108 protein-coding genes, 13 tRNA genes and 2 other annotated features (2 of these 123 cut by a window edge) are annotated in these 115,343 nt (G+C 38.3%); of the genes, 32 read left to right on the top strand and 89 right to left on the bottom strand.

Going from position 1 to position 115,343, the window contains the following annotated elements; all coding sequences use genetic code 11:
• The 4 genes in view from menD to menB are tightly spaced (at most 4 nt apart) and all read right to left on the bottom strand, a layout consistent with a single transcriptional unit that may run on beyond the window.
• Positions 1-1,225, bottom strand: partial view of a 2-succinyl-5-enolpyruvyl-6-hydroxy-3-cyclohexene-1-carboxylic-acid synthase gene (gene menD, locus IGL36_RS01680; protein ID WP_002364944.1) — the 5' portion only. It extends 509 nt beyond the left edge of the window; 1,225 of the gene's 1,734 nt are visible here — the first part of the coding sequence; its start codon is at positions 1,223-1,225; its stop codon lies beyond the left edge, outside the window.
• Positions 1,225-2,592, bottom strand: coding sequence for an isochorismate synthase (locus IGL36_RS01675; protein WP_002397539.1), 1,368 nt, complete (start codon positions 2,590-2,592; stop codon positions 1,225-1,227). Before IGL36_RS01675 ends, menD begins: the two co-directional genes overlap by 1 nt.
• Entirely contained in the window at positions 2,589-4,046 is a 1,458-nt protein-coding gene (locus IGL36_RS01670; protein WP_002397540.1) for an o-succinylbenzoate--CoA ligase, read from the bottom strand. Before IGL36_RS01670 ends, IGL36_RS01675 begins: the two co-directional genes overlap by 4 nt.
• Positions 4,047-4,050: 4 nt before the next feature.
• On the bottom strand, positions 4,051-4,920 hold the full coding sequence (gene menB, locus IGL36_RS01665; RefSeq protein WP_002391106.1) for a 1,4-dihydroxy-2-naphthoyl-CoA synthase: 870 nt from the start codon (positions 4,918-4,920) through the stop codon (positions 4,051-4,053).
• 110 nt (positions 4,921-5,030) lie between these two features.
• On the opposite strand from menB, the gene IGL36_RS01660 reads away from it, so the two are divergent.
• Positions 5,031-5,411 (top strand): PaaI family thioesterase, encoded by a 381-nt coding sequence (locus IGL36_RS01660; protein ID WP_002355318.1) that lies wholly within the window; start codon positions 5,031-5,033, stop codon positions 5,409-5,411.
• A 69-nt stretch (positions 5,412-5,480) separates the two neighbouring features.
• Here the strand turns inward: IGL36_RS01660 and IGL36_RS01655 are convergent, their stop codons facing one another.
• On the bottom strand, positions 5,481-6,080 hold the full coding sequence (locus tag IGL36_RS01655) for a LysM peptidoglycan-binding domain-containing protein (protein WP_002355317.1): 600 nt from the start codon (positions 6,078-6,080) through the stop codon (positions 5,481-5,483).
• An 817-nt stretch (positions 6,081-6,897) separates the two neighbouring features.
• On the opposite strand from IGL36_RS01655, the gene IGL36_RS01650 reads away from it, so the two are divergent.
• Positions 6,898-8,379 carry a peptide MFS transporter gene (locus IGL36_RS01650; RefSeq protein WP_002383692.1) on the top strand — a complete coding sequence of 494 codons (1,482 nt, stop codon included), beginning with the start codon at positions 6,898-6,900 and terminating at the stop codon, positions 8,377-8,379.
• Positions 8,380-8,484: 105 nt separating this feature from the next.
• Positions 8,485-8,685: a hypothetical protein gene (locus IGL36_RS01645; protein ID WP_002355314.1), complete on the top strand. Its 201-nt coding sequence runs from the start codon at positions 8,485-8,487 to the stop codon at positions 8,683-8,685.
• Positions 8,686-8,745: 60 nt separating this feature from the next.
• Here the strand turns inward: IGL36_RS01645 and IGL36_RS01640 are convergent, their stop codons facing one another.
• The 6 genes from IGL36_RS01640 to IGL36_RS01615 all read right to left on the bottom strand — a co-directional run bounded on the left by IGL36_RS01640 (position 8,746) and on the right by IGL36_RS01615 (position 13,578).
• Positions 8,746-9,534 carry a gluconate 5-dehydrogenase gene (locus tag IGL36_RS01640; protein WP_002362994.1) on the bottom strand — a complete coding sequence of 263 codons (789 nt, stop codon included), beginning with the start codon at positions 9,532-9,534 and terminating at the stop codon, positions 8,746-8,748.
• A gap of 21 nt (positions 9,535-9,555) precedes the next feature.
• Positions 9,556-10,395 carry a 5-dehydro-4-deoxy-D-glucuronate isomerase gene (kduI, locus tag IGL36_RS01635; RefSeq protein ID WP_002355301.1) on the bottom strand — a complete coding sequence of 280 codons (840 nt, stop codon included), beginning with the start codon at positions 10,393-10,395 and terminating at the stop codon, positions 9,556-9,558.
• Between the two features lie 12 nt (positions 10,396-10,407).
• A complete protein-coding gene (locus IGL36_RS01630; protein ID WP_002397541.1) occupies positions 10,408-11,415 on the bottom strand; it encodes a sugar kinase in 1,008 nt (335 codons plus the stop codon).
• 4 nt (positions 11,416-11,419) lie between these two features.
• Positions 11,420-12,067, bottom strand: a complete 648-nt coding sequence (locus IGL36_RS01625) for a bifunctional 4-hydroxy-2-oxoglutarate aldolase/2-dehydro-3-deoxy-phosphogluconate aldolase (RefSeq protein WP_002397542.1) — start codon at positions 12,065-12,067, stop codon at positions 11,420-11,422.
• Positions 12,068-12,227: 160 nt separating this feature from the next.
• Positions 12,228-12,980, bottom strand: a complete 753-nt coding sequence (locus tag IGL36_RS01620) for an IclR family transcriptional regulator (protein WP_002397543.1) — start codon at positions 12,978-12,980, stop codon at positions 12,228-12,230.
• A 130-nt stretch (positions 12,981-13,110) separates the two neighbouring features.
• A complete protein-coding gene (locus IGL36_RS01615) occupies positions 13,111-13,578 on the bottom strand; it encodes a MerR family transcriptional regulator (protein ID WP_002395424.1) in 468 nt (155 codons plus the stop codon).
• 100 nt (positions 13,579-13,678) lie between these two features.
• Between IGL36_RS01615 and IGL36_RS01610 the strand changes: the two genes are divergently transcribed.
• Complete coding sequence (locus tag IGL36_RS01610) at positions 13,679-15,196, top strand: MDR family MFS transporter (protein ID WP_002385351.1); 1,518 nt, start codon at positions 13,679-13,681, stop codon at positions 15,194-15,196.
• The gene (locus tag IGL36_RS01605; RefSeq protein WP_002364955.1) at positions 15,196-15,900 is read left to right on the top strand and encodes a DUF4811 domain-containing protein; all 705 of its coding nucleotides are present in this window, start codon (positions 15,196-15,198) and stop codon (positions 15,898-15,900) included. Before IGL36_RS01610 ends, IGL36_RS01605 begins: the two co-directional genes overlap by 1 nt.
• 43 nt (positions 15,901-15,943) lie before the next feature.
• Here IGL36_RS01605 and IGL36_RS01600 read toward each other — a convergent pair whose 3' ends face one another.
• From IGL36_RS01600 to IGL36_RS01580, 5 genes are all read right to left on the bottom strand, one after another.
• Complete coding sequence (locus tag IGL36_RS01600; RefSeq protein ID WP_225583259.1) at positions 15,944-17,035, bottom strand: hypothetical protein; 1,092 nt, start codon at positions 17,033-17,035, stop codon at positions 15,944-15,946.
• Between the two features lie 26 nt (positions 17,036-17,061).
• The gene (locus IGL36_RS01595; RefSeq protein ID WP_010709202.1) at positions 17,062-17,217 is read right to left on the bottom strand and encodes a hypothetical protein; all 156 of its coding nucleotides are present in this window, start codon (positions 17,215-17,217) and stop codon (positions 17,062-17,064) included.
• Positions 17,218-17,350: 133 nt separating this feature from the next.
• Entirely contained in the window at positions 17,351-18,580 is a 1,230-nt protein-coding gene (locus IGL36_RS01590; RefSeq protein ID WP_002389717.1) for an ABC transporter permease, read from the bottom strand.
• The gene (locus IGL36_RS01585; protein ID WP_002383683.1) at positions 18,577-19,287 is read right to left on the bottom strand and encodes an ABC transporter ATP-binding protein; all 711 of its coding nucleotides are present in this window, start codon (positions 19,285-19,287) and stop codon (positions 18,577-18,579) included. The genes IGL36_RS01590 and IGL36_RS01585 overlap by 4 nt, the downstream gene beginning before the upstream one ends.
• 9 nt (positions 19,288-19,296) lie before the next feature.
• On the bottom strand, positions 19,297-20,475 hold the full coding sequence (locus tag IGL36_RS01580; protein ID WP_002355284.1) for an efflux RND transporter periplasmic adaptor subunit: 1,179 nt from the start codon (positions 20,473-20,475) through the stop codon (positions 19,297-19,299).
• A gap of 320 nt (positions 20,476-20,795) precedes the next feature.
• Here IGL36_RS01580 and IGL36_RS01575 point away from each other — a divergent pair, with 320 nt between their 5' ends.
• Positions 20,796-21,434 (top strand): NAD(P)H-binding protein, encoded by a 639-nt coding sequence (locus tag IGL36_RS01575; RefSeq protein ID WP_002397545.1) that lies wholly within the window; start codon positions 20,796-20,798, stop codon positions 21,432-21,434.
• A gap of 78 nt (positions 21,435-21,512) precedes the next feature.
• Positions 21,513-22,634: an NAD(P)/FAD-dependent oxidoreductase gene (locus tag IGL36_RS01570; protein ID WP_047648971.1), complete on the top strand. Its 1,122-nt coding sequence runs from the start codon at positions 21,513-21,515 to the stop codon at positions 22,632-22,634.
• Between the two features lie 61 nt (positions 22,635-22,695).
• Here the strand turns inward: IGL36_RS01570 and IGL36_RS01565 are convergent, their stop codons facing one another.
• The 3 genes from IGL36_RS01565 to IGL36_RS01555 are packed head-to-tail and all read right to left on the bottom strand — an operon-like array spanning position 22,696 to position 26,089.
• Entirely contained in the window at positions 22,696-23,850 is a 1,155-nt protein-coding gene (locus IGL36_RS01565; protein ID WP_129238672.1) for a mannitol-1-phosphate 5-dehydrogenase, read from the bottom strand.
• Between the two features lie 14 nt (positions 23,851-23,864).
• Positions 23,865-24,302, bottom strand: a complete 438-nt coding sequence (locus tag IGL36_RS01560; protein WP_002355279.1) for a PTS sugar transporter subunit IIA — start codon at positions 24,300-24,302, stop codon at positions 23,865-23,867.
• A 14-nt stretch (positions 24,303-24,316) separates the two neighbouring features.
• Positions 24,317-26,089, bottom strand: a complete 1,773-nt coding sequence (locus tag IGL36_RS01555) for a PTS mannitol-specific transporter subunit IIBC (protein ID WP_002405272.1) — start codon at positions 26,087-26,089, stop codon at positions 24,317-24,319.
• A gap of 245 nt (positions 26,090-26,334) precedes the next feature.
• Between IGL36_RS01555 and IGL36_RS01550 the strand changes: the two genes are divergently transcribed.
• Positions 26,335-26,430: a type I toxin-antitoxin system Fst family toxin gene (locus IGL36_RS01550; RefSeq protein WP_015543884.1), complete on the top strand. Its 96-nt coding sequence runs from the start codon at positions 26,335-26,337 to the stop codon at positions 26,428-26,430.
• Positions 26,431-26,686: 256 nt separating this feature from the next.
• Here IGL36_RS01550 and IGL36_RS01545 read toward each other — a convergent pair whose 3' ends face one another.
• Genes IGL36_RS01545 through IGL36_RS01535 form a run of 3 tightly spaced genes read right to left on the bottom strand, consistent with a single transcriptional unit; the run spans position 26,687 to position 30,904 of the window.
• On the bottom strand, positions 26,687-27,121 hold the full coding sequence (locus IGL36_RS01545) for a PTS sugar transporter subunit IIA (RefSeq protein ID WP_002358391.1): 435 nt from the start codon (positions 27,119-27,121) through the stop codon (positions 26,687-26,689).
• Positions 27,122-27,131: 10 nt separating this feature from the next.
• Positions 27,132-29,165 (bottom strand): BglG family transcription antiterminator, encoded by a 2,034-nt coding sequence (locus IGL36_RS01540; RefSeq protein WP_002397548.1) that lies wholly within the window; start codon positions 29,163-29,165, stop codon positions 27,132-27,134.
• Positions 29,156-30,904 carry a PTS transporter subunit EIIC gene (locus tag IGL36_RS01535; protein ID WP_164973229.1) on the bottom strand — a complete coding sequence of 583 codons (1,749 nt, stop codon included), beginning with the start codon at positions 30,902-30,904 and terminating at the stop codon, positions 29,156-29,158. Before IGL36_RS01535 ends, IGL36_RS01540 begins: the two co-directional genes overlap by 10 nt.
• 183 nt (positions 30,905-31,087) lie before the next feature.
• On the opposite strand from IGL36_RS01535, the gene IGL36_RS01530 reads away from it, so the two are divergent.
• Entirely contained in the window at positions 31,088-31,921 is an 834-nt protein-coding gene (locus IGL36_RS01530; RefSeq protein WP_002355273.1) for a Cof-type HAD-IIB family hydrolase, read from the top strand.
• A gap of 42 nt (positions 31,922-31,963) precedes the next feature.
• Here the strand turns inward: IGL36_RS01530 and IGL36_RS01525 are convergent, their stop codons facing one another.
• The 6 genes from IGL36_RS01525 to IGL36_RS01500 all read right to left on the bottom strand — a co-directional run bounded on the left by IGL36_RS01525 (position 31,964) and on the right by IGL36_RS01500 (position 37,632).
• Positions 31,964-32,599 (bottom strand): nitroreductase family protein, encoded by a 636-nt coding sequence (locus IGL36_RS01525; protein ID WP_002358386.1) that lies wholly within the window; start codon positions 32,597-32,599, stop codon positions 31,964-31,966.
• Positions 32,600-32,603: 4 nt separating this feature from the next.
• A complete protein-coding gene (locus tag IGL36_RS01520; protein ID WP_002362972.1) occupies positions 32,604-33,038 on the bottom strand; it encodes a MarR family winged helix-turn-helix transcriptional regulator in 435 nt (144 codons plus the stop codon).
• Between the two features lie 153 nt (positions 33,039-33,191).
• The gene (nhaC, locus tag IGL36_RS01515) at positions 33,192-34,637 is read right to left on the bottom strand and encodes a Na+/H+ antiporter NhaC (RefSeq protein WP_002383673.1); all 1,446 of its coding nucleotides are present in this window, start codon (positions 34,635-34,637) and stop codon (positions 33,192-33,194) included.
• 89 nt (positions 34,638-34,726) lie between these two features.
• Positions 34,727-34,902: a binding site (T-box leader), on the bottom strand.
• A 445-nt stretch (positions 34,903-35,347) separates the two neighbouring features.
• Positions 35,348-35,989, bottom strand: coding sequence for a pyroglutamyl-peptidase I (gene pcp, locus IGL36_RS01510; protein ID WP_002355269.1), 642 nt, complete (start codon positions 35,987-35,989; stop codon positions 35,348-35,350).
• A gap of 15 nt (positions 35,990-36,004) precedes the next feature.
• Positions 36,005-36,949: a DUF979 domain-containing protein gene (locus IGL36_RS01505; RefSeq protein ID WP_002355267.1), complete on the bottom strand. Its 945-nt coding sequence runs from the start codon at positions 36,947-36,949 to the stop codon at positions 36,005-36,007.
• On the bottom strand, positions 36,946-37,632 hold the full coding sequence (locus IGL36_RS01500) for a DUF969 domain-containing protein (RefSeq protein ID WP_002355265.1): 687 nt from the start codon (positions 37,630-37,632) through the stop codon (positions 36,946-36,948). The genes IGL36_RS01505 and IGL36_RS01500 overlap by 4 nt, the downstream gene beginning before the upstream one ends.
• A 192-nt stretch (positions 37,633-37,824) precedes the next feature.
• Between IGL36_RS01500 and IGL36_RS01495 the strand changes: the two genes are divergently transcribed.
• A complete protein-coding gene (locus tag IGL36_RS01495; RefSeq protein WP_002389828.1) occupies positions 37,825-38,340 on the top strand; it encodes an HdeD family acid-resistance protein in 516 nt (171 codons plus the stop codon).
• A 15-nt stretch (positions 38,341-38,355) separates the two neighbouring features.
• Positions 38,356-39,540, top strand: coding sequence for an AI-2E family transporter (locus IGL36_RS01490; protein WP_002367872.1), 1,185 nt, complete (start codon positions 38,356-38,358; stop codon positions 39,538-39,540).
• A 51-nt stretch (positions 39,541-39,591) separates the two neighbouring features.
• Here IGL36_RS01490 and IGL36_RS01485 read toward each other — a convergent pair whose 3' ends face one another.
• Both IGL36_RS01485 and IGL36_RS01480 read right to left on the bottom strand, forming a co-directional pair.
• On the bottom strand, positions 39,592-40,719 hold the full coding sequence (locus IGL36_RS01485; protein ID WP_002386075.1) for a 5-methyltetrahydropteroyltriglutamate--homocysteine S-methyltransferase: 1,128 nt from the start codon (positions 40,717-40,719) through the stop codon (positions 39,592-39,594).
• Positions 40,720-40,779: 60 nt separating this feature from the next.
• Positions 40,780-41,009, bottom strand: a binding site (T-box leader).
• A 117-nt stretch (positions 41,010-41,126) separates the two neighbouring features.
• Positions 41,127-42,485, bottom strand: a complete 1,359-nt coding sequence (locus IGL36_RS01480; protein WP_002397550.1) for a PcsB-like coiled-coil domain-containing protein — start codon at positions 42,483-42,485, stop codon at positions 41,127-41,129.
• A gap of 185 nt (positions 42,486-42,670) precedes the next feature.
• Between IGL36_RS01480 and IGL36_RS01475 the strand changes: the two genes are divergently transcribed.
• Positions 42,671-42,850 (top strand): hypothetical protein, encoded by a 180-nt coding sequence (locus IGL36_RS01475; protein WP_002367870.1) that lies wholly within the window; start codon positions 42,671-42,673, stop codon positions 42,848-42,850.
• A 61-nt stretch (positions 42,851-42,911) separates the two neighbouring features.
• On the opposite strand, the gene IGL36_RS01470 is transcribed toward IGL36_RS01475, so the two are convergent.
• The gene (locus tag IGL36_RS01470) at positions 42,912-45,047 is read right to left on the bottom strand and encodes a vWA domain-containing protein (RefSeq protein WP_002397551.1); all 2,136 of its coding nucleotides are present in this window, start codon (positions 45,045-45,047) and stop codon (positions 42,912-42,914) included.
• A gap of 74 nt (positions 45,048-45,121) precedes the next feature.
• Here IGL36_RS01470 and IGL36_RS01465 point away from each other — a divergent pair, with 74 nt between their 5' ends.
• Positions 45,122-46,633: a helix-turn-helix domain-containing protein gene (locus tag IGL36_RS01465; RefSeq protein WP_002397552.1), complete on the top strand. Its 1,512-nt coding sequence runs from the start codon at positions 45,122-45,124 to the stop codon at positions 46,631-46,633.
• Positions 46,634-46,770: 137 nt separating this feature from the next.
• On the opposite strand, the gene IGL36_RS01460 is transcribed toward IGL36_RS01465, so the two are convergent.
• From IGL36_RS01460 to fdrA, 8 genes are all read right to left on the bottom strand, one after another.
• The gene (locus tag IGL36_RS01460; RefSeq protein ID WP_002389547.1) at positions 46,771-47,994 is read right to left on the bottom strand and encodes an amidohydrolase family protein; all 1,224 of its coding nucleotides are present in this window, start codon (positions 47,992-47,994) and stop codon (positions 46,771-46,773) included.
• Positions 47,995-48,018: 24 nt separating this feature from the next.
• On the bottom strand, positions 48,019-49,440 hold the full coding sequence (locus tag IGL36_RS01455) for a hypothetical protein (protein WP_025189628.1): 1,422 nt from the start codon (positions 49,438-49,440) through the stop codon (positions 48,019-48,021).
• Complete coding sequence (gene allD / locus IGL36_RS01450; RefSeq protein WP_010708246.1) at positions 49,440-50,501, bottom strand: ureidoglycolate dehydrogenase; 1,062 nt, start codon at positions 50,499-50,501, stop codon at positions 49,440-49,442. Before allD ends, IGL36_RS01455 begins: the two co-directional genes overlap by 1 nt.
• Positions 50,502-50,590: 89 nt before the next feature.
• Entirely contained in the window at positions 50,591-51,811 is a 1,221-nt protein-coding gene (locus tag IGL36_RS01445; protein ID WP_002355253.1) for a dicarboxylate/amino acid:cation symporter, read from the bottom strand.
• Between the two features lie 6 nt (positions 51,812-51,817).
• The gene (gene arcC / locus IGL36_RS01440; protein ID WP_002355252.1) at positions 51,818-52,756 is read right to left on the bottom strand and encodes a carbamate kinase; all 939 of its coding nucleotides are present in this window, start codon (positions 52,754-52,756) and stop codon (positions 51,818-51,820) included.
• Positions 52,757-52,890: 134 nt separating this feature from the next.
• Entirely contained in the window at positions 52,891-54,144 is a 1,254-nt protein-coding gene (locus tag IGL36_RS01435) for an MFS transporter (RefSeq protein ID WP_002355251.1), read from the bottom strand.
• A 9-nt stretch (positions 54,145-54,153) separates the two neighbouring features.
• Positions 54,154-54,987: a DUF2877 domain-containing protein gene (locus tag IGL36_RS01430; protein ID WP_002355250.1), complete on the bottom strand. Its 834-nt coding sequence runs from the start codon at positions 54,985-54,987 to the stop codon at positions 54,154-54,156.
• Positions 54,980-57,991 (bottom strand): DUF1116 domain-containing protein, encoded by a 3,012-nt coding sequence (gene fdrA / locus IGL36_RS01425; protein WP_010817861.1) that lies wholly within the window; start codon positions 57,989-57,991, stop codon positions 54,980-54,982. The genes IGL36_RS01430 and fdrA overlap by 8 nt, the downstream gene beginning before the upstream one ends.
• Before the next feature lie 122 nt (positions 57,992-58,113).
• Here fdrA and IGL36_RS01420 point away from each other — a divergent pair, with 122 nt between their 5' ends.
• The 4 genes from IGL36_RS01420 to IGL36_RS01405 all read left to right on the top strand — a co-directional run bounded on the left by IGL36_RS01420 (position 58,114) and on the right by IGL36_RS01405 (position 61,249).
• A complete protein-coding gene (locus IGL36_RS01420) occupies positions 58,114-59,706 on the top strand; it encodes a PucR family transcriptional regulator (protein WP_002355248.1) in 1,593 nt (530 codons plus the stop codon).
• Positions 59,681-60,493: an alpha/beta hydrolase gene (locus IGL36_RS01415; protein WP_002387662.1), complete on the top strand. Its 813-nt coding sequence runs from the start codon at positions 59,681-59,683 to the stop codon at positions 60,491-60,493. The genes IGL36_RS01420 and IGL36_RS01415 overlap by 26 nt, the downstream gene beginning before the upstream one ends.
• A gap of 100 nt (positions 60,494-60,593) precedes the next feature.
• Positions 60,594-60,833 carry an AbrB/MazE/SpoVT family DNA-binding domain-containing protein gene (locus IGL36_RS01410; RefSeq protein WP_002358371.1) on the top strand — a complete coding sequence of 80 codons (240 nt, stop codon included), beginning with the start codon at positions 60,594-60,596 and terminating at the stop codon, positions 60,831-60,833.
• The gene (locus IGL36_RS01405) at positions 60,830-61,249 is read left to right on the top strand and encodes a type II toxin-antitoxin system death-on-curing family toxin (RefSeq protein ID WP_002355245.1); all 420 of its coding nucleotides are present in this window, start codon (positions 60,830-60,832) and stop codon (positions 61,247-61,249) included. Before IGL36_RS01410 ends, IGL36_RS01405 begins: the two co-directional genes overlap by 4 nt.
• Before the next feature lie 109 nt (positions 61,250-61,358).
• Here IGL36_RS01405 and IGL36_RS01400 read toward each other — a convergent pair whose 3' ends face one another.
• The 4 genes from IGL36_RS01400 to IGL36_RS01385 all read right to left on the bottom strand — a co-directional run bounded on the left by IGL36_RS01400 (position 61,359) and on the right by IGL36_RS01385 (position 65,838).
• On the bottom strand, positions 61,359-62,570 hold the full coding sequence (locus IGL36_RS01400) for an amidohydrolase family protein (RefSeq protein ID WP_002405271.1): 1,212 nt from the start codon (positions 62,568-62,570) through the stop codon (positions 61,359-61,361).
• Positions 62,571-62,621: 51 nt separating this feature from the next.
• The gene (locus IGL36_RS01395) at positions 62,622-63,425 is read right to left on the bottom strand and encodes an ankyrin repeat domain-containing protein (protein ID WP_002379049.1); all 804 of its coding nucleotides are present in this window, start codon (positions 63,423-63,425) and stop codon (positions 62,622-62,624) included.
• Positions 63,426-63,598: 173 nt separating this feature from the next.
• Positions 63,599-64,642, bottom strand: coding sequence for a DUF4822 domain-containing protein (locus tag IGL36_RS01390; RefSeq protein WP_002387660.1), 1,044 nt, complete (start codon positions 64,640-64,642; stop codon positions 63,599-63,601).
• A 218-nt stretch (positions 64,643-64,860) separates the two neighbouring features.
• The gene (locus tag IGL36_RS01385; RefSeq protein WP_002397557.1) at positions 64,861-65,838 is read right to left on the bottom strand and encodes a DUF4822 domain-containing protein; all 978 of its coding nucleotides are present in this window, start codon (positions 65,836-65,838) and stop codon (positions 64,861-64,863) included.
• Between the two features lie 324 nt (positions 65,839-66,162).
• On the opposite strand from IGL36_RS01385, the gene IGL36_RS01380 reads away from it, so the two are divergent.
• A complete protein-coding gene (locus tag IGL36_RS01380) occupies positions 66,163-67,506 on the top strand; it encodes a sensor histidine kinase (RefSeq protein WP_002385380.1) in 1,344 nt (447 codons plus the stop codon).
• A complete protein-coding gene (locus tag IGL36_RS01375) occupies positions 67,503-68,195 on the top strand; it encodes a response regulator transcription factor (RefSeq protein WP_159154322.1) in 693 nt (230 codons plus the stop codon). The genes IGL36_RS01380 and IGL36_RS01375 overlap by 4 nt, the downstream gene beginning before the upstream one ends.
• Positions 68,196-68,247: 52 nt before the next feature.
• Here the strand turns inward: IGL36_RS01375 and IGL36_RS01370 are convergent, their stop codons facing one another.
• The 3 genes from IGL36_RS01370 to IGL36_RS01360 form a co-directional block, all read right to left on the bottom strand.
• A complete protein-coding gene (locus IGL36_RS01370; protein WP_002358363.1) occupies positions 68,248-69,393 on the bottom strand; it encodes a cysteine desulfurase family protein in 1,146 nt (381 codons plus the stop codon).
• Positions 69,394-69,519: 126 nt separating this feature from the next.
• Positions 69,520-71,256 (bottom strand): septation ring formation regulator EzrA, encoded by a 1,737-nt coding sequence (ezrA, locus tag IGL36_RS01365; RefSeq protein ID WP_002375789.1) that lies wholly within the window; start codon positions 71,254-71,256, stop codon positions 69,520-69,522.
• A gap of 185 nt (positions 71,257-71,441) precedes the next feature.
• Positions 71,442-72,128: an HAD family hydrolase gene (locus IGL36_RS01360; RefSeq protein WP_002355232.1), complete on the bottom strand. Its 687-nt coding sequence runs from the start codon at positions 72,126-72,128 to the stop codon at positions 71,442-71,444.
• A gap of 186 nt (positions 72,129-72,314) precedes the next feature.
• Between IGL36_RS01360 and IGL36_RS01355 the strand changes: the two genes are divergently transcribed.
• Entirely contained in the window at positions 72,315-73,667 is a 1,353-nt protein-coding gene (locus IGL36_RS01355) for an aspartate kinase (protein ID WP_002391510.1), read from the top strand.
• A gap of 22 nt (positions 73,668-73,689) precedes the next feature.
• On the opposite strand, the gene IGL36_RS01350 is transcribed toward IGL36_RS01355, so the two are convergent.
• From IGL36_RS01350 to IGL36_RS01340, 3 genes are read right to left on the bottom strand one after another with little or no spacing between them, the layout of a single operon-like run.
• The gene (locus IGL36_RS01350) at positions 73,690-74,226 is read right to left on the bottom strand and encodes a haloacid dehalogenase (protein WP_002355230.1); all 537 of its coding nucleotides are present in this window, start codon (positions 74,224-74,226) and stop codon (positions 73,690-73,692) included.
• Between the two features lie 16 nt (positions 74,227-74,242).
• Complete coding sequence (locus IGL36_RS01345; RefSeq protein ID WP_002358361.1) at positions 74,243-75,076, bottom strand: DUF72 domain-containing protein; 834 nt, start codon at positions 75,074-75,076, stop codon at positions 74,243-74,245.
• A gap of 49 nt (positions 75,077-75,125) precedes the next feature.
• Complete coding sequence (locus tag IGL36_RS01340; RefSeq protein ID WP_002355227.1) at positions 75,126-75,860, bottom strand: acyl-ACP thioesterase domain-containing protein; 735 nt, start codon at positions 75,858-75,860, stop codon at positions 75,126-75,128.
• 274 nt (positions 75,861-76,134) lie between these two features.
• On the opposite strand from IGL36_RS01340, the gene IGL36_RS01335 reads away from it, so the two are divergent.
• Positions 76,135-76,719, top strand: coding sequence for a lytic polysaccharide monooxygenase (locus IGL36_RS01335; RefSeq protein ID WP_002355225.1), 585 nt, complete (start codon positions 76,135-76,137; stop codon positions 76,717-76,719).
• 42 nt (positions 76,720-76,761) lie between these two features.
• On the top strand, positions 76,762-77,808 hold the full coding sequence (locus IGL36_RS01330; RefSeq protein ID WP_002355224.1) for a chitinase: 1,047 nt from the start codon (positions 76,762-76,764) through the stop codon (positions 77,806-77,808).
• Positions 77,809-77,903: 95 nt separating this feature from the next.
• Here IGL36_RS01330 and IGL36_RS01325 read toward each other — a convergent pair whose 3' ends face one another.
• Together IGL36_RS01325 and IGL36_RS01320 are read right to left on the bottom strand one after the other, a co-directional pair.
• Positions 77,904-78,215 carry a DMT family transporter gene (locus tag IGL36_RS01325; protein WP_078122391.1) on the bottom strand — a complete coding sequence of 104 codons (312 nt, stop codon included), beginning with the start codon at positions 78,213-78,215 and terminating at the stop codon, positions 77,904-77,906.
• Positions 78,212-78,568, bottom strand: a complete 357-nt coding sequence (locus IGL36_RS01320) for a DMT family transporter (protein ID WP_002397559.1) — start codon at positions 78,566-78,568, stop codon at positions 78,212-78,214. The genes IGL36_RS01325 and IGL36_RS01320 overlap by 4 nt, the downstream gene beginning before the upstream one ends.
• 265 nt (positions 78,569-78,833) lie before the next feature.
• Between IGL36_RS01320 and IGL36_RS01315 the strand changes: the two genes are divergently transcribed.
• The gene (locus IGL36_RS01315; RefSeq protein WP_002355221.1) at positions 78,834-79,808 is read left to right on the top strand and encodes a ring-cleaving dioxygenase; all 975 of its coding nucleotides are present in this window, start codon (positions 78,834-78,836) and stop codon (positions 79,806-79,808) included.
• A 21-nt stretch (positions 79,809-79,829) separates the two neighbouring features.
• A complete protein-coding gene (locus IGL36_RS01310; protein ID WP_002379044.1) occupies positions 79,830-80,450 on the top strand; it encodes a flavin reductase family protein in 621 nt (206 codons plus the stop codon).
• A gap of 44 nt (positions 80,451-80,494) precedes the next feature.
• Here IGL36_RS01310 and IGL36_RS01305 read toward each other — a convergent pair whose 3' ends face one another.
• A complete protein-coding gene (locus IGL36_RS01305; protein WP_002358357.1) occupies positions 80,495-81,823 on the bottom strand; it encodes an aminopeptidase C in 1,329 nt (442 codons plus the stop codon).
• A 149-nt stretch (positions 81,824-81,972) separates the two neighbouring features.
• Here IGL36_RS01305 and IGL36_RS01300 point away from each other — a divergent pair, with 149 nt between their 5' ends.
• Both IGL36_RS01300 and IGL36_RS01295 read left to right on the top strand, forming a co-directional pair.
• On the top strand, positions 81,973-82,362 hold the full coding sequence (locus IGL36_RS01300) for a GntR family transcriptional regulator (RefSeq protein ID WP_002358356.1): 390 nt from the start codon (positions 81,973-81,975) through the stop codon (positions 82,360-82,362).
• Positions 82,362-83,732 (top strand): PH domain-containing protein, encoded by a 1,371-nt coding sequence (locus tag IGL36_RS01295; RefSeq protein ID WP_002379043.1) that lies wholly within the window; start codon positions 82,362-82,364, stop codon positions 83,730-83,732. Before IGL36_RS01300 ends, IGL36_RS01295 begins: the two co-directional genes overlap by 1 nt.
• 43 nt (positions 83,733-83,775) lie before the next feature.
• Here IGL36_RS01295 and IGL36_RS01290 read toward each other — a convergent pair whose 3' ends face one another.
• From IGL36_RS01290 to IGL36_RS01265, 6 genes are all read right to left on the bottom strand, one after another.
• Complete coding sequence (locus IGL36_RS01290; RefSeq protein ID WP_002355215.1) at positions 83,776-83,982, bottom strand: heavy-metal-associated domain-containing protein; 207 nt, start codon at positions 83,980-83,982, stop codon at positions 83,776-83,778.
• A gap of 21 nt (positions 83,983-84,003) precedes the next feature.
• Positions 84,004-86,490, bottom strand: coding sequence for a heavy metal translocating P-type ATPase (locus tag IGL36_RS01285; protein WP_002397561.1), 2,487 nt, complete (start codon positions 86,488-86,490; stop codon positions 84,004-84,006).
• 15 nt (positions 86,491-86,505) lie between these two features.
• A complete protein-coding gene (locus IGL36_RS01280) occupies positions 86,506-86,946 on the bottom strand; it encodes a CopY/TcrY family copper transport repressor (protein ID WP_002379040.1) in 441 nt (146 codons plus the stop codon).
• A gap of 126 nt (positions 86,947-87,072) precedes the next feature.
• Positions 87,073-88,236 (bottom strand): cation:proton antiporter, encoded by a 1,164-nt coding sequence (locus IGL36_RS01275; protein ID WP_002355211.1) that lies wholly within the window; start codon positions 88,234-88,236, stop codon positions 87,073-87,075.
• Positions 88,237-88,256: 20 nt separating this feature from the next.
• The gene (locus IGL36_RS01270; protein WP_002379039.1) at positions 88,257-89,624 is read right to left on the bottom strand and encodes a TrkH family potassium uptake protein; all 1,368 of its coding nucleotides are present in this window, start codon (positions 89,622-89,624) and stop codon (positions 88,257-88,259) included.
• Positions 89,625-89,755: 131 nt separating this feature from the next.
• The gene (locus IGL36_RS01265; RefSeq protein WP_002386047.1) at positions 89,756-90,346 is read right to left on the bottom strand and encodes a dihydrofolate reductase family protein; all 591 of its coding nucleotides are present in this window, start codon (positions 90,344-90,346) and stop codon (positions 89,756-89,758) included.
• A gap of 198 nt (positions 90,347-90,544) precedes the next feature.
• Between IGL36_RS01265 and genR the strand changes: the two genes are divergently transcribed.
• From genR to genA, 3 genes are all read left to right on the top strand, one after another.
• Positions 90,545-91,306, top strand: coding sequence for a transcriptional regulator GenR (gene genR, locus IGL36_RS01260; protein WP_002362941.1), 762 nt, complete (start codon positions 90,545-90,547; stop codon positions 91,304-91,306).
• 173 nt (positions 91,307-91,479) lie between these two features.
• Positions 91,480-92,814 (top strand): PTS sugar transporter subunit IIC, encoded by a 1,335-nt coding sequence (gene genB, locus IGL36_RS01255; RefSeq protein ID WP_002355207.1) that lies wholly within the window; start codon positions 91,480-91,482, stop codon positions 92,812-92,814.
• 26 nt (positions 92,815-92,840) lie between these two features.
• Positions 92,841-94,271 (top strand): 6-phospho-beta-glucosidase GenA, encoded by a 1,431-nt coding sequence (genA, locus tag IGL36_RS01250; protein WP_002355206.1) that lies wholly within the window; start codon positions 92,841-92,843, stop codon positions 94,269-94,271.
• 36 nt (positions 94,272-94,307) lie between these two features.
• On the opposite strand, the gene IGL36_RS01245 is transcribed toward genA, so the two are convergent.
• The 4 genes from IGL36_RS01245 to efp all read right to left on the bottom strand — a co-directional run bounded on the left by IGL36_RS01245 (position 94,308) and on the right by efp (position 97,332).
• Positions 94,308-95,444, bottom strand: coding sequence for a cystathionine gamma-synthase (locus IGL36_RS01245; RefSeq protein ID WP_002358342.1), 1,137 nt, complete (start codon positions 95,442-95,444; stop codon positions 94,308-94,310).
• Positions 95,445-95,457: 13 nt separating this feature from the next.
• Entirely contained in the window at positions 95,458-96,375 is a 918-nt protein-coding gene (locus IGL36_RS01240) for a PLP-dependent cysteine synthase family protein (protein ID WP_002370175.1), read from the bottom strand.
• Positions 96,376-96,464: 89 nt separating this feature from the next.
• A complete protein-coding gene (locus IGL36_RS01235) occupies positions 96,465-96,602 on the bottom strand; it encodes a hypothetical protein (protein ID WP_002355203.1) in 138 nt (45 codons plus the stop codon).
• A 169-nt stretch (positions 96,603-96,771) separates the two neighbouring features.
• Positions 96,772-97,332: an elongation factor P gene (gene efp / locus IGL36_RS01230; protein ID WP_002355202.1), complete on the bottom strand. Its 561-nt coding sequence runs from the start codon at positions 97,330-97,332 to the stop codon at positions 96,772-96,774.
• Positions 97,333-97,686: 354 nt separating this feature from the next.
• On the opposite strand from efp, the gene IGL36_RS01225 reads away from it, so the two are divergent.
• Positions 97,687-98,334, top strand: a complete 648-nt coding sequence (locus IGL36_RS01225) for a FusB/FusC family EF-G-binding protein (protein ID WP_002355200.1) — start codon at positions 97,687-97,689, stop codon at positions 98,332-98,334.
• A gap of 184 nt (positions 98,335-98,518) precedes the next feature.
• Here the strand turns inward: IGL36_RS01225 and IGL36_RS01220 are convergent, their stop codons facing one another.
• From IGL36_RS01220 to fabF, 3 genes are all read right to left on the bottom strand, one after another.
• The gene (locus IGL36_RS01220) at positions 98,519-99,487 is read right to left on the bottom strand and encodes a dihydroorotate oxidase (RefSeq protein WP_002397563.1); all 969 of its coding nucleotides are present in this window, start codon (positions 99,485-99,487) and stop codon (positions 98,519-98,521) included.
• 144 nt (positions 99,488-99,631) lie between these two features.
• Positions 99,632-100,066 (bottom strand): 3-hydroxyacyl-ACP dehydratase FabZ, encoded by a 435-nt coding sequence (fabZ, locus tag IGL36_RS01215; protein ID WP_002355197.1) that lies wholly within the window; start codon positions 100,064-100,066, stop codon positions 99,632-99,634.
• Position 100,067: 1 nt separating this feature from the next.
• On the bottom strand, positions 100,068-101,306 hold the full coding sequence (gene fabF, locus IGL36_RS01210; protein ID WP_002358339.1) for a beta-ketoacyl-ACP synthase II: 1,239 nt from the start codon (positions 101,304-101,306) through the stop codon (positions 100,068-100,070).
• 297 nt (positions 101,307-101,603) lie between these two features.
• On the opposite strand from fabF, the gene fabI reads away from it, so the two are divergent.
• Positions 101,604-102,356 carry an enoyl-ACP reductase FabI gene (gene fabI, locus IGL36_RS01205; RefSeq protein WP_002358338.1) on the top strand — a complete coding sequence of 251 codons (753 nt, stop codon included), beginning with the start codon at positions 101,604-101,606 and terminating at the stop codon, positions 102,354-102,356.
• A gap of 97 nt (positions 102,357-102,453) precedes the next feature.
• Here fabI and IGL36_RS01200 read toward each other — a convergent pair whose 3' ends face one another.
• From IGL36_RS01200 to IGL36_RS01180, 5 genes are all read right to left on the bottom strand, one after another.
• Positions 102,454-102,867: a DUF4809 family protein gene (locus IGL36_RS01200; RefSeq protein ID WP_002364994.1), complete on the bottom strand. Its 414-nt coding sequence runs from the start codon at positions 102,865-102,867 to the stop codon at positions 102,454-102,456.
• A gap of 29 nt (positions 102,868-102,896) precedes the next feature.
• Complete coding sequence (locus IGL36_RS01195; RefSeq protein WP_002355191.1) at positions 102,897-103,832, bottom strand: cation diffusion facilitator family transporter; 936 nt, start codon at positions 103,830-103,832, stop codon at positions 102,897-102,899.
• Positions 103,833-103,974: 142 nt separating this feature from the next.
• Complete coding sequence (locus IGL36_RS01190) at positions 103,975-104,649, bottom strand: HD domain-containing protein (protein ID WP_002364995.1); 675 nt, start codon at positions 104,647-104,649, stop codon at positions 103,975-103,977.
• Positions 104,650-104,661: 12 nt separating this feature from the next.
• Entirely contained in the window at positions 104,662-105,174 is a 513-nt protein-coding gene (locus IGL36_RS01185; RefSeq protein ID WP_002355189.1) for a DNA-3-methyladenine glycosylase I, read from the bottom strand.
• Between the two features lie 12 nt (positions 105,175-105,186).
• Entirely contained in the window at positions 105,187-105,678 is a 492-nt protein-coding gene (locus tag IGL36_RS01180) for a methylated-DNA--[protein]-cysteine S-methyltransferase (protein ID WP_002355188.1), read from the bottom strand.
• Between the two features lie 111 nt (positions 105,679-105,789).
• On the opposite strand from IGL36_RS01180, the gene IGL36_RS01175 reads away from it, so the two are divergent.
• Positions 105,790-106,383 carry a bifunctional transcriptional activator/DNA repair enzyme AdaA gene (locus tag IGL36_RS01175; RefSeq protein WP_002358333.1) on the top strand — a complete coding sequence of 198 codons (594 nt, stop codon included), beginning with the start codon at positions 105,790-105,792 and terminating at the stop codon, positions 106,381-106,383.
• Positions 106,384-106,400: 17 nt separating this feature from the next.
• On the opposite strand, the gene IGL36_RS01170 is transcribed toward IGL36_RS01175, so the two are convergent.
• The 19 genes from IGL36_RS01170 to IGL36_RS01080 all read right to left on the bottom strand — a co-directional run.
• Positions 106,401-107,144, bottom strand: coding sequence for an alpha/beta hydrolase (locus IGL36_RS01170; RefSeq protein ID WP_002397567.1), 744 nt, complete (start codon positions 107,142-107,144; stop codon positions 106,401-106,403).
• A 137-nt stretch (positions 107,145-107,281) separates the two neighbouring features.
• Positions 107,282-108,100 (bottom strand): histidine phosphatase family protein, encoded by an 819-nt coding sequence (locus tag IGL36_RS01165; protein ID WP_002364999.1) that lies wholly within the window; start codon positions 108,098-108,100, stop codon positions 107,282-107,284.
• A 20-nt stretch (positions 108,101-108,120) separates the two neighbouring features.
• Positions 108,121-109,587, bottom strand: coding sequence for a glycoside hydrolase family 1 protein (locus IGL36_RS01160; RefSeq protein ID WP_002365000.1), 1,467 nt, complete (start codon positions 109,585-109,587; stop codon positions 108,121-108,123).
• A gap of 122 nt (positions 109,588-109,709) precedes the next feature.
• Positions 109,710-111,140: a 6-phospho-beta-glucosidase gene (locus IGL36_RS01155; protein ID WP_002355183.1), complete on the bottom strand. Its 1,431-nt coding sequence runs from the start codon at positions 111,138-111,140 to the stop codon at positions 109,710-109,712.
• 23 nt (positions 111,141-111,163) lie between these two features.
• Entirely contained in the window at positions 111,164-113,059 is a 1,896-nt protein-coding gene (locus IGL36_RS01150) for a beta-glucoside-specific PTS transporter subunit IIABC (RefSeq protein ID WP_010716746.1), read from the bottom strand.
• Between the two features lie 73 nt (positions 113,060-113,132).
• Positions 113,133-113,975: a BglG family transcription antiterminator LicT gene (gene licT / locus IGL36_RS01145; RefSeq protein WP_002355181.1), complete on the bottom strand. Its 843-nt coding sequence runs from the start codon at positions 113,973-113,975 to the stop codon at positions 113,133-113,135.
• Between the two features lie 242 nt (positions 113,976-114,217).
• Positions 114,218-114,289: transfer RNA gene (locus IGL36_RS01140), tRNA-Glu, on the bottom strand.
• Positions 114,290-114,304: 15 nt separating this feature from the next.
• A tRNA-Ser gene (locus IGL36_RS01135) sits at positions 114,305-114,392 on the bottom strand.
• Positions 114,393-114,402: 10 nt separating this feature from the next.
• Positions 114,403-114,476, bottom strand: a tRNA-Ile gene (locus tag IGL36_RS01130).
• 13 nt (positions 114,477-114,489) lie between these two features.
• A tRNA-Gly gene (locus IGL36_RS01125) sits at positions 114,490-114,560 on the bottom strand.
• A 14-nt stretch (positions 114,561-114,574) separates the two neighbouring features.
• Positions 114,575-114,647 (bottom strand) — tRNA-Phe (locus tag IGL36_RS01120).
• A 5-nt stretch (positions 114,648-114,652) separates the two neighbouring features.
• Positions 114,653-114,726, bottom strand: a tRNA-Asp gene (locus IGL36_RS01115).
• 48 nt (positions 114,727-114,774) lie between these two features.
• Positions 114,775-114,848, bottom strand: a tRNA-Met gene (locus IGL36_RS01110).
• A gap of 33 nt (positions 114,849-114,881) precedes the next feature.
• Positions 114,882-114,971, bottom strand: a tRNA-Ser gene (locus IGL36_RS01105).
• A gap of 12 nt (positions 114,972-114,983) precedes the next feature.
• Positions 114,984-115,055, bottom strand: a tRNA-Glu gene (locus IGL36_RS01100).
• 14 nt (positions 115,056-115,069) lie between these two features.
• Positions 115,070-115,143: transfer RNA gene (locus tag IGL36_RS01095), tRNA-Ile, on the bottom strand.
• 9 nt (positions 115,144-115,152) lie between these two features.
• Positions 115,153-115,223 (bottom strand) — tRNA-Gly (locus tag IGL36_RS01090).
• A gap of 1 nt (position 115,224) precedes the next feature.
• Positions 115,225-115,301, bottom strand: a tRNA-Asp gene (locus IGL36_RS01085).
• A gap of 38 nt (positions 115,302-115,339) precedes the next feature.
• Positions 115,340-115,343 (bottom strand) — tRNA-Met (locus tag IGL36_RS01080) (it continues 70 nt past the right edge of the window).

Raw genomic sequence — 115,343 nt, 5'->3', positions numbered from 1 at the left:
TAAATCGATCTAAGTAGCGGATAGCCATACTATTAGATACAAATAACTGACCGTTCTCTTTCATCGTTTGGTGAACAGCTAAGCTGGCTGTTGTTTCATTTAATTCTGTCGCGTTCAGCGTTTCTAGAAGAACTTCAGAGACCGTTTTTTCCAGCAGGAGCCATTGTGCTAACCAAGTCGCTTCTGTTGATTTGACAACCGTTAGTAGTTGTTCTACAAACGTGGTTTCCTTTGCCTGAATAACGGTTTGTGATTTTTTCAATTGCTCTTGCCATTGCCCATTTTCGTCCACAAAATAAAAAGCAGTCTCTGTCGTTGCTAAGCGTTTCAACCATAACATGATATTTTTAGAAATTGGCAGCGAACCAAAACGCACTACCACTTCTGGTTCTTGTGGCAAGGTTGCCACATTTAGAAACAGATCACTATGTGCAATAACAACTTCACTATTTTGCCCATGTGTCACAATGTTTGCTAAAGGATCCGCTAGTAACGGCCATTGCAAAGCTTCGGCTAATTGAATAAATAACGCCGCTTCTTCCTCTGTATGACTGCCACCGACAACCAAAACGCCGTTTTTCTGGTACCATTGATCCGCTAACTGTTGCACTTGTTCTGTAGAAAGGATTGATTGACCAGCGAATAAAGCCGTTTGTTGAGAACTCTTTGTTTTTCTCTCCAAGTCAGGTAATAATGGTTCCCGCAAAGGAAAATTCAAATGAACAGGTGCTGCAGGCGTTTGTTGCGCGAATGCTGCTCCTTTAGCGCCTTGCCAATAGGCGTAATTCAACATCTCTTCTGTTGCTTCTGGCAAAGCCATTTCAACAAATAATTTCACGTGATTTTGATACATTTGTAATTGCTCCATGGCTTGAGGAGCGCCAACTTGACGTAACTCATGCGGCCGATCTGTTGTTAAAACGACTAAAGGCACATGGCTAATATTGGCTTCACAAATTGCTGGATAATAGTTTGCAGCTGCTGTTCCAGAGGTACAAAGTAAGACCACTGGTTTTTGACTCGCTTTACTTAATCCTAAAGCAAAAAAAGCAGCGGAACGTTCATCGACATCGACAAAAGTTTGGATTGCGGTTTCCCGATGAAGTAATAAAGCCAGTGGTGTGGAACGGGACCCTGGACTAATGACTGCTTGTTCAACCCCACTATTTTTTAAGCCTTCAATAAAGGCCATTAAATAATCGGTCATTGTTTCTTGATGATTCATTAAACCTGCCCTCCAATTCCTCGTAACATCGGTTGAAATTTTATTTTCGTTTCTTCTCTTTCTAGCTCTGCTTGGGAATCCGCAACAATACCACAACCTGCATAAAGAACGCCTTGCTGACCAGCAAAGACACCTGAACGCAAGGCCACAGCAAACTCGCCACTATCATCATTCCCTGAAATCCAACCGATTGGCGCACCATATAACCCACGACTCCCTGGCTCATATTGTCGAATCCATTCGACTGCCAACTCTTTGGGCTCACCGCCTAAAGCTGGCGTTGGGTGTAACTGCATCACACTTTCCAAGAACGAAATTCCCGGCTTACGTTGACCCGAGATTGGCACATAAAGATGTTGTACATCTCGATTTTCCAAAATAATGGGTGCTTGAATACTGTTTTCAGAAGTCGTCATCTTTGCCAACTCTTTCGCTAAACGTTCCACCACAATTTGGTGTTCTCCGGTATTTTTGCGGTCTTGTAAAAGTTGTGCTCCTAAAGCTTTCGTTTCTTCTGATGTTTGACCCGTTTTAATGGTTCCTGCAATACAAGCGGTCGCAAACGTTTCTCTAGTACCCAACAGAAGTCGTTCTGGTGTTGCACCAATGAAACTTGTGTCATTGGCTTCCAAAGCAAACAAATACGTATTTTGTTGTTGTGCCATTAAATTAACGAGCACTTGGTTACTTCGAATTTTTTCAGGACTGCTCACAGCAAGTTGTCGAGCCAAAACCACTTTTTTTAAAGGGCCATCTTCTCTTAAGACTGCTACTGTTTCGTTGACAGCTTGTAGCCATTCAGTCACGGCAACTTCTTCCTTGTCAATCTTTGTTTCCGCTACAGCTGGCAACTCCTCACAGGTAGCTAACAAGCGATCAAACTGAGCCACCAAAGTCGACCAACGTTCCTCGACTTCTTGTTCACTAGAACCTGAAAAGTTCAGCGTTCCATAAATACGTGAACCTGAAAAAGTAAATAGAATACTTGGTAGATAAAACCAACCTTCCCCTAACTCTCCCCAGGCCTCAGTAGGCGTTTGTTCTGTATCAAAAGGCAAACCGCCAAACAGAAGAGCCCCCGTACCAGAAATAGACATATTTTGAAAACGAGTTGCCGCCTCTTTTTTTAAAAAGTTGTTCAATTGCTGCGTTTCTGTTTCTGCGCCTTTTAAGATAGTTTCATATCCGAAGCCAACCAAAGCAAAATCTTTTTTCGGCGTTTGCCAAAAAAAACGTTCTCCTCGGTATGCCTTTTCACCAGCGGCAAAAATTGCCAAGGCTGTTTGTTCTGTTTCTAATGGAAAAACCCAACTGAACTGACGGGCATTCTTCTGATAGGCTTGTCGTAATTCATCAGGCAATTTCATCTGATTAAAAACGCCTCTCTTTCTTCTGTCATGAAACGATGTTTGGCAATCTTTCCACTCGCTGTTTGCGGGAAAGAATGACAAAAATAAATGCGTTTCGGTCGTTTATATTTTGCCAGTTTTCGTGAACACTGGTCTTGAATTTGCGCTAAGGTGAGTTCTTGGTCACTAATCACATAAGCAACTGGAACGGCTCCCCATTGCGCATCTGGTTCTCCTACCACTGCCGCTGCTTTAATTCCTGTTATCGCCTGTAACACCTGTTCAACCTCAGTGGGGTAAATATTTTCACCACCAGAGATAATGAGTTCACTTAAACGGCTAACCAAATACAGGTAACCTTGTGCATCTAAATAGCCCATGTCGCCTGTTTTAAACCAACCATCTGCTGTCCATTTTTCAGGTTGACGATGGTTAAGGTAACCTGAAACAACGTTTGGTCCCTTAAGTAAAATTTCCCCGACTTGCTTTTCTGGCTGTTCTTGTCCTAGTTCATCAACAATTTTGATCTGCATATCTTTTAACGGTTGCCCAGCAGAGCCGATTTTCAGCGCCGCATCTTCAAATTTCAAGGCAACAACTTGCGAACACGTTTCCGTCATCCCGTAAGATTGAATGACTGGAATCCCTTTTTCCTCACACTGCGCTAATTTATCCGGAGCAATCGGTCCGCCGCCTAATAGCATTCCTTTAAAGCTGGCGCTGTAGCCAGCTCCAGGATAGACAGACAATAATTGTTGTAACATTGTCGCAACCACTGAAATGACGGTTCCACGGCCTTCTTGTAAATCTTGTGTCACTTGCTGTTCATCAAATTTATCGTAAAGGCGAATACTACAACCTAAGACGAGTTGTCGAACAACAATCGACAATCCGCTAATGTGAAATAATGGGACTGCACACAACCAACAATCTTCAGCAGTAATCCCCATATTTTCTTGAGTGCCTCTAGCACTGGCCAAATGATTTTTAAACCGTTGCAAGACCCCTTTAGGCTGTCCTGTAGTTCCAGATGTATACATAATAGAAGCCACCGACTCTAAGTCACTTGGCTGTTGAAACTCCTGATGTGAAAGACTATGCTGTTTTTTAACCATTGGCTGAACGTCGACAAAAGAAATCTCCTCTAACAAAGCCTGCGTTTCAGGCGCACCAATAATCGTTTTAACTTGCGCATCTTTTAACTGAAAAGTCAGTTCAGCAAGTGTCAAATGCGTATTTAAAAATAATAACTCTTTCCCCAATTCCCATAAGGCTAGAATTGAAAAATACAACTCTTTGCTGTTCTTACTGAATAAAGCCACACGTTTTTCTTCTGGTGCAAGCACCTGTTGATATGTGGTTACCCAATGGCTGACTTCTTGTTGCACTTCTAAAAACGTCCAAGATTCATCCTGAAAATAAAAAGCAGGATGATCGGGACGTTTTTGTACTTGTTTATTTAACCAAGTCATTGGTTTATGGGAATTTAGGGAATTGATCGAAATCTGGTGTCCGTTTTTCTTTAAATGCATCTCGGCCTTCTTGTGCTTCAGCCATTGTATAGTAAAGAAGTGTCGCATCACCAGCTAATTGTTGCACACCAGCCAAGCCATCTGTATCGGCATTTAAAGAGGCTTTAATCATCCGTAAAGCAATCGGGCTTTTGGTTAACATTTCTTCTGCCCACTCCATTGTCACATCTTCTACTTGATCCAATGGAACAACGGTATTAATCCAGCCCATATCTAAAGCTTCTTGAGCAGAATACTGTTTACACATAAACCAAACTTCTTTTGCTTTTTTATGGCCGATAACACGCGCTAAGTAACCTGAGCCGTATCCACCATCAAAGCTACCGACATTTGGTCCTGTTTGCCCAAACTTAGCATTTTCCGCCGCAATTGTTAAATCACAAACTAATTGTAAAACATTGCCGCCACCAATGGACCAGCCTTTCACCATTGCGATGACTGGTTTGGGAATGACACGGATTAACCGTTGTAAATCTAACACATTTAAACGTGGAATGTTGTCTTCGCCAACGTAACCACCATTACCTCGAACTTTTTGATCGCCACCAGAACAGAATGCTTGGTCACCTGCGCCTGTTAAAATAATAACCCCGACATCTTCTTTATCACGACTAATGTTGAATGCATCAATCATTTCCATGACTGTTTTTGGTGTGAATGCGTTGTGAACATGCGGGCGGTTGATAGTAATTTTTGCTACTTTGCCTGCTTGCTCAAATAAAATTTCATCATATTCTTTAATTGTTGTCCAGTTTCTCATTAGGAAACCTCCTTCATTAATCTCATCTTTTCTATTATACACAAGAATCGGCACTTTAGAGAAAAAGTCGCTTGAATTTTAAGAAAAAACATGGCTATTTCAAATTTTCTTCATTCCTGTATAATAAATAAAAAACCTTTTATTCTCTCTTTTATTAGAAAGGACTGATTACTATTCATCTTTTAGAGTATTTAGGCATCACGATTCAACAGGTTTCTGCTGAGAAATGTCAGCTTACTTTAACGGTAAAAGACGTGCATAAACAACCCTATGGCCTTGTCCACGGGGGCTTAAACGGCGTCTTAATTGAAACTGCCTGTAGTTTAGGTGCGAACGAAAACGTTCCTGAAAACACTTTTGCTGTCGGCATAGACTTACAAGTAAATCATCTTCGTAGTGTCCATGATGGTAGCCTTACCGTGATTGCGACGCCCGATCACTCGGGAAAGACCCTTCAAGTTTGGGAAGCAAAAATTTATAACGCAGACCACCAATTGACGAGCGTTGGGCGTTGTACCTTAACAAATCGACAAAAAAAACAGTAATCTTTACAGGTTACTGTTTTTTTGTTTATGGTTTTTAATAAGTAATTAGATTACTTCGTTTATTTAATTTTAGTACCAACCATTTGCTAACCAGAATGATTTAGCTGCATCCCATGAACCATAGCGACCTGCTACGTACTGATCTGCCACGCGTTCTTGGTTGGCAGGTGAATAGTCACCATTTAAATAAGAGGCAGATAATTGGTAACGACCGATATACTGACCGTTTGTTGCATCGTAAGAACCACTAGATTCACGTTGTGCGATCCACTCTTTTGCATCACTGCTTGCGGCAGGTGCTGCTGGTTGCGCTACTTCTTGAGCAACAGGTTGTTGTACTTCTTGTTGTACTGGTTGTGCAACAGGTTGTTCAACTACTTGTTGAACTGGTGCAACTTCTACAGCTGGTGCTGGAGTATTAGCAACTTCTTTTTCTGAACGAATAACTAATTGTTCTCCTTCAAAAATTAAATCAAGGTTTGGCAATTTGTTATCAGAAGCAATTTTTTGAATTAAGCTATTGTCTCCTGCAAATTGATGAGAAATTGTTGATAAAGTATCTCCTGCTTTAACTGTATATAAGCTTTCTGCGTTTGCGTCTGTTCCTAAGAATAATCCTAAACCTGCGGCCAAAGTTGTTCCAAGTAAAATCGTTTTGATTGATTTCATGTATGTTTCTCCTTTGTAATTAAAAATATTTGATTGTTGCTCTTAGCACTCGGCAACAACCACGTCTGCTTCGCTTTATCGAAACGACTTCACATACTTTATCATCGAATGGCCGGCCGTAGGTGAATATCTCGTGACAATTTATTACTAGAATGTCGGTTTTGTTACATTTTGTAATAAAAAGCTGCTGGAAGCTTGATATTATCCTGTTTATATTTTGCGAAAAAAAGTTAAAAAAACAGGATTTTATTTTCGAGAAACCGTTTTCTAACCCTTGATTAGCCCTTAAATGTCGGTTTTTTTACATTCGTTTCAGTCAAAAAGTAACAAAATGTTAAATATACTAGACATGAGAATGTTTTTTTCAAAAACTCACGCCTAAAAAGAACAGGTGTTTTCTTTGAATTTTTTTATCATTCACTATTTTTATTTTTCCTTCTATTATATAGATAATTTTTTTGTCGTATTCATTTTTCAATTCTGAAAAAACACTAAGCACTTCCTATTGAAACAAAAAGAGTTAAACAAAAAAATCTTATATTTTGCTTGTTATTTATTCATTTTAATCTTATTCAAAAAAGGAACAGCTAAAGCAACTATGAAAACAAAGTATTGAAAATAAAGCAGAATAAATATTCATTTTTATCATAATTCACGAATAAAAAACAAACAATCGCTCGAACGCTTGTTATTTAAAAACATAATCAGTTTTTTCTCTTTCTATTTTCCAATCTATGAGTAATAAAATATATGAATCTACATTTAAGTCATTTTATTATCAAATATTCTGAATATTATAAGAATTGGAGTTTTATCTATGAGTGACAAAGAACAACTTGAGAAATTAGACAAATCCTTTCTGGGACAACCGAAAGGACTAGCAACACTGTTCTTCACAGAAATGTGGGAACGTTTCAGTTACTACGGCATGCGTGCTATTCTAATGTATTACATTTACGATACCGTAGCCAATGGCGGTTTAGGTCTCCCCAAAGCAACTGCCTTAGCCATCATGTCCATTTATGGATCAATGGTTTTCATGTCCAGTATCATTGGCGGTTGGGTCTCTGACCGTGTCTTAGGTTCAAGGAAAACTGTTTTTATTGGTGGTTTGTTAATCATTGCTGGACATATTGTTCTAGCTACCCCATTTGGTGTCCCCGCCTTATTCGTTTCTATTATGTTAATTGTATTTGGGACTGGGATGTTAAAACCAAACGTTTCAGGGATGGTTGGCCATCTTTATTCAAAAACTGACTTACGTAGAGATGCAGGCTTCTCCATTTTTTACATGGGGATTAATATCGGAGCCTTAATCGCTCCCCTTGTTGTCGGAACTTTAGGACAAGAATATAATTATCATTTAGGCTTTTCCGTTGCCGCAGTAGGGATGTTCTTCGGGCTACTACAATATTATTTCCAAGGACGTAAATCTCTGGCTGGGATTGGTCAGGCCCCAACTAATCCAATGTCTAAAGAAGAGCAAAAGAAATTTGCTAAAGCATTTATGTTGGCAATTGTCGTTGCTTTACTTATTTTTGGTGGCGCCTATGTCACAGGACATTTAACAATTGATTTCTTTATTAATACCATCAGCGTGTTAGGAATCCTGTTACCTGTTTATTATTTCAGCAAAATGTTAACGTCTAAAGATGTCACTGCTGAAGAAAAACCAAAAGTTCTGGCTTATTTGCCATTATTCTTAGCAGCAATTGTTTTCTGGTCATTGGAAGAACAAGGTTCGTCTATTCTTGCTCTATTTGCAAATGAACGGACGCAAACGAGTTTGTTTGGCTTCCCGATTGCCGCTAGCTGGTTCCAATCATTAAATCCTGTATTCGTAGTTATTTTGACCCCTATTTTTGTTACATTATGGACAAAACTAGGCAAACGTCAACCATCAACAGTTGTGAAGTTTTCACTAGGGCTAGTCTTTGCTGGTCTTTCCTTCGTCTTATTAATGTTGCCAGGTATACTTTATGGTACCGAAGGACGGGTGAGTCCACTTTGGTTATTCTTTAGTTTCTTCATTATGATTGTCGGAGAAATGTGTTTATCTCCCGTTGGCTTATCGATTACTACAAAATTAGCACCGAAAGCTTTCGAAGCTCAAACCGTTGCTATTTGGTTATTAGCAGATGCCGCTTCACAAGCCATTAACGCTCAAATTGCTCGTTTCTATACACCTGGAACAGAGTCAGCATATTTTGGAATTGTCGGACTTGTAGCTGTCGTTGCTGGGATTCTCTTATTCATTGTGAAAAAACCAATCCAAAACTTAATGGGTGACGTCCGTTAAACCGTCAAAAAGTTGCCTTTCTCTTTTTTGAAAGGCAACTTTTTTATACAGCGTTTTGATAACGCTTTCATCAAGTGGTATACTAAATAGAAGGAGGACGAGGACATGCGTTACTTAATTGGCGGTATTTTTTTATTGATTAGTATCTGGCAATTCATTGTTACTGGACGGACATTTTCCTACTTAAAGAAAGAGGGCGGCAAAAGAACCTCACCATTTATTCTGTTAGGACTATGGAGTAGTTTAGTGTTTGCTATTATTTCATTTGCTGTGGCGATTGCTTCTTTCTTTTATGTGAGTTTTTAGTAGAAGGCTAGCCATAAGTAAAAGGAGCGAGATTGCTAGTCTCGCTCCTTTACTTATTTATTATGGTTGTTTTCCAATATAAGCTAAAATTCCACCATCGACATATAAGATATGTCCGTTAACAAAGTCAGAAGCGTTAGATGCTAAGAAAACTGCTGGGCCAGCTAAGTCTGCTGGTGTGCCCCAACGATTAGCAGGTGTTCGTCCCAAGATGAATTCGTTAAATGGATGCCCTGGTTCTCTTAATGGTGCCGTCTGCGGCGTTTCAATGTAGCCAGGTCCAATCCCATTACATTGAATATTATATTGTCCATATTCAGAAGCAATATTTTTTGTTAACATTTTTAGTCCGCCTTTTGCTGCTGCGTACGCACTAACTGTTTCACGACCTAGTTCACTCATCATTGAACAGATATTGATAATTTTGCCATGGCCCTTTTCAATCATATCTGGAATAACCGCTTTTGCCATAATAAATGGCGCATTCAAGTCAACATCAATCACTTGACGGAACTCTTCTGCTGACATATCCACCATTGGAATTCGTTTAATAATTCCCGCATTATTGACTAAAATATCAATAGAGCCGACTTCTTCTTTAATCTGAGCAACCATCGCTTGAACTTGCTCTTCATCAGTGACATCACACACATAACCACGTGCTTCAATCCCTGCAGCCCGATAATTTTCCAAACCTTGTTCAACTGATTCAGGAGATAAGTTATTAAAAACAATTGTTGCTCCTGCTTCAGCTAGGGATTTCGCAATCTCAAAGCCAATCCCATAAACAGCACCTGTAATTAACGCTACTTTTCCATCTAATTGAAAATCATTCATTTTAAATTCCATGTTTTCTCCTCTTTCTTTGGTTTATTTTAATTGATCCATTGCAACCATATCCATGTCTGTGTACGTAATATTTTCTCCGCACATGGCCCAAATAAAGGAATAATTACTTGTACCAACCCCAGAATGAATTGACCAGCTTGGTGAAATGGCTGCTTGTTCATTACTCATTACTAAATGTTTCGTTTCGTCTGGTTTACCCATCATGTGGAAAATCCGCGTATCTTCTTCCATATCAAAATAAACATACGCTTCCATACGACGTTCATGTGTATGACAAGGCATTGTATTCCAAGCGCTACCTGGTTCTAAAATGGTGTAACCCATTTGTAACTGGCAACTTTCACAAACGTTCGGATGAATGTATTGGTAAATTTTACGTTGGTTCAATGTTAATGGATCACCCGTTTCCATTGGGGTAATTTCATCAATACTAATTTTTACGTTGGGATATTTATGATGTGCTGGCACACAACTAATGTAAAATTTCGCTGGATTATCAGGGTTTTCTGAAGAAAAACGAACATGTTTTGTTTCTTTCCCAATATAATAGCCATCTTGTTTTTTCATTGTTTCTTTGGCGCCATCAATTTCAATAAAGCCTGGTCCCCCAATATTAATAACCCCTAGTTCACGGCGTTCTAAGAAATAATCAACTCCTAATTCCTTGTCCAAAATAATTTCTAATTCTTCTGTGGTCGGTGTCACACCACCAAAAATCATCCGATCATTATGTGTGTAGGTTAAGCTGATTGCACCTGGAATAAAAACTTTCTCTACTAAAAATTCATCTCTCAATTGTTCTGTTGAATAGTGACGGATATCCGCCGGACTATGTGTATAACGTGTTTCCATATTTTGCATAACTAAAATCTCCTATCTATTTATTTTTCCTGAGCCCGTTGCCAAAAAAGCAAGGACTTCTTTTTGACTAAATTGATTACAATCACCATGGACAGTATGTTTTAACGCACTAGCCGCTGTCGCAAAATCAATACAGGTTTGTGGATCATAGGCATCTAATAAACCATGTAAAACCCCACCAGCAAACGCATCACCGGCACCGACACGGTCAACAATCGGTTGTAATCGATGACATTTGGACGTATAATACGCACCTTTGTACCATAGCGTTCCGATTAATTCATTATCTGTCGCTGAGTGAACTTGACGTTTGGTTGAATAAAATACTTGAATGTTGGGATAACGTTCTTGCATTTTTCGGTAGTACCACGTTAATGCGTCTTCAAGTTCTTCCTCTGGTTCTGGAATCTCCAGTAAATAACGAGCATCTAATACCCCAGCTGAACAAATATCAACAAATGGAAGAATGGCCTTCAATGCCACGCTCGCTTCTTTCTGGGACCAAAGTTTCCCTCGATAATTAATGTCAAAACTTACTTGGCACCCTGCTTGCTTCGCTGCTTTAACTAGCGCAACCGTCATACTTTGCCACGTTTTTGATAACGCCGCTGTAATCCCTGAAATATGAAAGATCTCTACTCCTGAAAACAGCTCATGTAAGTCCCATTCCATTTCTTCGATTTGAGCAAAGCTTGAATAGGCGCGATCATAGACAACACTGGCTGCTCGTTCTCCTGTACCAGTTTCCAAGTAATACGTTCCTAGACGTGTTCCGCCAGTTCGTACAAATTCCGTTGAAACCCCATAACGACTTAAATGCTTTTTGGCGGCTTCTCCTAATGAATTATCGGGCACTTTACTAGCAAAAGTCACTTGGTGGCCATAGTTCGCTAACGAAATCGCTACATTCGCTTCACCACCGCCGTAATGTACAGCGAAATTTTCTGTTTGTGCTACGCGTATTCCGACAGGCGTGGACAAACGCAACATGATTTCTCCCAATGTTACGACTTTCCCCATGTGCCTACACCCCTTTGATTGCTTGGAATTTTTCCATATAGGCTTGGGCAACCTCACGAACTTTTTCAAAATCCCCAGTTGCTGCTGGCGCTAACAGATTACCGCCAACACCGACGGCCGTCACACCTGCAGCGAACCACTCGGCCATATTTTCCAAACTGACACCACCCGTTGGCATAATATTTAACTGAGGCAATGGCGCTTTAAATGCTGAAATAACACTCGGTCCATAAACACTTCCCGGAAATAGTTTAATAATATCTGCTCCGCTTTTCAGTGCTTCTTTCATTTCTGTGATGGTCATACAGCCTGGCAAGTAAGGAACTTGATATAAATTGCAAATTTTAGCGGTTTCTTCATCGAAGCTTGGACTCACAATATATTCAGCCCCTGCTACAATAGCTAAACGAGCAGTCGTAGCATCCAAAACTGTCCCCGCACCAATGACTACGTCAGGATTCTCTTTGTATAACGCAACTAATTCCTGAATCACTTCTGTTGCTTGAGGAACAGTAAAGGTTAACTCAATCCCCCGCATACCGCCTGCTACAATGGCTTGACTAGCTTTTAGCGCTTCCTCTTTTGTCTTTCCGCGAACCACAGCAATCACGCCAGCATTTTCTAATTTTTGTAAAATTGATACTCGCTTCAACAGACTCCCTCATTTCTTATTTAGAAATATATATTTATTATAAAGAAATCCACAACTTCATTATACAGATAAAAAAAGAAAATGCAAACGTTTTTACAAAAATAAAAAAAGAAAGACAAACAAAAATCCCAATCGACTTTTGTTTGTCTTTCTTTTTCTACTATAATTTCGCTTCAATCGCTGCTTTTGTCGCTAAAAGGGCTTGATTAATCGTCGTTTTATTTTCCTCTGTCAAACGATATTTCGGCATGCTTACACTAAAAGCACCCGCAATTTCGCCATCTTTCATTAAAGATACTCCGCTACAGAAAATATCTTGTTCAATTTCTTCATCATCGTAAGCAACCCCCGTTTGTTGCACTTGTTTTAATTCTTTTTTCAAACGCAAGGGATTGGTAATCGTATTTTCGGTATAGGGAATTAATGTCTGCGTGTCTAAATATTGTTGCACTTGTTCTTCCGTAAATTCTGCTAAAACGGCTTTACCCATGGCCGAATTATACAAAGGTCGAGTAATTCCCACTTTCGAGGACATGCGAATGGTTTGATTTTTCGGTTCTAATTTATTGATATACAGAATTTCATTATTATTTAAAATCCCTAAATGAATGGTTTCATCGACCGTATTTTGAAGGTTTTCTAAATAAGGTACCGCAATTTCAGCTAAATCGATTTGCTCCACACTTTGATTCGCATAGCGAATCAATTTTGTTCCTAAGCGGTACGTTTTGTTCGTGTCTTTTTGAACATAGCCAATTAATGTTAAGGTTTCTAAAATTTTGATTGCCGTTGATGCCGTCATTTCGGTATTCTTTGCAATTTCCTGTAAGGTTTGATCGGGTTGTAAACTTAGACAGTCCATGATTTTAGCCGCTTTTAACAAGACTGTTCCGTAAGGTTTTGTTTCTTTCATCGAAACCCTCCTTTTCCATATAAGAAATTATATAGAAAAATAAAGAAATTGCAAGAAAAAAAGAACTCGAAGATTCATTCAGTAACGTTTTACTTTCACTTCAGGTCTTTCTCCCAGTCCTATTTCATTCTTATTTTCTTTTCTTTAACTCATCAGAAACATCTGCATCCTTAGGGATTAAAAGATACTCACTGACTTCTGTGGTTTCATTAAATACGACATATAATTTTTGTTCTTCATCGAAATCGCCCAAATCAATCGCTACGTAATTGGGACAAACTTCTGAGATACCATGAAACATTTGACTAAAGATTTTTTTCGTCATCCCCACATTACGATGCTGCTCTTCTGCTTTTTCCACCGCACTTTGTAACGTATATCCTTCATCTAAAAAACGCTTGATCCAATGCACTTTGACGACTGTATGTAACCGATATTTCCGTGGACCGTTTGCGTCTTTCACAATGGAAGAAATATACCCTTTTTCTTCCCAATAACGAAGTTGACGTGGCGAAACTTCAGCAATTTCACTTAGTTCACTAATTCCTATCAACAAATTTTCTTCATTTAACAAACGCTGAATCATTTTTGACCACATTAGTTTAACTTCCTTTCCCTTATCCTTTCCTTAATTGTAGTTTTTTTTACACCTTTGTCAAGTAAGTTGACAAAGATTCTAATTAGTTGTAAAGTAGTTAATGCAATTTAATTTGAAACTTACAGAAAAAGGAGCGATATATGTGACTTCACAACAACCTGTGGATATTCACGGAAAACCTTATAACCGGTCGTTACTAGTCGGCGTTTTACTAATCGGAACATTTTGTACGATTTTAAACCAAACACTTTTAACGACGGCCTTACCTACATTAATGAAAGAATTTGATATCTCAGCTTCAAGTGTACAGTGGCTAACCACTGGATTCCTACTTGTGAACGGCATTATGATTCCCATCAGTGCTTGGTTGATTAACAAATTTAGTTCAAAAAAATTATACATAACAGCGATGTCAACGTTCTTAATCGGAACCATCATCTGTTTTGTAGCGCAAGACTTCGGCATGTTATTGACTGGACGTCTTGTTCAAGCCGCAGGGGTCGGCGTATCTATGCCTCTTTTACAAACAATTATGCTTTCAATTTTCCCGCCTGAAAAACGTGGCGCTGCCATGGGCACAACGGGAATTGTTATCGGATTAGCACCCGCTTTAGGTCCAACATTATCTGGGTGGATTATTGATTCTTATACATGGCGTGACCTTTTTGGGATGGTCATTCCAATTGTCGTTTTAGTCCTAATTTTAGCTTCATTTTTAATGAAAAATGTCATCCAATTATCTAATCCAAGTATCGATGTCTTATCGGTCATTCTTTCTACTCTCGGCTTTGGTAGCTTACTTTACGGTTTCTCAAGCGTTGGTGATAAAGGTTGGGGTAGCCCGCAAGTCTATGGATTCTTAATTGTTGGTGCGATTGTTTTATGTCTTTTTACATATCGACAATTGCATTTAGAACAACCTTTCTTAGAACTACGCGTTTTTAAATCAAAAGTCTTTACTGTTGCAGCCATTTTATCTGGCGTAACCAACATGGCAATGATTGGTGCCGAAATGGTTTTACCTTTGTATATCCAAAATATTCGTGGCGAATCTGCCTTCCATTCAGGGTTAATGCTTTTACCAGGAGCGTTAGTCATGGGACTTATGATGCCAGTAACTGGTCGCATTTTTGATAAAATTGGTGCCCGTCGTCTTGCGATTACTGGGATGTTTATTTTAACAGCTGCAACGTTACCGTTTGCTTTCTTAACAAAAGCAACACCTATTATTTATATCATTGTCCTATATGCGATTCGGATGTTTGGTATTTCGATGGTCATGATGCCTGTGACAACTTCTGGCATGAATGCTTTACCAATGAATTTATTAAGTCACGGAACTGCTGTAAACAACACCTTCCGACAAGTAGCCAGCTCAATTGGAACAGCTGTTTTGATTAGTGTTTTAACAAATGTTACCAAAGACGGCTTACCTGCATCGGACTTATTAAAAACAGCCCCACTCACTTATCGCGACCAAGCAACAAACGCAACACTAAACGGTTATCACGCAGCCTTCTTCGTGGCAACAATCTTTGGCGTTCTCGGCTTGGCGATTACTTTCTTCTTAAATAAAAAAGAAGCGATGCCTGTTAAGGAAGTAGGTGCAATGAAATAATGATTATTTTCCTTTTAATCCTTTGCGTGTTAGGCTTTGCCTACACAAATGTATTTGGCCGAAAAGTTTGGCATAAATGCTGTATGGTTATTTTTGGTTTAGGGTTCTTAGCTTCGTTAAGTCTTATCGTTTTAAACGATAAAGATCATTTTGGTATGACCGAAGTTACTCAGGACAAAACGTTTGAACTAAAAAGCAGTAGTTCAAGCAAAGATGGCCCCAACATGTTATTGTACCAGCCGTTGGGCGATGGTTCCGAAAAAGTTTATTTATATAACACACCAGATAAAAAGAAACTACAAAAAACAGGAACGGAAAACGTCACAAACACGGTTCAAAAAGATGCTCAAAAAGCCACATTAGTCCAAAAAACGACGAAATGGTCCTATCAAGAGTCTTGGGCCAAAACACTATTTGGCCTTGCTGACAACGATAACCAATTTGCAAAACAAGAAAACACCTTCAACGTTGCTAGTGACTGGCTAGTTTTAAGTGCTGATCAAGCCAAAAAATTAGGCGAATATATGGAACAACATGCCGCTGATATCAAAAAAGAAGGGACTGAAACAGTTGGCAAAAAAATGATGGCCGCTATGATGGCGAATCCATCAATGTCCCAAGAAGAACAAGCAAAACTCACCGAACAATATACCAAAGAGTTTCAACAAGAATTGATTCAGAAAATTCTTAGTGATATGAAATAAAAAGAAGGACTGCCTGAGAAACTTATCAGGCGGTCCTTCTTTTTTAATGATTAACCCAAATATAAATACCTTGTTCTTCTTTTTCAAGAACTTTTGTTTCCGAAAGCAAATTTCCTGTCACTAAATCATATCTGAGAAGCGTCTGACCAGCTAAAACCAACAACTGATTATCTTTCGTTGTATTTACACTATAGATCATAGCTTCTTCTAATTCTTCCGTCTTTAACTGTCCATTAATATTTAAAAAATAACTTTCTTCCGTAGCAAGATTAACAATTGACAGCCCCACTTTCCCTAATGCATTTGGCTCGTGATCAATAATCAAATATTCGGACGTTCTACTTTTGTAAATTAGGTTAGGAAAATTCTCTGTCAATTGAATAAAACGTTGATTTTTAGCATCTAAACCCATTTGCATAATTCGATTATCTGGCACATTTTCATAACTTACTCGGTTTCTATGAGCCGTTATCGGCAAGTAAATTTGATTATTTACAATCACAGAAGAAGTAAAACCATAAACATACTCTGGGTTTGTATCTAAAAATATTTCGTCTGTTAATGTCAAATTTTCCCCTTCTTTAAAAATGAACAACGTATTCTCATAAAGTTGTTTTTCTTTGGCTTCCTGACTAGCGACGACATATAGCTTATTTTGTGTTCCTGAAAATTGCGTAACTGGTGTTGTAGATTCATTAAACATGTATGAACTAACTGGATTCCCTTCAGTATCGAAAGAATATAAACGCTCTGCTTGAACAGTATAAAAATAGTTGGAGCTATAACCAGTACCAGTATAAGGATATTTTTCTGTCTTTCTTTTCAAAAGTTCTCCTTTTAAAAAATCAACACTCACTATAAATTCATCCTTAGTGCTGCTCAAAAGATCACCTGTTGAAAATAGTAAATAATGGGATTGTAATCTTCCTTTTGAAAACCCTGTTGGGACAATCTCTGGTAGATCCACACGACTTCGCTTATGTTTTTTGATGTCATTTTCAGAAAACATGAATGAATAAATCGCTTGGGTTGATAATACATAAAAATCTGTTTCTTCTTGCACAACAAAAGATTGCTTTTTTTCTTCTATCAATTTGTCTTTTACAACAAATAACATTATTCCAATACTAATCAAACTAAGAAATCCTACTACTATTTTTTTCATATTTTCGTTGTATTTCTATATGTAATTGGCGCCTGAACTTTTTTAAACAATTGTCTTATACTCACTATATTATTCCCTAGACAGCTTTGATACCTTTCTTCTACAGTCCATTCTACATAACCAACCAACAACAGTCTAACCGTTTTTTTCATTTTCTCTCCTCCTATTAAAACAATATGCTTCCATTGTGACCATGCACAACAAAAGCATATCATTCAATCTTTTAACAAACAATCTAATTTCAGATTATTTGAACTGTTTAGAAAAAACCAAAAATATATCTTTTTAATTATAAATCGCTTTAATCGGATCCATCCTCGAGGCACCAATTGCTGGAATAATCCCGAAAAAGATACCTGTGAAGACCGAAACTAATGTTGAAATAGCAAAGATGGACGGCGTAATAATTGGCGTAATCGAAATATACCCACCGACCACAGTTGCCAATAAATAGCCGCAGCCGACACCAATCAAACCACCAATCAATGTGATAAACGCTGCTTCCATTAAAAATTGGAATAAAATGACTCGTGGTTTAGCACCAATGGCCCGACGAATCCCGATTTCTCGTTTCCGTTCCGTGACAGACACATACATGATGTTCATGACGCCAATTCCCCCGACTAATAGGGAGATTGCAGTAATTGCCATCAGAAACATTGTCATACCCGTGACCATTTCTTCCATTTGTTGTTGGAGTTGTTGGTCTTGGTCATTTTCTTTAAACGTTCCTTTCACTTCAGGATGATTTTCACTTAAAATAGTGATTGCCTGTCCTAAAATTGCTTCACGGTCCGCTCCCTCACGAACCTTAATATTGATGCCACTAATTGCTTTTGTTTTCGCTAATTTATTGTATGATTCTCGAGAAACAAAACTACTCATAGCAGTTGCCCAATCATCGTTCATACCCAAACTATCTAAATCTTTTGGTGCTAAAATACCAATCACCTTGTACATATAACCACCAATTGAAACAGCTTTTCCAATGAGTTGGCTAGGATCATCAAGCCGAATTTGCGTTTCAAAGATATCATGATTTAAGACAATCGCATCTGTATTTGCATCGCTCGGTTGAAAATCACGACCATATAAAATATCATTCTGCCCTTTAGTCGACGTAATGGATAAATTCGCTTGCGCCCCAAAATAATCCATTGGTACAAACAAATTGTCTCCGCCCCCCATCATTGATTCACCATATTGAGGATAAATACTTTCAATTCCTTGAATGTCTTGTAATTTTTTCAAGTCCACTCGGCTAAACGTATAATCTGGCTCTTCATAGGACATAAAATTGTCACTGCTACCATCCGACATTGTATAATGAATCTTCAAAACATCCGCGTTCACTGCACTGGATGCCTTCACAACTTGACGCTTCATCCCTTCACCTAGCGCAGAAATCGTTACGACTGATGTAATCCCAATAATAATCCCGACCATCGTTAAAAATACCCGCAACTTATGCGCCTTTAAGCTTAAAAAAGTACTAACAAATAAATTAGCAATCATCTAATCACCTCTTCTTCCAAAAAGCGACCATCTTTCATATGAATCACTCGTGAGGCATATTTTTTCATATCTTCATCATGTGTCACCATGACAATTGTTTTGCCCTGTTCATTCAATTCTTTCAATAATTCCATGATTTCTGTACCCGTTTCACTATCCAATGCCCCAGTCGGTTCATCAGCCATAATCAATAATGGATCATTCACCAAGGAACGAGCAATGGCTACTCTTTGTTGCTGTCCTCCAGAAAGTTCAGTAACTTTTGATTTGGCTTTTGTTTCCAAACCGACAATTTTTAGGTATTTTTCAGCAATCGCTTTTTTCTCAGCACGGCTTTTTTTCCCTTCATAAACACAGGGCAATTGAACATTTTGACTAACATTTAAGGAATTAATCAAGAAAAATTGTTGAAAAATAAACCCTAGATATTCATTGCGAAAGGCTGATTTTTTATTTTCAGACAATTTTGAAACATCTGTTCCTGAGAAATGATAGCTTCCGTCTGTTAAGCGATCCAAGAAACCAATAATGTTCATCAGCGTTGTCTTACCGCTGCCGGACTTCCCCATGATTAAAATGAACTCTCCTTGATGGATGGTCAAGTTCAATTCTTTTAAAACATGTAGTTTTTCCTTACCTACCGGATAGAACTTGTTAATGTCCCGCAATTCAATGAGGGGTTGATTTGTATTGTTTGCTTCCACCATCAAGCCCTCCTATTTCGACGCATCTGTCATTGATTCGTTGGTTGCTGATTCATCAGAAGCAATCGCTGCATCTGATTCCACAATATCACCGACTTTTACTGGTTTTTTTGAAGAAATAACCACTCGGTCGGCTGATTCTAAGCCAGATTCAATCGCCATTTTGTCGCCATTTTCTTGCCCGACTTGGACATCACGACGAATGATGGTTCCAAAATCATTCACTAAAACGTAGGCCTGTTCACCCTCTTTTTGAATTGCTTTTTTCGGTAACTCAATCGCCCCTAAATCGCCTAAATCAATGGTTGCTTGCATATGATAGCCATTTTTGACTTTGTCTAAATTGGCCAACGCAATTTTGACGCTATAACTAGACATCGTCGTGCCGCCCTCTGGATTGCCACTCGCGGCATCGCTGTTGCCTTCAGGAGGATTATCATCGATGTAAGAAATTGAGCCATCCACAACCACATTGTTGGAAACAGAAGTTAGTTTAGCTTTTTGCCCAACACTAATTTTAGTCAAGTCCTTTTCATTCACTTTTCCAGCTAAATAAAGATCTTCTGAAGTTAACCGTAAAATCGGTGAATTGGCATCTTTTACTTCTGGAATTGATACGCGACCTTTGAAATTAGCCTTTGTGGAAATATATTGCTTCGCTCCTAAATCCGCTAAGGTTTCATTGGTAAAGGTAATCTCTTCATCTACCGCATCGACTTCTGTTTGATATTGTTCATTTAAATCATCACCAGACATCGTGCGGTCTTCTTCTTTAGTTTTATTAAATTTATCAATGGCCCGATTCCACTTATTATAGATATTCGCCCGCTTCGTTTCTAATTTGGCTAAGCTATTTTGTTGTGCCTCAATTTCTTTTGTTACCGCCTCATCTTCATAAGTAAATAATTCTGTGCCTGCATCTACGACATCGCCGTTTTTCACCTTAATCTCTGGATCCTTTGTTATTTTTTGATCACGCGCAAAGGCTTCCATTTGTTCCGGTTGGATGACACCGTTAATATAAATTTGTTGCAAGTCGGGAACGTCAAAATAGTCAATTCCCCAGTCATCTTTAGGCGCTTGCTTGACAGCTACTTGTTGTGCATTTTTATTTAACGCATTCACAGTTACGATGCCCCCAACCGCAATTACCGCAACTGCCCCCAATATAATTATCGTTTTCTTCTTCATTTTCTTCGTTTCATCTCCTCATTCTGTCTATTTTCCCCAACAAACTAAATTGCTCGGTCGTTCACTTATAACTATTTAACCATGCTTGAATTCAAGAAACAAGGGCATTTCTCTAGGCCTTTAGTCTGATTTATTTCATTTTTGTTCATTTTTTTATTTATTTCACGACAATAAATAACCATTGTTGGGTCTTTGTGTTTCAACAATCTAAAAAGGTTATTTTTATGTTATTTATAACTAAACTATGCGCAATCGAGATTTTTTGCTTCTTTTTTTATTTAAGGTACACTAGAAGAAACAATTGAAAGTGAGGGCTTGCCATGAAAGTCATTATTTTTGGCGGTAGCGGTTTTTTAGGTCAACAAATCGCGAAAATTTTAGTCCAACGCCAACATCAAGTCATCAGTGTTTCACGTCATGGAAAGCCTACCACGCTCTCCGCATCTTGGAGCCACCAAGTGCAGTGGGTATGCTCCGATGTTACTCGTGACACGAATTGGCAAGAACAAGTCCAGCGTGCTGACTGGGTCATTGATACAGTAGGTATTTTATTTGAAAATCCACGAAAAAAGAAAACCTATCAACGGCTAATTCTGACGCCCGTGAAAAAAATCAGCTCTTTTTTAGCACAACAAAAAAAGCCAGCTAAGTTTTTATTTATTTCAGCCAATACTGTTCCTTTCCCTTTGAGAAAATATATGGAGGCCAAATTGGCAGCGGAGGAACTAATCCACCAAGAAGTCGCCGAAGCAGTGATTTTTTATCCTAGTTTACTCGTAGGTCAAGAACGTACCGGCACCATACTTTTTAGTAAATGTATTTATTTTTTTAAGAAAATCCCCTTTTTAAAGAACTTATTTATTGGCTATGATCCCGTGCCTGTGGCAGAAATGGCACAAGAAATTGTTCACGTTTTAGAAGGCGGCAATTCTATTTACACACATAGAAGGACCCGTTAACAAGTTATCTCCCAATCGTCTCTGTCTAGAGGCGGTTTTTTTGTGTTACAATACAACTGTTCGAAGGAGAGAAGAAGCATGAAAAAAATTGCCATTATTGGCGGCGGCATTATCGGAATGACGTTAGCTAATTATTTAGATCCACAAAAATTTGACATTACCGTTTATGATGAAGGGATCGGCCAAGCGACTAAAGCGAGCGCTGGGATTATTTCCCCTTGGCTATCCAAACGTCGGAATAAGAAATGGTACCAATTAGCGCGAGAGGGCGCTGCCCTATTTCCAAAGCTAGTCAAAGATTTTCAGCTGACGGAGGATATTTATCGTCAATCAGGGACAGTCATTTTGCGTCCGGCAGCTGCTTTGGCAGACTTAGCCCATTTGGCAGAAGAGCGTAAGCAAACTGCACCCGAAATTGGAGAAATCACGATGTTGTCAGCGGTTCAAACAGCGAAGTTCTTACCGCTACTTAAGGAAACTCCCTCACTTTTTATTTCTGGCGGCGGTCGCCTAGATGGACCAGCTTATCTAAACCATCTTCAGAAACGCGCCGAAGCTAAAGGGGTCACTTTTTGCTCACAACGGGCGCACTTTCGACAACTGAATCAAGGGTGGGAAATTGTCACAAATTCAGAAAAAAAGAGCGTTGATTTTCTCGCTTTAACACCTGGTCCTCATTTAAAGGAATTACTCGCTACTTTAAATTTATCTGTGGACATTCGTCCCCAAAAAGGACAATTATTAGTTTTCGAGACCCCTTTTACAAACAGTCAGCAATGGCCTGTTGCTATGTTAGATGGCGAAGCCGATTTAATTCCTTTTAATCAAGGAAAAATTTTATTAGGTGCCACCCACGAAAATGAACAAGCCTGGGATTTAGAAGAGACTGTTAGCGCTTTTCAACAACTAACTTCTGGGACTGCGCCATTTCTAAAAGAAGCAGAGCAGCTTTTTAAGCAACCCATGCATTACCGCGTCGGTACACGTGCTTATACATCTGATTTCGCTCCGTTTTTTGGTCCTTTGCCAGAAATGCCCCACCTTGTGGTTGCTAGCGGACTTGGTTCATCAGGACTCACTACTGGCCCATTCATTGGTTACCAATTAGCTGAATACTTCAATACAGGTGCCTTCAAAGGAGAGCTTTATCAAAAACCACTTAGTCAATATGTAAAAAAAAACCCTCACTTTAATCAGTGAGCGGTTGTTTTTTTCCCTTTAATTAAGAAATGTGAAGTATCTTGGTAGAAGGATTTTGTTATTATGCTACTTGTGGTCGCGCATAGCGTTCTACGTTTTGTTTAATATTTTTAACCGTTTCTGGATCTTCAATGCCTGTTACTTCAGCGATCACTGTATCAACACTTTCTTGGTCAAGCATTTCCTGTAATTGACGGCTTTGTTCATCTTCTGGATCATGATAATTAAAGACAATACCAATCATTGCTAATAAATGCGGCGACACTAGATTGCGTTCCTGTAATTCACGGATTGGTCGAATAAACCGTTCTTGCGCACCTAATTTTCTGATTGGTGTCCGTGCTACACGTGTAATAGCATCTGAAATATATTTATTTTGGAAACGTTGAATAATTTTTTCAATATAGGCTGCATGTTCTTGTTCATCAAAATTCCATTTAGCCACTAAAAGTTTACCAGTTTCCTGCAAAACTGATTTGAGTTGTGCTACCACTAAGGCGTCCTGCATCGCTTCGTCAATGGTTTGATAGCCTAACAACGCCCCTGTATAGGCAACTGTAGCATGGCCAGTGTTTACACTAAATAATTTTCGTTCAATATACGGCTCTAAATTAGCAACGTAATGAACCCCTTCTAACTGAATCTCTTTGGCTTTTCGGTTGGTATCATCAATGACCCATTCACAAAAAGGCTCAACTTGAACAAAAAGTGGATCTTCATGTTTTTGTAATGGAACAATCCGATCAACCGCCGCATCAGGAAAACCAATCCATTGTTCAGCATAAGCTGGGTTTTTCAAATATTTGGCCACTTCTTCTGCTAAAAAGGTTGAACCACCAATCATATTTTCACAAGCGATAATATCCAGCGGCTTTTGACAATTTGCTTCGGCACGTGCATCAATTCCTTGGGCAATTAATTCAGCAATTCTTGGTAAAATATTGGGACCAATCGCCGTCGTGACTAAATCGGCTTCCGCAATTGCTTCTACTACTTTTTCTGGTTCTGCCATGTTATTTAATCCGGTCACATTTTCAACGTTAATTTGTTGATGTGAGGCATCGGCCAATTCAATTGTATAACTTTTACGTTCTTTTAACGCTTGAATGATGGTTTCATTAACATCCACAAACGTAATATGAAACCCGTTTTTAGCTAAAATTTCGCCGATAAAGCCGCGTCCAATATTTCCTGCTCCAAAATGTACTGCGTTCATTCTTATTCTCTCCTTTAAGCAATGGCTAAATTTTCTGTTATTTCTTCTTTACTTAATGCATCGGCAAGTTGCACTACGTTATCCATATCACTACAATAAAGTGCAATTTGTTGGACTAATTGCAAATGTTCTTCACCGACTCCGGCAATCCCAAATAATACGGTAGCAATTTTTTCATCTTCTTCGGTGCCAAAATTAACGCCCTCTGGGACTTGCACTACACAGATTCCTGATTTTTTCACTAATTTTTTGGCTTCTTCTGTTCCATGAGGAATGGCAATAAAATTCCCCATATAAACAGATAGCAATTGGTCTCTTTCAATCATTGCTTCGATATAAGCGGGCTCAACACAGCCTGCCTCGACTAGTTTTTCGCCGCAAAAGCGAATAGCTTCTTCTTTTGTATTAAACTGTTGATTTAATTCAATTGAAATATTCGTAAGATTTTCCATTGTTTTCTTCCTCTCTAGGCACTTTCTTTTAAGAGCGAAACCACTGTTTCATATTTTTGGGGATTAACCATACTTTTTACTGATAAGTGTGTCGCTTTCGGTGCTTTTTTACGGGCTTGTTCCGTTAGTTCAGCTTTTGTGACAATTAAAGCCTGTGTTTGTTGAGTTAATTCATTAATATTAATTTTTCGAATCGGCATTGAAATTTTCTCTTTATCTAAAATTTCTTCTAAGACTTTCATTCCCATCGTTGCTGACCCGACACGGTCATCGTGAACCAAAAGAATTTCATTGACATTTGCTAAATCTCCCTCAATTTCAGAAGCAGGTGTTGCTTTGGAGGCTGTTGGTTGTGCGTCGTTTTTTTCTTTGGTACCTGATAGTTCAGCCACAATTTCATCATAACGTGGTGAGTTCAAGAAATTTTCAACTGCTACAAAGGTTGCATTAGGTGCTTTCTGTTTGGCCCGTTCTTGCAATTCCGCTTGTGTGACAATCAATGTATTTCCCTCATCGGTCAAATTATTAATAGCCCGATTCGTCACAGTTTGTACTAAACCAGCCTCTTGGACCTTTTTCCGTAAGATAGACGCACCCATTGCACTAGAGCCCATCCCAGCATCACAAGCAAAAATAATTTGTTGAATTCCTGACAATGAAGCACTACCATTTGTGACAGTTAATCCTTTTGATGCTGCTTTAGCAGCTTGGGTTTCTTTCACTTTTTGGGCAAATTCATCACTTTCTTCTTTCGCATCTGCTTTTAAAATGACTGCGGATACTGCAAAGGAAACAGCAGTTGCTGCCAAAACACCTAAAATAACTGGTAAGTAAGAACCCATTGGTGTCATTGCTAAAATAGCTATAATGGAGCCTGGGGAAGCGGGCGCACGTAAACCAGCATCTAACGTTTGGAAAACCAAACTACCTGTCGCGCCACCTGCAATAACCGATAAGAATAATAACGGTTTCATCATTACATATGGGAAGTAAATTTCGTGGATACCACCAAGGAAATGAATAATTATTGCTCCCGGCGCAGAAGATTTTGCCGCACCTTTTCCAAAAAACATAAATGCTAATAAGACACCTAACCCAGGACCAGGGTTTGCTTCTAATAGGAAAAGAATTGATTTGCCAGCCGATAAGACTTGTTCTGTCCCTAAGGGTGTTAAAATGCCATGATTAATCGCATTGTTTAAAAAGAGCACTTTTGCCGGTTCAATAAAAATACTCGTTAATGGAATCAAATGAGCATTTAAAATGATTTCCACACCACGTGCCATTGCAGCAGTCAGCGCATCGACAATTGGGCCAATCGCTGAAAAACCAAGTAAAGCTAACGCAAAACCAATTAATCCAGCTGAAAAATTGTTTACTAACATTTCAAAACCAGCTTTAATCCGATGTTGGAAATACTGATCAAATTTCTTAATTGTAAAGCCACCAAGTGGACCCATAATCATGGCACCTAGCATCATCGGAATATCGGTTCCCACAATCACGCCCATTGTCGCAATTGCGCCAACTACGGCACCGCGATCACCTGCAATTACTTTCCCACCAGTGTAGCCAATTAATAATGGAATTAAATAGGTCAACATTGGGCCAACCATCGTGGCAAAGGCTTTATTTGGCAGATATCCATCTGGGATAAATAGCGCTGTCAAAACGCCCCACGCAATCAACGCCCCGATATTGGGCATCACCATGCTAGATAAGGTACTGCCAAGTCTTTGGACTTTTGCTTTAATTGATACTTTATTTTTTTCTGGTACTTGTTCCATGTTTATTCCCCTTCTCTCAAGTAACTTTTCTTGTTGACTAAATTGTATCCGCTTTCCGAATCTGGAAAAAGTCGTACTTTGGCACAAACCATTGTGCCAAAAGTTGAAAGAAAAAAGCACGTGTTCTCTAGTTACGAAAACCAGAAAACACGTGCTTATTCCATTTCTAATAATTTCAATAATAAATGAACAACTTTTTATGCTATACTCAAATTGGCGACTTGCCTCGAAAGGAGGTGCATCACATGTACGAGATTGTCACAAAAATTCTTGTGCCTATTTTTGTCGGGATTGTCCTGAAACTTGTAACCATTTGGTTGGAAAAACAGAACGAGGAATAAACAAGTTGCTTTCAACCGCTGCTGTCTAAACAGCAAAAAAAGACACCCTACTACTGATAGGGTGTCTTTTTAGTGCATCCATGCACGACTTTGTCACAAGTTACCTTAAATTTATCATAGGGCCTATTTTTTGTCAAGGAATCTTCTTATCTTTTTTGTTTAATCTCTTAAATAAAAATATTTTAATTTTTATTATAAAATTATTTCAATAATTATTGAACATTTCAGAATGAATTGATTTTTTTCAGACGTAGCTTTAGGCTTGAGCCAGAATTTTTTGTGCTTCATCTATTGTTCGACAATCACTGAGCCGCTGAATGTTTTCGAGATCTGAACAGAAAAAAGCTAATTCTTGAAGCATGCTTAGTTGCCGTTGACTTTTTAGAGCAACGACAAATAACAAAGTAGCTATTTTTCGATCTGCTTCCGTACCAAAGTTGACCCCATCAGGCACTTGAATAAAGCAAATCCCTTCTTTTAAAACTTGTTCATCTTGTCCTTCCGCATGAGGCAATGCCACAAAGTTACCGATATACACACTGACTTTTTGTTGACGTTGATACATTGCTTTGACATAGTCAGGCGTGACCAACTGATTTTTTAGCAGTAATTCACCAGAAGCTGCAAGTGCTTCCTCCCAACTAGCATACGATTGATTCAACATTATTTGCTCCGCTGTAATTTCAAACATCTCTCAACACCTAGCCTTTCATTTCTTCAATTAATAATGACGAAAGCAACTGATAAACAATGGCTTCATTTCCTGAATGAAAAATTTCTGTATTTAAATCATTCATAATAATCGCACCACTGATTTTCCCTAAAATTTTCCCGATTGTTTCATCAATCGGCATCGGCGCTAGCATGAGTAACATACGTTGTAACTGCATCGGCTTTTTATCCATACCTTCAATCATAAGTGGCTGGGCCAGATTAAAAATACAAAAAACAGGCTGTGTCACTGCTGTACTTGAGGTATGGAATAAGGCCATTTCCGTCTGAGGAATCCCAATAGGCGCTTGCTCGTAACGTTTCATCAATTGCTGACAGACGATTGCACTATCGGTGATTAAATCTGCGGAAAGTTGCGCAAGAGCTTGTTGAACGGTTTCTGCTAAATCCGCTTGATTATTTAAATCTGCTATGAAAAATGTTTCTAATAGTTTACTAATTTCTTCCATGAAAGCGACCACCGTTTCGTAGCTTTCTTCGCCACCTATTTTTTTCACAGGCGCTTTCCTAAGCGAGCGTTTTTCGTGACTGATCCGCTTAAACTCTTCTTTCAATTGGCGGATTTCATCGTCTAAAAGTAACGGTGAGATCAATTTATATTTACCATTGTATCCTGGTAATAACGAAGTGGAAATCACTAAGTCATAGTTTTCCTCAACATCCACCTTACCTAAATCCGCAATCCGAAAAAAATGAATCTGGTTGATAAAAGGAAAGTAGCGCCGTAATCGCATTTCCAGCATACTTGTCGAAGCCAAACCGCTAGGAGAAAAACCAGCAATATCAACTTCCATAATTTTGGGACTCCGCTCTAAAGAATTGGCAAAATGAAGTACCATGTAGGCAATTTCCTCTTCCGATAAATTCTTTTGCGGAAAAATTTGCGGCAACGCTTGGCGTAAAGCCGCAGCTATTTCTTGATATTGATTCATAATCCGTTCTAAAATGGGATTCGTTAAATCTTCTTCTTGTAAAACCGCCCGAGAAAAAACACCTGATAAATGCGTCAACAACATTTTATACAAATTGGTATCTTCGAAAAAATTAACTTCCGTTTCTTGACTTACTGCTTCAATCAGTTGTTTCACTGCATAAGCCAGCTGAGTGTCAAAATGTTCATCAAAAAAATCTTCATCAAAAGAATTAGAAAAATCACTTAATAAGCTAGCAAAAAAAACAATCTCACTGACAGCGTATAGTTGTTTTGTTTCAGCAGCGACTTTTGAAAAAAGTCGTTTAGAACAATTTAGAAAGGCCTTATTCATCTGCCCAGTATAGGTCTCATCAGCTAAATAAAAACCTGCAGTGACCCGATCCATCGCAATTGTTAACATTAAAATCAAATGTTGTAATTTGCGATCACTTAATGCTGGAAATAAAGTTTCTACTTCTGGCTGAACAATTTTTTGTGCAAATGCTAAATGTTCTGCATGAATAAACTGAAAGAAAAAATGGTCGTTTGTTGTTAATTCGGTAAAATGAAAAAATTGGTACTCATTAATTTCCATACTTAGAATATTCGCCATTAGAAGACGGCGATATTTTTCAGAACCAGTCACTTCATAGCCTTGATTCCGAGAAATCGTCAACGGAATCCGAGCAATCCGTGTTTCTAATTGTTTAATATCGGCATAAAAAGTCGTATTACTAATACAATACGTTTCCAGAAAATAATGCATAGAGACTGGCTCTTTTGTTTGAAGTAATGTCAATAAAATCGCATGTTGCCGCGCCAAAGTAGAAAGTTCCTGTGTCTCTTCTCCTAAAATAGCAGCCTGAATTTCCGTCATCGCTGCTTCATCTGCTTGAATCGAAAAGCGCCCACGAGCTACTTTTTCCAACGTCGCGCCCATCGATGCTAGCGAGGTTTCTAAATTTTCTAATTCACGATATACCGTCCGGCGGCTAACCTTTAACAAATTCATCATGCGGTTTACTGAAACGGGGGTAGGACTATTCACTAATTCCGTTAATAGTACAGTTTCTCTTGTCGTTAAAAACATCTATCAGCTCCTCCTTCCAGCCATTCTTGATACTCTTTCTTATTCAAAAAACTAGTAACTACGTATAAATTTTGTTGCGTTAGATCTAAATGATAGGCTTGCGCCAGTTCACGAGTCACTACGTAGGTTGTCTCCTTGGTAAAAAAGACTGTTTCCAGTGGCTCTTTAGATACTTCAATCGCGACTCCTTGTTTCGCTGCTTGTTGCCGCAATAATTCCATTCCCATTGTTTGCGATCCTCGAACATTCTCGGCATATAAAAAAACAAGCTTCTGTATTTGTTTTGTCGAGTTCGTTTCAGTAGACTCTGAACCAAGTGAAGATTGCTCTTGAGAAGAAGCAGTCAGTTTGGCTAAAACTTGCGGGTAATAGGATTTAATTTCTAAAAAATTTTGAACACTCACCATATCCTTTTCTGGGACGTACTTTTGTGCTAACTGTTTCAATTCTGCTTGAATGACCACTAATGTCTTAGGCTGCCACTTCATCTGATGAACGGACTGGTAAGTCACAGGTATCTCCAAGTCCACAGCTTTTAATTGTCGGCTTAGCAAACTAGCCCCCATGGCACTTGAGCCCATTCCTGCATCACAAACAAATAAAATTTGCTGATAGTTAGGTGTGACTGTTTCCACTTGGTCTTCCTCCTTCTCCTTCATCTTTATCATTGAAACTGGTTCAATTCCTCGTTGACGTTTTAATAACAAGCTTGCTATTGCAAAAGAGCACAGAAAGCTAACAAAAATTCCGCTAAAAACCGCCAGCCTCGCATCAGTCGGGGCATTGGCTAAAATCGCAACCAATGAACCTGGCGAAGCTGGAGCATTTAGCCCCACATTAAATATTTGAAAAACAAGCGTACCACTTATTCCTCCAGCAATTACTGCTAAAAATAAGCGCGGATCCATTAAAACAAACGGAAAATAAATTTCATGAATGCCCCCAATCAGTTGAATCATGGTGGCACCTCCTGCTGTTTTTCGTTGTCCTACAGGCCCAAACAGCAGAAAAGCAACCAAAACGCCAACGCCTGGTCCAGGATTTGTTTCCAATAGAAATAAAATGGACTGACCTGTTTGACTAGCGCCTTCTAAACCTAGAGGCGTTAATAAACCATGGTTAATCGCATTATTAAAAAATAACACTTTTAAGGGCTCTAAGAAAACGTGAACCAATGGTAAAAGATTGGCTTCAATTAACCAAGAAGAAAATTGATACAGCCAAAAACTAGCACTTTCAACAGCAGGAGCTACAACCAGAATACCAAAACAGCAAAGCAGTCCTCCCACAATTCCTGCTAAAAAGTTTTTAGTCAGCATCTCATAGCCTTCTTTAACTTTCGGTAAGAGAATTTGTTCAATTTTGGCGAAAGTATATCCTGCTAAAGGGCCAATAAACATAGCACCAAACAACTGTGGAACATCTGTGGAAACAATCACGCCCACTGTCGCAATAGCAGCAACAACGCCGCCACGTTGTTCCTCGAACATTTTTCCGCCTGTAAAACCAATTAAAATCGGTAAAACAACTCGAATCATTATCGTTTCGACTTCAGAAAGAGCTAGCCGTAGATTCCCGGTCGTATAGCCAGCCACCAAAGACAATAAGCTCCACGCAATAAAAATACTCAAATTTGGCATAATCATCCCACTCAAACGATGACCAAAACGACGTAAATAGGGAGTTACTTTCACAAACTTATGTTTAAAAAAGAGCGAATGCATTTCTTTTTCCTTCATATTCCTTGTCCCTCGCTCTCTATGTAGATAATTAGAATACTTCTATTATATGAAATTTCACAAAAAAATAGTATAGATTTTTGTAAAATAATTCTTTTATACACCTCACAAGAGAATCCGTTTACATTAATAGAAAAAACTTTTATACTAAAAGAAAGAAACTCTTCGGATTGGAGGCCAATTATGGCAATCAAAGCAATTGTAATGGATATTGATGGTACCTTGTTAACTTCAGAAAAAAAGATTTCACCAAAAACGCGACAAGCATTAGTAGCTGCACAAAAACAAGGCCTCTCACTGATTTTGGCTTCTGGCCGCCCGACTAACGGTATGCGGCCCTTAGCAGATGAATTGGAGATGGCTCATTATAATGGACACTTACTTTCCTATAACGGCGCTTGTGTCACCCATCACGGCAGTCAGCAACAACTATTTAATCAGACAATTTCAAAGTCATTGAGTCAACAAATTTTAGAGCATTTGAAACAATTTGACGTAATTCCAATGATTAATGATGAAACATTTATGTATGTCAATGATGTTTTTCATAACACCTTACATTTAGAGACTGGTGATTTTAATATTATTGAATATGAATCACGGGGCGGCAACTTTCAATTATGTGAGTGGCATGATTTAGCCGCCAGACTAAACTTTCCCTTGAACAAAATTTTAATTGCTGGTGAACCCGCCTATTTACAAAAATATCATGAGGCCATCTACGCGCCTTTCAAAGAAACCGTCACCGCTGCTTTTTCCGCTCCTTTCTATTTTGAATTTACCGCTAAAAATATTGATAAAGCGCGTTCTTTAGAAAAACTAACCCTACAGTTAGGCATAACTGCTGAAGAAGTAATTGCTTTTGGTGATGGTCACAACGACTATACTATGTTGGAATGGGCCGGCACGGGAATTGCTATGGAAAACGCCGTTGACGAGCTTAAAAGCATCGCAACGGAAGTCACTTTATCCAACGACAATGACGGCATCGCTGTTGCATTAGCCAACTTTCTTTAAGAATGTTGATTGATGTAAGCGTACGCCGTCATTTTTTATTGCCTATTCAAATGTCGTGATTTTTTCTGGTGCTAAACGAACAGATTCATAACCAGTTTCCATGCCCTTACCCACAGATAAAATCATTACTGGGACATAGCGCTCTTGATCTAAACCAAATGTTTCGGCTAATTTTTCCGCTTCAAAACCACCGATTGGATTTGTTTCATATCCGTGAGCTCGGGCCACTAACATAAATTGCATAGCTGCTAAACTCGCATCAATTTTTACGATGTCATTCATTTGTTCTCTGCTTAAACTTTCATAATGGGGAATAATGGCTGCTAATTGTTGGTCCCGCACTTCCTTAGGCATTTTACCACTAGCATAAGCTTGATTGTAAATTTCCTCTCCTCGTTCATGGCAGTTTAGATCACCAAAAATTAAGAGCATTGCAGAAGATGTTTCATTTTGACGCGTATTAAAGCGAATTAAGGGTTTTAATTTTTCTTTGCCTGCTTCACTTTCCACTACGACAAAACGCCATGGCTGCATGTTAACAGAAGAAGGGGCAGTGGTCGCTTCTTGAATCATTGTTAACATTTCTTCATGAGAAATTTTATGGGTTTCATCGTACACCCGAACCGATTTGCGGCCAAAAACAATCTCTGAAAAATCATTCGTTGTATATGTTGTCATTCTATCATACCTCTTTCGTTGTAATGCTTTGATCTAGTTTTGTCAAAAGTTCTTTTAACTGGCGACAGTCGTCCTTTGTAAATGTACTGGGAATAATTTCTGTTACCGTTTGTTGCTTGGCTGTACATTGCTGTAGTTCTTGTTGTGCTTTTTCTGTTAAATGCACTAGCACTTCCCGATTATTTTCTGGATTTCGCTGTCGTGTCACATACTGTTTCTCTTCTAAAATTTTCAAATGGCGAGTGACCGCACCACTATCGATTTTTAAGTGTTCTTGAATCTCCGTTTGAAGACACGGCTGACGTTCTTTTAAAATCATCAGCAACTCATAACGAGTCAAACTCAAGCCAACTTGCTCTTCAAAAACTTTGGTAATTTTTTGATCTAATACCTTTAACTGACATAATAATTGGCTGACTTCCCGTAATGATAACGACATAGTTTCCTCCTTAAAAAGATGACTCGTCAACAATTGACTAGTCAACTATAACTGTTTCTTTCTAAAAATGCAACCTTTTTTTTACAAGAAAAATAGAACAATTGACAGAGAGAAACTACAGTATTCCCCATCAACTGTTCTATTTTAATCAATCTATTTTTCGGTAACAGGTTCTGCTGATAACCGCTTAATCCCTAAACCAGTAAACGCACTGACCATTGAGAAGACAGGCGATAATAAGCTAAAGAAAACAAATGGTAAGTAAGTCAACGTTGGTACGCCAAAGGTCCCCGCTACGAAGCTACCTGCAATCCCCCAAGGAATGAGGTAGTTAATGACCGTCCCACCATCCTCCAAGGTTCTGCCTAAAACAGTCGGATCCAAACCTTCTTTTTTGTAAACTTCTTTAAAGGCATTCCCTGGTAAAATAACCGATAGGAATTGTTCACCAATAAAAATATTTACGCCAATTCCTGTTAATAACGTTGATAAAATCAATTTCGGTGTACTGCTCATTTTCTGCGAAACAACTTCCATGACCGCAGAAATCAATCCTAATTCCATTAATAAGCCACCTAGAGACAACGTTAGAATAATAAGTGCCACAGTCGGCATCATGCTCATAATTCCGCCACGACTTAATAATTGATCAATTTGTGCGTTCCCCGTTTGAGAAACAAACCCATTTTCCAACGTGTTTCCTAATGCCTGCAACGATACTTTCGGATTTTGAATAATAATCATAATTACTGCCACAATAATGTTTAACAAAATCGTGATAATCGCTGGAATTTTGCGCCAGGCACAGATTAACATTAAGGCTAATGGTAACAATGACCAAATGGAAATGGTAAAGTGGTCTTCCAATACTTGAATAACTTGAACTACTTCTGTCAGACTTGTATTCGCGTACGTTTGCCCTAAAATCATAAACAAGATTAAAGAGACGATAAATGCTGGTACAGTCGACCACATCAAGTTTTTTATATGTTTAAACAAATCCGCTTCAACAATCGCTGCGGCTAAATTTGTTGATTCTGATAAAGGTGACATTTTATCACCAAAAACTGAACCAGAAACAATCGCACCCACAACTAAAGCAGGATTTAACCCTAAGGTACTGCCAATACCGAAAAAGGCAATTCCAATTGTTGACATCACTGTAAAAGCACTACCTACTGCACTGCCGACAATCGCACAGACAATAAAAACTGACGGCACAAACCATTTAACACTAATCATTTTAAAACCAAAAACCATAATCGTTGGAATAATTCCTGCTTGAATCCAAACGGCAATCAATGCACCCACTAAAATGAAAATAAAAATTGGAATAATCCCTGGCTTCAAGCCATCAACAATCCCTTTATGCATTTGATCAAATGGTACTTTACGAAACATTGCGTAGCCTAAAATCAATGCAATCACAAACAAAATAGTAATATTTGGCGATATCTTTAAGCCAATTACTCCTGTTGCAATAGCTGCCACAATAATTAATAATACGATACTTGCTTCTCGAACACTCACGGTCTTCTTTTTCTGTTTTTCTTTCATTTCGTTACTCTCCTCTAATCTTTTTTCTGAATACTCTGACATTAAAGGATCTTATGATAACGAATAACCCCTCCACAACTCATTGAAAACGCCTCCTAAAGCTACATAAAAAGAGAGATTCATCCTTAAAGAATAAGGACGAATCTCTCCGCGGTACCACCTTAATTAGAAGCTTACTTGCTTCTCGCTTATGTATTATGTAATTGTTACTACTTATTAGTGTAATTCACAAATAGACTTGATCGATTCGCAGCAACCATCGACTTTCTGAACAAAACATCTATTTCCTACTGGGCTAATAATTTATGAATCTCAATATACCAAGAAGAAACCGACTTGTCAACGAAAATAGCATAAAAAATTTTTTCACACGCCAACAAAAATTACTTTTTCTTTTTGTAAAAATAGAAAGAGGTCGGGACAGCAGCGTTTAACTCCGAGAACCAAGTAGGTACTGTTCAACATCTATTTGCTTTGCAAATAGTGTTTCTCAGCAATAAGAAGGAATTTCCGAAAATTGTTCTTTAATTTTTGGAGACCAAGTAGGTATTGTTCATCATCGAATCACTACGTTCTTCGGGATTCTCAACAATTTCGGCTTATTTCCGAAGGACCTTCAACTCTTAGAGCTTTAGCTCTTAGAAGTTGTTGAGATCGGAGCAACGCGTAGTGTTGCTTCTGTTCCCGCCGTTTATCAGTTTTTGAGCGTGGAACAAAAATCCAAAGTGATTTTTGTTCCACGCTCCTGTTAATTAGTGGGTTGTGCCACCTTGTAGTTGAATATCTTCTTGCGTTTTTACCGCTGCTTCAATCATATAGAACAAAGAATCTGTGATTGCTTCTAATGACATAGAAGCAAACGTTGGTTTATCAATTGTTTGTTCTGGTAGGAACGGAACATGAATAAATCCGCCACGAATAGTTGGATATTTAGTGTTAATTAAGTGTAGTAAGTGATACATAATATCATTACATACAAAAGTTCCTGCTGTATAAGAAATCGCTGCAGGTAATTGATGGTCATGACAATTTTTTACCATCGCTTTAATCGGTAAATTTGTAAAATAGGCTGTTGCTCCATCTTCAACCAACGGCACATCGCTTGGTTGTTGTCCTGCATTATCCGGGATACGCGCTTCCGCTAAATTAATCGCCACTTTTTCAACAGTGACTGTTTGGCGGCCGCCTGCTTGTCCAACACAAATCACCATATCTGGTTGATGGGTTTCAATTGCTTCAGCCACTTTTTCACCACTAGTGCCAAAAACAGTTGGCACCTCCACTTTAATAATTTCAGCTCCTGCAATTTCAGCAGGTAATTTTTTGACTGCTTCAAAGGCAGGATTGATTGCTTCTCCTCCAAATGGATCAAAGCCAGTAACGACAACTTTCATTTCGATCATCCTTTCTTATTTGAATAGAATCATATAAACAATTTGGAAAATTAACATGAAAAGTGCAATCGGCAATTGATTTTTAATGACGCCGTACTTATCTTTCATTTCCAACATGGCTACAGGTACGATATTAAAGTTCGCAGCCATCGGTGTTAACAGTGTACCACAAAAACCACATGTTAAGGCAACCATCCCAACTAATGCGGGATCTGCACCTAAAGAAAAGACAAACGGCACACCAATTCCGACTGTCATCACGGTTATTGCTGCAAAGGCATTGCCCATGATAGCCGTAAAAATAACCATTCCCACAGCATAAATAATAATCCCTACATTGACATTTCCTGCTGGTACTACGGCACTAACCCCTTTTGAAATAATCTCACCAACACCAGCGCTAGTAAAAACAGCACCTAAACAAGCTAATAGCATTGGCAACGTACTAAGAGGACCGACTGTTTCTAACATTTCCGCCGCATCATCAAAAAATACTTTCGGCGTATTATTTTTAGAAAAGAACATCATGATGAAAATCGCTACAAAGACACCAACACCGACACCGACTAAAGCTCCTAAAGTAGTCAATGTGGCAAAAAGAATTGCAAAAACCCCGATACTTAGTGCGGGAATAAAAATCTTCATTCCTAATTTTTGAGACATTTTTTCCATGTATTCTTTCGAAGGTAAGCGACTTTCTCCTTTTGTCACTTTTTGAAGAATTGCCGGAATTGTCATCACAAAAATAAGTACGCCACAGGCAACTGGTGGGATAAACCGACCAAAACCGATTAAGATCCCTAAGATTCCCCAGAATAAACTAGTCCCATACGCATGTTGATTGGTTTTATCACGAAAACTACGAAAACTTGTATATAACAAGATAATCCCCATAAAAATATAAAGGACTTCCAATAACTTTGCACTCAAATCAATACTTGGATCTGTGAAAAAACTCATTTCAGTCCCTCCTGTCCATAATATTTTTTACGTAATCTTTTTTCTTTTAAAGTAAAGTAAATACTTGCCGAAATTAAGGCAACTAAGGCGACTGGTACTTCCACTAAAGCCAGTTTACCTAATGTCACTTCATAGCCTAAATCTTTCAATGTTGATTGAACAAGCAATGCCCCAGCCCCACCAACAAACAGAACTTGACCAAAGAACCAACAGATATTTTCCATGGCTGAAGCCATCCCTTTTAGTTCTTCTTCATACTCTGGCACCATTGGTAAATTTTTTGATTCAATTGTTCCTAACGCCATTGGCAAAATAATCGGACGCACAAAACCTGCTACCCCACCGAAACTTACGTTAAAAGCGGCGAAGATAATCCGAAAGACACCATAAATGTCAATAATCACACCAGCAGATACCTTTTTGAATCGTTTAATCAACGTAGCTGCTGACTCTTTCAAGCCATTTCTTTCTAAAGTTCCTGTTGCTAACATAATAATAATAAAGATAGCCATGCCTCGATTATTCACAAAGGTTGTTCCTAGTGTTTCTAGCATTGATGTCAAACCAAGCCCGCCAGTAAAAGCCGTCACTATTAAAGCAACCATCACAATCAAGATAGCATCAAATTTCAATGCGAAGCCGACAATGACGATCAATACGCCTAATAAAGGTAATAAATCCATCAAATCTCTCCTTCTTAAAATAAAATTTCACTTTCCATTATATGCCAATTTTCGCTCATTTGTAAGACTTTTTTAATTTTTAATGTTATTTTTTCTAAAGACACAGTTTCCAACACTTTTTAGAGCTACCACTCGCACTTTTTTCTTTTTTCCGCTAGAATAAAAGAAACAATAACATTGAGGAGGATTTTTATGTTCCAAACTTTTAGAGAAAATTTTCGGCGCCATACCCTATTGCGCGACGCCGTCTTTATCGTTATCGGAAGTGCCATTGTCTTTAATCCCGGTGCTTTCTTCCAGTTCGTCGGTTATTTAATTGCTGGTTATTTGATGCTTTTAGGGTTAATCAATATTTATGATGACTACAAAATAAAAAAACAAACGGGTAGCTGGGGGCTTGGTTTCGTAACAGGTTTAATCTTTGTCGTCTTAGCAGTAGCCTTTTTATTTTTTGCACCGGTGATTGTTTCGATTCTGCCATTTTTATTAGGGATTAGCATTGTTATAAACGGCCTCGTTCAATTGACTTTTGCTTTAAATATTCGTCAAACAGGCGCGCTTATCTACAGTATTCTGGTTTTAATCGCTGGAGCTGTTTTAGTTTTCAACCCCTTCAAAAGTCTCTTAGTTTTGATGCAAGTCTTTGGATTTATCCTGATTTTCATGGGTGTCATTGAAATTATTGGTCATTTTAGAAATAAAGCTTAACGAAAGGAGCAACTTATGGATAAAGAAAGTACCAAGTGGATCCGCTTTTTAGGTGGGAAAAATTTACTTTACACATTAACTATCCTTTGTCTAATTGCTGTAACTATCTTTTTATTCAACACTGTTTCATTTATCTTTAAACCAATTTTTGTTATTTTTAGTGCCGTCTTAGGCCCGGTAATTTTTGGTATTATTCTATTTTATTTGCTTAATCCAATGGTGAAACGCCTTGAGAAAAAAATTCCCCGTGTTTGGGCGATTGCGATTCTCTATGTCTTAATTATTGCATTACTAGTGTTAGTTGGACTGCAACTTTTCCCAATTATCCAAGACCAAACGGAAGAATTAATCAAACAATTCCCAAGTTTTTGGAAAAGCACGCTCCAAACAGTACAAGAATTTATGGCTAAAACACCTTTTGCAAAAGATTTAGAATCTGCTAATGAGTCGATTAATCAGCTCTGGGGCAAACTTGCAAACTCCTTTAAAGACTTTGCAGGGGATTACCTACAAACAGGCGCACAAGGTCTGGGAAGCGTCTTTTCTGCAGTCTCTTCTACTTTCCTAACCTTGTTTACAGGACCTATCATCGCCTTTTTCCTTTTAAAAGACAAAGAAAAGTTTTATCGCTTTGTAAAAGGCATCATTCCCCCAGCTTTTCGTCCTGATTTTGATGAATATAGCCAAATTGCCAACATTCAAATTGGCGATTATCTAAAAGGTCAAGTCATTGCTTCGTTGGTTTTAGGGATTATGTATTGGCCAGCTTTTCTATTAATTGGTTTACAATTTGGTAGCATTTTAGCTTTAGCTGCTGGTATTTTATGTATTATTCCTTATATCGGGCCATTTATTGCCTTTATTCCTGGATTGATTATTGCCTTTCAGGATTCCACATTTATGGTAGTAAAATTCGTTATCGTCTGGTTTGCCATCCAATTGATTCATGGTGATTTTGTTATTCCTCGTGTGATGGGCGATAAATTAAAAGTCCATCCGATTACTATTTTACTTGTCTTGTTAGTTATGGGTGAACTGTTTGGTTTAATGGGCGTTATTTTTGGGATTCCAATGTATTGCCTAGTTAAAGTGACAGTCATTTATTTATTCCGCAAATTCAAACAACGCTATAACCGCTTTTATGGTGACAACGGCGAGTATGAACACACGAATTTTACTAAAGATCAATATTTAAAATAATACAATGAAAAAACTGGGACATAAGCCGTTTAGACTTATGTCCCAGTTTTTTTACCATACTTCTCTAGCAATTTCTTGAAGTAATTGAACTTTGCGCCATTGTTCTTTCTCCGTCAAACGATTTCCTTCTTCCGTTGAAGCAAAACCGCATTGCGGACTAATACTTAAGTTTTCTAAAGGAACAAACTGTTGGGCTTCTTCAATTCGTGCTTTCACTTGTTCAGTCTCTTCTAATTCAGGAAACTTAGAAGTAACTAAACCTAAAACGACTTTGCTGCCATTATTTTGCCAATGTCTTAATGGTGAAAAGTCCCCTGCACGATCTGAGTCATATTCCAAGAAGAAACCATCATAATTCGTAGCAAATAATTCTTTTGCTATCGGTTCATAACCACCTGAAAATAACCAAGACGAAGCATGGTTCCCACGGCAAATGTGTGTGGTTACAGTTAAATCTTCTGGCTTACCATCCAAGGCTTCATTAATAATCGTGGTACACACTTGTGCAATTTCTTCTGGCTGTATTCCTTTTGCTCGTAATTCTTCTTGTTTTGTCTGATCCGCTAGAAACGCCCAATTTGTATCATCAAATTGCAAATAACGGCAACCTCTCTCGTAAAAGGCCGCAATTGCGTCTTTATATGTCTGTGCTAAATCCTTATAAAAAGCACCAATCTCTGGATAAATTGTTTGAATGCGCGAGGTGCCATCGTTAGATAAAATTTCTTGACGTAAAATCATGGTCGGACTAGGGATCGTTGCTTTGGCTACCGTGCCATCACCAACTTCCACCACCTCTTTTAAAAATGAAAAGTCCTCTAAAAATGGATGTTGCGCAGGAAAAGATATTTTATCCACTACGCGGATATTATAGGCCGGAGCTGCTTTTCCATGAAAGGTTTGGTTATACCCCGTTTCTGGGATATAGCCTGTCACACCATTTAATCCTTCTAAGAAATCAATATGCCAAAAACCGCGACGAAATTCACCATCTGTGATTCCCCGTAAGCCGCCAGCTTTTTGTTTTGCTACTAATGCTTTGATTTCTTCATCTTCAATAAGACGTAGCTCTGCTTGAGATAAAGCACCTGCTTGGACCTTTTTCCGTGCTTTCTTAATTGTTTCTGGACGTAAAAAACTTCCCACATGATCAACTGTAAAAGGAATCTGACTACTCATTTGCCTCACTCTTTCCTATTTTTATTTATAAAAAAACGCCCTTTTACTAGCCGTAACTAGTAAAAGGGCGATTATTATCGCGGTACCACCTTTTTTCGGAAAGATGACTCTTTCCCTTCAACTGACAATCATAATCAGCGGTCTTGTTAACGAAAGACATCACGTTTTTGCCTACGTTTCGACAAAAATTCCTCCTAGGCCATTTTTCGATACAGACATCTAACTTTTTTCACCAACCAAAGTCTCTCTACCAGCTGTCTTGTACTTACTTTCCTATTCAACGGAAATTATTAGATTATAATTAGAATACCACGTTTAGCAAATTTGTCAACGGAAGCGGATGAAATAGTAACGAAAAAAGCAGCTTCTTTTCAGAAGCTGCTTACGTCTATTTTTATCATTGCTGATTAGGCAGAGTGTCCTACGATTGTGCTACCTGAGTAACCAAAACCGACACGTGTAATACCTGGGTTAATTTCCCAATCACGGTGACCGCTACCTGAAGCTGTTACCATACCTGTTTCATTGTACCATGCCATGATTACTGAGTTACCTGGCGCCCACATAATTGCGATAACTTCATCTCCACGAGACCAGTGATCATTTGGAATGCCACCTGCTTCAACTTGTGCTGCACGAGCAGTTGCAGAAGCTGCTAAGCCTGCATCCCATACTACTGGACGTAAACCTAATGATTGACGTAGAACGTTCAATGCATCAAGCGTCACATCACCTGTAGCTGGTGGTGGTGTTGGAATTGGATCTTTTTTATCTGGTTCTGGTGTTGGTGGTGTAACTGTTCCCTCACCATTACTTTCGCTACCACTTGGTGTTGTTGATTGTTCTGAAGAAGAGCCAGTATTTTCTGTTGCACTATTATCTGTACTTGGTGTAGTTGTTTCAGTTGTTTGTTGCGTGCTTGATTCAGTTGCTGAGCTTGAGCTTGCTGGCGCTTGCGCTTCTGTTGTTGAAGAAGAGGCAACTGGTGCTTCTGCTTTTACTTCTGCTTTAGCTTGAACTGGTTTTGCAGCAGCTTGTTTAGCTTTTTCAGCTGCAGCTTTTTGTTCAGCAGCTAAGCGTGCTTGCTCTGCTTCAGCAGCTGCTTTTTGTTTTTCTAAGCCAGCTTTAGAACTTTCAGCTGATGATTGTTCTAATGCTAATGAAGCTTTCATTACGTTTAATTCAGATTGTTTAGAAAGTAAATCTTGACGTTTTGTTTCTAATTCAGCTTCTGTTGCTTCAAGTTGTTTCATTTTTTTCTCGTTTTCAGCTTTTTTATCAACAACGGCTTGTTTATCTTCTTTTTGTTGTTGCATTAAGTCGTTGTTGGCACTTACGATTGTTGAAACAGCTTGAACACGGCTGATTGCATCTGCAACTGAGTCCGCATCTAAAACTGCATCTAGCATTGTTGTGCTTTGTCCATTAACTTGAACATCACGTGCTTGATTTTTGATTGCTTCGTTACGTTTTTCAATACGTTGATTCAAGTTTGTAATTTCTTGTTGTAATTGTTCTGATTTTGCTTTTAGTGTTTGCTTTTGTTCACGTAAAGCCATGCTTTCATCAAATACTGAAGATACTTCTGCTTCTAAAGAAGATACTTGTGAAGCTAAATCCCCTTGTTTTGCTTTTAATGATGAAATTTCTTGATTTTTTTCTTCAATTTTTTTATCAACATTGTCCGCCAAAGCGATGCTTGGGGTAGCAATTGCTGATAGCGTTAATGAACATAGTAATACTGATGCAAATAGACGTTTCTTCACTTGTCATTCCTCCGAATTAATTTCTAAAGTTTATTTAAAATATCTTAATCTTTTCTTACGACAAAAACATTCTACCACACCCATATTTCAATTAAGCAATAGAAATGTTACAAAAACATTTCAGATCACTCCTTCTTTCTCCATAATAGGTAAACTTACCTTTTGTAAGGCTTTTACACCTTGCCATGACTGGTTTTCACGTGTTTTCAATTGTTAAACAATTCTTCGATTTTTTTTCATATTTTTTCTTTTTTTATTCAAATTTTGCTTCTTTTTTGTCGATATATGCTTTTTTTCGTAAAATTAATCATTTTTCCTTCTTTTTAGCAAACGTTTTTGTTACAAAATTCGTTATATTTTGGTAATGAATCAAGAAAAAGGCCGCTTCGTTGAGCCGCCTTTTATTGCTTTATTTAAAGAATTATTTTAGTTTCTCTGCTTAAGTAAATAGAATCCAGATAAACCTACCAACAAACCACCTAATAGTAAGAATACTCTTTGAAATTTCTGGGTTTCGTTTGTTTTTGGCAAATGTCTGTCATTGGGTGTAGCCTTCGTTATTTTTTTTGCTGTTGTGTTCGTCTCTGCTGAGAAATTATTATCCTTGAGTTCTGAGGTTGTTGTGGTAGTTTCTACAACAATTGGTTTTTCAGCACTCGAATTTGTCGTAGCAGTCTCAGAACTTAAAGACTCATTCGTACTTGTATCTGTTGTGCTGGAAACAACTTCTTTACGACGATTTGTAAGGATAAATTCATCCTTTGTCTTTGTCATTATACTGTCAAATTCAGCTGGCACGTTCACTTCTTCTATCTGATATACAAAGTCTTCACCCCTGTTATTAAACTTTGGTAATGCTACTTCTGCGCCATTAACCGTTACTTGATTAATCAGCTTTTGATAGCCTTCTTTTTGGGTTAATTGCATGACTTCTGAAGTGGACCAAGCAGTTTCATCTGTTGTCGTTTTTCGAGTTACTTGATATTGAATTGCTTCTGGAATTTCTTTTTCTGTAATATTTTCCCAGTTCTTAATCAATTTTAATTGTACAGTAGGTGCTTTAATTGCTGGAATCGGAAAATCAACTGTTTCTTCTTCTGGAGTTGGTTGTAACGTAGTACGATCATTACATAAAAACCATGTATCTCCTTTAAAATCATTTGTTTCTGTGTTCAATCTAATCTGATAAGTTAATGTTAAACGTTCGTTCTTTCCTAATGAAATAGTAGAAATATGGAGCACTTGATTTTCTTCTGTAACTACGACATCAGTCAATAAGTCACTAGCCTCTAACCATTCACCCGTTGGCATTTTTCGCCAACCTTTTAGTTGGTAGTTATCTTCTGTGAAATTCCCAGCACCTTGTAAAAGAATATTTTCTCCCATTGGATCGATAATGAGCCCCTCATGGATAGTATTATTGATACTCCCAGCTAATTCTTTCAGTGCAGTGCCCAAACCAGATAAATTTTCATCAATAATCAAATAATTTTTAGGATCAGAAGCTATATTCCTACTAATATACTCTCCTCTTAACGAAGGATTAGCTGCAATTGAATAATAAGTATCTCCTGATTTTTTTAGAGAAACAATGGTTCCTAACGTATTATCTGTCACTGTTGTACTGTTTGTTTGGATAGCGTTAGCATCAGTAGAAGCACTGTTACTTGTATAGTACTGATTGGATTCTGTTTGAAACTCTTCCATGTAGGACGATGTATGGTAACCGTTGTAATCGATAATTTCCCCATTATTGGGATAGATTTGAGCATTTTCTCTAGGTAAAAAACTAGCATTTGCACTACCATCACCAATATGAACCAACATCTTTTTTGCATTTGGACGACTTTTTTCAGCCAATAAACGTTGCCCTTCTAGCAAGCCTTTTTGCATAAACGTACCTGAATGTGGTTCGGCTGTATTTCTTAAAAAGTCTTCTAAGTCATTCATGTCTGTAGAAAAATCCGCGGTGGAGTAAGTTAGTCGATTATAGGCAACGATACCAATTCGAACATGACCATCTGTTAATGAATCTGAAAGTTCTTCGCCGAATTGTTGCAAACCTTTCAAAGCGTTGTTTAATTTTTCACCTTTCATTGACGAAGAATAGTCAATCACTAGCACTAGATCAATAGGGCTTTCTGTCTGATTTCCTTTTACATCTAAAGTCACATTAAAAAGCCCTTGCTGGCCTGTCACAGCCGCCACACTTTTCTTCAAATAAGCTTCATCTCCATAATTCACATATTTTTCTTCGTCAAATGTCGCTTCAGGGGCATGACCATAATCATAATTGTTTGTGTCTCCCTCACTAATTCCGTTCGTTAAATAATGACCTTGTTCGTCATTTTTATAGTTAAAATTGTATGTTTCTGCGGAAACGTCTATACTAAAAATAGTCATTAGGAAAAAGAACATAAATAAAAATAAGGTTGTTTTTTTCAATTTTTTTAACTCCTTTGTGGTAAGTAATTTCTCATTCAAATGAAATTTGAGCGATATATGTAACTTACTACAGAAATAACTTTTAAGGAGACAAAAAAATGTACTTGCTAAGTACATTTTTTTAAACAATCGAATAAAAAACAAGTTATACTTATTTTAACAAAAAGAATCGAACCAATTGGAGAAGAATAATGGAAATATTAGACACTTTTTTCGGCTCAGAAGTTAAAAAGGAATTGGATTTACTGCGTTTGTTGTACCATAAAAAAAACTTTATTCGTATTGAAACGCTTAGTCAATTGTTACAAATGGATCGACGTTCAATCAATAAATACTACGAATCCTTAATTAGTAAACCTTATGTATTGGCTAATAATTGTTCACATATTTTCTCTGCCGAGCGAGGTAAAGGCTATTGTTTCATGGGATCAAAAAAAGAATATAAAATTTTGACGAAGCAAATTTTGCAAAGTAGTCCGTATTTTACATTGCTCGAAAAACTATTCTTTGAAAGCAATGTTCATTTAACAAAATTTAGTATGGACCAATTCTTATCCGAATCAACTGTTCGGCATAAGGTTGCTGAGTTAGATACCATTTTAAAAACCTTTGATTTTTCGATCCAGAGAACCAAAGGCGAGATTCGTTTAGTTGGTGCTGAACCACGCATTCGTTTTTTCATGATTGCTTTCTATTGGCGCGTTTTTTCTGGTCTCGATTGGCCATTTGCTGACGTTTCGCAAACAAAATGTGAAACCCTTGCGAAAGAACTGATTGCTTTAGGCTATTTTCCAGCTAATCAATTGAATATGAAACTTATTTGTTATATTTTAGCGGTAAATATTATTCGTTATCGAAAGGGATTCCAGACAAATTTCCTGCTTTCTGAATCTATTTCTTCTTTATCTGATGAAGATCAAGAAGTACTGCTTCAATTTGTTGATACTCATCATCTACTAAAAGAACATTTAGAAAATCAATTAACGAACGCCTTTCTGTTACCCAAGAGTGAAAGTCATCTGATTTTTTTATTTCTATTAACAAATACAACAGTACAACTCTCGAACAAACACTTTACAGATTTAATCGAACCTAACCGACCTTTTTCAGAGACGAATTCTTTTATTAAAAAGATTCTTCACTCCCTTGAAACAGAAAACCCTCATGCCTTTGAAACGACAAAAAACAGGGTCTTATTCACAAAACAATTAGTGGCTGGCCTTCTTTTCGTAGAGTTATTTGAACAAATGGATTTTACACTTACTGGCTACAATATTAAGAAGTATTTATTACAAAATTTTGCTCATTTATTTGAGCATGCACAAAAGATAGTCACCGAGCAAGACATCTATGTTTCGAACCCAGCTAAACAAACTGGCTTAGGCCTTCAATTATCGATGGCCTACACGTTAATTACTGCTCCAACAGCTTTCAATCAAACAATTCACATAAAAATAGAAACAGACTTACCTACACCGATTGAAGCGATTATCATTCAACGAATTCGTGAAACGTTTGCAAGTTTCTATCACCTTGCAATTAATCAATTGTCTGAAGAAGATAGGTACGACCTTTATTTAAGCACTACGCCTTTGCTGCAAGTAAAACAAGCTGCACCATTTTTATTAATTAATGCGCAAGTTTCTTTAACTGACTTACTAGCGATTCAAGAACAATTAGTTCGGTTGGTAGCAAAGAAATGATTTAATTCTGTTAATAAATAGAACTCGTGGAACAAAAAAATAACTAAAACAGGATCAATCAAACACATCTTCACCTTTATCAAAAAAGCTCAAAATGTTAGTTTTGACAACTAACATTTTGAGCTTTTTGTTTTTTCTTAACGAATGATTTCGACTTTTTTGTCTGTCTTGACTGTAACACGGCCGTTTTTAATAACATATAACCGTTCTGGAATATCAATAATCGCATGTTCAACCACTTTTGTGTCTAATAAGACTAAATCTGCTTTATTCCCAACTGCGACACCGTATCCTTCTAGTCCCATCGCACGAGCAGGACTTGTTGTTACCATTGGTAGCACTGTTTTTAAGTCATCCGCTCCACCTAGGTGCCCAACAGGAATGGCTAACATCGCTGTTTGAACAATATCCCCTGTGCCATATGGTGTAAAAGCATTGCGAATATTATTTGTAGCAATACAGACATTCACGCCACCATCGCGTAATTTACGGATTGGCGTAACCGCACGTCGAACATTGTACTGATCACCGCGAGCCCCTAAATGTAAATCCGTTGCTGGTAAAGCCATCACGCTAATATTTGCTTCCGCCATTTTTGCAATAATAGGCGCCAATTCTGCTTCAGGTAAGGCATGCAATGCCGTTAAGTGGCCCACTGAAACACGGCCTTGGTAGCCTTCAGCGATGGTTTTTTCACATAAATATTCAATACTCATATCATCAGCTTCATCGGCAAAATCTTGGTGTAAATCTACATCTTTATCATATTTTTTAGCAATTTCAAACACTAAATCAATATGTTCTTTCGCTGGTGCATCATTATAAGGAATACCGCCGACAACGTCTGCGCCCATATCCATTGCTTCATACATCATTTGTTCTGTTCCAGGGGCTTTAAAAATTCCTTCTTGCGGAAACGCAACTACTTGCATGTCAATTAACTCTTTGTATTCTTCTTTCAAACGCATAATTGTTTTGAAGCCAGTAAAACCTTGCGCTGGGTCAAATTCTGCATGCGTTCTTAACGCCGTGGTTCCATGAACGATTAACATTTCTAAAGCACGTTTGGCACGGTCGTAAATGTCTTCTTCGGTAAATGTTGGTTTTAATTCTGCGGTTACTTCAATTGCTTCTTTCAACGTACCTGATTTATTTGGTTTACGATCAGCGATTAATGCCTTGTCCAAATGTAAATGGCTTTCTACAAAACCTGGGATTAAAACACGACCATCTGCTTCGATGACTTCTTTGGCATCGCCAGTAATAACTGGGGCGATTTCAATGATTTTTCCTTCTTTAATAGCTACATCTTGTAATGCTTCACCGTCTTGAAGACGAACTTGTTTAATTAATAAATCCATGTTTTCCACTCCCTAAATTGTTTTTTATCCAAAGATTAAACCGATAACTAATAATAGTACAGAGGCAATACTTAACCATTTCACGTTTCCTTTAACTACATCCAAAATTGGAATTTGGAAGCCTGAAGATAAAGCTTGCATAGTAATATTAACGAAACTCATTTGACTACCTAAACCAACACCCATTGCTACAAAACCTAATGCTAACGGCGGGAAGTTCAACGATACAGCAACTGGTAGCACTAAAGTTAAAACAGAACCTACGTAGGCCCCAGCTGGAATCCCAATTAAAATCCCTGTTAAAATGGCAACTGGCACGACAATAAAGGCTGGTGCATTTTCAGCAACACCTGCGATGACAGCAAACGTTCCTGTTTGTGCAATAACATTAATAAAGGCTAAGAAAATCCCTACTTGGAATAAACGAGTCAAAATATATGTAGACCCATCTACCATCGCTTCGACAGATTTGTTCATTGAGAAATCTGTACATAAGAAAATTAAAACTAATGTTAAAATCATGTATACAAGTGGCGTAAAGAAGGCAAAACCAATTAAATCATTCACAATTGGTCCAAAAATTACAGCAAACAATAAGAAAATGGCTGGCAAGGTAATTTTAAATAATTCACCATTGCTCTTTTTATCAAATTCATCATCTGCCGACTCTTTAAAGCCAACATTTCTATGTTTCGTTCCCCAAAAGGCTAAAACAATCGCTAATGCTACGAAGAATAACCAGTAAGGTCGTATGGTTGAAACATATGAACCGACACTGATATCGCCTAATTTTGAAACAATACTTGATTCTAATGAAGCGGGTGATGTTGTAAATGATACCGCAGCAGCTAAAGACATTGCTGCAATTAATTCAGGAACAACGCCAACTGCGGCAAAGGCCAATGGCGCAATAACCATCGCACTTCCGCCACCAATTCCTGACATATATGTGGCTGCGGCTAATAAGATAACAATAAAAGCTGAAACATACTCGACTTTTCCTTTTGTGCCTCGTTTGGCTAAAGTTAATGCAGCTGAATAACTACCTGCTTTAAAGACCGCCATCGCAACAGCTGAATTAATGATGGGAACGGTAATTCCTAACATCATCGGGATAGCTTCCAACATCTGTTTATTCGCTTCTTCTAGTCCAATGCCACCAATCAGCATCGCTAAGACGCCACCAATTAAACCAGCGATAATCATATCGACTTTCATAAACAATAGAACCAAAACAACAATCAATGGAATAATCACAACTAATGCCATGATTCCTGTCGGGGCAACTACATCCCCAATCTCATCAGCAAAGGCCGCAACTGGCACAAAAATACTAACTAAGAATGCAAAAATAAGTGCTACTTTTGACGATTTTTTCATTTTACTTTCCTCCAATAGAAAGAAGGCGAGAGCAACGCAGCAGCGAATACTCTCTGCGCTCCTCATTATTTGGCAAAGGCACCTTGCCCGCCATATTTATCGTAATGTACAATCTCACTAACTAAATAATCATAAATACTTTGTGGAATTTCAATGCCTTCTGACATGGCTTTTTGATAGTTTAGCTGACCAATTTCTCCTGGATAATAAACTTGTTGAAACCCTTCTGCTGTAGGCACACTATGAAGTTCTTCCACCATTTGATTAATATTTTCTTTAAATCGTTCAGAATCTGTAAAGCGGCTTGGATCAATGATTAAAAACATCTGTCCCAGATTCCGTTTCTCCGTTAAATCCGCATACATGGAGCTGACATGTTTGCCAAAAGGTAAGCCTAACAACGAACCAGCTAAGACATCGACCATCATCATTAGTCCATATCCTTTTGGTCCTGAAATCGGCAATAAACCTCGTACTTCATAAGGATCAGTCGTTGGCTGGCCTTTTTCGTCTACTGCCCACGTGTCGGGAATTTCAACATCTCTTGAACGTGCATCTAAAATTTTCCCCCAAGCCTGTACTGTCGTAGCCATATCAAACACGACTGGTTCGTGACCTGCTCTAGGTGCTGCAAAAGCGATTGGATTTGTCCCAAAATAATTGCTTGTACCACCAAACGGTACCACCATTGGATCAGATTGACACATCGAAAGAGCAACCATGCCTTGTTCCGCTGCTTTTTTAACATAATACGATAACGTCCCGCTATGACTCGTTTGAGAAACGCCAACATACGCTAACCCTGATTCTTTGGCTAGGTCAACTGCAGCAGCTAATGCTTCGTTACAAACAAATTGACCCACGCCATTATCGCCATGAAAAATGGCAGTGGACGGTCCAGTTTTTTCAAATGATAATTCGGGGTCAATCGTGATCCCGCCTTTTGCAATCCGTTCCGCATAATAATCCATACGAACCGCCCCGTGTGAATGAATACCGCTAGCATCTGCAAAAGTTAAATGTCGAGCAACTTCTTCGGCATGTTCAGAATGTAAACCAGCAGCTTCTAATTTTTGTTTCATCAGCTTTTCTAATTTCTCCGGTGTAACGACAACCATTTCTTCCATTGCGCTTGCTCCTTTATCATTAATCTTAAAAAAGGGAAAGAAAACAAGTGATTTTCTTCTTCGTCCTTGCATTTCCTCCCCTTTTTTCACTACTTATTGCTACTGTTAAAGACAGTATAGTCAATTTCATCCACTGATTTTGCAACTAGAATAGCAGAGTAAACATCTGAATTGACATTTAAAATTGTTCGTAACATGCCAACAAACCATTCGACGCCTGCAAAAATTGCAATACTCTCAATGGGTAAACCCATTTGCGGAACAATCACTGCCAGTGAGACTAAGCCCGCACCGGGAACAACTGCGTTTGCTAGTGAGACAAACGTTGCTGTAATTGCTAAGTAAATCATTTTCGTAATATCAAAATCTAGCTGATACATCTGCGCGATAGTCATTACAGTAAAAGCCATATGCATCGCTGAACCGTTACTGTTTAACGACATGCCTAACGGCAACACTAAGTTAGTAATTCGCTTACTTAAACCTAATTTTGTTTCTGTTTCTTCCAAAGCTACTGGTAAAGTAATTGCTGAAGAAGTTGTCGCCAAGGCCATCACAGACATATTTTTCATGTTTGTAATTAAACGTAGTGGACTTACTTTACAGTACAATGTGATAACCAAAATCCAGATGCCCAAAAATAAAATAGTTCCTAATCCATAGACCAATAGATACTTCACTAACGGTAAAATAATTTGAAGGCCTAAGTGACTAATTGTTGAAGCAATTAAAGCAAAAATCCCCAGAGGTGCTAGATACATGACGTATCGAATGACTGTAATGATAACTTCATTAAAGTCCACAATTATTTGGAAGAGTTGTGTCTCTGGATGGCTTTGTAAGTATTTATTCAGTGCTAAACCAAAAAATAATGCAAAGACAATAATTTGAATAATCGATCCTTGAGTCAGTGAATCAAAAATATTTTTCGGAACGAAATTTAAAATCGTATCAGTGATTGAGATTTCTTGCGCTTTAATAGAAGCATCTTGGAAGCCAGTCATTTTAACACCGTATCCTGGATTAAAAATGACTGCCATTAGTACGCCCCATAAAGCGGCAGCTAAGGAGGAAATCCCGAAAACAGCGATTGTTCTACCCCCAAGGCTCGTTAATTCTTTTGGATTAATACTGCCAACTGCTTGGACAATTTGCCCTAAGATCAAGATAGGAATAGCCATTTGCATCAGTCGCAAAAAGACATCTCCAACTATTTTCAAGTAATTGCCGCTAGCAGGAATCAAGAGTCCTACGAGGATTCCTACGACAACAGCAATTGCAATTTGGGTGATCATGGACGGTTTTTTCATGGTAAACTACCCCTTTTGACTGATCACAGTTCCTGCTTCTTTATCGATGTTTTCTAAGTTTTCGATAGAAGTAATGATTGCTTTCCGTTTGTCATCACCTTTTACGAAGTCTAAGGCAGCTTCGATTTTTGGTAGCATACTACCAGCAGCAAAGTGACCTTCTTTAATGTATTCTTCTGCTTCGGCTACACTGATTTGTTCTAATGCTTTTTGATCTGGTTGATTGTAATTAATGTAGATGTTATCAACGCCTGTCAAAATAATCAAACGGTCTGCATCAACGTTTTCAGCTAAAACACGTGCAGAGAAATCTTTGTCGTTAACCGCTTCCACGCCTACGTATTGTCCGTCTTCTGCTACGACCGGAATGCCCCCGCCACCAGAACAGATAGTTAAAACGTCCGCCTCTACTAAAGCACGAACCGCCTCTTTTTCAACAATTTCTTTAGGCATTGGTGATGGAACAACTTTTCGGTAGCCACGACCAGCATCTTCCACATACGTAGAGCCATCTTTAGCTGCTTCCGCGTCAGCTTCTTCTTTTGTATAGAATGGACCAATTGGTTTGGATGGTTTTTTAAACGAAGGATCTTCTTTGTCCACACGCACTTGCGTAACTACAGAGATAACTGGTTTAGCAATGTTACGTTTTTCAAACTCATTAGTTAAAGCATTTTGTAACCAGTAACCGATGCTTCCTTGTGTCATCGCAACACAAGTATCCAATTTCAACGCTGGATTTTTTTCACTTTCGCCTGCTTTTTGTTGTAAAAGCAAATTCCCTACTTGTGGTCCGTTTCCGTGACAGACAATGACTTGTTCCCCTTTGGCAACAAATTCTGCAATATATTTGGCCGCGTGATTAACGACGGCTTTTTGGCCTTCATCTGTTGGATCCGTATCTAAAATAGCATTCCCACCTAGGGCAATTACGTTTAAACTCATTGATTGATTCGCTCCTTTTTAGTAAAGCAAAGACAAAATCTTTTCAGTATCGACGGATAAGAAATAATTTGTTTACGAAATGAAAGATTTTGTCTTGCTCATTTTGATTGTTTCAGTCATTATCGAAGGGATAATTAACCTAATTTCGGTTTACTCTCATCTTTAGCTAAGAAAGCAAAAGCTAGTAAACCAATAACTAATAGTACACAAGAAAGATAGAAGCCAACTTGCATTGAGCCTGCTGTATCTGCTAAATATCCTGTGACATACGGTGCTAAGATTGACCCTGACATCCCGATAAAATTATAGGCACTTAACGTTGTTCCTAAGGCCGCTTTTGGTGCATGTTTGGTAACAAAAGTCACCATAATTGGATCTAACGCTAATTTCCCTGTTAACCCATAAAGAATTAAAACAGAAATTAACAATGTCCGATTTGTTACAAAAGCAATCGCAAAGACAGATAGGATTGCTAAAGGTACTAATGTAAAGACTAATTTTTTCGTCGCACCTGTTTTATCATTCAAACGAGCGAAGATTAAGGCGCCTGGAATAGAGGCCCATGGTACAAGTGATGAAATGAAACCAACGCTCGCTCCTGTAAAGCCACGTTCAGCAATTAAAAATTGTGGCAACCAAGTAATAATGACAAAGTTTGCATAAATACTTGTGAAACATAAAATAAATGCGGCTAATAAATTACGATTTGAGAAAATTTCTTTTAATGAGATCTTTTCTTGTGGTCCTTCTTCAGCAGCTGCTCGTGCAGCTTCTTCACCAGGACGAATCACTTTTTCTTTCAAAATTGTATAGAAAAGAATTCCTACGATAAACGTTGGAATCGCCATGATAAAGAATGGTTTGCTCCAATGTTCACCATTTTCTAAAACCAACTTACTTGAAAGTAGGTACCCACCTGATGTACCGAAGGCCATCCCACTATTGATGATGGCATTACCGATGGTCCGTTTACTAGCTGGAATCGCTTCTGTCGATAGCGCATATTGTGGGCCATAGTAAGCTCCTTGACCAATACCAGCAATTGCACGAATGACTAAAAACATAACAAAGGTTGTCGCTAATCCACTAAAATAAGTAGAAATAGCAAGAACGATAAACCCAACAGCAATGACTAATTTCCGCCCAATTTTATCGCCAATCATCCCAAAAGGAATCTGTGCAACAGCATAGGTTAGAAAGAAGATACTATTGGCTAAACCAAGTTGTGTGTTACTTAGACCAAATTGTTCTCCAATGACCCCCATCACTGGATTAAAAATAGTTCGTGTTGCGTACATTAAAATCCAGCCTACGAAGAAAATGGCTACGACTTTAATCCAGTAACTATTGCTCACTTGCACTGCTTGATTTTTTTTACTATTCTCCATGTCTTCTCCTCACTTCTCATCTAACTCTACAGATTGTAAAGCTAGTAACATTCCAAATGACATATCTTTACCAGAGGAATGTCCGATTTGTATAATTCTGTCAATATTTTCGTCAACTCTATTATCCCGATGGTTCTCCAAATCCAAGAGTAACTGATACAACAATGAATTTACATATCCTTTAGCCGAGCTTGCAATATAGCCTTTACTAACATCTGTTGTGGATAAATTTGCTGCCGAAAGAGTAGCGGCTAACGCCGCAGCTCTTTCATCAGCAAGTATGAACAAAATTGTTTGATACGCCACTAAAATGTCATCACCACTCGGGGTTAACCCTTTGCCCCGACCAATCAGATAATTCGTTACTTCTTGCCATTCCGATAGTGTCCAAACTTTTTGTTTTTGACTCATTTTTTTGAAAATATGCTTTGCTCGTTCGTCTAAAGGCAGGCCAATTCTACGTTCTAAGTTTCTCGCTAATAAGCGGTCTCGCAACAAGCGTAATTGGTCTTTTTCTAACTTGAAATGAGTAATGTTTAAAGAAACGACCTCGGCAGGTGTGAGTTGGATCGTTTTCACGCCGACTGTACTGTAAAAGGTCAACTGATTTTCTGTGATTTTGACTTTATTACCTTGTTGTACATACGGAAAGATTTCTTGAAACAATTGATCTGGCAAAAACATACCAAAGCTTGATAAATAATTATGGAAGTTTGCAACATTGATTAATTGATCCTGGACTTTCAGATTAAATGAACGTTCAAAAACACTGTGAATGGTTCCCATCTTGCCATATTGGTGGATAGGAAAAATGTAGTCACTAATAACTAGTTGGTTATTCAACCGTAATGCCTAGTTTCTCAGCATACGCTTCTAGGGCTTTTTCAAAACAGCCTAGAGGTGCTCTAACTGTCCCTGCACCAATTTGACCAACACCGGCATTTTTATGTGCAATCCCTGTATTGATGATTGGTGTGATTCCTAATTCCACCACTTTACGGATATCAATTCCTAAACAAGTTCCTTGGAAATCCCAAGTTGGAATTGAGAATGTTGGGTTGTGTCCTTCACAGATTTTTGCCATTTCATTTGAGGTTGCTAACGCATCTTCAAAGCCACCTGCACCAACAAACCGTGTTACGCCAGGTGCAGCTACCATAGCCATTGCTCCAACGCCTACTGTTTCAGTAATTGCACTATCCCCGACATCAGGATTTCCGTCTTCTTCGCTGAAACCAGTGAAGTAAAGACCTTTTGGTGTATTTACTGGTGCGGTATGCCATTGATCGCCTGTTTCTGCAATCCGAACCCCAAAGTTCACGCCGTTACGAGTCATCGTTGTGACAATTGTTCCGTTGGTATCTTTACGGGCACCATCAACAATTGCTTTTCCAGTTGCCATCATGACATTTAAGAAGAATTGATCTGTGTCAGCTAAGAATTTGATTACTTCGTATTTTTGATCTTCTGGAATATCTGTTTTGATAATTAATGGAGACAATTCTTTTAAGAAGTTCAAAGATGCGGCAATATTTCTTTGGTGGAACTCGTCACCCATTGTAATAGAGCGCGCAATCAATACGTTTAAGTTCAAGCCTTCTTCAGAAAGTTTCAAGGCTTTCGCAATCGTTGGTCCTAAAACATCTTTAATCCAATCTAAACGATCAACCACTTCTTGTGAATAAGCACCAAAACGCAATACTTTACCGATACCTTCATTCAAGATACAGTATGCTTCGTTACCTTCTAAGCGATTTTCTACAACAAAGACTGGCATATTACCAGAAGTAATACCGCCCATTGGTCCTACTGCTTTTACATGGTGACAAGGAATGAAACGTACTTCGCCAGCTTCAAAAATCTTCAAAGCATCTTCTTCATTGTCTGCCCAACGTTCGAATAATGCAGCTCCGATACAAGCACCTTTCATTGGTCCAGTCATTTCAGACCATTGGATTGGTGGTCCAGCATGAAGTAATGTTTTTTGTGCATCATCATTTAATTCTGGAATCACTGATTTCGCAGGTACCACATCTACTAAGAATGGTTGTGCATTTTTAATTTTGTCTGTTACTTTGTGATTTTCAGCTTCGATTTGTTCACTGTAATCTTCCAAAGCATCCAAAATTTTAATCATTTTTTTATTGCCGTTGGCACGCGGACGCCAGTTGAATTGAACAGTTTCACCACCGTAATCAACGATTGATTCTGTAAAGCTTTGCAACCCAACGTTAATAATTCTTGGTTTGGTTGTTAATAGTTCCATTACTTTTTCGCCTGGTTTTGGTACATCGACAGTTGGTCCGTTGTAAGCAACCACTTCTTTATCGTCTTCTGAAATTTCGATTCCTTTTAGCAATAGAGCTAATTGAACAGCTTTAGCATTGCTTTCTGCAACTAAAACGCCGCCTTCTTTCAAGCGATCAACCGACGATTGGTAATTTTGCGGATCTTTCGTCGTCCCACAAACAGTTGCAACAAAGTAAAGATCACGTCCGGCTTCTTTGGCTGTGGCACGCGCTTCTTCAATTGCTGGTAACAATGCACCAACCATGTCTTCATGAGCACCGTAGCCTAACACCACATCGAATAAGATAATCCCCGTTTTTTCATCTTGTGCGTATTCACGAATTTTTTCGATACGAACATCTGGGTCAATCATTGGGTGCGGACGACCTTGTGTATACATATCATCGCCTAAGTCAATGACTTCATAACCGTGAGATTTCAAGACATAACCTTCTGCTTTCACTAAACTGCCAAGGTCTAAAGCTTCAGAAATTAACATACCTGCTTCAGAAGCTAATGTACCACCTGAATATAAGCCTTTTACAACTTTATCTTCTGGTAATGTTGGTACAGCTGGTTTTGCTAATGCTTCAAAGTAATTTTTCTTCACGGCCACATCATTTGCTAAATCAACAGCAATTTTAGCTGTTTCTTCTAATGTATGAGCTAGATAAACTTTGCCTTCGTGACTTGTTGGTTTTTCTCCTAAGAAAATCGCAACGACTGGTTTTGAAATGCTTTGTAATAATTCAACCACTTCATCACGAACTTCTTTTGCAGGTGGTTTAGAAATAACTGTAATCACATCGGTTGGTTCGTGATTTTCTAAAGCCACAATAGCATCTTTCACTGTGATAGCGCCTACTTTGTCGCTTAAGTCACGACCACCAGTTCCAATGGCGTGAACAACTCCGCCACCTAAGCGGTCAATAATCGTTGTAACTTCTTGAATCCCTGTTCCTGAAGCACCAACAACGCCAATGTTTCCTGGAGAAACAACATTTGTAAAGGCGATTGGAATACTTGAGATAATACCAGTTCCACAGTCAGGCCCCATCATTAGTAAGCCTTTTTCATGCGCTAATTTTTTCAAACGTACTTCATCTTCAATTGACACATTATCCGTGAAAGAGAACACGTGTAAATCATTTTTTAAGGCACGTTCCATTTCTGGCGCACCATATTCACCAGGAATACTGAATAGCGCTACATTCGCCTCTGGTAAAAGGTCAAACGCTTCTGCCCAAGAAGTTGCTGCTTGTGCTTCTTCACTAGTTCCCTTTGCTGATAAATCATCTAAGAATTCATCAATCGCTGGCATAACTTCTTCCATGATGTTTTCTTTTTCACTGTCAACCACAATCATCATGTCATTTGCAGATGCACTATTGGCCTCATCCGTTAACAAGTTCGTGTTGTTAAGGATGTCTTTGTTGGCATCTGTTCCCATCATGATTTGACTCATGGTTACACCATCTAATGCATTGATTTTATTGGTCAATAACATTAAGTTGATGGAGTCTTGGTAATTGTTTTTCAAAATTACTGTGTGTAACATTGTTCATCCTCCTATCTATTCCTTACAATGCTATTGTATCGAAACGAGAAAGTGTTTTCATCGGACATAATTCTAAAAAAATGGTATAATTTTTATCCATAAGAGGAAAAAAGGAGAAAACGATGAAATTAAGAGAGTTATTATCGATAGGTGACTTAAAAAAAGGTAAAATTTTGACGAAAGAGATTGGTTTAGACAATGAAGTTGACTCGGCAATGGTCTTAGAAGCGATTGACATTGAGAACTGGAGTAGAAAGAATCAGTTAATTTTGACTTCTTTCTACGCATTGCATGATTTACCAGAAAAAGAGTTGGAAAATTTTTTCGTAAAGATGCGCCGAATTGGCATCAGCGGCTTAATTTTGAAAACAGATCGATTCATTAAAATGATTCCAGAGTGGTTTATCGAATTATGTTTCAATTATGAAATTCCTTTAATTAAAATCACACAAGACATTAGCTATGAAAAAATTCTATTTACGATTTACGAGCCTTTGTTGAATTATCAGTCGCATGTCTTACGTACGTATTACGATGTGCGCCAACGTTTCACCAAATTAGAGCGCCACTACCCAACGGTTGAGACGATTATGCAAGAATTTTATGACATCATTAAATTACCCTTCGCTTTAAAAATGTTGGATAAACATCTGGAAATTAGCGATGGCGACTTGCCCCATGATGCGATTGTGCTCTCAAGAGAAAAACTAAAAAACAGTGAGTTCACTAAAAATGATTATTCTCTTTTAACACTTTATTCTCATGCCAACCCCAAAAAACAGTTGGCACTAGAAGTTTCTATTTTCAATAGTTATTCCACTAATTGTTTACTTCTGGTTTATTTACAAGATGAAAAGGTTAAAGAAACGGATTTAGTGATTATCGAAAATGCGATTGATGTCTTACAAGAAAAATTCAATACCGAAAATTTGTTAAAAAAAGAACGGTATACTCGTTTGAACAACTTAGCGGATGCTATTTTACAAAATACACCGCAAAATCCTGACGAGCTAAACAGTTTGCTTCGTGAAGTGCAAATGCAAGAGCTAGATTCTTACCAAGCGATTGCTTTTTCTACCAAAGACACCAATACACAACTCATGAAAGAACGAATTATTGCCTTACTTCGTACCCTGCGTGTGAAATCCATCTTCTTCGATCAGCTAAATTATTCGGCGGTCCTTTTTAACTTCAATGAAAGTGATGGAAAAATTACAAAGCTGCAATTAAGTCGTTTATTAGCTGAACTTTTAGAAGAAAACGACACGCTTACCGTTGCCGTCAGCAGTTTAAAATCACGAGAAGGGATTAAAGAGCTACTGATTGAATGCCTGGACATTCTGCGCTTTAATGAAACTTTTTATAACGGACCAATTGTCACCTTAGCCGATATTGGGGTATTTAAAAATTTTATCCGCGAAGACCAATTGGAAAATTTAGACGAATTAATTCCTCGCGCACTTTATCAATTAGCCGAAAACAACTACGATTTATTTGAAACTTTGTACAGTTTTTTCCAAAATAACCGCAACTATAAACAGACCTCTGAAGCGATGTTCCTCCATTCAAAAACGATTCGTTATCGTTTAAACAAAGTGGAACAACTTCTTGATATTGACTTAGCCAATCCCTTGCAATTGTTAAATTATGAAATTGCCACATACATTATAAAGATGAGGAGACGTGCACTTGAAAAACAATCAAACACTCGCTAATGGCGCAACAGTTACTATCTACCCCACTACGACTGAACCAACGAACTATGTCGTCTATTTACACGGTGGCGGGATGATTTATGGAACCAAAAGTGATTTACCAGAAGAACTGAAGGAGCTGTTTACAAGCAATGGCTATACCGTTTTAGCACTGGACTATTTGTTGGCTCCAAATACAAAAATCGATCACATCTTAAGGACGCTAACGGAAACCTTCCAATTGTTAAACGAAGAGATTATTCAAAACCAGTCCTTTGGTTTGTGCGGGCGTTCCGCTGGCGGTTATTTAATGTTACAGTTAACCAAACAATTACAAACACTAAATTTGACGCCACAATTTTTAGTCAATTTTTACGGCTATACAGATTTAGAATTTATTAAAGAGCCACGGAAATTATTAAAGCAAGCCATTTCCGCTAAAGAAATAGCTGCTATCGACCAAACGAAGCCTGTTTGGGATGATCCTTTTCTTTCTCGCTATCTGCTGTATCATTACAGTATTCAGCAAGCGCTATTGCCGCACTTTTACGGATTACCAGAAAACGGGGACTGGTCTGCTTACGCACTGTCAGACGAAACATTAAAAACTTTTCCACCTTGTTTCAGTACAGCTAGCAGCTCAGACGAAGAAGTGCCGTTCCGCTATAGCAAAAAAATCGGACGGACCATTCCTGAGAGTACCTTTAAAGCGGTTTACTATTTAGAACATGATTTTTTAAAACAAACCAAAGATCCTTCGGTCATCACTTTATTTGAGCAATTGGATAGCTGGTTGAAGGAACGATAAGCAATCAAGAAATTTTATTAAAGTATTAGACTTGTGATAGAAACTTTTTTATGATCCATGATATACTGTATATACAATATATACGAAAGGTGGGTTACTAGTGGAAATCAAAGAAAGAAAACTTAGAAAAGTTGGGAATTCTGTTGTTATGACATTGTCAAAAGAGTTTCTAGAAAGCATTGGTGCGACTGCGACAGACACCGTTTATGTAGACGAAGAAAAATTAAAAGATATTATTGTTAAAAAAAATATGTCAGAACATCAAAAAAAATTACAACAAATGATGGAGAACTCAAAACAAAAACATAATGAGCTGTACAAAGAATTGGTTACTAAATGAAAAGTATTTATTATTTATCAGCGGATGATCTATTTCAAATGAATACTTTCTTGATCCAAACGTATTCTCCCGCAGAACAAATTGGCATCAAAGATCGTAATGCATTAGAAATGGCTAGCAACCAACCAGCACAATTCGTCTTTGACGTTGACCTGTACCCAACAATTGAAGAAAAAGCAGCTATTTTAATGATTAACATTGCAACAAAGCATTGTTTTTACAATGCAAATAAACGGACAGCTGTAATGGCAACCGACTTATTTTTACAATTAAACGGTTATGATTTCCAATTAGATACGCAAGAAGGCGTTGATTTATTGGTTTTTATTGCTACTTATAGATCAGATTTTGATCAGTTGAAAAACGATGTATCAAAAGTAATCAGAGCTAAATTAAATCATACTTCTTCTCACTAATTTCATCAATGAAATATAAGATGGATGTCGTTTTCAATTGTAAAATTAAGCGTCTAATCCAAATAAATTTAATAACAAAAAAAGAAGCGAGAAATCTCGCTTCTTTTTGTTATTTTTGATAAAGTGTGGTTCCTTTTACCACACTGATTTCCACCGGTGTCTGACGAGCGACAAAAGCCGCCGCACATTCTGCTTCAGTGAGTAAGTAAGTTGCTTCAGCACCAACTTGCGGCCAATTTACTTGCCCTTGTTCGTCTAAAGTTGTGACACCATCTGTCACTAAGCCTAATAATTGGGTTAAAGCATCTTGATCTTTCACGTTAAAAAGTTCACCTAAACGAGCCAATTTTTCTTGTAATGAACCATCACCATAGGGAGACCAGCAATCGTAGATATTGTCACAACCAAGATGGACATTGACTCCATGACGTAACAATTCCATAATTGGCGGAATCGTATTAGGTGTGATTGGCACGCTGGAATTAATATGAATTTTTTCTGCTGCTAAAGCATCATAAACTTCGGCACGTTCTTCACCAATGAAATCATTTAACCCGAAGGCATGGCTGATAAATACTTTGTCTTGTAGGCCATATTCTTTCGTTAAACGGATAATTTCTTTAATCGTTGTTGTCCCAGCTTCGTGACGGTCATGTAAATGAATATCCACACCGACACCATGTTTATCTGCTAAGCGGAATGTTTCAGCCAATGATTTTTTGTAATCACCATCTAGTGAATAAGGATCCACGCCACCAATAAAATCGGCGCCTTTTGCCAATGCTTGATCAACTAATTCAACGGAATCTGAACGCAGTAAGCCGTGCTGTGGAAAGACGACAATTTCTACCGCAAATGGTTTCGTTTGGGCCAACGCTTGGACTTCATCAAAATAACGTAAGTCTGTCATCGGTTCCACGTCGACATGTGTTCTGAAGGCTGTCGCGCCATGTGGTAATTCTAAGTCAATTAAATGGTTGGCGCGTTCTGTTAAAGAAAGTTCTAAACTATCTAAATAAGGGATTTCTGCTTCGACACGTTCCACAATTGACTTCGCTGGCGTCACCGGATACCACGGAACACCTAGTTTACTTTTATCAAAGTGACAATGTTTTTCAATCAAACCTGGTAAAATCAATTGATGGTGACCATCAATAATTGTCAACCCAGGTTCTTCTACCAATTCTTCATTGGGGATGATTTTCGTAAATACTCCATCTGTTATTTCAATTGCCACTTCTTTGGTTACTGTCCCAGATAACCAGTCACCTTCTTTTTGATACCCTGTTTCAATTCGAACATTTTTTAACCAATAATTCATGCTTTCCTTCACTCCTACCTGTATTTATTCCTTCCCGAAAGGACACAATACTTAGTTGTACTGTGCTAAAATTTTACTAATTTCCGTATAACCTTTTTGATTGGCATAGTCCATTGCTGTTCGACCAGAATTGTCTTTAATGGATTGATCCGCACCATTTTCCATTAACAATTTTACAATATCTTGGTAAAGTTGGTTCCCTTCACGTAACCCCACTGCCTCAATCAATGCTGTATAGCCAAAGTCATTTTGGAAATCTATGTCTTCTCGTCCATCTTCTAACAAGAGCTTCACATTGTCAATATGTCCTTTTTCAGCTGCCGGAATTAACGCATTGCCACCGTAACGGTTATGCTTATTTAAATCTGGGGTCGCATGTTTTAACATATACGCTAAAATCTCCGTACGTCCTTGCGCTCCCGCATAAAGATAGGGACTATCACTAATGCTGTTTTGCAGATTAATATCGGCACCCCGATCAATCAACGCTTTTGCAATCTCAATGTCATTATTGTGAACAGCGATATTGAGCGGTGTGTTGCCTTCTGTGTCGACTTCATCCACTTGATAAGTAGTATCTTGTAAAATTTCCTTGACCTTCTTCGTATCTCGTTGATTGGCTGCTTCTAAAAGCGCACCCACTTCATAGGTCTTCATCGGTTCTTTCACTTCCTCTTTTGATGTTGTTTGAGCTACCGAACGGGTTGTACTGGTGCTTTCAGTTTTTGCACTACTTTGAGTAGTCACCGTTTGACTATTTTTTGACGCTGCGGAAGGTGTTTCTCCTCCTTGACACGCAGCAAGTAATGGAATGGTCACGACACTTAATAGCCCCATTAAAATTTTTTTGTTCATTGTGCTCAACTTCCTTTCCTCGAGAGAAATATGAGATTTTTCTCCAGTGGTTCTAATCTAACGAATCTTTTTTTATTTGTCGATTAAAACGCTTTCTCTGTTTTTCTATTTTAAAAAGAGAGAAACCAAAAGAAGTCGAAACTTTTTTTGGTTTCCATTCGTATGTTTTGTTCTTAAAAGGTAAATTCAGGATTAAAAGTTCCTTGGTATGGTTCATGTTCCACATAGACTTGGATATCGTTTCCTTCGTTATCTTTACCCATTCGTGTGTACGTAAAACGATTATCATTCAATTCTGTTAACTCTAAGACAGCGCCATAGCGATTGGTTCCAATGGAAACATGGGCACGGAATTTATTTTGATTTCCTACTTTAAAGTAGCCATAGTCGCCACGAGTTTCACCAGTTTGTAAATTGAAAAATTCATATTTGCTGCTATCTTGGTCAAATTTCGCTAAGCTGATAAAGTTTTGGTTGGCCGAAGTTACGTCATTGCCATCTTTATCCACTACTTTTGTGCCATTCCAAAGAAGTTGCGGTGTCCCATCAAAGGAAGTTTTACCAATAATTTCATCCCCTTGTCGATTTACATCAATCTGGCCTGTTTGTTCTGTCATGGCACGGCGTCCATTCGTGAATTCTAGTGTTCTGGGACGATTATTGGGGTATGGCTGCGGACGACCATAAACTGGTCCTGAGGTTGCTTTGTTTTCTACGAAAACTTCAATATCATTTCCGTTTTTATCTTTCCCCATCTGTCTATACGTAAAAGTATCTTGGTATAAAGTTCTAAGTGGGTATACACCTTGATAATTTTTGGTTTCAGAAATAATTACAAGACGGGAAACATCTGTAATACCAGCGGTCATAAAGAAGGTTCCTTCATCTCCTGTTGATTCTCCAGTCTCTTTATCAAAAAATTCATAGAAACTAGTGGTTGCATCAAATTTGATTGCATGTAATAGGTTTTGATTTTCATCTGTTAAGTCATTCCCATTTCGATCATAAACGCGTGTTCCAGCCCAATCTTTTTCTGATAATCCTTCATCTTGTCTAATACCAACTGAACGTAAATACTCAGGTAAATCCCCTAAATTATTGGGATTGTCTACGCTTTGAGGAACGTATGCTTCTGCCGTCAAAGCCCCTCCTGCTCCACCAACTAATAACGCACTTAAAGCCAACAACGTAATTGTACCAACGATTTTTTTCTTCATAAACGACTACTCCCTTTCCTTTTGATAATTTAAGGATAGCAAGTAGTTATTAACTCCACCTGTCCATAATATGAACAAATTATTAAATAATAATCATTATAATTATCTTAATAATAATATTTAATTATAACTAATAACAATTTATTTATAGAGGAAGAGAAAACAAAAGAACGTTGGGGGACGTTCTTTTGTTAAATAAGAGAGAAGACAAGAGACTTTTAGAAAGTAAAGGCTGGATGATATGTGCCTTGGTAAGGTTCATGTTCCACGAACACTTGAATATCATTACCAGCATTATCTTTACCCATTCGAGTATACGTAAATCGATCATTGTTTAGTTCCGTTAATTCTAGCGCCGCGCCGTAACGATTCGTACCAATAGATACATGGGCCCGAATCTTGTTATTGTCCACCACTTGGAAGTACCCAAAGTCGCCGCGGGTTTCACCTGTTTGTAAATTGAAAAATTCATATTTACTTGTGTTTGGATCAAATTTCGCTAAACTAATGAAATTTTGATTGGCCGCTGTCACATCATTACCGTTTTTATCTACGACTTTTGTGCCATTCCACAAGGTTGTTCCTAAAATTTTATCCCCTGATTTATTTGTCACAATTTTGCCAGTTTGATTGGTTAATGCTTCACGTCCATTTGTAAAAGCTAATTTTTTCCCATGATAAGGGATGTGTTCCACGTAAACTTCAACATCATTCCCCAGTTTATCTTTCCCTAAACGCTTGTAAGTAAATTTGTCTTTACTCACTTCGGTTAAATCCACTACGGCTTGATAATTTTGTGTCCGCGAAATTAAAATTCGTTTTGTGCCATCACCTGTCACAAAAAATGTTCCTTCGTCACCACGGGTTTCCCCAGTATTTTTGTCGAAAAACTCGTAAAAACCGGTTTCACCATCATATTTTGCTAAACCAATAAAATTAGCATTTTCTGCTGTTAAATTATTATTATTTTTGTCGTAAACTTTTGTGCCTTGCCAATCAGTACTGGATAAAATTTCTGTTAATTCTTGTCCTTTTGATTGCTCTTTAGCTGCTTCTGCTGAACTAGAGACTGCAGTGCTTGAGCTAGCTGCACTTGATTTATCTGTTGCAGAGTTGGCTCCGCCAGCACAGCCTGCAATCAACAACGTACTAAAGGTTAATAAGGTAAGCGCACTAAAAACTTTTTTCTTTTTCATGGTTGGTAATCCCCTTTTTTCTTTTTGATATATTTAGAATAGCAAAGCCTTATAAACTCCTACTTGCCGAAAAATGAACAAATTATAAACAAATGAAAAAAAGTTAATAACAATGCTAGCTTTTTTTTGTTCACTTGTAATACACTATAAGTAAGAAATAGATTAAAACCACTAGGAGGGACGCTTTTGACCATTAAACGCCGCTTTTTTATTTCTTATATTAGTGCCATCATTATTACTTTAGCCTCTGTTTTAGCTGTTTTATCCTTAGCTTCTTACATCACATTAGGAACTGTCCCCAGTTTGCCCCAAGCTTACCGAATGATGAATAAGCAACGACCATTGACCGCTAACGAAGAAGAAAGTTATTTGGCCTTAGATCAACTGCTAAAAAAATCACCGAAATTACTAGATACACCTTTGAGTAAAGAATTAAAGGAAACGATTCAAACAATTGAAGCAAAAGGATTAAGTGTGATTATTCGAAAGAATGCACGGTTTCCTTATTATTCGGATAATTTAGTAGAAAAATCTTTGTCTGTACATATTCCAAACTACGAAATGAATAATATTATGCCAACTGGCACACTGGATAATGCAGGGCGTCTATATCATTATGTCAAATCCGATTTTCATTATTTAGATGGTTCTAACGGGAGCTTTATTGTCTTGAAACGCGAAAGCAGCCTTTTTGAATTCTTCACACGCTGGATTATCTGGATGATTTTGTTAATTATCCTTGTAGCAATTGCGGCAGCTTGGCTCATTAATAAGCGCTTAACCAAAACCACTATCGAGCCATTAGAAGCATTAGAAAAAGCGACTAAAACATTGGGTAAGGATGCCCAAAAAGAAAATCCATTTACGCCAACTAGCCACCAAACCGTCTCAACAGAAGTCAAACAGCTCCAACTTAGTTTTGAACAAATGTGGCAAGATTTAGAAGAAGCCAATGCGGAACGCGAAAAATATGAAGCTAATCGGAAAGAATTAATTGCAAATATTTCTCATGACTTAAAAACACCAATTACTTCTATTATTGGTTACGTTGAAGGTTTGATGGATGGCGTTGCCAATACTGAAGAAAAAAAACAGCGCTATTTAACGGTCATTCATGAAAAAAGTTTAGGCCTCAATGATTTAATTGAAGAATTATTTTTGTATTCTAAATTAGACCTAGACCGTGCTGTCTTTACAATGGAAAAGACCAATTTCACTCGTTTTATTGCACATATTCTTGAAGAATACCGTTTGGAACAAGAACTCGTAATCACTTCTGTACTTCCCACCGAAGCTTTATACGTTCAAATGGATCCCACGCAGATGAATCGCGTGATTACCAATCTAATTCAAAATAGCATTAAATTTGCGGATCCCACTAAAGAACAACTAGCCTTTACGATTTCTTTAACGCATAATCAAACAGACTTAGTTTTAACCATTACAGATAACGGCATTGGTATCGATAAAAAAGAATTACCTTATTTATTCGAACGCTTCTATCGTGTAGACAAATCTCGAACCCCAACAGTTAAAGGAAGCGGCTTGGGATTAAGTATTGTCAAACAAATTATTGACTATCATCAGGGAACAATCACTGTCACAAGTAAAAAAGGAGACGGCACCAACGTGATAATTACGCTGCCGTTGTTGGAGGATGAAAAATGAAACCACATGTATTAATTATTGAAGATGATCCAAGCATTGCTGATTTGCAAAAAGATTATTTAGAAATTAACGATATGACTGTCACAATTGAACATGATGGAAAAAAAGGATTGGAAGCAGCTTTAAATGAGCCCTTTGATTTAATTATTTTAGATGTGATGCTGCCAACTATGGATGGTTTTGAAATCTGTCGTGCAATTCGAAAAAAAAAGCAAACGCCGATCATGATTGTTTCGGCTAAAAAAGAAGATATTGATAAAATTCGTGGGCTTGGCTTAGGTGCGGATGATTATATAATCAAGCCGTTTAGTCCCAATGAATTAGTCGCTCGAGCAAAAGCCCATATGAACCGTTATCAATTGTTAAGCAAAGCAGAACAACCACCACAATTACTAAAAATCAATGAAATCGCTGTCGACACTGCCGCCCACAAAGTGTTTGTTTTAGAAAATGAAGTTATTTTTACAAGCAAAGAATACAAATTGCTGGTTTTCTTGATGGAACATCCTAACCGTGTGTGGAATAAAGAAGAACTTTTTGAAAGTGTCTGGGGGTTTGATGCCTTAGATACTGAGGTTTCGACTGTCGTTGTTCACATTAAACGGATTCGGGAAAAATTAAAAAAAGCCAATCTTTCTAACTCTCCAATTGAAACACTCTGGGGAAGTGGCTACCGCTTCAATCGATAAAGAGAGCAAAAATAAGTCGGAGCCTATTTCTAGGCTCCGACTTATTTTTTTATTAATTTACACGAGAAAATTTTTGATAAAGTTGGTTGAAAACAATCATAAACTGTTCAATTTCTGCCATTGTATTGCTTTCATCTAAACTAATGCGCACAGCGGAAGTCGCTAATTCCCCTGGCACATGCATGGCATACAAGGTGCTGCTAGCCATTTTTTTTCGGCTAGAACAAGCACTCGTGGTCGAAATATAAATCTGTTTTTCTTCCAATGCATGGACCAGCACTTCGCCACGAATCCCTTTCAAAGCAAAACATAAAATGTGTGGCGCAAAATGTTCATTATCTTGTGAAAAAACAGTCACATTTTGAAATTCTTCTAGCGCCTTTAATAAATAACTCCGTAATGTCGCCACATGTTGCGGCCGTTGTTGTTCGTTCTCTAAATGCAAACGCAACGCTTTGGCCATTGCCACAATTGCTGGTACGTTTTCTGTCCCACTGCGTTGGTTGTTTTCTTGCCCGCCTCCTGTTAAAAGCGGCGCTAAACGTTTTCCTTGTTTCCAATACATAAAACCAATGCCTCGTGGTCCATGAAATTTATGTGCAGAAAACGTTGCAAAATCCACCCGATCCGTTAACCACTCTGAGTAATTAACTTTCCCAATTGCTTGAACCGCGTCTACATGAAAATGAATTTTAGGAAACTCTGCTAAAACCTCGCTGATTTCTTTAATTGGTTGAATCGTTCCCACTTCATTGTTCACTGCCATAACAGAAACCAAAATCGTTTCTTTTCTAATTAATTTCTGTAGTTCCTCGACTTTCACACGACCTTCTTTATCCACTGGCGCATAAGAAAGTTCAAAACCTAGTTCGACTAATTGTTCCGCTGTTTCTGTAACTGCTGGATGTTCCACTGCAGAAATAATAATATGATTACCAAATTCTCGTTTTTCGATTGCCGTTCCTTTTAAAACCCAATTATCTCCTTCAGTTCCGCCACTTGTAAAATAGATTTCATTTGCTGAAACATTGATTAGCTCTGCAATCTGCTTCCGTGCTTGTTGTAAGAGCCGATTTGCTTGGCTGCCTAAGTCATGTAGGCTAGACGGATTGCCAATAATCCGCTGACTGGTTTTTACATATGTATCTAAAGCCTGGGGGTAAATCGGTGTAGTTGCACTATTATCAAAATAAATCATTTGTCACCCTTCTTTTTTAAAATTCTTTCCCATTATATACTTTCTAAAGTATCACTTCAAGTCACCCCCACGCCATAAAAAACAGAGGCTTGTCTGTCGACAAACCTCTGTTTAGTGATTGTTTAATTAAATTGCTGTTAAATTAGGGTTATTGATATTTTTAAAATAAAAATCTTCGATTCGTTTGAACGCCCCTGGCTCAACAGCTTCCAATGCCGTTCCAATTTCATCTAATGCATCTTGATAACGGAATTCTGTCGAGAATAAATACATGCTTTTATCTAAAGCCGTTCGGATGTTCTCGTGAGTATGACGATAACGGTTTGCATATTGCATCATTTGTTCTGTCAGAGCTGCTGCATTGACTAAATCTTTTGTTTTCTTATCTAATAACTCTAAATCATCTTCGCATAAGTCACACAAACGATTGATTTCATCCATGTTAATGCGCATTTTATTTAAGGCTCGGCTTAAATCTTCAATTCGATCCGTTGCCACATAGAAAAATTCTAAGTAATCAGCAGACAAACCTGGTAATCGTTGCTTTTCAACATACCGTTTGATACTCCGTAAACGGAATTCGTATTCGTCGACTTTTTCTTGGGCGACTTTTTCGCCTTTTCTTAGTTCTTTCAATGAAGCATCGATTTCTAATTGTTGATTTTCAATATCATCTAAAATCTTATAGCATTCTTTATAGAACGCTTGAATTTCAGAATAAGGAACGGTATGTTCTTTCATTCGAGGTTCCAAGTCTTTTTGACGGCGAATAATTTCTTCAATTTCCGTTTGGAAGCCACGACTACGTCCTAGCTCGTTGTTGTTTAAGGTATAGCTTTGTGATACATGGTCCAATTCAATCATTAATTGACGGTTATTTTTTAAGGAATGAGAAATATAATCATCAATAATTTTTTGATTGGTCACGACATATTTCTTCGCTTCAATTTCACGTTCCATCACTTCATATAATGCATCAATCGCCGTTGCTGTGTCGCGGTTCGCAACCTCTACTGCGGCAATCTCTGTTTTTTCTAAATCAGCCATTGAATTCTCGACACGTTTTTTCGCATGTTGAATTTCTTCAGCAAAGTTTTGTTCAGGGAACACATAATCGTCAGCTAATAATTGGTTGTAGCCTTCTTCGATTTCTTTTAATTGATCTGGGAAAGTTTCATTTAATTCTTCATACATTGGTGGAATCCGTTTCATTAAGTCTTCCAATTCATACGTATGACGTTCCGCATCTTCTAGGACTTCTCGAGCCTCGATTGGGTCCCCCGATGTATTTAGTGTGACAAATTGTGTGAATTCAATTTCGACGTTTCTTAATTGTTTTTGGATTTCGGAGTAAGCTGGACCAAAGCTAGCTTTATCATCTTTTAGTGATTTACTTAATTCTTCATAGACATCCAAAGCTTTTTGAACTTCTAATGAATTTCGCTCTTCACTTTCACGTAATTCTTTCAAGCCATTACGAATGACTTCCACTTCGGCTTCCATTTCGGTCATCGTTTCATTCGCTTCCACGACTGCTTTCTTCGCTTTCATGAAACGGAAAATTTCATTTTGATTTTCGACTTCATAAATTTGACTCTCTAGTTCGGCGAAAGAACGCGTCGATAGTTCTACCCAACGTTGATTCCATTCACGGAAACTATTTTGACTCTGTCCAACTAGATGCATTTTTTTAATGTCATCGATTTCTTCAAAGACTGGCAAGTCAAACAGGGCTTCTTTACGAACTTCTAATTCATCTAATTGTTCTTGATTTTTTTTGCGCATAAAATAACCAATTAAGTATAGCACCGCAGCAATAATAACGATTACTAGTACTAAAATGATAATCCAATTATTCTTCATTTTGGCTCCTCCGATAATTTTTCTATAATAAAAGAAAGGTTGTTTGTTCTCTTCACACGGTTATCTATTGTTCCTGACCCTTGAAAAAGGGCATTCTTGCAGAAATACCTATAGAAAATTATAGCACAAACTGTATATTCATTCACTAGTTATAACAAACTTTTTTAAGAAAACCCGCGATCTTCTTACGAAGGGGTTGATTCACTGCTTTCATCGATCCGATTTTCACTAATTTTTTTACAAATATCACTTAGTTGTGTTAAGAAGGCATCCGCTTGACTTTGATCCATCCCAAAGTGTTCATCGCGCATAGCCCAAACTTCTAGCCCAGCTTCTTTGGCAGAGGCAATGCCTTTTTCTGAATCTTCAATGGCTATACATTCCTGTGGCGCAACAGCTAATTCTTGTAACGTGTGCAGATAAATATCCGGCGCCGGTTTACTTTCTTCGAAATCTTCCCCACTCACGACCGCATCAAAATAACTACTTAATTGCCCCACTGTCAAAACCTCTTCAATTGCGTCTTTTGTGGAAGAAGAAGCTAATCCGATTTTATAGCCTTGTCTTTTTAAAAATTGTAAAACACGTTTCGCATTTTCATCAAGCACAGCTAAATAATCTATCGGATGCGCTTTTTTATAGGCTATGTATTGTTCATTTAAAAAAGCAATATCTAGCTCTTTTTTGTTGACTTGTTCAATCTTTTGCCATAATGAACGCATATCCGCACCGACTAATTCTGGCAAGGTTAGGCCCTCAATGGTCAAATCAAATTCCGCTAAAAATGCTTTACGTCGCTCATAATAATAAGCTTCGCTATCTACTAGGACACCGTCCATATCAAAAATAATGGCAGTTTTGGATTCTGTCATACTATTTAACTCCTTCGTTACGACTCATATCTTTACAGTTTAACAAAATTTTAAGGAAAAATGAAGAACAAATATTTTCATGATTTCCTAACTTTCTGAAAATAAGTGGTTGCTTTTCTAAATGTTTTTCGGTATCCTTTTACTAATCTACAAATGAGAAAATAATTAAAAACAGGAGTGATAAACGTGAACGTAGTTAAATTCGGCGGTAGCTCGCTAGCATCAGCACCACAGTTACAGAAAGTCTTACAAATCGTCAAGGAAGAGCCGCGCCGAACGTTTGTCGTTGTATCCGCTCCTGGAAAGCGAACCCCGCAAGATATTAAAGTGACTGATTTATTGATTCAATACTATCAGCGCTACTTAAATAATGAGGAAATTGAATCGACAATCTCTGCCATCATTCGTCGTTATGAAGATCTTTTTGATGAATTACACTTGGATAAAGCAGTTTTAGCTGATATTGCTATTTCGATTCGCCAATTAGCCACTTTACCAAAAGAAAACAATGCTTTTTTATTTGACTATTTTTTAGCTAGCGGCGAGGACAATAATGCCAAAGTTGTTGCCAGTTTTTTCAAGCAAAATGGCTTAGATGCTCGCTACATTAGTCCAAAAGAATTAGGTCTCCTAGTGACACCTGAGCCAGGCAATGCCCGCATTTTACCAAAAGCTTTAGAGAAAATTAGTGTCTATCGTGAGACTCAACAAATCTTGGTTATTCCAGGTTTCTTTGGTTATACAGAAGCCGGCGAAATTTGTACTTTTTCTCGTGGCGGTTCCGATATCACAGGGTCCATTGTTGCCGCAGGTGTTCAAGCAGATTTGTATGAAAACTTTACCGATGTGGACGGAATTTATGTCGCCCATCCTGGAATTATTGAACAGCCTCAAACGATTCAAGAATTGACCTACAGAGAAATGCGGGAGTTAGCTTATGCAGGCTTTGCCGTCCTCCACGACGAAGCCTTAATGCCTGCCTATCGCGCAAATATTCCAGTCGTTATCAAAAATACCAACAACCCACATCATCCTGGCACCCTAATTACCACCTCTCGCAAAGTGAAGCATGCTCCTGTTGTAGGAATTGCTAGTGATCAAGGGTTCGCAAGTATTTACATTAGTAAGTATTTAATGAATAGAGAATTAGGTTTTGGGCGACGGCTCTTAGAAGTACTAGAAAAATTAGCCTTGAGCTATGAGCATATGCCCTCAGGAATTGATGACATCACGATTGTTTTAAGAGAAGACCAGTTAACAACTGAAATTGAAAATCGACTGATGGCTCAACTCCAAGAAGTTTTAGCGCCTGATGAGTTACGCATCACGCATCATCTTTCTATGATTATGATTGTCGGGGAAGGCATGCGCCAACGAATTGGGGTTACTGCTGAAAGTACAATGGCGTTAGCCAAAGAAAAAATCAACTTAGAAATGATTAACCAAGGATCTTCGGAAGTAAGTATTATGTTTGGTATCAAAAAAGAACAAGAGGAAAAAGCCATCAAAGCCTTATATCGGACGTTCTTCCATGATTAATGAAAAAGACGAATGAGTTTTCTCATTCGTCTTTTTCATTGGTTTCAGTAATTTTCAATTGGCGTTGAATTTCCGCTTTAATTTTAGCTTCTGGCGCAAAATCTTGTTCCCAATTTTCAGGTTTCAATACTTTATTTGTTTCTGGATCATAATGTGGCTGCCCATCTGGAAATAATTTCCCCATATTGGCTTGATGAACGATTTCAATAATTTTTGTTGGATTGACGCCCATTAAGCAAAACGAACCATAAGTAAAATACAATAAATCAACTAGTGCATCCACTTCCTCCACTAAAGGATCAGATACTGGTTTGCCTTTCGCCAAGACTTTCTGCTCTGCTTTATCGACAGATTTTTTTAATCCGTTGACCAATTGTTGAAAAAGCACTTGGTCATTATCAGCAGCACTATATAAAAATTCTACAAGTTCTTCGACTTTAAACTCTGCTCGTCGACTGGCTAGCTCTGGCGAAAAAGCAGTTGGTTGCTCTGGTTGTTGTGGATTAAAAACCTCGTGGAATGCACAAGCCATTTCATAAGGGGATTGCTTTTCAGACATTCAGCTACCTTCTTTCTCAAAATAAATCTAATTGTTTTGGATTCAAATCATCGTAACTCAAATTCAAGACTTTTTGCATCTGTAGAGCGTTTTCTGCGGCATCGCCGCCAGAATTATTATTAAAAATTACGCCCACTTCTTTAGCTTCTTGCGACATTTTTAAAACAGCTTCGCTTAAATCAGCGATTTCCTGCGTATTATAATGATAAAGGGTTCTTTTTTTTCGCCACTCTGCATCATTGGCTAACCAGCCAGCCGCATTACGTCCGTGAAACCGGAAGAGCACGAGATTAGGATTCGTTACATAAGGATAAAAGGGCACTGGATTCGTAGGAATCTGCGGTTCATCTACAATCACAAGTGAAAATTGATTTTCTTTCATAAATTGCAACATTTGTTTTACAAAGTTTGGTTGATACCATGAATTATTTCGTAATTCAATGGCGATGGGTAGGTCTTTAAACCAGTGACGAATTTTTTGCAAGTAAGCGACATTTTCTTTCGTACAACCAAATGTTCCTGAAAATTGTACCAGAAAGGCAAATAATTTTTTACTTTCAATTAATGGGGCCATACTTTCTAAAAAGGCGGTAATCATTTCTTCTTCACTTGCATAATAGGTCTGCCACTCACCTTGACAACTGATTCCACTATAAACTTTCATGACAAAGCGAAAGTTTTCGGGAACTGCTTTGACCCATTCAGCTACCCGTTCTTTGGGAGGAATCCCGTAATACGCCGTGTCCATTTCAACTAGCGGTAAATGACTGGCATATTCATAAAGCGTGGCCCGTTTTTTTCCAGTTAAATAGTCGTGTTCACTAAAAGATGTTAATCCTAAGCGAATCATGTCCTTCCTCCTCTGCGTAACTTTTTATTTTCTAAACCGTCATCTTAACTTAATTGGTCCAATCGATATTCGCTTCACAATAGGTTTGACCATCAATCCGAATCTCATGGCGCGTTTTCAACTGATTTTCTTGTTCGACAATTTCGTAATGACTTTCGACTTCTTGGCCATATTCTACTTCTTTGTCAAATTTCACAAGAATTTTTTTCGGTTGATGCGTTGTTAAAAAGTCATAACCTAACACATCCAATAACCAATTAAAGTAAATCGCATTATTAACATGTTGATTGCCATCAATATCAAAAAAACGCACACGATAAGGTAAAAAGTTCCCCTCTGTGACCTTTTCAATTTTTTCATGGCGATAAATTTTAGTGATTTTTTCAGAATCAAAAGGTGCAATAATTTCTGGTAACACACTACTGATTTTCCGATTTTTTTGATCCATTAAGACAAAGGTTGATTTCACAAAGACACATTCATTGCCTTCTTCATCATGAACCCAAAAGTTACGATAACAAAAATATTTGTTATAACTCATAGCTTGCGTTGTAATTGCTACTTTTTCACCAACTTTTGGTAAGCGGTGAATCTCTATTTCATAATTGGTGATGACCCAGCCTAGACCAAATTGAGCGACATAAGCCGCATCTCTTCCTAGTAATTCTGTTTGTTCTTCTGATACTTTAATGACAACCGCTAACAAAGCCGGTATCTTCATTGCACCAGTAAAATCGCCGTCATAGTAGGCAACTTCATAAGAGGATGTATGTTTTTTTCCCACGAAATAATCTCCTTTTTCCAATGGCTACTTTCGTGTCATTGTTTCTTCTTAAAAGTATACCACGTGATTTCTTCAATTGCGATTCCGAATGAAAAATTAACAAAACTTTGAAAAACACTATTATTTATATTATTTAAAAACATTCTTAATATTACTTAAAAAATATTGTTTTATTTTTAAAAATAACATTTCTTATTATTTGTATCCGAAAGATTATTATGTTATATTCCTATCTGTAAACGTATACAAAATAATTTTTTAGGAGGTTTTTTTCGTGAAAAAGAGTTTATTAACAATCGTCCTGGCTTTTAGTTTTGTTTTAGGTGGCGCTGCATTGGCCCCTACTGTTTCGGAGGCTCATGGTTACGTAGCAAGTCCTGGAAGTCGTGCTTTCTTTGGTAGTTCTGCTGGTGGTAACTTAAATACAAATGTTGGTCGTGCACAATGGGAACCTCAAAGTATCGAAGCGCCCAAAAATACGTTTATTACTGGTAAATTAGCCAGTGCAGGTGTCTCAGGTTTTGAACCTTTGGATGAACAAACAGCTACTCGTTGGCACAAAACAAACATTACAACAGGTCCCCTTGACATCACTTGGAACTTAACTGCCCAACATAGAACTGCTTCTTGGGATTACTATATTACTAAAAATGGCTGGAATCCCAATCAACCATTAGACATTAAAAACTTCGACAAAATTGCTTCAATCGACGGCAAACAAGAAGTTCCTAATAAAGTTGTTAAACAAACAATTAATATTCCGACAGACCGCAAAGGTTATCATGTCATTTACGCTGTCTGGGGCATTGGTGATACGGTGAACGCCTTTTACCAAGCGATTGATGTGAACATTCAGTAAAAATACTCACATCTTAAACTAAATTAAAGGAGTTCTCAAAAAATGAAGCTAAAAAAAATAATTCCTGCTTTTCTCCTTCTTTCAACCGTTGCAGTTGGCTTGTGGTTAACGCCTACTCAAGCTTCTGCAGATGCTGCGGATACGATGGTAGATATCTCTGGCAAAAAAGTGTTGGTTGGATATTGGCATAACTGGGCCTCAAAAGGACGCGATGGTTACAAACAAGGAACATCAGCATCACTAAACCTTTCAGAAGTAAATCAAGCCTACAATGTCGTACCGGTTTCCTTCATGAAAAGCGATGGCACGACACGGATTCCTACGTTCAAGCCTTATAACCAAACGGACACTGCCTTCCGACAAGAAGTCGCACAATTAAATAGTCAAGGTCGCGCAGTTTTATTGGCACTTGGTGGAGCAGATGCACATATTCAATTAGTCAAAGGCGATGAACAAGCCTTTGCGAATGAAATCATTCGTCAAGTGGAAACATACGGCTTTGATGGTTTAGACATCGACTTAGAGCAATTGGCGATTACTGCTGGCGACAACCAAACCGTCATCCCTGCTACGTTGAAAATAGTCAAAGACCATTATCGAGCACAAGGAAAAAATTTCATCATTACGATGGCACCAGAATTCCCTTATTTAAAACCTGGTGCCGCTTATGAAACATACATTACTTCCCTAAATGGTTATTATGATTACATTGCCCCACAATTATATAACCAAGGCGGCGACGGTGTCTGGGTTGATGAAATTATGACTTGGGTTGCTCAAAGCAACGATGCTCTAAAATACGAGTTCCTCTATTATATGTCTGATTCATTAATCCATGGCACGCGCGGCTATCTACAGATACCAAACGATAAATTAGTCCTTGGTTTACCAGCAAATCGGGATGCTGCTGGTAGCGGCTATGTCGTTGAGGCTACCCCTGTAGCCAAAACTTTTGATCAGTTAGCAAAAGACGGTAATCCTATCCGTGGCTTAATGACTTGGTCTGCAAATTGGGACGTTGGTCAAGATGTCAACGGCAAGTCCTACAACAATGAATTTGCGACACGTTATAGTAACCTTGTAAAATAAAAGCTATTTTGAGACAGAACACCGCACTTGGTTCTGTCTCTTTTTAAATTTTACTCACCTGTCTTTCAATAATCCAAACAATGTTCTCTCGCCTTCTAATCAATTAATTTTAAACCAATCACAGAAACAATGATTAAAAAAATAAAAAATATCCGTCGTAGGTCTTTTGATTCACCTAAGAGCATTCCTAAAATAGCGCCTCCTGCTGTACCAATTCCTGTCCAAACCGCATAAGAAACGCCCATCGGTAATTGTCTCATCCCTAAATATAAGAATAAGAAACTACCACTAAACGCTAGAATTAAAATTAACAATGAACGTAAGTCTTTTTTTGTTGTAAATAGTTTAATTGAACCTACGCCAAAAATTTCAAAACAGCCTGCAATAACTAAGTATAACCAACTCATCTTGTTTCCTCCTCTTTATTTCCAGTTACCATTTTTAAGCCAATTACACCTATTAATAACAGCAACAGAAAAAGAACTTTTCCTATGCCCAATGGTGTGTGGAATAAAAAATGATCTGTCACAATAGTTCCAGCACTACCTAAGCCAACAAATACAGCATAGGCTGTACCGACTGGCAATTCTTCTCCTGCTTTAATCAGCGCATAGAAACTGATAAAGATTGCGATTACTGTCCCTAAAATCTCCCACCATGTTGTGCTATGCTTCATGCCAATGACCCAAATCACTTCACAAAAAGCGCCAAAAATAACTTTTAACCAAGCTTTACTCATCTTGTTTCCCTTCCCTTCCAAACAAAAAAAGTGCCAACAAACAGTTCAGCTATGGCCTAAGAACTGTTCATTAACACTTTAGTCGCAAGCATCCGGCGATGTTTACGAAAGTTTATGTATTAAAATATCTCAGGCTATTATATTCTTATTTTTTTAAAAAATCAACTAAAAAATAATAGTTCGAATTCGAGACATTTCTTTTGCATTTTTAGGACTAATCATTTAAACTTACTTTTAGTAAGTTAATTAATCAAAAAATTATTTTTCTTTTAGGAGGATTTTTATTATGAATACACAAATTTTAGGTTTACACCACGTCACTGCCATGACTTCAAGTGCCGAAAAAATTTATCACTTTTTCACCGATATTTTAGGTCTACGTTTAATTAAGAAGACTGTCAACCAAGACGATATTGAAACATATCATTTATTTTTTGCTGATGATGCCGGCTCTCCCGGAACAGATATGACTTTCTTTGACTTCCCAGGCTTACCTAAAGGAACCAAAGGAACCAATACAATTTCTCGTACTTCCTTCCGTGTAAAAGATGATGCTGCTTTGGATTACTGGGTATCACGCTTTAATGAATATGCAATTGATCATGGAGAAATTCAAGAACGTTTTGGTAAAAAGTATTTAGAATTTGAAGACTTTGACAATCAACGTTACCAACTTATTTCTGATGAAAAGAACCAAGGTGTTGCAGCCGGCACGCCTTGGAAAAAATCTAACGTCCCTAGTGAACATGCTTTAATCGGCTTAGGACCAGCCTTTGTAACTGTCGAAAATTACGAACATCTGCAACTAGTTTTAACTGAAGTTTTAGGGTTCAAATTGATTGATGCTGAAGGTAGTTTTCATTTATTTGAAGTTGGCGAAGGTGGGAATGGTGCCAGCATCATCGTAGAGCATCGGGAAGATTTGCCAGCGGCTCAAGAAGGCTACGGCAATGTCCATCACTTAGCCTTGCGCGTTGCCGATGAGGAAGCACTACGTTTCTGGATTGAAAAAATTAATCGTTTGGAATTTCCTAATTCTGGCTTTGTGGAACGTTTTTACTTTAAATCTGAATATTTCTTGGCAGCAACACATGTTTTATTTGAACTGGCAACCGATGGTCCTGGATTTTTAGAGGATGAAACCTATGAACACGCTGGCGAAAAATTATCATTACCGCCATTTTTAGAACCAAAACGGGCAGGGATTGAAGAATTTGTGCGTCCTTTCGATACTTCAGATGCGAATGTTCAAAGAAATTAGTATTTTTTCTAGGAGGCTCCTATGATTCATTACAATAGTAACGAGTTATCTGCAAAAACAGCGTATAAATTTTTATCAGGAAGTATTATTCCTCGGCCAATCGCTTGGGTTACAACACAAGATACAGCTACAGGTGTCGTCAACGCTGCTCCCTTTAGTTTCTTTAATGCGGCGGCAGCTGAAATTCCTTTAGCAACGTTGTCCATTTTACGACCAGACGAAGAGCCTAAAGATACGGCACGAAACATCTTGGCTACTAAAGAACTTGTCATCCATTTCGTTAACGAAGACGTTCTTACTCAAATGAATCAGACTTCGGCGTCTTTAGCAGCAGAGATCAGTGAAATTGACACATTTGGTATTGAAACCATTGCCAGCCAGACTGTTGCTGTTCCAGCAATCAAAGCCGCGCCGATTCGGATGGAAGCTCGCTTACATCAATATGTACCTATTGCTAACCATGAAGGTCAAATTATTACGGATTTATTCATTGTAGAAATTACCGATTTCTATTTTGATTCAGCCGTTTTCGATGAAGAACATCAGTACATTTTACCTGAAAAACTCCAACCGATTGCTCGTTTAGCAGGCAATGATTATACAACATTGGGCGAAATCCGTGAAGTTCGCCGCCCAACGTAAAAAGAAGGCCCCCGCCCTGACGGCGGGGGCCTTCTTTTTCTGTTTTATGCTAATGCGCCCATTGGATCCCAAGGTGCCAAAACAGTTGGCGCTTGTTCCCAAGCTTTTTTCTGTTCATCAGTTAATAAATCTTTGTGCACAACGATTTGATAAGTGTATTCGTCCATCCACGCATCGCTCATAACGAAGAAGCCATTTTCACCGACTTTTTCGCCCCAGCTATTTTCCACTTTCCATTTTGTTGTTTGACCATCAACGATATCAACACCTGTTAAAACCATGGCGTGTGTCATTAAGCTTTCACCAAAGTCTAAACGTTCTGCTTTAGTCATCGTAAAATCAATATCAAAAAGATCGTTCATATCGTAAACGTCTAATGCCATAATTCCTGTGTCACGTGTTGAAGATTGTCCGACATCACAACCAAACCAAACAGATTCGCCTTGTTCCAATTGTGCAGCAGCTAATTTTTTGAAAGCAGCCATTTCTACATTTAAATATTTAACTTCTTTGCCGCCGACAACATTCCCTAACATTTCAACAGTGTATGTTTTGTTGAATGGTTTATCTTCTGTAGGAGCATTAATAATACTTACATAATCATGTAAATTAACGCCAACGTATTTTTCAAAGAATGTTTGCGGTGTTAGATTTTGATCCAAATGATAATTTTTTTCTTCGTCACGGTATTCAAAATCAAAGGTTTCTGGCGGTGTTCCTAAAGAGATTGCTAAGAAATTATAAATTTCTTGTAACATTGCTTCTTTGTTTTTTTGGACTTCTTCAGCAGAAGCGCCTTTTTCAATTAAACTACGTAAAATTGTTGCATCTTTGCGTAATTTTTTATTTAAATAGTTGTTTAAATCACGTGAATTGGAACTGTTGCTGCTTTCAGGCATTGCCGTTTTAGGCACTACGCCATATTTATCAAAAATTGAAACGATCATATCCCATTGCCCACCATCTTGTTGTGGTGTCGCTAATAAAAAGGCCACTTTACGACTAGTCAACGGTTGATCGGCTGTTGCAATAATATTTTCATAGAAATAGTTTGATTTTTCATATTTATCCCAGAAAAATGTATAGTTTTGTGATAATTCAAAATCTTTTAATTGAAACGCATTTAACATTCTATGTCTAAATGTATTTAATGCCGCAAACATCCAGCAGCGACCGCTTTGTTTTTGATTGGCCACTTTTCCAGTAGCTAAGTCGACTGAAAAGACGGGTACGTTATTCACGGCTCCTTGTACAGATTCACCTGAAGCGCTGATACCATTTTTTACTACACTACGTTGTAAGGCATTTTGTTTATTATTGTTCAAGAAATCTTGATGGAATTTCTCTGTTAATTTTGGTTCAATTGCTGTCATATTTTCATCGTCCTTTCATTTTACGTTCTTCTTCATTATATGCTTCTCTTTAAACAGAAACAACCATTTACTCTAAATTCCTTGCTTTCCAACTCTTTTTGTATTAGGATATATAATACAGATAACACAAATAAGACAGGAGTGATTCGATGCTTTTAGAAATAGATGAACAAAGCGAACAGCCCATCTATCAGCAACTCATTGATCAAATCATTGTAGGCATTGCCAAAGGTGAACTGGTTCCCAATGAAAGTTTGCCTTCTATCCGACAATTGGCGGACGAAATCGGGGTCAATATGATGACTGTTTCAAAAGCTTATAATAAGTTAAAGCAATCAGGTTATATTGTGACTGACCGTCGTAACGGCACCAAAATTGCCGCAAAGTTACCTGCTACCGCTGTTTGGCAACAGCAATTGCATGAGCGTTTAGAACTTCTGTTGGCTGAAAGTTTTTTACATCAGCAATCCGAAGCAGAAATCCAAGCACTTATTCAGAAAATTTATCAAAATTTTGATTCGAAAGGGCGTGCATTATAATGGCGGTATTCTTTTATTTCATCCTAGTTTCTGTCGCTTTTTTTATGGCATTTACTATGGGGATTTATGCAAATCCTCACAAAAATATTATTTTGGAAAACACTTTACCAGAAGATAAACTACAAGATCCCAGCGTTCAAGCAATCCGAAAACGTTATAAAAAACGCTTGGTTCAACTAGCAGCCGTTTTTAGTGTTCTTAGTTTACCTTTGTTATTTATTCCTTATGATTCGATTTTGTTGTTTCTTTTTCTGTTACTTTTATTTAGTTTTATTGGCAGTGGCTACTATCTGCAAATCGTTTATATTCGCAAAATGGCCGCTTTAAAAATGCAAAACGGCTGGTTGCTACCTAAGCGTCCTCTCTTAATCGATACGCAATTAGTTTTAAATAAAAACCAGAAACTTATTTCATTTTGGTGGTTTTTACCTGCGATTATTCTTACTTTTGCTGGGGGCTTTTATTCCTTGCAAACGGCGATTGGTTCCTGGATTCTTTTCTTAATTACTGTTTTGATGTTAAGTTTGTTCATTGGCGGCTATTATTTTATCGCGCGCTTACCTGTCAAACCGCTAACTAGTGACTCAAAAATTAATCAGCAAATTAATGATTTATTTCGGCATCATTGGTCTGTTTTAATGGTTTTATCCGCCTTAGTTTTTGCACCGCTAACCATTTTACCAACTTTCACAATTGTAATTGATTATACGGTTGCGATGGCCCTTACTTTTTGTTATTTTATTCTTTTGTTTGTTTATGTAGGCTTTCTCTTCTACTACCTATTTTCAATGCGCAAAAAACAAGATCAATTCGTTTTACAGGCTGGCGATTATCGCTATGGGGATGATGATCAATATTGGCGGTATGGGATTTATATCAATCCAAAGGACCCCAAAATCATGGTTCCTGATCGCATTGGTATGAATTTATCTATTAACCTAGGACGGCCTGCTGGGAAAATTATTCTAGCCGCTACTGGTATTTTAACGATTGCGGTGCTGTTCTTTGCCACAGTGCCGATGTTTATAAATGATTTTTCTAGTCATGCCTTTCAAGCAACTATTGAAAATAAACAAATTGAGTTATCTGCCCCATTAGCAAAAACAAGGTCAATTCCTTTTAACCAAATCACTGCTGTTTCTTTGATTGATGACTTACCTCAAGAACGCATCCGCACAATGGGTGCTGCGACAGATAGTTACTTAACAGGAGAATTTAAAGTCGCTGGAAAACCTGCTTATTTACTAATTTATACAAAAAGTCATCCGATTCTGAAAATAGAAACGCGGAAGAAAGTTTATTATTATACTGCGCGTGATGGTCAAGAAACGACTAAGATTTATCAGGAAATCAAAGCCAAACTTCCATAACAAAAAAACAGGGCCTACTCATGATGGTAGGCCCTGTTTTTTGTTATTCGCTGACAACCTTGAATTTTGTATCTGCCAACGTGGTATTCAGTTCATCTTGGCTTACTTCACGATCTGCTGTCACAACGGCTGTTTGATCTGCCAAGTGAACCGCAACATTCGTTACGCCGTCAATTCCACTAAATTTTTCAGTGACCGCTTGAACACAGCCATCACATTTCATCCCATCAATTTTTACTGTTTTTTCCATTTCACTTCATCCTTTTCAATTTTATTTTTGACTTCCACTAGTTCTTTTCACCGTCGAAGGTTTAAATCCTTTCAATCGTAAGGCGTTTAGTAAGACAGAGACTGAACTAAAACTCATAGCTGCTGCTGCAATCATCGGACTTAACAAAGGTCCACCAAATAAGTGTAACACACCCATAGCCACTGGAATACCTAATGTATTATAGGCAAATGCCCAGAAAAGATTTTCTTTGATGTTTTTGATGGTCGCTTTACTTAATTCAACTGCTGTAGGCACATCCATTAAATCACTACGCATTAGCACAATGTCGGCCGATTCCATTGCAACATCTGTGCCTGAACCAATAGCAATCCCCACATCTGCTTGGGCAAGTGCTGGTGCATCATTAATCCCGTCACCCACCATCGCAACTTTTTTGCCTTCTGCTTGTAGTTTTTTCACTTCTAACGCTTTATCTTCTGGTAAAACTTCACTTAAGACACGATCGATACCTACTTGTTTCGCAATCGCCTCTGCAGTACGCTTGTTGTCTCCCGTAATCATTACGGCTTCGATCCCCATTTTATGCAAACGTGCAATGGCTGTTTGACTGCTATCCTTCACAGTATCTGCTACCGCAATGATACCCGCAAACGAACCATCTTTTGCCACAAACATTGGGGTTTTCCCTTCTTCTGCCAAACGATCCGCTTGTTGAACAAACGTTGATAGCTCGATTGCTTCTTCTTTCATTAATTTTATATTGCCCAAAAGTAGGACTCGTTCGTTGACTGTCACACGGATGCCGTGACCTGGAATCGCTGAAAAATCGCTTCCTTCTGCTAATGGCAATTGACGTTCTTTAGCCGCTTCCACAATTGCTTCACCTAGAGGATGTTCTGATCCTTGTTCTGCAGAAGCTGCTAATGTTAGTAACTCAGCTTCTGAAAGTGCTGAATCAGCAACTAAAATATCTGTAACCACCGGTTTGCCTTCTGTAATAGTCCCTGTTTTATCAAACACGATTGTTTGAATTTTGTGAGTGGTTTCTAAAGCATCCCCACTTTTAATTAAAACGCCATTTTCAGCGCCCTTACCTGTCCCCACCATAATCGCAGTCGGCGTTGCCAAGCCGAGCGCACAAGGACAAGCAATCACTAACACAGAAATAGTAATTGTCAAAGCGAAAATCCATGACTCTTGTCCTAAAAAGAACCAAGCCAAGCCAGAAAGAACAGCCAAACCAATGACGATTGGGACAAAAACACCCGAAATTTTATCAGCTAATTGTGCAATCGGCGCTTTTGAGCCTTGCGCATCTTCCACTAATTGAATGATTTGGGCAAGGGCCGTCTCTTTTCCCACTTTTGTCGCCTTGAATTGAAAGCTGCCATTTTTATTGATGCTAGCACCAATTACTGCATCACCGACTTTCTTTTCAACAGGCAAACTTTCGCCCGTTAACATGGCTTCATCCACAGAACTACTGCCTGAAACAATCACTCCATCAACAGGGATTTTATCTCCTGGGCGAACAATCACAATGTCATCCAACTGAACAGCATCAACTGGCACTTCAATTTCTGCGCCATCACGTAAAATATGAGCAGTTTTCGGCGCTAAACCCATTAATTTTTTTATCGCATCTGAGGTTTTCCCTTTTGAAACAGCTTCGAAATATTTTCCTAATGTAATTAAGGTTAAAATAACACCCGCTGATTCATAATAAAGAGCCATTGTAAAACTTGTGTCTCCTAAAAATATCATGACTGTGCCATATAAACTATACACAAAAGCAGCGCTGGTTCCTAAAGCCACCAAAGAAAACATATTCGGATGCCCTTTAAACAATGCTTTAAAACCAACTGTGAAAAATTCTCTGCCGACATATAGAACGGGTAAAGTCAAAATCAATTGAACCATTGCAAAGGTCATCGCATGTGTCATTGGATTCAAAAAATCCGGCAATGGTAAGCCTACCATATGTCCCATCGCAATATAAAGAAGGGGCACTGTAAACACCGCTGAGATCCAAAAACGTTGCCACATCTCAGCAATATGTTTTTGTTTCTTTTCACGATCTTGGTCCGCTGTTGCACCTGCAGCGACTTCTTCTGTCGCTTGATAACCTGCATCCGTAACTGCTTTGATAATTTCAGCACTCGTTACTTGATGGTCGTCATAACTAACCACCAGTTTTTCCGTGGCTAAATTAACAATCGCTTGTTGAACACCAGATAATTGGTTCACAGCTTTTTCAATCGTTTGGGCACAGGAAGCACAACTCATTCCTTCAATCGCAAACGTTCGTTGCTGGGCTGGGCTAATCGCCTTGTAGCCAGCATCTGACACAGCTTCCTTAATTTCTTCTTCTGTGACTTCCGTCTGATCATACGTGACACTTAATTTTTCCGTAGCTAAATTGACACTTGCCTTTGCCATCCCAGGTAACTTCGCCGTAGCCTTTTCAATCGTTTGGGCACAGGAAGCACAGCTCATCCCTTCAATATCAAACGTTTTACTTTCCATTTTTTTCACTCCTTTTTAAATTAAATGACATTGGCATTGACCAGGAATACAGTTGCAAGGGACGGATTCAACCGCCGTCTTGCGCTTCTCTTTTAATAGTTCCTCTAATCGATCCAAATCGTCATAACTCAACTGACTCTCTGTTAAAATTGTTTCCACCACGGAACCAACTTTACGGCTGCACACTTTGGCTAAAAGTTCATCTGCCACCGTTTCAACGCTCTGACGTTCTTCTACTAGCGGATAATAAATATATTTATTGCCTGCCTTCTCCGTTCCAACTAACCCTTTATCTGTTAAACGACTTAGTAACGTCTTGACGGTCGTTGATTTCCATTCTTTCTTCTCATTTAAAAGTGTATGCACTTCACGACTCGTGGTCTTGCCTTGGGTCCAAATAACCCGCATGACTTCCCACTCTGCATCTGTAATTGTCGCTAATTTATCTTTTGCCATACTCGTTAAATTCCTCCTTCATCAATAAAAAAGAGTTCAAGGTTATCGACTACAAATGTAGTCGTTTATCTTGAACTCATCATATAGCTATTTTATTTTTTTGTCAACAACTTCTGCTCATCTTTTTTATTGCAACGCAGATTCTTGTTTTTTAACAAAGTATTTCAATAAGAACGGTGCAACTAAGGTCGTTAAGATAATTACCACAATCATGCTCGTATAATACGCTTCTGAAAGTAATTTAGATTGGTAGCCAATTTGCGCAATGATTAATGCCATTTCCCCACGCGAAACCATCCCAGCACCGACCATTAAAGAACTTGTATTGGAGAAACCAACCATTTTCGCTCCCCAGGCGCCGCCCAGTAATTTCGTTAAAATCGCCATAATCGTCATTACCAAAATAAAAGGTAAATCCTTTCCTAACGTGTTAAATGTCACTGATAAGCCAATGCTGGCAAAGAAGACGGGAATAAACACGGCATAGCCAATAGCTTCAATATTGAAATCAATTTCTGTTTTTGCATCCGTTTGTCCCACAGCAATCCCTGCAAAAAAAGCACCTACGACAGAACTTAAACCAACTAAATCAGCCAAATAAGCCATGCCCAAACAGATAATCAATGACATGATAATAACAGACGACCCAATGTTCATTTTTTGACTTAAACGTAGTAAATAGGGAGCAATAAAGCGGACCAAAAAGAAAATCCCAATAAAGAATAAGCCTTGTTCAATTAACTTAACAATAAAGCTGACTTCTGTATTGCCGCCTGTACTTGCACCAATCATGCCGACAGCGACACTTAAAATAATCACGACCACGATATCGTCAACGACGGAAGCCCCAAGAATCGTTGCACCTTCTTTACTACTTAAAACATTCAACTCTCTTAATACTTCTACTGAAATGCTGACCGACGTTGCTGCTAAAACTAACCCAAGGAAAAAAGCTTCTTTCCAAGAAAAAGCAAACAGCTGACCAATCAACATAGTAAAACCAACCGGTAAAACGATGCCCAAAATAGCGACCATGACACTAGGTTTCGCATATTTTTTCAATAATTCCAATTCACATTCCATTCCAGCAATAAACATCAGCATAATGACACCAATTTCTGAAAAGTCATGCACAAACACATCTTGATGCACAATATTTAACATCGCTGGACCTAACACAATCCCTACTAGCAATTGCCCAATTACCGCAGGAATTCCTACTCTTTTACAAGCAACACCTGCTAAAGTCGTTGTAATTAAAATCAAACATAAAATACCTAAAAATTCCATACTATTTCCCTCTTTCTCTATTAACCAATCATCACTGATTCTTTTGGATATTGAACTTTCGACTGACTTTCCAAGCCTTTCTTAATTAATGACAATAACACCGTGTACACACCCACACGACCGACGAACATTAGAAAAATAATCACCAGTTTACCAAAAACAGTTAAATCTGGTGTTAACCCCATTGTTAAACCGACCGTTCCAAATGCAGAAATCACTTCAAAAACAATATACTCAATCCCGTTTTTTAAAGGTAATGTTTCTGTAAACGAGAGAATAACCGAAGCAGTTACACATAAAAAAGTTGCCAAGAAGAACAAAGTAAATGCTTGGAGCACTACTCGCTCAGGAATTGTGCGTTCATGGAATTCCACTCGCTGTTTCCCTTTAAAAATTGCACGAAATTGTAAAAATAACACACCAAACGTAGTGGTTTTCAAGCCGCCAGCGGTTGATCCTGAAGTGCCACCAATAAACATCCACAAAATCGTGACAATCAGGCCTGGATTACTCATTTTCAAATAATCAACCGAATAAAAGCCAGCCGTTCTTGGTGTAACCGACAAGAACCAACTGTTGACAAGACGCTGCCAAAAAGACATGTCAGCTGGAAAATGGCGATATTCTGAAATGTAAAAAATAACGGTCCCTAAGACTAAAAAGGTGGCGGTCACCGTTAAAGCAAGGCGTGTATGAATACTAACACGGTGCTTAATTTTATTTTTATAGCCTTTAATCATTGCAAAAATATCGCGCCACACAATAAATCCTAAACCACCAGCTATAATTAAAAAGCTAATGACTAGTAAAAGATAAGGCGAATTTTGATAAGGAACCATACTATCCCCTAGCAAATCAAAGCCAGCATTACAAAATGCCGAAACGGCATGGAAGAGACTAAAAAACAACCCTTTTTTCCACCCAAATGTTGGCACAAATTGAAAGGACAACAAGAAGGCTCCAAGTAATTGAATAATGGCCGCAAACTTCATAATATATTTCATTAAACGAAAAACTCCGGAAACTTCACTAACATTTAAAGCTTCTTGATACAACATCCGTACACTTAATGACGCTTTTTTCCGCAGCAAACTAAAGAAAATCGTGGCAACGGTTAAAAAGCCTAAGCCGCCTAATTCAATCAAAATCATAATAATAACTTGCCCGATAGGACTCCAATGTTCCGCCGTATTCAAAGGCGAAAGCCCTGTAACACAGACGGCGGAAGTTGCCACGAAAAAAGCATCAATCCATTGCGTTTTTTGTCCAGCTTGTGCAGAAAAAGGCATCATTAATAAGATCGTGCCTACAACAATTAATAGAAAAAAGCCTAAGACAATTGTTTGAACAGGTGAAATATACAACCTTCTTTTGATCTGATGTTTCATTTTTTTCTCCTCTACCATTTCTTTGTCAATCAAAAACAACACAAACGGCTAGACAACTGTTGCTTTGTTCCTCTCGCCCTATGAGAAACTCAAAACCTTGAAAGCAACTTGCCCAACCGAATAATTATTTTTTAATTTTTGTTTTCACGTTGATAAATCGAATAAACCAACTCATTTTTTTGATAAACCTGTTTTAAACGAACTGGGATTGATTGAGCCATTGTCTCGTATAGAGCAATGCCCTCACCCAGAAACAGTGGTATTGTCGTCAAAATGAAGGTATCAATTAAATCAGCTGCCAAAAGCGGTTGAACCACTTTCGGGCCTCCAACAATCCAAATTCCCGCGCCGTCTTCTTCTTTGAGACGACGAATTAATGTGACGGGATCTTCCTTGGTAAAAGTTCTTGAAGCAGTTGATGGTTCTGGATGAGAGGTAATGATATAAGAATGCTTGTCTTCATAAAAATACACATCTGGGGACAATTCTTGTGTCACTTGATCATAAGTAGTCCGCCCCATTACCACAGTGTCTATTTTTTCATACATTTCATCGTAACTACGATCTTCTTCATCGCCACGAATATTCTCTTCTAACCAAGCAACACCGCCCGCTTTGTCCGCAATGAAACCATCAATACTCGCTGCAATAAATAAAATTACTTCCCGTGCCACATCAACGCCTCCTTTTCTCTTCTTATCTATTTTAGCTTGTTTTCTCAAAAAACTCTAGGGGTGCGCATTGTTATTTTTAAAAGAAAAAAGAGAAAAACTAGGATAATTGGGCTACTTTTTGTAAAATAGGAAATAAGAAACTTTTTATTGAGTTATTTTACATTTTTTTCAAGAAAAATAAGAATTGGTTTATTTGATTTACACAAAAAAATAACATATTCAGTTTTTATATAAAGGAGGATTACTTTGTTTGATTTAGAGAAGGTTCAGACCTTGAATGAATTAGAAATGCTCGTTTACCATTATGTATTGGAACACCTGCACCAAATCCCTCAACAGACCATTCGCCAACTGGCTACTTCCTGTCATGTCTCCACCTCAACGATTCTACGATTTTGTAACAAAATGGGCTATGCTGGTTTTTCCGAATTAAAATATGCAGTGAAAGAAGAAGCCAAACAAACACAAACGTTTGAAAATTTTTATGATGCCACGGTTCACGTCGATGCTTTTTTAAAAAAATTAAACCAAGAAACCTATTACGAAATGCTTCGTCCAGCAATCCAAATGATTGTTCAAGCACGTCACGTTGCCTTTACTGGCATTGGTACTAGCGGAATTTTAGGTAGTTATGGCAGTCGTTATTTTGCCAACTTAAATATCAATTCTTACAGTATTGCTGATCCCTTTACGCCTATCCCCAAGCGCGGATTTGAAAATACATTAGCCTTGATTCTGTCTGTATCTGGGGAAACCAATGAAATGATTAAACAAATGACCGATTTTAAAACAGCTGGCGCCAAAGTGCTAAGCATTACCAACAATCAACATTCAACTATTGCCCGCTTGGCTGACTACAACATCTCCTATTATATGCCCGACGAACGTTCTCCATTTGCAGATAAGTCAGTCAATACAACCACTCAAATCCCTGTCATTGCTTTAATTGAACTCCTAGCTCATCAAGCAAGTCAACTTTTAAAGGAACTAGATGAAACACCTTCCTAGTTGTTTTTCACAAAAGCTCATGCTGTCTAAAACAGCATGAGCTTTTTTGTTTTTTTTCTTGGTACATGTTTCTCATTCAAGCAAAAGTCTATTTTTTCTTCAAATAAGCTTATATAGTAAATATGTAAACGGATACATTTGCATTTATATTATTCTTCAAAGGAGAGATTTTTATGAACGAATGGATTAACGAGAAATTATTACCTCCAGTACTAAAATTCGTCAATACCAAAGCAATTACTGCCTTACGGAACGGGATGCTTTACACGATGCCTTTTACCATTGTTGGTTCCGTGTTTCTTCTATTAGCGAATTTCCCAGTTACAGCTATTTCTGAATGGGTTAACGCAAGCGGTCTGGCTGTTTATTTCAATCAAGCATATGGTGCATCTTTTGCGATTATGTCGTTATTTGCGGTCATCGGTATTGCCTACTCATATGTAAAAAGCGAGGGATTTGAAGGCCTCCCAGCGGGCATGATTGCCATGGTGGTTTTCATTTTGTTTATGTCATCTGAAGTCAAAGATGCGGTTTCTGGCGCAGTAGTTGGCAATGTCATCAACAAAGATTGGACAGCTGGCAAAGGGATGATTACAGCTATTATTGTTGGTTTGTTAGTCGGCGTTGTATATAGTTGGTTTTTACGTCATGATATTCGTATCAAATTACCAGAAGCTGTACCAGAAAATGTGGCCAATTCCTTTACTGCGTTAATTCCTGCCAGCGTCATTGTAACTGGTGCAATGCTAATTTTCATTCTTCTAGATAAAGTCTTCAATACGACATTCTTTGACTTTATTTACGAAGTGCTACAATCACCACTTCAAGGAGTCACAGATTCACTAGGTGGCGCATTACTATTAGGTTTTGTCATTCCCCTCTTTTGGTTTTTCGGTGTTCACGGGTCAACAATCGTTGGCGGTATCATGGGCCCTATTTTACAAGCAAACTCTTTAGAAAATACCGAAATTTTGAAATCAGGAAAAGACTTAACACTGGCTAATGGTGGCCATATTGTTACACAACAATTTTTAGATCAATTTTTAACGGTCACTGGTGCGGGCATGACAATCGGGTTAGTCGTGTTCATGGTTTTCTTTGCCAAATCAGCTCAGTTTAAGCAATTAGGTCGGCTTTCAATTGGGCCAGCTGTTTTCAATATTAACGAGCCAATTGTCTTTGCTACACCTATCGTGATGAACCCAATCATGGCTGTGCCGTTCATTATCACACCGATTGTTTCTTCTGTTGTGACATATTTTGCCTTGTACACAGGACTGGTTCCTCTCTTTACTGCGGTACAAGTTCCCTGGACTACTCCTCCAATCATTTCTGGACTTTTAGTTGGTGGTTGGCAAGCAGCGTTGCTTCAAGTAGTGGTACTGACGATGAGTTTCTTTATCTATTTACCGTTTGCTAAAAAAATGGATGCACTTAACTACGCAGAAGAAACCAATCAACCGATTACTGAAGAAACCCTTGAAAAAGTCGAAGCACAAAACGTATAAAAATTTGAACAAAGGACTGAAACGATATGTCAATTTTGAAAAATGATTTTCTTTGGGGCGGCGCTGTCGCTGCTCATCAATTAGAAGGAGGCTGGGACCAAGGCGGTAAAGGGGTGAGCGTGGCGGATGTAATGACTGCCGGTGCACATGGCGTCCCTCGTAAAATTACCGCAGGCGTTTTACCAGATGAACACTATCCTAACCATGAAGCGATTGATTTTTACCATCGCTATCAAGAAGATATTCAACTATTCAAAGAACTTGGTTTAAATTGTTTCCGAACCTCTATTGCTTGGACACGAATTTTTCCTAACGGAGATGAAGAAACGCCCAATGAAGAAGGCCTTCGTTTTTATGATGCACTTTTTGACGAGTGTTTGAAAAATGGCATTGAGCCAGTCGTGACACTGTCTCACTTTGAAATGCCTTATCATTTAGTCACAAAATATGGCGGCTTTCGCAATCGCCAGGTCATTGATTTTTTTGTCAAATTTGCTGAAGTCTGTTTCACTCGTTACCAGAAAAAAGTCAAATATTGGATGACCTTTAACGAAATTAACAACCAAGCCAATTATGAAGAAGATTTTGCACCTTTTACTAACTCTGGTATTGCTTACCAGGAAGGAGAAGACCGCGAAGCAATTATGTATCAGGCTGCTCATTATGAACTAGTCGCTAGCGCACGTGCAGTGAAAATTGGCCACGCTATCAATCCCGACTTCCAAATTGGCTGTATGATTGCGATGGTGCCTATTTATCCTTATTCTTGTAATCCTGAGGATATGATGATGAGTGTTAGCGCAATGCAAAAACGTTATTGGTTTACCGATGTTCATGTCCGCGGTCATTATCCAAGTGCAATTCAATGCTATTTGAAACGAAAAAACATTTCATTAGATGTCACAGAAGAAGATTTAACTGATTTAGCTAATGGCTGTGTTGATTATATTGGCTTTAGCTATTACATGTCGTTTGCTGTAAAAGGTGCAGAAAAGGCCCCTACTTTTGACTACAATGAAGCAAAAGACTTGGTGCGAAATCCTTATGTAGCAACATCTGATTGGGGCTGGCAAATCGATCCTATGGGCTTACGCTATGCAATGAATTGGTTCAATGATCGGTATGAATTACCACTTTTTATTGTCGAAAATGGCTTTGGTGCTATTGATGAGTTAGAACCAGACGGAACGATTAACGACACTTACCGAATCGCTTATTTACGTGAACATATTGAGATGATGAAAGAAGCCGTTGCGTATGACGGCATTGATTTGATGGGCTACACACCTTGGGGATTCATCGATTTAGTGAGCGCTAGTACAGGCGAAATGAAGAAACGGTATGGCTTCATTTATGTAGATAAAGACAACGATGGTCACGGAACGTTGGAGCGGCGAAAGAAAAAATCGTTTGCTTGGTATCAACAAGTGATTGCTACGAATGGAGAAGAATTATAAACAAAAGGCCTTCGTCTAAAGACGAGGGCCTTTTGTTTATGCTTGTAATCCCTTTTCTAAATCAGCCAATAAATCTTCGACTGCTTCAATTCCTACAGATAAACGAATGAGTCCATCTTTAATTCCCACGGCTTCACGATTTTCTTTGGGGATAGATGCGTGAGTCATAATGGCAGGTACTTCAATTAAACTTTCTACGCCACCTAAACTTTCCGCTAAAGTAAAAATTTCCAACGCTTCTACGAAAGGAACGACTTGCTCATCCTTGGCTAATTCAAAAGAAATCATGCCACTAAATCCCGACATCTGTTTTTGCGCAATTTCGTGACCAGGATGACTCGCTAGTCCTGGATAATACACCGTTGCTACCGCTGGATGCGCTTCTAAAAATTCTGCGATTTTTTGAGCATTTTGGGCATGCGCTGCCATCCGGACGCCTAATGTTTTTAAACTACGTTGGACCAGCCAACTATCATGTGGTCCTAAAACAGCACCAATCGCATTTTGTAAAAAGGCAATCTTTTCTGCGCTTTCTGGATGATTCGTTACGACTAAACCAGAGACTACATCACTATGGCCCCCTAAATATTTTGTCCCGCTGTGAACCACAATATCAGCACCTAACGCTAACGGCCGTTGAAAATAAGGTGTCGCAAATGTATTATCGACAATAGTTAACAACTGATGTTTTTTAGCAAGCTTAGCTGCCGCTTCAATATCTGTAATTTTTAACAGTGGATTACTTGGTGTTTCCAAAAACAAGGCTTTTGTATTTGGCTGAATTGCGGCTTCAATTGTTGATAAGTCGCTGGCGTTTACAATCGTGTAGCTTAACCCATTTGCTACAAATACTTTATCCAATAAACGGAAACTCCCCCCATAGACATCGTCACCTAATAAAATATGATCTTCGGGTCCAAACATAGAAATGATTGCATGGATACCAGCTAAGCCTGAGCTAAACGCAAAGCCATGGCTCCCACCTTCTAACTCAGCGATTAAGGTTTCTAACGCGTGACGTGTGGGATTACCTGAACGAGAATATTCATATTCTTTTGGCTGGCCCACGCCATTTTGTTCAAAGGTTGACGTTTGATAAATAGGAACACTCACTGCACCTGTTGTTGTGTCTTTACTAATGCCGCCATGAATTAATTTGGTATTGAATTTCATAAAAGGTTTCCTCCTAAGAATAAATATTTTTTGATAAATAACGATCACTACCGTCAGGAAAAATAGTTACAATTGTGCTGCCTGCTGGTAAGCGGCGCGCCTCTCTTAATGCCGCCGCAAATGCTGCGCCGCTGGAGCTTCCCACCAGCAAAGCGCTTTTCTTGGCTAATTGTTTGACCCAGAAAAAACCATCCTCGTCTGAAATGGTATAAAAGCCGTCCACAGGAATCTGTTTAAGAAAAGGCGGCACGAACTCCACGCCAATGCCTTCGATTTCATGTCCGTGTGCAGGTCCGCCATTTAAAATTGAACCTTCTGGCTCCACGCCCCATAATTGCGTCTTACTATTTTGTTCTTTGAGATATCTGCCAACACCTGCAAACGTTCCACCACTGCCTAAACCTGCGACAAAGCTAGTAATCTTTCCGCCTAAGTCTTGAACAATTTCAGGTCCTAATCCTTCGTAGTAAGCAGCAGGGTTATCCGGATTTTCAAATTGTAACGGCACGTAACTATTAGGAATTTCCTTGGCTAAGTCTTGGGCACTAGTTATCGCTCCGACAATCCCTTGCTCTGTTGGCGAAGGGACAATTTTAGCACCTAACGCTTGCATCAGCTGTTGTTTTTCCTGACTAAATTTTTCTGGCACAACAAAGATTGTCTTGAGGCCCAGTTGACTGGCAGCTAATCCAAGTCCAATCCCTGTATTCCCCGCTGTCGGTTCAATAATTGTTGTGGCTTGATTTATCTTTCCCGTTTTCATTGCTTCTTTGAGAAGATGCACACCAAGCCGATCTTTGACGCTGCCACCTGGATTCAAATATTCTAGTTTCGCATAAATTTTAGTGCCTTCTGGCATAGGATATTGTTCACTTGTAAATTCAAATAATGGTGTTGCTCCGATTGTGTCTAAAATTGACTGAACAATCATAGCGAATTCCTCCTTCTAATACATGTACATAAAACAAAAAGGTGCTGATCGCATCAGCACCTTTTTTGTTTATTTCTGGTTGTCTAGATTCAGAGAGGAATCGTGTTAGGCAATTTTTCAGAAATAACGGAGGTTTTCCCCATCACAAAAGAGTATGCTGCACTATTTTGCACCATACAACAACAGCTTTCCGTTTCTAAAAAAGGGCTAGCTTGTTTTTTCGTCATGGTTGATTTCCTCCTTCGTCATGTGTTGACCAAACTATACCATTTCCCATTTTCTAGTGTCAACGATTCTAACGATTGCTATTTCCTATCACACCAATGGTTTTCTTATAGGCAAAAGAATTAATAGACCAAAAAAAAACAGAAGGCTAGCCTTCTGTTTTTCTGCTACTTATTTAGCACGTTTTAAATACGTACCTTCCGCAGTATTGATTTCTAATAATTCGTCTGCTTCAACAAAATCTGGAACGTTAACAACTAATCCTGTTTCCATTGTAGCAGGTTTACCAGAACCAGTTACTGTTGCGCCTTTGATTGAAGGTTGTGTTTCAGCAACACGTAAGATTACCGTTGTTGGTAAAGTTAAACCAATGACTTCTTCACCATAAAATTGAATTTTTACTTCCATATTTTCTAATAAATATTTTAATTCTTCTTCAATTAAAGCAGTTGGTACTTCATATTGTTCATATGTTTCTAAATCCATGAAAATAGCCATATCATCTTGGCTGTATAAATATTGAACCGGTTTTGTATCGATGTGCGCTTTTTTCACTTTTTCATCTGGGCGCATTGTTGTATCTGTTGTTGAACCCGTACGAACATCTTTTAATTTCATACGCATAACCGTGTTACCTTTACCTGGTTTGTGGTGGCTAGCTTCCATTACTTTAATTAATTTGCCGTCTTGCTCAAAAGTCATACCGGCTTTTAAATCGCTTGCTGCAATCATTGTAATTTCTCCTTTTCTCTGGTTAATTCTTCATTATTGTAGCAAATAACCTAGGATTAATCTAGGAAATCACGTATCTTTTTTAGAAGTTTATCACTCCCCAGACATTGAATTGGGAAATAAAACGAGTTTAACTTGCCTTTTTTCTTGAATTGCGTTAGAATTACCAAGCTTTCATCAATTATTTTCACTTTTTACATAGAAAAAATCAATCATTAAAGGGGGTGATGATATGATACGTCAAACGCTATCTTTATCAAAAACACATGAGGTTGTCTGTCACTAAACATACGTTGGTGAGACAAATTGCCTTTCAGCGTATGTACTCGGTCTATTTGAAAGGAATTTAAAATCATGAACCCAACTATTCAACCTTACCAATTTAACATAATTAAAGAACAAGTCGCTGTGTTACTAAACACCTATACGTCTGTTAACGATGCTACGACTGTCAAAACTGTCCAGGCCCTATGTGCCGAAAAAATCAATGGGTTATTTCCAGAAGAACACCCTGCTGTTACGATTTTGTTGGACAAAGTGATGGATCGTCGTTTAACACGCGCGCGTGCTGAAAAATATTTAGACGAATTAAAAGAAACCGTGTTGCCCTTTAAAGAACCTTCAACACCACAAGTCACGAAAGTCTTTCGCAAAGTGAAAAAGTTAAAGATTCCTGAGTGGGAAAACATGGATTTACGGAACAATACCTATGTCGGTTGGAACGATGCTGGGACTCAGAAAAAATTTATCTTAGCTTATCGAGAAAATAAATTAATCGGCGTCCACGGCACCCTTTCACCCACCATTGTTAAAGGTGTTTGCTCCATCTGTCAAACAATCACGAATGTGTCTATGTTCCTAGCTACCACCAAATCAGGCGGCGACGGAACCTATACGAAAAAAGGCAATTACATTTGCCATGATAGCGACACCTGTAACCAACAATTAACACAACCTGAATATTTGGAAGCCTTTATGGAAAATGTTAAGGCTGTGAAATAACAAAAAAGAGCGTGGGACAAAAATCACTTTGGATTTTTGCTCCACGCTCAAAAACTGATAAACGGCGGGAACAGAACCAACTCCTTCGGAAATAAGCCGAAATTCTCCAAAAATTAAAGAGCAATTTTCGGAAATTTCTTCTTATTTCTCGGAGCTAAACGGTTCTGTCCCGACCTCTTTTTTGTTACATCTCTTTCAATTTCCCACGAAATTCTTCAATACTTTCATAACCTTTTGCTGCCATGATTTCTTGTAATTCTTTGGCTAGACGCGCAAAAACTTGTGGACCTTCTTGATGCAATTGTGTGCCAACTTGTACTAATGTCGCACCACATAAAAGATGCTCAAAAACATCTTTTCCACATGTAATACCGCCCGTTCCAATAATTTTGATTTCTGGTTTCAAACGTTGCGCAAACGCACGAACATTGGCTAACGCTGTTGGTTTGACATATTCGCCGCCCAGTCCACCGAAACCTCCTTTTGGTTTAATGACCACTTCTTCCTTGTCACTGTCAATATATAAACCATTACCGATGCTATTAATACTATTCACGTAAACTAAAGGGAATTTATTTAAAATTTCAGCCATTGCGTCAAAATGTGCAATATCAAAAAATGGGGGTAATTTTACACCTAATGGTTTAGTAAAAAATTGGAAAACTTCTGTTAAAAGCTTTTCTGTTAATTCAAAATCATAAGCAATTTGCGGTTTACTAGGCAAATTGGGACAAGACAAATTAAATTCTGTCACTCCTGTGTATTCACTTTCTTGCACTTTTTTTAAAATAGCGATATTTTCCTCATAATTCATACCAGATACAGATAAAAAGCGTAACTCCTCAGGAAATTCCTTTTGACGTGCAATCTGATAATCTAAATAATAATCAATCCCTAAATTAGGCAAGCCCATTGAGTTAATACTTCCTAATGGTGTATCAAAATACCGTGGTTCCTCATTGCCCTGACGAGGATTAGGTGTTGCCGTCTTAGCGACAAAAGCACCTGCTTGAGAAGCCGCTAACTCGTCCATTTCCTTAATTGTCATACAATGAATACCTGATGCGTTCATTAACACATTCGCCAATTTATGTCCCGAAAACTCTACTGAAATATCCAAAAGAAAAACCCTCCTGTAAATTGTTTTACTCATAAGCTTACCACCTTCACATAAGCTTTTTATGATTATAGCATGTTTTTTTGCGTTAGTGTTATTTATATAAATTTAAAAAGGAATAAGCCATTGTGACTTATTCCTTTTCTTAGGGAAACTAACGTATCCAAAATTGATTGATTCTTATCGTCCCACAATAAACGTCAATTCACATTCGCAGACCTTTTTATCTTCCACGTAAGCAGTCGCTTTGCCGATGCCGACAAAGTCACGTAATTTGACGATTTCAAAATGTAATTTCAAGACATCACCAGGGACCACTTTTTGACGGAATTTGGCTTTGTTAATACCGCCAATATAGGCCGTTTCACCTTCAAATTGATCCATTTTTAAGATTAAAATCGAACCTACTTGTGCCAATGCTTCAATAATCAAAACGCCTGGCATTGTTGGATTTCCAGGGAAATGTCCTTGGAAAAATTCTTCGTTAATTGTCACATTTTTTGTTGCAATAATCTTTTCATTTGGAATAATTTCATCCACATAATCAATATAACAAATCGGATAGCGATTAGGAATCATTTCCATAATTTCTGTTGCAGTCATTACTTTTTTCATACTAGTTTTCCTCCCATTTCTTCAAGCAAATTACACCATTATGGCCACCAAAGCCAAACGAATTACTAATTGTATAGTCCGCTGTAATGTCACGTGCACCTTCTGTGACATAATCTAAATCACAATCTGGATCAGCAACTTGGTAGCCTACTGTCGGATGAGCTTTTCCTTCTTGCAATGTTTGTACACAAGCAATCGCTTCGATACCGCCAGCCGCGCCCAATAAATGTCCAGTCATACTCTTTGTACTTGAAATTGGAATTTGCGATGCTCGCTCACCAAAGACACGCTTGATGGCCGTTGTTTCCGCAGCGTCATTCGCTGGGGTTGACGTACCATGAGCATTGATATACCCAATTTGTTCCGGCGTAATCCCTGCTTCTGCAATCGCCATTTCCATCGCAGCCGCCGCGCCACTACCGTCTTTTAAAGGAGCGGTCATGTGGCTAGCATCACAGTTGCTGCCATAGCCAACAATTTCGCCGTAGATAGTTGCGCCACGTTTCTGTGCATGCTCGAGTTCTTCTAAAACCAGCATTCCTGCGCCTTCACCCATCACAAAACCTTTTCGTTCTTTATCAAAAGGAATCGAAGCCCGAGTCGCATCTTCTGTTGTATTTAAAGCATTCAATGCTGCAAAGCCTGCAATCCCAATTTCACATACTGTGGCTTCTGTCCCCCCAGTTACCATCATGTCCGCTAAACCATATTTAATCGTGCGAAAAGCTTCACCAATCGCATTCGTCGCAGAAGCACAAGCAGTCACGATAGTTTGAGAAGGTCCTTTTGCACCTAAACGAATCGAAATATTTCCCGCTGCCATATTAGCAATTACCATGGGCACGAAAAATGGTGTTACGCGTTTTGCGCCTTTTTTATCCATTACCCGTACTTGGTCTTGTAAGGTAGTCATCCCACCAATCCCACTACCGACAATTACACCTAAACGAGTCGGGTCAATCGTTGCTTCTGTTAAACCACTCATTTCCCACGCTTCTAAAGCAGCGACCAAGCCATATTGAGAAAATAAGTCCATTCTTTTTTGCTCTTTGCGTTCTAAAACAGCACTTGGGTCAAACTCTTTCACTTCACCAGCCAAAGCTACCCCAGTATCTTCAGAATCAAATTTAGTAATTTTACCAATTCCTAGCTTGCCATCCACTAGATTATGCCAAAATTCTTTTACGGTATTGCCTAATGGTGTTACGGCACCCATGCCGGTTATGACCACTCTTTTCATACTGTACCTCCGAGTTTATTTTGATTATCAAACTATTATTTCATGCGGTTTCCAGCACTTTTTCTCAAAAAATAAGAAAAATAGTTTGACTTTCAAAGTATTTTGGTTAATAATTCAGACATCAGGAAAAATGTCTGTTTTTTTCAAGATTAGAAAATTGAGAAGATTTTGTTATCATTCTCACACAGATAATACCAGTTGAAATTTTATTCGTCAACTCAATAAATGTAACTTTTACATTTTGATGAAGAAAAGCCTATTCTATCAACAAAAATTTTTTATTAAAGGAGATTTTATATGTTTTTACAAAATAAGAATGTCGTCGTAATGGGTGTTGCCAACAAAAAAAGTATTGCTTGGGGCTGTGCAAAAGCATTAAAAGATCAAGGGGCCAATGTTATTTATACGTATCAAAACGAACGCATGAAAAAGCAAGTGGTTAAATTAGCAGATGAAAATGATTTGTTGGTGGAGTGCGATGTTGCTTCTGATGCGTCCATTCAAGCAGCCTTTGAAACAATTAAAAATGAAGTGGGCACGATCGATGGACTAGTCCATGCGATTGCTTTTGCCAAAAAAGAAGAATTGTCTGGAAACGTTAGTGACATCACTCGTGATGGTTTCCTATTAGCACAAGATATTAGTAGCTACTCTCTTTTAGCAGTCACTCATTATGCGAAACCTTTGTTAAATCCTGGTTCAGGAATTGTCACATTGACGTATTTAGGTTCCGAACGTGCGATTCCTAACTATAATATGATGGGGATTGCTAAAGCATCTTTAGAAACTGCCGTGAAATATCTAGCTTTTGAATTAGCTGCAGATAAAATTCGTGTCAACGGAATCTCCGCAGGAGCGATTAAAACATTGGCTGTGACTGGTGTAAAAGACTACGATCAATTGATTAGTATTTCTAATGAGCGGACACCAGATAAAACAGGTGTAACCATTGAAGAAGTCGGAAACACTTGTGCCTTTTTAGTCAGTGAACTAGCTAGTGGTGTGGTCGGTGACATCATTTATGTCGATAAAGGCGTTCACTTAACTTAATCATTTTTTGTCTTTATTTCTATTTATACATTAAAAAACAGAAATTGGACAATCTCTTTCACTCATTGATTGTCCAATTTCTGTTCTATTTTTTACTTTATTCTATAATAAAATTGACAGTTTCAATTCCAAAAACAGTTGTTAGGATTTGATTAACTTGTTCAAAAAGTTTTGATAAATCTTCCAGTTTATTTTTAGATTGGATTTTTTCAGAACCGTTATCGTAGCTTAAATGATTGTACGCTTCTTTAAAGGTTACTGCTGTGTCTTCTTTTCGATAAAGGATATATTCGTCATCTAGCATATCCATTTGTAGCTCCTGTTTAAATCCATTTCTGGCAACAACAGCAGAAACTAGATGAGCAACTGTCAAGCCATCTAACGGAATGTCCACTCCATTCATTGCTAATGTGTAGACGGTATCTTCCACTAAACCACAGGCGTTACAACCACCACTGGTTAAATCTACTGTACTTGTTATAATTGCCTCTTGCATCGTTTCTTCCCCCATATTGTTTTTTAAAGTTATTCTTTCATTTGTTATTTACGAACGTAATTCACATCATAATCGTCAACTTCAATATAGATATAGATTTTTTTATCAGGCATTTTACTACGAATATCTCGTTCAATCGCATTCACAACATCAGGTGCATCTTCTTCCATTGGTTCTACCACATCAATTTTTGCCGCTACTAAAATTTCAGTTGGGCCTAAATGAACGGTTTTTACATCAATTAGTTTTTCAACATCCGCCCGATCAAATGCGGTTTTAATTTTTGCTAAATCTGTAGCGGTCACACTTTCTCCTATAATCAAACTATAAAATTCTTTCGCTAAGAAAATGGCTGCACACATTAATAGTAAACCAATCAGTAAACCACTGATAGCATCAAATGCAGCAATCCCAGTTACCATTGTTAAAAGGGTTCCCACCAAAGCTAAACACAAACCAATAACCGCACAAAAGTCTTCCGTAAAAATAATTAAAATTTCACTGTGACGACTTTCTCGCAAAAATTTTAAGAGCGATAACTTCTCTGTATTCAATTCTTTGATTTCTTTCATCGCTACACGCAAAGAGCTACCTTCCACAAGCAAACCAAAAATTAAAATACCAATGACAATAGCCACATTTTCTACTTCATGAGAGGGATGCAGTAACTTCTGAATAGCCTCCATTACGCCTAACGCGCCCCCACCAAAAAAGAGCATCGTTGCAACAATTGTACTAAAAAAGTATTTTGCACGGCCTTCTCCAAATTGATGTAACGCACTTTGTCCACGAGAAGCGCGCTTATTCCCAAAAAGTAATAACACCTGATTACTACAGTCCACGACACTGTGGATACTTTCATTCATCATAGCGGTACTACCACTTAAAGCAAAACCAACAAATTTACTAATCGCTACTAAAATATTCGCAATCAGTGCGGCAATAACTGCAAACATGCCACTCGATTTTTTTGTCTCCATAATTACCTCCTATATGTAACGTAAAACTAAGATAAACCACCCGTTTATTCATCCATCATTTTACCACTTCTGAGGTATTTGTAAAAAAGAGTTCTCTTAAAATTCAAAAAGAAATGTACTGACTGTTTTAGTTGGCCCTCATTTATCGGTGTCCATCCCACTCTTGATAAAATTCCTCCAGATAAAGTTCCATAAATTGATGACGCTTTTCCGCCAATAAGCGACCATAATTTGTATTGATTTGTTCCTTTAACTTTAAAAGTTTCTCATAAAAATGCATAATAGCAGTATCTTCCCCATTCCGGTATTCTTCTTGGGTTAACTGTTCACGAGGTTGTTTGTGAGGATCGTGAATTAAACGGCCTTTATTTCCCGAATAAGCCATCACCCGTGCAATTCCAATTGCGCCGATGGCATCTAGTCGATCCGCATCCTGGACCACTTTTCCTTCTAATGTAGTAACTGTTTTCCCAGTATTTCCTCCTTTAAAGGACATATTAGCAATAATGGAAAGGATGTGATTCGTTTGCTCTGTTGATACGTTATTTGCTTCCAACCATTGTTGCACCTTTAGTAAGCCAGCCTCTTCACTTTCGTTAAATTTTTCATCGCCAATATCATGTAACAATGCTGTTAATATACATAAAAATAAATTTGCTTGTTCTTTCTCTGCAATTGTTTTTGCTAATTGTGTCACTCGATAAATATGCCACCAGTCATGGCCACTTGCTTCGTTGGCTAATTCTTGTTGAACATAACGCGCTGCTGCTTGAATAATTGTTTGTTCTTCAAAACTAAGAGATTCATTTTCAAACATCCTAACACTCCTTTATTCTGGATTTAAAATTTCCACCTGGATAATCCCGCTAGCTTTCAGAAACATATTGGTGACAATCGGACCTACAAAAGAAAATCCTCTTTTTTTTAAGTCTTTTGCTACGTTATCTGACAAAAGCTGTGTGCGCGGGACTTGGTATGCTTCTTCATAAATAGATAAAACGGGGACGTTTTTTACAAATTGCCATAGATAATTGGCAAAACTGCCAAATTCTTCTTGTACTTTTAAAATTGCTTGCGCATTTTTAATGGTTGCTTCAATTTTGCGCCGATTGCGAATCATATCTGGATCAGCTACTATTCGATCGACTTCGTCAGGCAACAGCGCGGCAACTTTTTCCGGCTTCATTTGGCAAAAATTTTTCATGAATGCTACTTTTTTCCCTGCGGCTGCTTTCCAACTTAAACCAACTTGAAAAACACCCACCGTCAACAATAAAAACAGCAAATCATCCTCTCTTGTAGGTTTTCCCCATTGTTCTGTATACCATTGATAGTTGTTCATCGCCGCCTCCTTTTAAGACTGTTCAAATGTTAATAATGCTTGTTTCATTGCTAAACCACCACGGTAACCGGTTAATTGTCCCTTGCTGCCGATGACTCGATGGCAAGGAATGACCATTAATAAAGGATTTTTCCCAATCGCTGTGCCAACTGCTCGAACCGCACGTGGACGCCCAATTTTTTCTGAAATTTCTTGATAGGTCATTGTCTCACCATAAGGGATTTCTTGCAACGCCTGCCAAACTTCTTTTTGAAAGGGCGTTCCTTCTATGTCTATGGGGCAAGCAAACGTTGTCGAATGTTGGTTAAGATAACTTATTAATGCTTCTTTATAAGGCGCAGTTTTCTTTTCAGAAGCTTCTAATTGTGCTTGAGGGTACCAGTTTTTCAGCTCTTCTATCGATTGATTGGCTGAACCTACAAAAGCTAGTCCAGCGTCTGTCACACCAAGATAATAGTGATCGTTCTGCCATTCTTGTTGCGCATAATAAATTTTTTTTGCCATATTTCTACACTTCTTTCTCGTGTTTTTCTTATCTTCATTATAATTCTTTTGGCTTTCAAAATCTTGCGCTCCTATCACTTTTTACTTGTTTTTATTAGGGATTCTTTTACAATGAAGAAAACGGGAGGTGTGCTTACAATGAAAACAACGTATCGACTTACTCAGAAACGTTGGGAAGCCATTCAAAATAATAATACGCAATTTGATGGTGATTTTTTTTATGGTGTGACCACAACTAAAATTTTTTGTCGTCCTTCGTGCCCTTCCCGTGTGCCCAATAAGAACCACGTTCTGATCTTCAAAACGGCTCAGGAAGCTTTAACACTTGGTTTTCGTCCATGTAAAAGATGTCAACCAACCGGGCAAGTCGTTCCTAACGAGGAATGGGTTGCTCAAATTAAGCAATTTATTGATCGGCATTCAGCGGAACCTTTAAGTTTAGACTATTTAGCGCAAACCTGCCACGGTAGTCCCTTTCATTTGCAGCGAACCTTTAAGGAACAGACGAAACAAACCCCATTAGCTTATTTAACAAGTGTCCGAATTAGGCAAGCCCAAGAATTGCTTCTCCATTCACCCCTTACGATTCAACAAATCGCGAAAAAAGTTGGCTTCCAAACCGCAGCATATTTTGCCACCACTTTTAAAAAAGAAACAGGCGTAACCCCCTCTGTTTATCGCAGTAAAAATGAGCCGAAAAAATAACATTTCGGCTCATCGGATTATTTATTGGGGCGTGATTGTAGCCATGCTACAATCAATTGACTGATTTCTGTTTGCTGTTGCTCATTAGAAATTGTCGCTTTGTTGTCTCCTTTTTGGACACCGTAATTACCAAACCCTGCATGGTTACCACCTTTGATAGATACATACTGCGTATCTTTTGGCAAAAACTGTTTGGCTTTTTGGTAGCTAGTCCAATTTAAAACACCATCGTTTGTGGCTGTTATTGACAGAACCGGCAGATCTTGCTTGTTTAGTGCACCTTTTTCGTCAGGATAGCTGGCTAAATAAATCATGCCTTTGATTCGTTGCTCATTTTCCGCTACAAAACGACTAGCCATCACACCACCCAGAGAATGCCCAGCCAAAACGAAGTTTTGTTGTGGATGATCCTTTATAATTTGTTCTGCAGCATTTGGTGCAAGAACCGCTAAATTCAAAGGATAATGAACAACATAGACATCATAACCTTTCGTAGCAACTTCTTGCGCCCATTCACTATAACTAGCGGGCGCAACCAATGCACCTGGATAAAAAATCAGTGCTGTATCATTTTTTTGCCCGTTTGTATAATAATCATAGTTTTTTTCTTGCGTGGCACTTTGGCTTATTTTTAAGGCTGAATCGGTTGCTTGATACGTACTATTTTTAATAAAAATAGTCAGACCGATGACTAATACCGCTAAAAAAAGCCCGATTCCTAGGACAATTTTTTTCCAGCGTGATTTTGTTCTATTTTTCATCTCATTTCCTCCCAATGAAAAAATTCTTCTTTCTGATTCTACCTTTAATAAAAAAAGAACACAACAATAGGAGTTGGTGAAGCAACCCTTTTCTTGCTCCACCAACTCCTAACTAGACTGTTTCTCGATGCCTTAGATTATTTTGATTCTTTTTCGCCTGCTTCTAAGTAGCTGACATCATTGACTTTATCCAAAGTATATTCGCCATTTTTGTAATGAATTGTTGTGATACTAGCATTCTTTAAACCGCCTTCTGGGACTTTAAAATCATCAAATAAAGTTGCTAACAACGCTGAAATACTCAAGCCATGAGAGACCACTAAAACATTGCCATTCCCGGGATTGGCTGATTCTGTGGCAACAATTTTATCTAAGCCTTTTTTTAAACGTTTGGTAATTGTAGCATAGTCTTCTGCAGGCCAGTTATTCTTGCTTTCCTCGCGCTGTTGATCCAGTTTAGCTACACTGTTGGCAAAAGATTCAGGGGTCATGTTTTTCATAAATTCTTCTAAGGAAACACCTTGATCATCAGCAATATCCTGCCACATTGTCTTGTTTAAATCCCCTTCATAGCTACCAAAATTAAATTCACGTAAATCTGGGTCCCGCACGACTTCAAGGTCTTTGCCTGCTTTATTTTGATCTAAAATAAGTTGAGCAGTTTGCAAGGCGCGGCCACTATCACTACTATATGCATTTTGAAAGGCAACATCTTTCAAACCAATCCCAGTTGCTGTCACAACTTTTTCACCTTCTGGTGTTAAGACCGCATCTGACCATCCTTGTACGCGGTCCGTCGTATTTAACATGGTTTTTCCATGGCGCACAATGTAAAGAGTTAGTTCTTCAGGTTTTGTCTCTTTTTCTTTTGTCGTTGCTTGCTGATTTTTACCACAACCAACCATTACTAAAATGGCCAGAAAAAGCATCCCCACAATCGTCAATCGTTTTTTCATTTTTTATTTCCCCTCATTTTCTACTCAGTTGTTAAGTTTTCACCATTACTAGCGATAACTTGTTTGTACCAATTAAATGATTTTTTCTTAGTTCGTTTCAAGGTTCCCTGACCTTCGTCATCCATGTCTACATAGATAAAGCCGTAACGTTTTTTCATTTCGCCAGTCCCTGCTGAAACTAAGTCAATACAACCCCATGGCGTATAACCAATTAAGTTAACCCCGTCTTCTTCTACTGCGGTTCTCATGGCTTCAATATGTTGTTTAAAATAATCAATGCGGTAATCGTCGACAATCGAGCCATCCTCTTGCAATGTGTCCACCGCGCCAAACCCGTTTTCAACCACAAACAATGGCATATTGTAACGATCTGACAACTGACACAATGAAATTCTTAACCCTAAAGGATCGACAGCCCAGCCCCATTCAGATTCTTGCAAATAAGGATTTTTAACCGCAGGCATTTGGTTGCCTCCGACATATTTTACTTCTTCGGGATAAGCAGTCGAAACGGTCGACATATAATAACTAAACCCGATATAATCAACTGTTCCTTTTTGAATAATCGCTAAATCCTCTGACTCCATTTGAATTGTCATTCCTTCACGCTCAAATTCTTTGAGCTTATGCGCTGGATAATAGCCCTTAGCCTGGACATCCATATAAAATTCTTGCTCTCGGTTAAATTGAACAGCTGCCATCACGTCCTCAGGTTTGCAGGACAAAGGATAACTTGGAATATAAGCCACCATCATACCAATCTGGAAATCTGGATTGATGGAATGTCCTAATTCAACTGCTTTCGCACTTGCTACAAATAGATGATGCGCTGCTTGATATTTACTTTGTTTATCATTATTGTGAATCCCAATTTGCGTCCAACTTCTTAAAAAATTAATTTCATTAAAAGTCATCCAATACTTCACTTTATCCTGATAACGCGTAAAAATGGTTTCGCAAAAGAAAACAAAGAAATCAATCACTTCACGATTTTTCCAACCATCATATTCATCGGCCAAATACATCGGAATATCAAAATGGTTAATCGTCACAACGGGCTCAATTCCATTGCGCAGCAAAGCATCAAAAACTTTATCATAAAAGGCTAAGCCTTCTTCATTAATCTCTTTTGTTCCATTTGGGCAAATCCGGCTCCAGGCGATAGACAGCCGAAAACATTTGAAACCCATTTCTGCAAATAAGGCGATATCTTCTTCGTAATGATGGTAAAAGTCCGTCGCTACATGACTAGGGTAGTATAACTCTTCATCGATATAACCAATCGCTCCTTCGGGTAATGCTTGATCGCGCGTACACGAAGCTTTTTGGCCCTCTTTAGTTAAATACGTAATCCGTCGCGGTTCTGTTTGACTACCACCAGTAATTGCATCTAATGTACTCAGACCTTTGCCTCCTGAAAGGTAGCCACCTTCATATTGGTTAGCAGCTGTTGCACCGCCCCATAAAAAATTTTCTGGAAATCCCATAAAATCCCTCTTTCCCTCTGTTTTTAGGCATCACAAAGAAACCATCAAGGGAATTGACACTGGCAGAAGAGTCCTTGTTTTTTCTACCAACGTCAAACGCCCTTTAATAGTTGCTAATTTTATTAATTACTTAAATCTTCACCATTTGTTGCGATTACTTTTTTGTACCAATCAAACGATTTCTTCTTGCTTCGTTTTAACGTACCATTTCCTTCGTTATCGCGATCCACATAGATAAAGCCATAGCGTTTTTTCATTTCACCTGTTCCAGCTGATACTAAATCAATACAGCCCCAAGTCGTATAGCCTAACAAGTCGACACCATCTTGTTCAACGGCATCTTTCATCGCTTGAATATGCGCCGCCAAATAATCGATACGATAATCATCGACTACATAACCATTTTCGTCTGGTGTATCTACCGCTCCTAAGCCATTTTCAACAATGAATAGTGGTTTTTGATAACGATCATATAAGTCATTCATCGTAATTCTCAAACCAAGTGGATCAATTTGCCAACCCCATTCACTGGCTTTTAGATAAGGATTTTTCACAGAGGCAAAGATGTTACCAGCTGTTTGTTCATTAATTTCTGGATCTGTTGATGTGACACGAGAAGAATAATAAGAGAACGAAATGAAGTCCACCGTATGTTCTTTTAAAAGTTCTTCGTCGCCTTCTTCCATTTCAATTTGAATACCTTTACGGGCCATTTCTTTTAAAGCATACGCAGGGTATTCCCCACGTGATTGGACATCAATAAAGAAATAATTTTCACGATCTGCTTGTCGAGCAGCGAAAACATCTTCTGGTTTACAAGTATAAGCGTAGTTGGAACCAGCCGCTAACATACAACCTACTTGGTTTTCAGGATCTACCTCATGAGCAATTTTTGTCGCAATTGCACTTGCTAGTAGTTCATGATGGGCCGCTTGGTATTTCACTTGTTCTTTGTTTTCGCCTTCTTCAAAGTATAGACCTGCTCCCATAAATGGTGCATGTAAAATCATATTAATTTCGTTAAATGTTAACCAATATTTGACTAATCCTTTATATCGGTTGAAAATTACACGACAAAGATTTTCATAGAAACCTACTAACTTACGACTACGCCAAGCGCCATATTCTTCCACTAAGTGCATTGGGCAGTCAAAGTGTGTAATCGTTACTAGTGGCTCAATCCCATATTTATGACATTCTTTGAATAAGTCTTCATAGAACTTCAAGCCTTCTTCATTCGGCTCTGTTTCATCTCCCATTGGAAAAATTCGACTCCAAGCAATGGATAAACGGTATGTTTTAAAACCCATTTCACCAAATAAGGCGATATCTTCTTTATAGCGATGATACATATCAATTGCCTCTTGTGCAGGATAGAAATGTTCTTCATCAAAGTTAAACATTTTCTTTTCACCAGTGATTACTGGAAAACGATCTGGACCCGTTGGCGCTAAATCGACGTTTGCCAAACCGCGTCCGCCTTCGTTATAGCCACCTTCACATTGATTGGCTGCTGTTGCGCCACCCCATAAAAAGTCTTTTCTAAATGCCATAAATTCTCTTCCTCCACATCTTTTTATATTAAAGCGGTCAGCAAATCATCACTTGTTGAAACTTCATTACTGCCGACTTCCAAAATATCTAAATAATCCGCTGTATTCGTCACAACGATTGGAATTTGTGTACTAAACCCAGCTTTTTTAATTCCTTCTAAATCAAAGGTTACTAATGTTTGACCTTTTTTCACGCGGTCACCTTGTTTTACAAAAGCTTCAAAGCCTTCGCCTTCTAATTGAACTGTATCAATCCCAATATGAATCAATAATTCTGTGCCGTTATCTGAAATCAAACCTAATGCATGTTTTGTTGGGAATAGTGTGACAATCGTTCCATCAAAGGGTGCAACCACTTTACCTTCCGTTGGTTCAATCACGACCCCATTTCCTAATGCTCCATTTGCAAAAGCAGGATCCTCTGCATTTTTTAAAGATAACACTCGTCCTTTGACTGGACTTGTAATATTTTCTTTTTTAATCGTTGTTTTATCAATAATCACTTCTTCCTCAACTGTATTGTCTTTCCAGAAGAAGAATGTTAGACCAAAACCAACGACCGCTGCAATGGCAATTGCAATAAAGGACTGGATCATCCCACTTGCATCATCACCATTGATAAAGTTTAGCACACCAAAAATTCCTAAACCACCCATTGTATAAGCTGTCACATTGTTGATCATCAAATATAAACCACCGACAGCGCCACCAATCATTGAATAAATAAATGGCCATTTTTTTGGTAAAGTGATTCCATAAATTGCTGGCTCTGTTACACCAAAAATACCAGAGATAATTGCTGGCGGACACAAAGCTTTTAACTTTTTATCTTTCAATTTGAAGAACATCGCTAAAACAACCGCTGTTTGCGCAAAACTAGCTGCAAATGATCCCGTTAATACTTGGCTTGAACCTTCTTGTGTCACTTGCATAATAGCTAATGGCACAACGCTCCAATGTAAACCAAAAATAACTAAGACTTGCCAGAAGAAACCAAGAATCAAACCATACAAAGCTGGTGAGAAACTCATTAATGCTGTAAAGCCAGCGCTTAATAAATCTGTTAGCATGCTAACGATTGGCCCAATTACTAAGAAACCAATTGGTAAGGCAATCAACAACACGAAAAACGGTACTAAGAACGTTTGAACAACTTCTGGAATAATCCGTTTAAACACTTTTTGAACTTGTGCCGCAAAAGCAATAATGAAGATGATTGGTACGACACTACTTGTATAGTTCGCACCGACCCAAGGAATCCCCATAAATGTATTATAGGCAGGTAAACCGAATAAATTATACGGTGCTGCGGCTCCGGCACCCGCTGTTGTATCAAAGGCCGTTTGTAATGCACTTCCTTGAATCGTTGGGTAACATAAAGCTGCGCCAATCACGATCCCTACCATTGGATGCAACCGGAATTTTTTAGCTGCTGTATAACCTAAAATAACTGGCATAAAGTAGAAAATTGCATCGCCAATCCCATTTAACATGGTATAAGTCCCTGACGTAGCCGTATAGAGCTTTAAGAAAACCAATAAGGCATTTAACCCTTTGACCATCCCAGCCGCTGCTAACGCCCCTAAAAAGGGTTGGAAACAACCACTTAAAATATCTATTAAGCGATCAAATAAATTCCCACTGGAAGCTTCTTCTTCACGTTCTCCTGACAAGCCTGCAATACTAACTACTTCTTCGTAAACGGCTGGAACATGGTTCCCAATAACGACTTGGTATTGTCCACCGCTTTTCATAACAGTTACCACACCGTCCATATTTTTTAAGACATCATCATTCGCTTGACTCTCATCTTTTAATTTGAAGCGAAGACGTGTGATACAATGTGTCAAACTATTAATATTCTCTTGCCCACCGACATTTTTTACAATTTTTTCTGCTAGTTCATGATATTTTCCCATCTTTTTTTCCTCCAAAAATTTATTTTCATTTGAAGGTTTAGCCAACTGAATGTCACTATCCAAAGTGGTGCGTTTATTGTTCCGTTGTTTGTACAATTCGTGCAATGTGAATCGTTAGGTACAAGCGTTCTTCATTTGAAACTTGATAGTCATAGTTCTCATTTAAATACAAGCTGATCTTTTCCACGCAACGATAGGCGTTGAGATATTTCTTTTTAATTACCGCATACAGTTCTTCATCATCATTTTCGACAACTTCACGTTGGTGTAATAAGCGATAACAGAAAAATTTTAAATGTGTGCTAAATCGATAAAAGTAAACAGAGTCTTCATCAAAACTTACCTTAAAATAGTATTTGACGATATTTGTAATCTCTTGCATCAACTTTGTCAATTCGTAAATATTACCGACTTCTTCCTCCATCTCCGCATTCACCAAGTGCAATGCGATAAAACCTGCCTCATCCGTTGACAATTCCATTCCTACGCGCTTTTGTACCATTTTTAAAGCATTTACTCCTACTTCGTACTCTTCAGGAAAAAAACGTTTAATATCCCATAATAATAAATTCTTAATTGCAATTCCTTGTTTTTTTCTTTCTAAAGCTGTGTACAAATGATCCGTCAGAGAAATATAAATGGTATCATTCAAACTCTTTTTCAACGTTGATTTTGCATAAACAATAATGTCATCCGAGAGTTTCATCATCTCTAAAGGAATATTTCCTAACAATTCTTGAAACTTAAGTGATGTTTCTTGATTGGCTAAATAAAAAACTTGATCGATACTTTCATCAGGAACCCAATCCCCAATGCGTTTCTTAAAAGCAATTCCTTTGCCCATAACAATTTGCTCTCGTTTATCATCATCTAATGTAATAACCACATTATTGTTTAAAATTTTGTGAATAATCAATGCCCCACCTCCTTTGTGTTTCGTTGAAAAAAGAAAAACCCAATTTCTTCAAAAAGAACGACACACCTGTCGCTTCATGAAAAAATTAGGTTTAGCTTGTCTTTAAACAATCACTATCCATCTATTTACTTATCCCTACATCCAAAGAATAACATATTTACAACAAATGTCAACGCTTTCAACGACATTTTTTTGTAATAAAAATAAAAAAAGCATACAAACAATGTTTGTATGCTTCACTATGACCCGTACGGGACTCGAACCCGTGTTACCGCCGTGAAAGGGCGGTGTCTTAACCGCTTGACCAACGGGCCATTAAAAAGAAAAAACGGAGAAGGAGGGATTTGAACCCTCGCGCCGGTTTCCCGACCTACACCCTTAGCAGGGGCGCCTCTTCAGCCACTTGAGTACTTCCCCAAGAAATAAATGGGCCTAAATGGACTCGAACCATCGACCTCACGCTTATCAGGCGTGCGCTCTAACCAGCTGAGCTATAGGCCCCAAATAAGAAAAAAGCGGGTGACGAGAATCGAACTCGCGACAACAGCTTGGAAGGCTGTGGTTTTACCACTAAACTACACCCGCAAATTTTTCTTGGATGGCGCGGGACAGAATCGAACTGCCGACACATGGAGCTTCAATCCATTGCTCTACCAACTGAGCTACCGAGCCAAAAACGGTCTGGACGGGACTCGAACCCGCGACCTCCTGCGTGACAGGCAGGCATTCTAACCAGCTGAACTACCAAACCAATTCGTTTTTGCTTTATGCAAATGTATGCTTTAAAAAATAAAAGCAATTGCGGGGGCAGGATTTGAACCTACGACCTTCGGGTTATGAGCCCGACGAGCTACCTGACTGCTCCACCCCGCGATAATTAGACCAAGGAAACTTAATTCCTAAGAAAGGAGGATAAGGGATTCGAACCCTTGCACGGTTTTACCCGCCTGACGGTTTTCAAGACCGTTCCCTTCAGCCGGACTTGGGTAATCCTCCGTAACAAAACTATGACCCGTACGGGACTCGAACCCGTGTTACCGCCGTGAAAGGGCGGTGTCTTAACCGCTTGACCAACGGGCCATTTTATAAAATTATGGGCCTAAATGGACTCGAACCATCGACCTCACGCTTATCAGGCGTGCGCTCTAACCAGCTGAGCTATAGGCCCAAAAAGAAAAGCGGGTGACGAGAATCGAACTCGCGACAACAGCTTGGAAGGCTGTGGTTTTACCACTAAACTACACCCGCATGGCGGTCTGGACGGGACTCGAACCCGCGACCTCCTGCGTGACAGGCAGGCATTCTAACCAGCTGAACTACCAAACCATACTTTTCTTTTTATGTGCTTTTGAAATCAAAAGCAATTGC

The organism is Enterococcus sp. AZ011, assembly GCF_050548355.1.
Classification (GTDB): domain Bacteria; phylum Bacillota; class Bacilli; order Lactobacillales; family Enterococcaceae; genus Enterococcus; species Enterococcus faecalis.
This window is presented reverse-complemented; position numbering and strand designations above follow the sequence as displayed.

Coding starts and splice junctions, on each gene's coding strand:
- IGL36_RS01235 (WP_002355203.1), bottom strand. CDS start 96,602: ATGACGAAAAAACAAGCTAGCCCTTTTTTAGAAACGGAAAGCTGTTGT.
- IGL36_RS01290 (WP_002355215.1), bottom strand. CDS start 83,982: ATGGAAAAAACAGTAAAAATTGATGGGATGAAATGTGATGGCTGTGTT.
- IGL36_RS01470 (WP_002397551.1), bottom strand. CDS start 45,047: ATGTACTTAGCAAGTACATTTTTTTGTCTCCTTAAAAGTTATTTCTGT.
- fabI (WP_002358338.1), top strand. CDS start 101,604: ATGTTTTTACAAAATAAGAATGTCGTCGTAATGGGTGTTGCCAACAAA.
- IGL36_RS01610 (WP_002385351.1), top strand. CDS start 13,679: ATGCAATTTAATTTGAAACTTACAGAAAAAGGAGCGATATATGTGACT.
- IGL36_RS01540 (WP_002397548.1), bottom strand. CDS start 29,165: ATGTTTTTAACGACAAGAGAAACTGTACTATTAACGGAATTAGTGAAT.
- IGL36_RS01505 (WP_002355267.1), bottom strand. CDS start 36,949: ATGAGTTTTTTCACAGATCCAAGTATTGATTTGAGTGCAAAGTTATTG.
- efp (WP_002355202.1), bottom strand. CDS start 97,332: ATGATTGCAGCAAGCGATTTAAAAGCCGGTATGACTTTTGAGCAAGAC.
- IGL36_RS01380 (WP_002385380.1), top strand. CDS start 66,163: ATGAATAAGCAACGACCATTGACCGCTAACGAAGAAGAAAGTTATTTG.
- fabF (WP_002358339.1), bottom strand. CDS start 101,306: ATGAAAAGAGTGGTCATAACCGGCATGGGTGCCGTAACACCATTAGGC.
- IGL36_RS01465 (WP_002397552.1), top strand. CDS start 45,122: ATGGAAATATTAGACACTTTTTTCGGCTCAGAAGTTAAAAAGGAATTG.
- IGL36_RS01655 (WP_002355317.1), bottom strand. CDS start 6,080: ATGAAATCAATCAAAACGATTTTACTTGGAACAACTTTGGCCGCAGGT.
- IGL36_RS01520 (WP_002362972.1), bottom strand. CDS start 33,038: ATGTCGTTATCATTACGGGAAGTCAGCCAATTATTATGTCAGTTAAAG.
- IGL36_RS01245 (WP_002358342.1), bottom strand. CDS start 95,444: ATGAAATTCAATACCAAATTAATTCATGGCGGCATTAGTAAAGACACA.
- IGL36_RS01650 (WP_002383692.1), top strand. CDS start 6,898: ATGAGTGACAAAGAACAACTTGAGAAATTAGACAAATCCTTTCTGGGA.
- IGL36_RS01375 (WP_159154322.1), top strand. CDS start 67,503: ATGAAACCACATGTATTAATTATTGAAGATGATCCAAGCATTGCTGAT.
- IGL36_RS01150 (WP_010716746.1), bottom strand. CDS start 113,059: ATGGGAAAATATCATGAACTAGCAGAAAAAATTGTAAAAAATGTCGGT.
- IGL36_RS01455 (WP_025189628.1), bottom strand. CDS start 49,440: ATGAGGAGCGCAGAGAGTATTCGCTGCTGCGTTGCTCTCGCCTTCTTT.
- IGL36_RS01325 (WP_078122391.1), bottom strand. CDS start 78,215: ATGAGTTGGTTATACTTAGTTATTGCAGGCTGTTTTGAAATTTTTGGC.
- arcC (WP_002355252.1), bottom strand. CDS start 52,756: ATGAGTTTAAACGTAATTGCCCTAGGTGGGAATGCTATTTTAGATACG.
- IGL36_RS01550 (WP_015543884.1), top strand. CDS start 26,335: ATGTACGAGATTGTCACAAAAATTCTTGTGCCTATTTTTGTCGGGATT.
- IGL36_RS01270 (WP_002379039.1), bottom strand. CDS start 89,624: ATGAAACATCAGATCAAAAGAAGGTTGTATATTTCACCTGTTCAAACA.
- IGL36_RS01305 (WP_002358357.1), bottom strand. CDS start 81,823: ATGACAGCAATTGAACCAAAATTAACAGAGAAATTCCATCAAGATTTC.
- IGL36_RS01300 (WP_002358356.1), top strand. CDS start 81,973: ATGCTTTTAGAAATAGATGAACAAAGCGAACAGCCCATCTATCAGCAA.
- ezrA (WP_002375789.1), bottom strand. CDS start 71,256: ATGAAGAATAATTGGATTATCATTTTAGTACTAGTAATCGTTATTATT.
- IGL36_RS01405 (WP_002355245.1), top strand. CDS start 60,830: ATGAAAAGTATTTATTATTTATCAGCGGATGATCTATTTCAAATGAAT.
- IGL36_RS01350 (WP_002355230.1), bottom strand. CDS start 74,226: ATGTCTGAAAAGCAATCCCCTTATGAAATGGCTTGTGCATTCCACGAG.
- IGL36_RS01670 (WP_002397540.1), bottom strand. CDS start 4,046: ATGACTTGGTTAAATAAACAAGTACAAAAACGTCCCGATCATCCTGCT.
- IGL36_RS01530 (WP_002355273.1), top strand. CDS start 31,088: ATGGCAATCAAAGCAATTGTAATGGATATTGATGGTACCTTGTTAACT.
- IGL36_RS01155 (WP_002355183.1), bottom strand. CDS start 111,140: ATGGCATTTAGAAAAGACTTTTTATGGGGTGGCGCAACAGCAGCCAAT.
- IGL36_RS01500 (WP_002355265.1), bottom strand. CDS start 37,632: ATGGATTTATTACCTTTATTAGGCGTATTGATCGTCATTGTCGGCTTC.
- IGL36_RS01525 (WP_002358386.1), bottom strand. CDS start 32,599: ATGACAACATATACAACGAATGATTTTTCAGAGATTGTTTTTGGCCGC.
- IGL36_RS01570 (WP_047648971.1), top strand. CDS start 21,513: ATGAAAAAAATTGCCATTATTGGCGGCGGCATTATCGGAATGACGTTA.
- IGL36_RS01195 (WP_002355191.1), bottom strand. CDS start 103,832: ATGGAGACAAAAAAATCGAGTGGCATGTTTGCAGTTATTGCCGCACTG.
- IGL36_RS01385 (WP_002397557.1), bottom strand. CDS start 65,838: ATGAAAAAGAAAAAAGTTTTTAGTGCGCTTACCTTATTAACCTTTAGT.
- pcp (WP_002355269.1), bottom strand. CDS start 35,989: ATGAAAGTTGTCGTTACTGGCTTTGATCCATTTGGAGGAGAAGCAATC.
- IGL36_RS01560 (WP_002355279.1), bottom strand. CDS start 24,302: ATGGAAAATCTTACGAATATTTCAATTGAATTAAATCAACAGTTTAAT.
- genB (WP_002355207.1), top strand. CDS start 91,480: ATGAACGAATGGATTAACGAGAAATTATTACCTCCAGTACTAAAATTC.
- IGL36_RS01535 (WP_164973229.1), bottom strand. CDS start 30,904: ATGAAGGAAAAAGAAATGCATTCGCTCTTTTTTAAACATAAGTTTGTG.
- IGL36_RS01575 (WP_002397545.1), top strand. CDS start 20,796: ATGAAAGTCATTATTTTTGGCGGTAGCGGTTTTTTAGGTCAACAAATC.
- IGL36_RS01160 (WP_002365000.1), bottom strand. CDS start 109,587: ATGGGATTTCCAGAAAATTTTTTATGGGGCGGTGCAACAGCTGCTAAC.
- IGL36_RS01200 (WP_002364994.1), bottom strand. CDS start 102,867: ATGGGGGAAGAAACGATGCAAGAGGCAATTATAACAAGTACAGTAGAT.
- IGL36_RS01225 (WP_002355200.1), top strand. CDS start 97,687: ATGAACCCAACTATTCAACCTTACCAATTTAACATAATTAAAGAACAA.
- IGL36_RS01395 (WP_002379049.1), bottom strand. CDS start 63,425: ATGAACAAAAAAATTTTAATGGGGCTATTAAGTGTCGTGACCATTCCA.
- IGL36_RS01175 (WP_002358333.1), top strand. CDS start 105,790: ATGAAGAAAACGGGAGGTGTGCTTACAATGAAAACAACGTATCGACTT.
- IGL36_RS01345 (WP_002358361.1), bottom strand. CDS start 75,076: ATGATTCGCTTAGGATTAACATCTTTTAGTGAACACGACTATTTAACT.
- IGL36_RS01310 (WP_002379044.1), top strand. CDS start 79,830: ATGATTCATTACAATAGTAACGAGTTATCTGCAAAAACAGCGTATAAA.
- IGL36_RS01645 (WP_002355314.1), top strand. CDS start 8,485: ATGCGTTACTTAATTGGCGGTATTTTTTTATTGATTAGTATCTGGCAA.
- IGL36_RS01180 (WP_002355188.1), bottom strand. CDS start 105,678: ATGGCAAAAAAAATTTATTATGCGCAACAAGAATGGCAGAACGATCAC.
- IGL36_RS01240 (WP_002370175.1), bottom strand. CDS start 96,375: ATGATTGTTCAGTCAATTTTAGACACAATCGGAGCAACACCATTATTT.
- kduI (WP_002355301.1), bottom strand. CDS start 10,395: ATGCAAAATATGGAAACACGTTATACACATAGTCCGGCGGATATCCGT.
- IGL36_RS01295 (WP_002379043.1), top strand. CDS start 82,362: ATGGCGGTATTCTTTTATTTCATCCTAGTTTCTGTCGCTTTTTTTATG.
- IGL36_RS01370 (WP_002358363.1), bottom strand. CDS start 69,393: ATGATTTATTTTGATAATAGTGCAACTACACCGATTTACCCCCAGGCT.
- IGL36_RS01190 (WP_002364995.1), bottom strand. CDS start 104,649: ATGTTTGAAAATGAATCTCTTAGTTTTGAAGAACAAACAATTATTCAA.
- IGL36_RS01630 (WP_002397541.1), bottom strand. CDS start 11,415: ATGGGGAAAGTCGTAACATTGGGAGAAATCATGTTGCGTTTGTCCACG.
- IGL36_RS01605 (WP_002364955.1), top strand. CDS start 15,196: ATGATTATTTTCCTTTTAATCCTTTGCGTGTTAGGCTTTGCCTACACA.
- IGL36_RS01360 (WP_002355232.1), bottom strand. CDS start 72,128: ATGACAGAATCCAAAACTGCCATTATTTTTGATATGGACGGTGTCCTA.
- IGL36_RS01565 (WP_129238672.1), bottom strand. CDS start 23,850: ATGAACGCAGTACATTTTGGAGCAGGAAATATTGGACGCGGCTTTATC.
- IGL36_RS01585 (WP_002383683.1), bottom strand. CDS start 19,287: ATGGTGGAAGCAAACAATACAAATCAACCCCTCATTGAATTGCGGGAC.
- IGL36_RS01545 (WP_002358391.1), bottom strand. CDS start 27,121: ATGTTTGAAATTACAGCGGAGCAAATAATGTTGAATCAATCGTATGCT.
- IGL36_RS01555 (WP_002405272.1), bottom strand. CDS start 26,089: ATGGAACAAGTACCAGAAAAAAATAAAGTATCAATTAAAGCAAAAGTC.
- IGL36_RS01330 (WP_002355224.1), top strand. CDS start 76,762: ATGAAGCTAAAAAAAATAATTCCTGCTTTTCTCCTTCTTTCAACCGTT.
- IGL36_RS01475 (WP_002367870.1), top strand. CDS start 42,671: ATGACTGGTTTTCACGTGTTTTCAATTGTTAAACAATTCTTCGATTTT.
- IGL36_RS01435 (WP_002355251.1), bottom strand. CDS start 54,144: ATGGAGAATAGTAAAAAAAATCAAGCAGTGCAAGTGAGCAATAGTTAC.
- IGL36_RS01170 (WP_002397567.1), bottom strand. CDS start 107,144: ATGAAAAATAGAACAAAATCACGCTGGAAAAAAATTGTCCTAGGAATC.
- IGL36_RS01495 (WP_002389828.1), top strand. CDS start 37,825: ATGTTCCAAACTTTTAGAGAAAATTTTCGGCGCCATACCCTATTGCGC.
- IGL36_RS01185 (WP_002355189.1), bottom strand. CDS start 105,174: ATGAACAACTATCAATGGTATACAGAACAATGGGGAAAACCTACAAGA.
- IGL36_RS01220 (WP_002397563.1), bottom strand. CDS start 99,487: ATGAGTAAAACAATTTACAGGAGGGTTTTTCTTTTGGATATTTCAGTA.
- IGL36_RS01420 (WP_002355248.1), top strand. CDS start 58,114: ATGAAATTAAGAGAGTTATTATCGATAGGTGACTTAAAAAAAGGTAAA.
- IGL36_RS01490 (WP_002367872.1), top strand. CDS start 38,356: ATGGATAAAGAAAGTACCAAGTGGATCCGCTTTTTAGGTGGGAAAAAT.
- IGL36_RS01400 (WP_002405271.1), bottom strand. CDS start 62,570: ATGAATTATTGGTTAAAAAATGTTCGAATTGAAACAGGGTATCAAAAA.
- IGL36_RS01590 (WP_002389717.1), bottom strand. CDS start 18,580: ATGATTGCTAATTTATTTGTTAGTACTTTTTTAAGCTTAAAGGCGCAT.
- IGL36_RS01485 (WP_002386075.1), bottom strand. CDS start 40,719: ATGAGTAGTCAGATTCCTTTTACAGTTGATCATGTGGGAAGTTTTTTA.
- IGL36_RS01640 (WP_002362994.1), bottom strand. CDS start 9,534: ATGGAATTTAAAATGAATGATTTTCAATTAGATGGAAAAGTAGCGTTA.
- IGL36_RS01580 (WP_002355284.1), bottom strand. CDS start 20,475: ATGAAGAAGAAAACGATAATTATATTGGGGGCAGTTGCGGTAATTGCG.
- IGL36_RS01460 (WP_002389547.1), bottom strand. CDS start 47,994: ATGGATTTATTAATTAAACAAGTTCGTCTTCAAGACGGTGAAGCATTA.
- IGL36_RS01275 (WP_002355211.1), bottom strand. CDS start 88,236: ATGGAATTTTTAGGTATTTTATGTTTGATTTTAATTACAACGACTTTA.
- fabZ (WP_002355197.1), bottom strand. CDS start 100,066: ATGAAAAAAGTAATGACTGCAACAGAAATTATGGAAATGATTCCTAAT.
- allD (WP_010708246.1), bottom strand. CDS start 50,501: ATGGAAGAAATGGTTGTCGTTACACCGGAGAAATTAGAAAAGCTGATG.
- IGL36_RS01675 (WP_002397539.1), bottom strand. CDS start 2,592: ATGAAATTGCCTGATGAATTACGACAAGCCTATCAGAAGAATGCCCGT.
- IGL36_RS01165 (WP_002364999.1), bottom strand. CDS start 108,100: ATGAAAAAACGATTGACGATTGTGGGGATGCTTTTTCTGGCCATTTTA.
- IGL36_RS01285 (WP_002397561.1), bottom strand. CDS start 86,490: ATGGAAAGTAAAACGTTTGATATTGAAGGGATGAGCTGTGCTTCCTGT.
- IGL36_RS01445 (WP_002355253.1), bottom strand. CDS start 51,811: ATGAAAAAACCGTCCATGATCACCCAAATTGCAATTGCTGTTGTCGTA.
- IGL36_RS01390 (WP_002387660.1), bottom strand. CDS start 64,642: ATGAAGAAAAAAATCGTTGGTACAATTACGTTGTTGGCTTTAAGTGCG.
- IGL36_RS01315 (WP_002355221.1), top strand. CDS start 78,834: ATGAATACACAAATTTTAGGTTTACACCACGTCACTGCCATGACTTCA.
- nhaC (WP_002383673.1), bottom strand. CDS start 34,637: ATGTCAGAGTATTCAGAAAAAAGATTAGAGGAGAGTAACGAAATGAAA.
- genA (WP_002355206.1), top strand. CDS start 92,841: ATGTCAATTTTGAAAAATGATTTTCTTTGGGGCGGCGCTGTCGCTGCT.
- IGL36_RS01280 (WP_002379040.1), bottom strand. CDS start 86,946: ATGGCAAAAGATAAATTAGCGACAATTACAGATGCAGAGTGGGAAGTC.
- fdrA (WP_010817861.1), bottom strand. CDS start 57,991: ATGTTACACACAGTAATTTTGAAAAACAATTACCAAGACTCCATCAAC.
- IGL36_RS01595 (WP_010709202.1), bottom strand. CDS start 17,217: ATGAAAAAAACGGTTAGACTGTTGTTGGTTGGTTATGTAGAATGGACT.
- IGL36_RS01620 (WP_002397543.1), bottom strand. CDS start 12,980: ATGAAAGAAACAAAACCTTACGGAACAGTCTTGTTAAAAGCGGCTAAA.
- IGL36_RS01615 (WP_002395424.1), bottom strand. CDS start 13,578: ATGTGGTCAAAAATGATTCAGCGTTTGTTAAATGAAGAAAATTTGTTG.